The 115,343-nt window shown below is 40.1% G+C and carries 107 protein-coding genes, 2 tRNA genes and 1 pseudogene (2 of these 110 running past the window's edge); 34 read left to right on the top strand and 76 right to left on the bottom strand.

Annotation, left to right across the window (positions count from 1 at the left end; genetic code table 11):
* The 7 genes from glgB to abc-f form a co-directional block, all read right to left on the bottom strand.
* A protein-coding gene (glgB, locus tag RN80_RS06115) for a 1,4-alpha-glucan branching protein GlgB (RefSeq protein ID WP_060628242.1) crosses the window boundary here: on the bottom strand, positions 1-1,480 show its 5' portion. It extends 449 nt beyond the left edge of the window; 1,480 of the gene's 1,929 nt are visible here — the first part of the coding sequence; its start codon is at positions 1,478-1,480; the stop codon falls past the left edge of the window.
* A 272-nt stretch (positions 1,481-1,752) separates the two neighbouring features.
* Positions 1,753-3,177: an NADP-dependent glyceraldehyde-3-phosphate dehydrogenase gene (locus tag RN80_RS06110; protein WP_000199367.1), complete on the bottom strand. Its 1,425-nt coding sequence runs from the start codon at positions 3,175-3,177 to the stop codon at positions 1,753-1,755.
* Between the two features lie 195 nt (positions 3,178-3,372).
* Positions 3,373-5,658 carry a type I pullulanase gene (gene pulA / locus RN80_RS06105; RefSeq protein ID WP_060628240.1) on the bottom strand — a complete coding sequence of 762 codons (2,286 nt, stop codon included), beginning with the start codon at positions 5,656-5,658 and terminating at the stop codon, positions 3,373-3,375.
* Between the two features lie 153 nt (positions 5,659-5,811).
* Positions 5,812-7,770, bottom strand: a complete 1,959-nt coding sequence (gene ligA / locus RN80_RS06100; protein WP_060628239.1) for an NAD-dependent DNA ligase LigA — start codon at positions 7,768-7,770, stop codon at positions 5,812-5,814.
* 92 nt (positions 7,771-7,862) lie between these two features.
* Entirely contained in the window at positions 7,863-9,041 is a 1,179-nt protein-coding gene (locus RN80_RS06095; RefSeq protein WP_060628237.1) for an MFS transporter, read from the bottom strand.
* Between the two features lie 79 nt (positions 9,042-9,120).
* Positions 9,121-9,984 (bottom strand): Rgg family transcriptional regulator, encoded by an 864-nt coding sequence (locus tag RN80_RS06090; protein ID WP_060628235.1) that lies wholly within the window; start codon positions 9,982-9,984, stop codon positions 9,121-9,123.
* Positions 9,985-9,986: 2 nt separating this feature from the next.
* Positions 9,987-11,888, bottom strand: a complete 1,902-nt coding sequence (gene abc-f / locus RN80_RS06085; protein ID WP_060628233.1) for a ribosomal protection-like ABC-F family protein — start codon at positions 11,886-11,888, stop codon at positions 9,987-9,989.
* 153 nt (positions 11,889-12,041) lie between these two features.
* Between abc-f and RN80_RS06080 the strand changes: the two genes are divergently transcribed.
* Together RN80_RS06080 and RN80_RS06075 are read left to right on the top strand one after the other, a co-directional pair.
* A complete protein-coding gene (locus tag RN80_RS06080) occupies positions 12,042-13,760 on the top strand; it encodes a phospho-sugar mutase (RefSeq protein ID WP_060628231.1) in 1,719 nt (572 codons plus the stop codon).
* 110 nt (positions 13,761-13,870) lie between these two features.
* Positions 13,871-14,218 carry a DUF6568 family protein gene (locus RN80_RS06075; protein ID WP_060628229.1) on the top strand — a complete coding sequence of 116 codons (348 nt, stop codon included), beginning with the start codon at positions 13,871-13,873 and terminating at the stop codon, positions 14,216-14,218.
* Between the two features lie 33 nt (positions 14,219-14,251).
* On the opposite strand, the gene RN80_RS06070 is transcribed toward RN80_RS06075, so the two are convergent.
* The 8 genes from RN80_RS06070 to yjbM form a co-directional block, all read right to left on the bottom strand.
* Positions 14,252-15,061 (bottom strand): MBL fold metallo-hydrolase, encoded by an 810-nt coding sequence (locus RN80_RS06070; protein WP_060628228.1) that lies wholly within the window; start codon positions 15,059-15,061, stop codon positions 14,252-14,254.
* A 1-nt stretch (position 15,062) separates the two neighbouring features.
* Positions 15,063-16,412, bottom strand: coding sequence for a cell wall metabolism sensor histidine kinase VicK (vicK, locus tag RN80_RS06065; protein WP_060628226.1), 1,350 nt, complete (start codon positions 16,410-16,412; stop codon positions 15,063-15,065).
* Entirely contained in the window at positions 16,405-17,112 is a 708-nt protein-coding gene (gene yycF, locus RN80_RS06060; RefSeq protein WP_049539286.1) for a response regulator YycF, read from the bottom strand. Before yycF ends, vicK begins: the two co-directional genes overlap by 8 nt.
* A gap of 55 nt (positions 17,113-17,167) precedes the next feature.
* On the bottom strand, positions 17,168-18,343 hold the full coding sequence (gene mutY, locus RN80_RS06055; RefSeq protein WP_060628224.1) for an A/G-specific adenine glycosylase: 1,176 nt from the start codon (positions 18,341-18,343) through the stop codon (positions 17,168-17,170).
* Positions 18,344-18,531: 188 nt separating this feature from the next.
* The gene (gene pta / locus RN80_RS06050) at positions 18,532-19,506 is read right to left on the bottom strand and encodes a phosphate acetyltransferase (RefSeq protein WP_000451580.1); all 975 of its coding nucleotides are present in this window, start codon (positions 19,504-19,506) and stop codon (positions 18,532-18,534) included.
* A 43-nt stretch (positions 19,507-19,549) separates the two neighbouring features.
* The gene (locus RN80_RS06045; RefSeq protein WP_060628222.1) at positions 19,550-20,446 is read right to left on the bottom strand and encodes an RluA family pseudouridine synthase; all 897 of its coding nucleotides are present in this window, start codon (positions 20,444-20,446) and stop codon (positions 19,550-19,552) included.
* Positions 20,443-21,261: an NAD kinase gene (locus RN80_RS06040; protein ID WP_000799056.1), complete on the bottom strand. Its 819-nt coding sequence runs from the start codon at positions 21,259-21,261 to the stop codon at positions 20,443-20,445. Before RN80_RS06040 ends, RN80_RS06045 begins: the two co-directional genes overlap by 4 nt.
* Positions 21,245-21,916, bottom strand: a complete 672-nt coding sequence (gene yjbM / locus RN80_RS06035) for a GTP diphosphokinase (RefSeq protein WP_060628220.1) — start codon at positions 21,914-21,916, stop codon at positions 21,245-21,247. The genes RN80_RS06040 and yjbM overlap by 17 nt, the downstream gene beginning before the upstream one ends.
* Positions 21,917-22,044: 128 nt before the next feature.
* On the opposite strand from yjbM, the gene RN80_RS06030 reads away from it, so the two are divergent.
* The 7 genes from RN80_RS06030 to RN80_RS06000 all read left to right on the top strand — a co-directional run bounded on the left by RN80_RS06030 (position 22,045) and on the right by RN80_RS06000 (position 26,816).
* The gene (locus RN80_RS06030; protein WP_060628218.1) at positions 22,045-22,614 is read left to right on the top strand and encodes a CYTH domain-containing protein; all 570 of its coding nucleotides are present in this window, start codon (positions 22,045-22,047) and stop codon (positions 22,612-22,614) included.
* Positions 22,615-22,725: 111 nt separating this feature from the next.
* A complete protein-coding gene (locus RN80_RS06025) occupies positions 22,726-23,685 on the top strand; it encodes a ribose-phosphate diphosphokinase (protein ID WP_060628217.1) in 960 nt (319 codons plus the stop codon).
* 9 nt (positions 23,686-23,694) lie between these two features.
* Positions 23,695-24,810, top strand: a complete 1,116-nt coding sequence (locus RN80_RS06020) for a cysteine desulfurase family protein (protein WP_060628215.1) — start codon at positions 23,695-23,697, stop codon at positions 24,808-24,810.
* Positions 24,811-24,814: 4 nt separating this feature from the next.
* A complete protein-coding gene (locus tag RN80_RS06015; protein WP_000863540.1) occupies positions 24,815-25,162 on the top strand; it encodes a DUF1831 domain-containing protein in 348 nt (115 codons plus the stop codon).
* A gap of 7 nt (positions 25,163-25,169) precedes the next feature.
* On the top strand, positions 25,170-25,385 hold the full coding sequence (locus RN80_RS06010) for a DUF4649 family protein (RefSeq protein ID WP_060628213.1): 216 nt from the start codon (positions 25,170-25,172) through the stop codon (positions 25,383-25,385).
* A gap of 82 nt (positions 25,386-25,467) precedes the next feature.
* Positions 25,468-26,109, top strand: a complete 642-nt coding sequence (locus tag RN80_RS06005; protein ID WP_000653417.1) for a redox-sensing transcriptional repressor Rex — start codon at positions 25,468-25,470, stop codon at positions 26,107-26,109.
* Positions 26,110-26,126: 17 nt separating this feature from the next.
* Positions 26,127-26,816, top strand: coding sequence for a gamma-glutamyl-gamma-aminobutyrate hydrolase family protein (locus tag RN80_RS06000; protein ID WP_000743337.1), 690 nt, complete (start codon positions 26,127-26,129; stop codon positions 26,814-26,816).
* Here RN80_RS06000 and radC read toward each other — a convergent pair.
* The 3 genes from radC to RN80_RS05985 form a co-directional block, all read right to left on the bottom strand.
* Entirely contained in the window at positions 26,813-27,493 is a 681-nt protein-coding gene (gene radC / locus RN80_RS05995; RefSeq protein ID WP_060628212.1) for a RadC family protein, read from the bottom strand. The genes RN80_RS06000 and radC overlap by 4 nt on opposite strands.
* Before the next feature lie 42 nt (positions 27,494-27,535).
* A complete protein-coding gene (gene pcrA / locus RN80_RS05990; RefSeq protein WP_060628210.1) occupies positions 27,536-29,827 on the bottom strand; it encodes a DNA helicase PcrA in 2,292 nt (763 codons plus the stop codon).
* A gap of 184 nt (positions 29,828-30,011) precedes the next feature.
* Positions 30,012-31,682 carry a formate--tetrahydrofolate ligase gene (locus RN80_RS05985; protein ID WP_060628207.1) on the bottom strand — a complete coding sequence of 557 codons (1,671 nt, stop codon included), beginning with the start codon at positions 31,680-31,682 and terminating at the stop codon, positions 30,012-30,014.
* Positions 31,683-31,911: 229 nt separating this feature from the next.
* Between RN80_RS05985 and coaB the strand changes: the two genes are divergently transcribed.
* The 5 genes from coaB (at position 31,912) to RN80_RS05960 (ending at position 34,940) form a co-directional block, all read left to right on the top strand.
* Positions 31,912-32,601 carry a phosphopantothenate--cysteine ligase gene (gene coaB / locus RN80_RS05980; protein ID WP_000699520.1) on the top strand — a complete coding sequence of 230 codons (690 nt, stop codon included), beginning with the start codon at positions 31,912-31,914 and terminating at the stop codon, positions 32,599-32,601.
* A gap of 11 nt (positions 32,602-32,612) precedes the next feature.
* A complete protein-coding gene (gene coaC, locus RN80_RS05975; protein ID WP_001284133.1) occupies positions 32,613-33,164 on the top strand; it encodes a phosphopantothenoylcysteine decarboxylase in 552 nt (183 codons plus the stop codon).
* Positions 33,148-33,711, top strand: coding sequence for an ECF transporter S component (locus RN80_RS05970; RefSeq protein WP_049509370.1), 564 nt, complete (start codon positions 33,148-33,150; stop codon positions 33,709-33,711). The genes coaC and RN80_RS05970 overlap by 17 nt, the downstream gene beginning before the upstream one ends.
* 174 nt (positions 33,712-33,885) lie before the next feature.
* Positions 33,886-34,413 (top strand): ECF transporter S component, encoded by a 528-nt coding sequence (locus RN80_RS05965; RefSeq protein WP_060628206.1) that lies wholly within the window; start codon positions 33,886-33,888, stop codon positions 34,411-34,413.
* Between the two features lie 11 nt (positions 34,414-34,424).
* On the top strand, positions 34,425-34,940 hold the full coding sequence (locus tag RN80_RS05960) for a transcription repressor NadR (RefSeq protein ID WP_000159184.1): 516 nt from the start codon (positions 34,425-34,427) through the stop codon (positions 34,938-34,940).
* Here RN80_RS05960 and RN80_RS05955 read toward each other — a convergent pair.
* The 5 genes from RN80_RS05955 to RN80_RS05935 all read right to left on the bottom strand — a co-directional run bounded on the left by RN80_RS05955 (position 34,937) and on the right by RN80_RS05935 (position 39,634).
* Positions 34,937-35,404, bottom strand: coding sequence for an 8-oxo-dGTP diphosphatase (locus RN80_RS05955; protein ID WP_060628205.1), 468 nt, complete (start codon positions 35,402-35,404; stop codon positions 34,937-34,939). The two genes, RN80_RS05960 and RN80_RS05955, sit on opposite strands and share 4 nt — an antisense overlap.
* A 72-nt stretch (positions 35,405-35,476) precedes the next feature.
* Complete coding sequence (locus RN80_RS05950; protein WP_060628204.1) at positions 35,477-35,965, bottom strand: GNAT family N-acetyltransferase; 489 nt, start codon at positions 35,963-35,965, stop codon at positions 35,477-35,479.
* A gap of 14 nt (positions 35,966-35,979) precedes the next feature.
* Positions 35,980-36,606 carry an NAD(P)H-dependent oxidoreductase gene (locus tag RN80_RS05945; protein ID WP_060628203.1) on the bottom strand — a complete coding sequence of 209 codons (627 nt, stop codon included), beginning with the start codon at positions 36,604-36,606 and terminating at the stop codon, positions 35,980-35,982.
* Positions 36,607-36,615: 9 nt separating this feature from the next.
* A complete protein-coding gene (uvrB, locus tag RN80_RS05940) occupies positions 36,616-38,604 on the bottom strand; it encodes an excinuclease ABC subunit UvrB (RefSeq protein ID WP_060628201.1) in 1,989 nt (662 codons plus the stop codon).
* A 76-nt stretch (positions 38,605-38,680) separates the two neighbouring features.
* Positions 38,681-39,634, bottom strand: coding sequence for a CPBP family intramembrane glutamic endopeptidase (locus tag RN80_RS05935; RefSeq protein WP_060628199.1), 954 nt, complete (start codon positions 39,632-39,634; stop codon positions 38,681-38,683).
* Between the two features lie 171 nt (positions 39,635-39,805).
* On the opposite strand from RN80_RS05935, the gene RN80_RS05930 reads away from it, so the two are divergent.
* From RN80_RS05930 to zwf, 3 genes are all read left to right on the top strand, one after another.
* Entirely contained in the window at positions 39,806-41,971 is a 2,166-nt protein-coding gene (locus tag RN80_RS05930; protein WP_060628198.1) for an ABC transporter substrate-binding protein/permease, read from the top strand.
* Complete coding sequence (locus RN80_RS05925; RefSeq protein WP_060628196.1) at positions 41,971-42,711, top strand: amino acid ABC transporter ATP-binding protein; 741 nt, start codon at positions 41,971-41,973, stop codon at positions 42,709-42,711. Before RN80_RS05930 ends, RN80_RS05925 begins: the two co-directional genes overlap by 1 nt.
* A 150-nt stretch (positions 42,712-42,861) precedes the next feature.
* Positions 42,862-44,349 carry a glucose-6-phosphate dehydrogenase gene (gene zwf, locus RN80_RS05920; protein ID WP_060628194.1) on the top strand — a complete coding sequence of 496 codons (1,488 nt, stop codon included), beginning with the start codon at positions 42,862-42,864 and terminating at the stop codon, positions 44,347-44,349.
* Positions 44,350-44,394: 45 nt separating this feature from the next.
* Here the strand turns inward: zwf and ftsY are convergent, their stop codons facing one another.
* The 3 genes from ftsY to RN80_RS05905 are packed head-to-tail and all read right to left on the bottom strand — an operon-like array spanning position 44,395 to position 47,282.
* Positions 44,395-45,669, bottom strand: a complete 1,275-nt coding sequence (gene ftsY / locus RN80_RS05915) for a signal recognition particle-docking protein FtsY (protein WP_060628191.1) — start codon at positions 45,667-45,669, stop codon at positions 44,395-44,397.
* Between the two features lie 3 nt (positions 45,670-45,672).
* On the bottom strand, positions 45,673-46,491 hold the full coding sequence (locus tag RN80_RS05910; RefSeq protein WP_060628189.1) for a Cof-type HAD-IIB family hydrolase: 819 nt from the start codon (positions 46,489-46,491) through the stop codon (positions 45,673-45,675).
* Positions 46,491-47,282: a Cof-type HAD-IIB family hydrolase gene (locus RN80_RS05905; RefSeq protein WP_060628187.1), complete on the bottom strand. Its 792-nt coding sequence runs from the start codon at positions 47,280-47,282 to the stop codon at positions 46,491-46,493. The genes RN80_RS05910 and RN80_RS05905 overlap by 1 nt, the downstream gene beginning before the upstream one ends.
* A gap of 229 nt (positions 47,283-47,511) precedes the next feature.
* Here RN80_RS05905 and RN80_RS05900 point away from each other — a divergent pair, with 229 nt between their 5' ends.
* A complete protein-coding gene (locus tag RN80_RS05900) occupies positions 47,512-48,207 on the top strand; it encodes a VIT1/CCC1 transporter family protein (RefSeq protein ID WP_060628185.1) in 696 nt (231 codons plus the stop codon).
* Between the two features lie 41 nt (positions 48,208-48,248).
* Here the strand turns inward: RN80_RS05900 and RN80_RS05895 are convergent, their stop codons facing one another.
* From RN80_RS05895 to RN80_RS05875, 5 genes are all read right to left on the bottom strand, one after another.
* Positions 48,249-50,237: an ABC transporter permease gene (locus RN80_RS05895; RefSeq protein ID WP_060628183.1), complete on the bottom strand. Its 1,989-nt coding sequence runs from the start codon at positions 50,235-50,237 to the stop codon at positions 48,249-48,251.
* A 1-nt stretch (position 50,238) separates the two neighbouring features.
* Positions 50,239-50,997: an ABC transporter ATP-binding protein gene (locus RN80_RS05890; protein ID WP_000173372.1), complete on the bottom strand. Its 759-nt coding sequence runs from the start codon at positions 50,995-50,997 to the stop codon at positions 50,239-50,241.
* 373 nt (positions 50,998-51,370) lie between these two features.
* The gene (locus RN80_RS05885; RefSeq protein WP_060628181.1) at positions 51,371-51,643 is read right to left on the bottom strand and encodes a PspC domain-containing protein; all 273 of its coding nucleotides are present in this window, start codon (positions 51,641-51,643) and stop codon (positions 51,371-51,373) included.
* Positions 51,644-51,701: 58 nt separating this feature from the next.
* Entirely contained in the window at positions 51,702-52,151 is a 450-nt protein-coding gene (locus RN80_RS05880; protein WP_060628178.1) for a SprT family protein, read from the bottom strand.
* Positions 52,138-54,267, bottom strand: coding sequence for a Tex family protein (locus tag RN80_RS05875; protein ID WP_060628176.1), 2,130 nt, complete (start codon positions 54,265-54,267; stop codon positions 52,138-52,140). The genes RN80_RS05880 and RN80_RS05875 overlap by 14 nt, the downstream gene beginning before the upstream one ends.
* A 631-nt stretch (positions 54,268-54,898) precedes the next feature.
* Between RN80_RS05875 and RN80_RS10115 the strand changes: the two genes are divergently transcribed.
* From RN80_RS10115 to RN80_RS05860, 3 genes are read left to right on the top strand one after another with little or no spacing between them, the layout of a single operon-like run.
* Positions 54,899-55,030: an SPJ_0845 family protein gene (locus tag RN80_RS10115; RefSeq protein WP_060628174.1), complete on the top strand. Its 132-nt coding sequence runs from the start codon at positions 54,899-54,901 to the stop codon at positions 55,028-55,030.
* A complete protein-coding gene (locus tag RN80_RS05865; RefSeq protein WP_060628173.1) occupies positions 55,031-55,936 on the top strand; it encodes a permease in 906 nt (301 codons plus the stop codon). It abuts the gene before it with no gap.
* A complete protein-coding gene (locus RN80_RS05860; RefSeq protein WP_060628171.1) occupies positions 55,933-56,748 on the top strand; it encodes a TIGR03943 family putative permease subunit in 816 nt (271 codons plus the stop codon). Before RN80_RS05865 ends, RN80_RS05860 begins: the two co-directional genes overlap by 4 nt.
* An 83-nt stretch (positions 56,749-56,831) precedes the next feature.
* Here RN80_RS05860 and RN80_RS05855 read toward each other — a convergent pair whose 3' ends face one another.
* Positions 56,832-57,758 (bottom strand): bifunctional riboflavin kinase/FAD synthetase, encoded by a 927-nt coding sequence (locus tag RN80_RS05855; protein WP_060628170.1) that lies wholly within the window; start codon positions 57,756-57,758, stop codon positions 56,832-56,834.
* A 264-nt stretch (positions 57,759-58,022) separates the two neighbouring features.
* Between RN80_RS05855 and RN80_RS05850 the strand changes: the two genes are divergently transcribed.
* Positions 58,023-59,279, top strand: coding sequence for an ISL3 family transposase (locus RN80_RS05850; protein ID WP_060627934.1), 1,257 nt, complete (start codon positions 58,023-58,025; stop codon positions 59,277-59,279).
* Positions 59,280-59,324: 45 nt separating this feature from the next.
* Here the strand turns inward: RN80_RS05850 and smc are convergent, their stop codons facing one another.
* The 22 genes from smc to RN80_RS05735 all read right to left on the bottom strand — a co-directional run bounded on the left by smc (position 59,325) and on the right by RN80_RS05735 (position 83,528).
* Positions 59,325-62,864, bottom strand: a complete 3,540-nt coding sequence (gene smc, locus RN80_RS05845) for a chromosome segregation protein SMC (RefSeq protein ID WP_060628169.1) — start codon at positions 62,862-62,864, stop codon at positions 59,325-59,327.
* Positions 62,855-63,553, bottom strand: a complete 699-nt coding sequence (gene rnc, locus RN80_RS05840; protein WP_000661487.1) for a ribonuclease III — start codon at positions 63,551-63,553, stop codon at positions 62,855-62,857. The genes smc and rnc overlap by 10 nt, the downstream gene beginning before the upstream one ends.
* Before the next feature lie 183 nt (positions 63,554-63,736).
* A tRNA-Arg gene (locus RN80_RS05835) sits at positions 63,737-63,808 on the bottom strand.
* A 66-nt stretch (positions 63,809-63,874) separates the two neighbouring features.
* Positions 63,875-64,861 (bottom strand): GMP reductase, encoded by a 987-nt coding sequence (locus RN80_RS05830; protein WP_060628168.1) that lies wholly within the window; start codon positions 64,859-64,861, stop codon positions 63,875-63,877.
* A gap of 171 nt (positions 64,862-65,032) precedes the next feature.
* Entirely contained in the window at positions 65,033-66,352 is a 1,320-nt protein-coding gene (locus tag RN80_RS05825) for an McrC family protein (protein WP_172672640.1), read from the bottom strand.
* Positions 66,336-68,006, bottom strand: a complete 1,671-nt coding sequence (locus RN80_RS05820) for an AAA family ATPase (RefSeq protein WP_000391559.1) — start codon at positions 68,004-68,006, stop codon at positions 66,336-66,338. Before RN80_RS05820 ends, RN80_RS05825 begins: the two co-directional genes overlap by 17 nt.
* A 163-nt stretch (positions 68,007-68,169) precedes the next feature.
* Positions 68,170-68,949, bottom strand: coding sequence for an L-threonylcarbamoyladenylate synthase (locus tag RN80_RS05815; protein ID WP_060628167.1), 780 nt, complete (start codon positions 68,947-68,949; stop codon positions 68,170-68,172).
* A 27-nt stretch (positions 68,950-68,976) separates the two neighbouring features.
* Positions 68,977-69,570: a 3-isopropylmalate dehydratase small subunit gene (gene leuD, locus RN80_RS05810; protein WP_060628165.1), complete on the bottom strand. Its 594-nt coding sequence runs from the start codon at positions 69,568-69,570 to the stop codon at positions 68,977-68,979.
* A gap of 9 nt (positions 69,571-69,579) precedes the next feature.
* Complete coding sequence (leuC, locus tag RN80_RS05805; protein ID WP_000907559.1) at positions 69,580-70,962, bottom strand: 3-isopropylmalate dehydratase large subunit; 1,383 nt, start codon at positions 70,960-70,962, stop codon at positions 69,580-69,582.
* A 3-nt stretch (positions 70,963-70,965) separates the two neighbouring features.
* Positions 70,966-71,235, bottom strand: a complete 270-nt coding sequence (locus RN80_RS05800) for a DUF1294 domain-containing protein (protein ID WP_000762439.1) — start codon at positions 71,233-71,235, stop codon at positions 70,966-70,968.
* Positions 71,232-72,269: a 3-isopropylmalate dehydrogenase gene (gene leuB / locus RN80_RS05795; protein ID WP_000162521.1), complete on the bottom strand. Its 1,038-nt coding sequence runs from the start codon at positions 72,267-72,269 to the stop codon at positions 71,232-71,234. The genes RN80_RS05800 and leuB overlap by 4 nt, the downstream gene beginning before the upstream one ends.
* 11 nt (positions 72,270-72,280) lie before the next feature.
* A complete protein-coding gene (locus RN80_RS05790) occupies positions 72,281-73,843 on the bottom strand; it encodes a 2-isopropylmalate synthase (RefSeq protein WP_060628163.1) in 1,563 nt (520 codons plus the stop codon).
* Positions 73,844-74,157: 314 nt separating this feature from the next.
* Positions 74,158-74,814, bottom strand: coding sequence for an MmcQ/YjbR family DNA-binding protein (locus RN80_RS05785; RefSeq protein ID WP_060628162.1), 657 nt, complete (start codon positions 74,812-74,814; stop codon positions 74,158-74,160).
* Between the two features lie 42 nt (positions 74,815-74,856).
* On the bottom strand, positions 74,857-75,489 hold the full coding sequence (locus RN80_RS05780; RefSeq protein WP_060628161.1) for a copper homeostasis protein CutC: 633 nt from the start codon (positions 75,487-75,489) through the stop codon (positions 74,857-74,859).
* A gap of 92 nt (positions 75,490-75,581) precedes the next feature.
* Positions 75,582-75,941, bottom strand: a complete 360-nt coding sequence (locus tag RN80_RS05775) for a YbaN family protein (protein ID WP_045611815.1) — start codon at positions 75,939-75,941, stop codon at positions 75,582-75,584.
* A gap of 256 nt (positions 75,942-76,197) precedes the next feature.
* Entirely contained in the window at positions 76,198-78,285 is a 2,088-nt protein-coding gene (gene topA, locus RN80_RS05765; protein WP_060628155.1) for a type I DNA topoisomerase, read from the bottom strand.
* A 117-nt stretch (positions 78,286-78,402) separates the two neighbouring features.
* Entirely contained in the window at positions 78,403-79,251 is an 849-nt protein-coding gene (gene dprA, locus RN80_RS05760) for a DNA-processing protein DprA (protein WP_060628151.1), read from the bottom strand.
* Between the two features lie 87 nt (positions 79,252-79,338).
* Positions 79,339-80,028, bottom strand: coding sequence for a CTP--phosphocholine cytidylyltransferase (locus RN80_RS05755; protein WP_020902399.1), 690 nt, complete (start codon positions 80,026-80,028; stop codon positions 79,339-79,341).
* Positions 80,029-80,039: 11 nt separating this feature from the next.
* Positions 80,040-80,918 (bottom strand): DMT family transporter, encoded by an 879-nt coding sequence (locus RN80_RS05750; protein ID WP_000791828.1) that lies wholly within the window; start codon positions 80,916-80,918, stop codon positions 80,040-80,042.
* Positions 80,908-81,777 (bottom strand): choline kinase LicA, encoded by an 870-nt coding sequence (licA, locus tag RN80_RS05745; protein ID WP_060628148.1) that lies wholly within the window; start codon positions 81,775-81,777, stop codon positions 80,908-80,910. The genes RN80_RS05750 and licA overlap by 11 nt, the downstream gene beginning before the upstream one ends.
* 16 nt (positions 81,778-81,793) lie before the next feature.
* A complete protein-coding gene (locus tag RN80_RS05740) occupies positions 81,794-82,816 on the bottom strand; it encodes a ribitol-5-phosphate dehydrogenase (RefSeq protein ID WP_060628145.1) in 1,023 nt (340 codons plus the stop codon).
* A gap of 4 nt (positions 82,817-82,820) precedes the next feature.
* A complete protein-coding gene (locus RN80_RS05735; RefSeq protein ID WP_060628142.1) occupies positions 82,821-83,528 on the bottom strand; it encodes an IspD/TarI family cytidylyltransferase in 708 nt (235 codons plus the stop codon).
* Between the two features lie 334 nt (positions 83,529-83,862).
* Here RN80_RS05735 and tacF point away from each other — a divergent pair, with 334 nt between their 5' ends.
* From tacF to RN80_RS05720, 3 genes are read left to right on the top strand one after another with little or no spacing between them, the layout of a single operon-like run.
* Positions 83,863-85,350, top strand: a complete 1,488-nt coding sequence (gene tacF / locus RN80_RS05730) for a type IV teichoic acid flippase TacF (protein ID WP_060628138.1) — start codon at positions 83,863-83,865, stop codon at positions 85,348-85,350.
* 9 nt (positions 85,351-85,359) lie between these two features.
* Positions 85,360-86,163, top strand: coding sequence for a LicD family protein (locus RN80_RS05725; protein ID WP_060628135.1), 804 nt, complete (start codon positions 85,360-85,362; stop codon positions 86,161-86,163).
* Position 86,164: 1 nt separating this feature from the next.
* Positions 86,165-86,974, top strand: coding sequence for a LicD family protein (locus RN80_RS05720; RefSeq protein ID WP_045611831.1), 810 nt, complete (start codon positions 86,165-86,167; stop codon positions 86,972-86,974).
* A 69-nt stretch (positions 86,975-87,043) separates the two neighbouring features.
* Here RN80_RS05720 and carB read toward each other — a convergent pair whose 3' ends face one another.
* The 6 genes from carB to RN80_RS05690 all read right to left on the bottom strand — a co-directional run bounded on the left by carB (position 87,044) and on the right by RN80_RS05690 (position 94,531).
* Positions 87,044-90,220, bottom strand: a complete 3,177-nt coding sequence (carB, locus tag RN80_RS05715; RefSeq protein ID WP_060628132.1) for a carbamoyl-phosphate synthase large subunit — start codon at positions 90,218-90,220, stop codon at positions 87,044-87,046.
* Positions 90,221-90,556: 336 nt separating this feature from the next.
* Positions 90,557-91,636, bottom strand: coding sequence for a carbamoyl phosphate synthase small subunit (locus tag RN80_RS05710; RefSeq protein ID WP_000166853.1), 1,080 nt, complete (start codon positions 91,634-91,636; stop codon positions 90,557-90,559).
* 49 nt (positions 91,637-91,685) lie between these two features.
* The gene (locus tag RN80_RS05705; RefSeq protein ID WP_060628127.1) at positions 91,686-92,609 is read right to left on the bottom strand and encodes an aspartate carbamoyltransferase catalytic subunit; all 924 of its coding nucleotides are present in this window, start codon (positions 92,607-92,609) and stop codon (positions 91,686-91,688) included.
* An 18-nt stretch (positions 92,610-92,627) separates the two neighbouring features.
* Positions 92,628-93,149: a bifunctional pyr operon transcriptional regulator/uracil phosphoribosyltransferase PyrR gene (gene pyrR, locus RN80_RS05700; protein ID WP_000644747.1), complete on the bottom strand. Its 522-nt coding sequence runs from the start codon at positions 93,147-93,149 to the stop codon at positions 92,628-92,630.
* Positions 93,150-93,359: 210 nt separating this feature from the next.
* A complete protein-coding gene (gene nth, locus RN80_RS05695; protein ID WP_050261485.1) occupies positions 93,360-93,989 on the bottom strand; it encodes an endonuclease III in 630 nt (209 codons plus the stop codon).
* Positions 93,989-94,531, bottom strand: coding sequence for a YceD family protein (locus RN80_RS05690; RefSeq protein ID WP_060628125.1), 543 nt, complete (start codon positions 94,529-94,531; stop codon positions 93,989-93,991). The genes nth and RN80_RS05690 overlap by 1 nt, the downstream gene beginning before the upstream one ends.
* A 450-nt stretch (positions 94,532-94,981) precedes the next feature.
* On the opposite strand from RN80_RS05690, the gene RN80_RS05685 reads away from it, so the two are divergent.
* On the top strand, positions 94,982-96,541 hold the full coding sequence (locus tag RN80_RS05685; protein WP_060628122.1) for an ATP-binding cassette domain-containing protein: 1,560 nt from the start codon (positions 94,982-94,984) through the stop codon (positions 96,539-96,541).
* Positions 96,542-96,752: 211 nt separating this feature from the next.
* Here RN80_RS05685 and tnpA read toward each other — a convergent pair whose 3' ends face one another.
* The 3 genes from tnpA to RN80_RS05670 form a co-directional block, all read right to left on the bottom strand.
* Entirely contained in the window at positions 96,753-97,217 is a 465-nt protein-coding gene (gene tnpA, locus RN80_RS05680; protein WP_033686116.1) for an IS200/IS605 family transposase, read from the bottom strand.
* A 231-nt stretch (positions 97,218-97,448) separates the two neighbouring features.
* Positions 97,449-98,348: a zinc metalloprotease HtpX gene (gene htpX, locus RN80_RS05675; RefSeq protein WP_060628119.1), complete on the bottom strand. Its 900-nt coding sequence runs from the start codon at positions 98,346-98,348 to the stop codon at positions 97,449-97,451.
* Between the two features lies 1 nt (position 98,349).
* Positions 98,350-98,910: a LemA family protein gene (locus tag RN80_RS05670; RefSeq protein ID WP_060628116.1), complete on the bottom strand. Its 561-nt coding sequence runs from the start codon at positions 98,908-98,910 to the stop codon at positions 98,350-98,352.
* A 93-nt stretch (positions 98,911-99,003) separates the two neighbouring features.
* On the opposite strand from RN80_RS05670, the gene rsmG reads away from it, so the two are divergent.
* On the top strand, positions 99,004-99,717 hold the full coding sequence (rsmG, locus tag RN80_RS05665; protein WP_060628111.1) for a 16S rRNA (guanine(527)-N(7))-methyltransferase RsmG: 714 nt from the start codon (positions 99,004-99,006) through the stop codon (positions 99,715-99,717).
* A 204-nt stretch (positions 99,718-99,921) separates the two neighbouring features.
* Entirely contained in the window at positions 99,922-101,205 is a 1,284-nt protein-coding gene (locus RN80_RS05660) for a uracil-xanthine permease family protein (RefSeq protein WP_060628761.1), read from the top strand.
* A gap of 95 nt (positions 101,206-101,300) precedes the next feature.
* Here RN80_RS05660 and ffh read toward each other — a convergent pair whose 3' ends face one another.
* The 4 genes from ffh to RN80_RS05640 all read right to left on the bottom strand — a co-directional run bounded on the left by ffh (position 101,301) and on the right by RN80_RS05640 (position 103,908).
* A complete protein-coding gene (gene ffh, locus RN80_RS05655) occupies positions 101,301-102,872 on the bottom strand; it encodes a signal recognition particle protein (RefSeq protein WP_060628108.1) in 1,572 nt (523 codons plus the stop codon).
* Positions 102,873-102,889: 17 nt separating this feature from the next.
* Complete coding sequence (locus tag RN80_RS05650; protein ID WP_060628105.1) at positions 102,890-103,105, bottom strand: hypothetical protein; 216 nt, start codon at positions 103,103-103,105, stop codon at positions 102,890-102,892.
* A 2-nt stretch (positions 103,106-103,107) separates the two neighbouring features.
* Entirely contained in the window at positions 103,108-103,440 is a 333-nt protein-coding gene (locus RN80_RS05645) for a putative DNA-binding protein (RefSeq protein ID WP_000402062.1), read from the bottom strand.
* Positions 103,441-103,530: 90 nt separating this feature from the next.
* Positions 103,531-103,908, bottom strand: coding sequence for a YwiB family protein (locus RN80_RS05640; RefSeq protein ID WP_080983350.1), 378 nt, complete (start codon positions 103,906-103,908; stop codon positions 103,531-103,533).
* Between the two features lie 71 nt (positions 103,909-103,979).
* Between RN80_RS05640 and RN80_RS05635 the strand changes: the two genes are divergently transcribed.
* Both RN80_RS05635 and yidA read left to right on the top strand, forming a co-directional pair.
* Entirely contained in the window at positions 103,980-105,284 is a 1,305-nt protein-coding gene (locus RN80_RS05635) for an HD domain-containing protein (protein WP_060628102.1), read from the top strand.
* Positions 105,285-105,296: 12 nt separating this feature from the next.
* A complete protein-coding gene (yidA, locus tag RN80_RS05630; RefSeq protein WP_000023507.1) occupies positions 105,297-106,103 on the top strand; it encodes a sugar-phosphatase in 807 nt (268 codons plus the stop codon).
* Positions 106,104-106,820: 717 nt separating this feature from the next.
* On the opposite strand, the gene RN80_RS05620 is transcribed toward yidA, so the two are convergent.
* From RN80_RS05620 to RN80_RS05585, 8 genes are all read right to left on the bottom strand, one after another.
* Complete coding sequence (locus RN80_RS05620) at positions 106,821-107,378, bottom strand: CYTH domain-containing protein (protein WP_060628099.1); 558 nt, start codon at positions 107,376-107,378, stop codon at positions 106,821-106,823.
* A 233-nt stretch (positions 107,379-107,611) separates the two neighbouring features.
* A complete protein-coding gene (locus tag RN80_RS05615; RefSeq protein WP_060628097.1) occupies positions 107,612-108,478 on the bottom strand; it encodes a helix-turn-helix domain-containing protein in 867 nt (288 codons plus the stop codon).
* Positions 108,479-109,166: 688 nt separating this feature from the next.
* Positions 109,167-109,238 (bottom strand) — tRNA-Arg (locus RN80_RS05610).
* Between the two features lie 42 nt (positions 109,239-109,280).
* Positions 109,281-109,628, bottom strand: coding sequence for a 50S ribosomal protein L19 (rplS, locus tag RN80_RS05605; protein ID WP_001068669.1), 348 nt, complete (start codon positions 109,626-109,628; stop codon positions 109,281-109,283).
* A 118-nt stretch (positions 109,629-109,746) separates the two neighbouring features.
* Complete coding sequence (gene crcB, locus RN80_RS05600; RefSeq protein ID WP_060628094.1) at positions 109,747-110,076, bottom strand: fluoride efflux transporter CrcB; 330 nt, start codon at positions 110,074-110,076, stop codon at positions 109,747-109,749.
* Positions 110,070-110,444, bottom strand: a complete 375-nt coding sequence (crcB, locus tag RN80_RS05595) for a fluoride efflux transporter CrcB (protein ID WP_060628091.1) — start codon at positions 110,442-110,444, stop codon at positions 110,070-110,072. Before crcB (RN80_RS05595) ends, crcB (RN80_RS05600) begins: the two co-directional genes overlap by 7 nt.
* Complete coding sequence (locus tag RN80_RS05590; RefSeq protein WP_020902342.1) at positions 110,441-110,707, bottom strand: chorismate mutase; 267 nt, start codon at positions 110,705-110,707, stop codon at positions 110,441-110,443. The genes crcB (RN80_RS05595) and RN80_RS05590 overlap by 4 nt, the downstream gene beginning before the upstream one ends.
* Positions 110,708-110,821: 114 nt before the next feature.
* Positions 110,822-111,265 carry a flavodoxin gene (locus tag RN80_RS05585; protein ID WP_001162125.1) on the bottom strand — a complete coding sequence of 148 codons (444 nt, stop codon included), beginning with the start codon at positions 111,263-111,265 and terminating at the stop codon, positions 110,822-110,824.
* 103 nt (positions 111,266-111,368) lie between these two features.
* Here RN80_RS05585 and RN80_RS05580 point away from each other — a divergent pair, with 103 nt between their 5' ends.
* Positions 111,369-112,304: a DHH family phosphoesterase gene (locus RN80_RS05580; RefSeq protein ID WP_060628090.1), complete on the top strand. Its 936-nt coding sequence runs from the start codon at positions 111,369-111,371 to the stop codon at positions 112,302-112,304.
* Positions 112,305-112,399: 95 nt separating this feature from the next.
* A complete protein-coding gene (locus RN80_RS05575) occupies positions 112,400-112,642 on the top strand; it encodes a type B 50S ribosomal protein L31 (RefSeq protein ID WP_000710764.1) in 243 nt (80 codons plus the stop codon).
* A gap of 83 nt (positions 112,643-112,725) precedes the next feature.
* Here the strand turns inward: RN80_RS05575 and RN80_RS09720 are convergent.
* Positions 112,726-113,497, bottom strand: a pseudogene (locus RN80_RS09720) (IS5 family transposase); the annotation flags it as partial.
* A 391-nt stretch (positions 113,498-113,888) separates the two neighbouring features.
* Here RN80_RS09720 and RN80_RS05560 point away from each other — a divergent pair.
* Positions 113,889-114,476 carry a recombinase family protein gene (locus RN80_RS05560; protein WP_060628084.1) on the top strand — a complete coding sequence of 196 codons (588 nt, stop codon included), beginning with the start codon at positions 113,889-113,891 and terminating at the stop codon, positions 114,474-114,476.
* A gap of 237 nt (positions 114,477-114,713) precedes the next feature.
* Positions 114,714-115,343: the 5' portion of an N-acetylmuramoyl-L-alanine amidase family protein gene (locus RN80_RS05555; protein WP_253275443.1), read on the top strand. The gene runs 189 nt beyond the window's last position; 630 of the gene's 819 nt are visible here — the first part of the coding sequence; it begins with the start codon at positions 114,714-114,716; the stop codon falls past the right edge of the window.

Genomic DNA, 115,343 nt, shown 5'->3' with positions numbered 1-115,343 from the left:
TCTTAGCATTCATTGGATCTTCTAGGTTTGACCATTCCAACTGTTCTTCAGATTTCCATTCTAGGAATTGCCCATATTCACTACCCATGAAAAGCAATTTTTTGCCTGGGTGACAAATTTGGTAAGTGTAGAGATTGCGCAAGCCTGCAAATTGATTGTAGCGATCTCCCCACATCTTGTGCATCATACTCTTCTTGCCATGAACCACTTCATCGTGCGAGAATGGTAGGAGATAGTTTTCCTTGAAGACATACATAAAGCTGAAAGTCACCAGATTAAAGTCATATTTACGGTAAATCGGATCTTCTTCGTAGAATCGGAGGATATCATTCATCCAGCCCATATTCCACTTGTAGTCAAATCCTAGACCATCTGAATCCTTAGTGTCAGTAATCTGAGTAGCTGATGAACTTTCTTCTGCAATCATCATCACATCTGGATGAACTAGTTTAATCACATCATTCAAGCGTTGAAGGAAATAATATCCCTCATAGTTGAGATTCCCACCATCTTTATTAGGTGTCCATGGAGCATCATCGTAGTCTAAATAGAGTATATTGCTGACAGCATCCACACGAATACCATCTAGATGGTAAAAGTCAATCCAAAACTTAATACTAGAAATCAAGAAGGACTGGACTTCATTTTTTCCAAGGTCAAAATTGAGAGCGCCCCAACCATAGTTATGAGCCTTATTATGGTCTTGGTACTCAAAAGTCGGTGTCCCGTCATAATAAGCTAAGGCATCATCATTAATGGTGAAATGACCAGGTACCCAGTCCACAATAACCCCAATATTGTTTAAGTGACATTCCTCAACAAAATCTTGAAACTCTTCAGGACGACCATAGGCATGCTCTAGAGCAAAGTAACCCATAAGCTGATAGCCCCAACTCAAACCGAGAGGGTGAGACATCAGGGGCATAAACTCAATGTGAGTATAATTCATCTCAACCAAGTAAGGAATGAGTTCATCTTTCAATTGAGCAAAACTATAGGGGCTGCCATCAGGATTTCTCTTCCAAGAGCCAGCATGAGCCTCGTAAATATTAACAGGACGCTCTTCAAAGCTCAAGCGTTTTCTACGAGCTAGCCAGAGACCATCCTTCCATTTCTTTTCTGGAATATCTGTTAAAATAGCCCCAGTACCAGGTCGTGCCTCATATCGAACAGCCAAAGGGTCAATCTTCATCAGCTGATGACCATTTGCACGCGTGATATGGTACTTATAAATTTGGCCTTCTTGAGCAAGACTGGTAAAGACTTCCCAGACTCCAAATTCATTCCGTTCCATCAAAATTTGATTTTCAACCCAATTGGTGAAATCCCCTACCAAGTGAACAGCCTGAGCATTAGGCGCCCACACGCGAAAAGTATAGCCATACTCTCCATTTTTTTCTTCCCTATGAGCTCCCAGATAGTGCTGGAGGTGAAAATTTTCACCTGTCATAAAGGTTTTTAAAGCATTATTCTTATCCATACACCCTCCTATTTCTGTAAGCGTTTTCTATAGATTTATTATACTACCTTTTTAGGGAAGATTCAAGTAAATTACGGAATTTGCAAAAAAATCTTTTGAAAGTCTTCAACAAATTCACTGATGTGTTCACTTGTAAATCAAGAAATTTTCAGAAACGCTTTGAAAACGAATTGTTTTTTTATAATACTATCATAAAGTTCGTTATTTAGCTAACAAAAATATAATTTTAAGTAAAAAAATAAATCAGGAAACGAATCTCCTGATTTTACATTTCATTTCACATCAAAAACAATGGATTTGACATTTGTCATCGCTTCAATACTATATTTAATTCCTTGCACTCCAGCGCCAGAACCTTTGACACCAAGGAATGGGAAATTATCTGGACCACGCTGGGTTTTATTATTTATATGAACTGTACCCACTTCAAGTTTTTCAGCAATTTCAAATGCTTTTTTGAAATCATTTGTAAAGACTGAGGATTGAAGGCCGAATTCAGATTCGTTGGCAAAGGCAATGGCTTCCTCTACACTAGCCACACGGATAATTGGTAAAACAGGACCAAATGGCTCTTCCCATGCCACTTTCATATCTTTTGTAACTTGGTCAAAAAGCACTGGCCATAGAAGATTGCCTTCGCGTTTGATTGGTGTAAGAGCCTGAGCACCTTTTTCTTGTGCATCATCAATCAAGCCCCAAATAAAGTCTGCTGAAGCATTGTCGATAACTGGTGTGATATCAGCATTGTCGAATGGATCGCCAACTGTTAATTTAGTAACCTCTGCTTGAAGCAAAGCAGCTAGTGTATCTGCTACACTTTCGATAACAATAACACGTTTAATGGCTGTGCAACGTTGACCTGAATAGCTAAAGGCACCCGCAACAATTTGCTTGGCAGCATGTTCCAAATCTGCATCTTCTAGTACTAAGGCTGCATCTTTCCCACCAAGCTCCAACATGATTGGACGCATACCAGCTAAACGACCAATACGTTCTCCGATAGGAGTTGAACCTGTAAAGTTGATGAAGTTGACTTCTTTGTGTTCAATGATATAATCCCCAATTTCTGAACCACGACCCGTAATGGTATTGAAAACACCAGCCGGAATCCCTGCTTCTTCAAACGCTTTAGCCAACAAGAGCCCAGAAATAGAACCTTGTGTTGGTGGCTTAAACATGACTACATTCCCTGCAATCAAGGCAGGTGCAATTTTAGAAGCAGATAAATTAACTGGATAATTAAAGGGAGCGATAGCCAGCACGACACCAACTGGCTCGCGACGAACAACGGCCAATTTATTTTTACTTGCTGCTTCAAAACCGCCACCTTCCATTGCTTGTCCAGTGATACGGAGACCTTCCTCAGCAGCATAGCGAATCAAGTCTGCGGTACGCACCACTTCTCCAATAGCTGCTTTAATTCCCTTTGCCACTTCTTTGGCAAGTATAGTACCAATTTCTTCCTTATCACGTTCTAAAATAGCTGCTGTTTTGTGCAAATAAGCCGCACGTTCAACTGCTGATAAAGCTCGCCAAGCTGGCAGGGCTGCACGCGCAGCTTTCATAGCCTCATCTACTTCTGCCTGAGTCATAGCTGGAACAGTCCCTAATTCTTCTTGGTTTATTGGTGAATAAATCGTAATTTCTTTTTCAGCTGATTTCCATTTTCCATTTACTAAATTCTGATATCTTGTCAAATTCTCGTCCTCCTGAAAATGATTAAGATATATTTTACCAAATTTTCAGAAAATTACAACCCTTTTTGCAATTTTTTTGAGATTATTTTCACAAGCTTGGTTTTTCAAACTATTTGAAACTTGATTCTAATCTTCATTGAAAACTTATAAATGATAAAAAGGATTAGACAATCTAACCCTTTTTAGTTTATGCATTTAAGAGAGTACTTTTAGCACTGCGACACTAGTATCATCAATGACATTTTCTTGTTTCGAACGACTATTGGTCACAAGCATTTCTAGATTTCCTGCATTTTCAAAGTATAAGGAAGTTCCCTTGGCATTGAATACTACCAATAGATGTTCTGGCCCCCCGTGAATCTCGTAAACAATCCATCCGCTATTTTCTGCAGCTGTGTGAACAAAGACATGACGGTAAACTTCTTCGTATGTAGGATAAGAAAAGGCGCTAGTCTGTGTTTTCAGTCGAATAATTTGACGGACAAAGTCAATGCTTTCTTGTCTTTCATTGATTAAATCCCAGTTTATTTGGTTAACACTGTCAGGAGCGTTGTAACTATTCATAGCACGTTCTCGGTCTGCCGAAGTGAGTTGTCCATGTTCACCCGTCGGAATTAATTTGGTTCGACCAAATTCTTGGCCAATTTCCATAAAGGACATTCCTTGCATGAGAAGGTTCATTACTGTCGCCGTCTCAACCTTGCACATAATCTGGTCTGAACTTTGATCAGGATGAAGAGTCGCCAACAAATCATGAAGATTGTAATTGTCATGGGCTTCAACATAGTTGAGAACCTGGTTTGGACTGAGATAAGAACCCAATTCTCGGCTACCAAGAATGGCCTTGGCAATGATTGGTTCAGTGGCTGCACCACTTACAAATCCTGACTTGATTGCACCATAAACTTCTCCTCCTTTGACCGCATCACGCTGATTATCATTGAAGAATCCGATATTTGGCATTTGGTAGGCATTATCCTTCTTGGCCTTATCATAAGTTGCAAGACCTGTTCCCATATCCCAGCCTTCTCCATAAGTGATAATACGGGGATCAACCTCATCTAGCGCCCAACGAATCGCTTGCATGGTTTTGACATCATGAATACCCATCAAGTCAAAACGGAAGCCGTCAATATTGTATTCCTGTACCCAGTATAGAAGAGAATCAATCATGTACTTGCGGAACATTTCGTGTTCACTGGCTGTTTCATTTCCAACACCTGTTCCATTCTGGAAGGTACCGTCTGGATTCATACGATAGTAGTAATCAGGGACAGTTGTTTGGAAAGGTGCATCAACCGTTGAAAAGGTGTGATTATAAACCACGTCCATAATGACACCAATCCCCGCATCGTGATAGGCTTGAACCATGGTCTTCAAATCACGAATGACCTGCCCTGGATCATCTGGATTACTAGAAAAACTTGGTTCTGGTGCATTGTAGTTTTGAGGGTCATAACCCCAGTTATAGGTTACATTTCCATCCTCATCGTATTCCTTATGGCGATCAAAGATAGGCTGGAGTTGAACATAGTTGCAGCCAAGTTCTTTGATATAGTCAAAGGCGGTTGCTTGTCCGAATTGGTTTACAGTTCCAGTCTGGGCAGCACCAAGGAAGGTTCCACGGAGATGCTCTGCAACTCCAGAGGTCGGAGATTTGGTTAAATCTCGGATATGCATTTCACAGATAACTGCTTTACATGGATTTTCCAAACGCCAAGGCGCTTCTGTTCCATGTTTGACCACAAATCCTTCTACTTGTCTGTCTTGATGAGAAAGAATTACGGAACGTTTGCCGTCAGGACTTGTGGCAATCGTGTAAGGATCTCTCGTCACAGTCTGGTGGTGAGGAAAGTCAATCTGATACTGATAAGCCTTGCCAGCAAGATTTTCATCTAAGTCTAGACTCCAAACACCAATGGTATTGTACTTATGACTGTATGAATAGCTATTACCACGCTCTAGATTAAAGGTTTTCCAAATCGGAGCGTCGTTGCTGGTATTTTCGTAGACAACCACCTGTACAGCAGTAGCCGTAGGAGCCCAAAGTTTAAAGCTAGTCTGATAATCTGAAAGACTGTAACCTAGTTCTCCTTGGTAGCCCCAGTGGTGATCAAAACTAGCGCTATGTATTGCTCTATCAAAAGCAAATGGATTTTGATCTTTGTAGTAAGGACTAGCAATGGCTGGGTTTTCAGAATAATAAACAGTCTCGTCGCCCTCTAAAATCCAAACTTCTGTCAGAAGCGGATAGTAGTTATAACGCACGGAATATTCCTTAACTGTCCCATCAATCTCGACAGAAAACTTCAGGTTTTCTAACTTTTCTTGACTTGTAACTGTGAAGGAGAACTTTGCTCCAAAAAAGTTATTTTCATAATACAATTTTTCAACATTGTCCGCCTGTTTTCTACTAAATGAACAGGCTGCATAATCCCCGTTTTTTCGATGAAAATGGATGACTACAGGGTAATTTAACATTTCTTTTCCTAATTTCTAATTTTAATTTAATTTTTTATGTGGTGCTGATAGATTCAGCAATTTAATTTCTGACTCAAGATAGACTCAATTCATGTCAAAACACTTCAGGATAGACAGTTTCAGACTATCTAACATCTAGCCTTCTACTATTCTTTACAAACTTTCGAGCCAAGCTTCATCTCGAACTTCAATACCAAGTTCTTGTGCTTTTTGAAGTTTACTTCCAGCATCTGCACCTGCCACGACGAGGTCGGTCTTTTTAGAAACACTGCCAGTCACTTTAGCACCCAAACTTTCGAGTTTATTTTTAGCTTCTGAGCGCTTGAGCCGTTCCAATTTTCCAGTCAATACAACGGTCAAACCTGACAAGGCCGCATCTGCCACTACCGTCTGTCCTTTATAGTCCAGATTGACCCCAGCTTCTTTCAATTCTTTGAGGAGAATTTCAGAGCCTTCTGTCGCAAAATATGTCTGAAGACTCTTGGCAATCACACTACCCAGACTTTCAATACTAGCCACTTCATCTGAATCTGCCTGAGCCAGATTTTCAATCGAGTGGAAATGTTGAAGTAACAGCTGACTGGCCTTGCTTCCGACATGACGAATGCCCAAACCAAACAAGAGCTTTTCAGCAGAATTTTCCTTAGATGCTTGGATGGCCTGATACAGTTTAGCAGCAGACTTTTCCTTAACCCCCTCTAAAAGGAGGAAATCTTCTTCTTTCAAACGGTAAATATCCGCCACATCCTTGACTAAATTAGCAGCGAAAAGCTTCTCAACAATAGATGGACCAAGTCCTGTAATATTCATAGTATCTCGAGAAGCAAAGTGAATCAAACCTTCCATAATTTGGGCAGGGCAACGTGGATTGATACAACGGAGAGCCACCTCATCTTCAAAATGAAGCAAGTGACTGTCACAACTTGGGCAATGTGATGGAATATCTAGTTTTTCTTCAGAAAGACGTTTAGACTCTACCACACGCAAAACAGCAGGGATGATGTCACCAGCCTTATAAACGATAACCGTATCGTCTTTGCGGATATCTTTTTCAGCAATATAATCCACATTGTGCAGGGTCGCACGGCTAACAGTCGTACCAGCTAGTTGTACTGGTGTGAGATTTGCAGTTGGCGTGACAACTCCAGTACGACCTACTGTCCAATCAACTGATAAGAGTTTAGCTTCTTTTTCTTCAGCTGGGAACTTGTAGGCCACTGCCCACTTTGGAGCCTTAACGGTAAAACCAAGTTCTTCTTGACTTGCTAGGTCGTTTACCTTGATTACCACTCCATCGATATCATAAGGCAGGTTTTCCCGTTCCTGTCCTACTTTTTGAATAAAATCCCAGATTTCATCTATATTTTCAGCCAAGATTCGCTTTGGATTGACCACAAAACCTAGTTGTTCAAGGTGCTTCAAAACCTTTTCTTGACTATCACGAGTTGAAGGGCTGGCTTCTTGATAGAGGAAAGTCGCAAGATTGCGCTTGGCAACTACTGCTGTATCCAACTGTCGCAGGGTGCCTGCTGCCGCATTACGAGGATTGGCAAATTCAGGCTCTCCATTTTCTTGGCGAGCTTGGTTAACCTGGTCAAAAGAAGCGCGTGGCATGTAACATTCCCCACGAACTGTGATATCTAGTTCTTCTGGCAAGGTCAAAGGAATGTCCTTAACACGCTTAAGATTTTCTGTTATATTCTCCCCAACAGAACCGTCTCCACGTGTTGCACCAACAACTAAAATCCCCTTTTCATAAGTCAGCGAGATAGACAAACCATCGATTTTCAGCTCACAAATATAGGTCGGATGAGCCACTTCCTTACGAACACGCGCATCAAAAGCTTCAAGCTCCTCACGTGAAAAAGCATCCTGCAAACTATAAAGAGGATACTGATGACTGTATTTTTCAAAACCATCTAAAACCTTGCCACCAACACGATGGGTAGGACTGTCTGCTAGCACTTGATCTGGATAGGCAGTTTCTAACTCGACCAACTCTCGGTAAAGGCGATCATACTCACTGTCTGAAACCGAGGGATTATCGCTGGTATAGTACTCAGTCGCATAGCGATTGAGCAAGGCGACCAACTCATTCATTCTTTTATTCATAAAACTATTTTACCATAAATTAAGCCCTTCTCACAAACGAGAAGGGCGAAAAAAACACTTAGATTGGAATTATTTTTGAAGTCCAAGCAAACTTATGTCTCTTTTTCAAAATGAGTTCGAACATATCCGAGAGCTAAGAAAGATAAGGCTACAACTCCAAGTCCAATAATCAAGAAAGAATAAAGATGGACACTTGGAAGAAAGGTCATCAAACCTTTCGCAATCGGCATAAAGAGAATTGCCAGTGTAAAAATGGTACTCAATACCCTACCCAGATATTCTCCATCAATCTTGGTCTGTACCTGTGTAAAGAAGTGAATATTAAAAATCGTCATAAAGAGTTCACAAATCAGGTTTCCAGAAAAGGTTAAAATATTGGGCAGTGGCAAACCCATCATGAAAACTCCTACTCCTGTTAAAATCAATAAGAACAAAAGTGTATTCATACTTGATTTAAATTTATTTGCTATCAGTGCTCCTATAATTGAGCCAATCGCACCCATGGTTAAGATAGTCGCATAAGCTCCTTCTACTCCATATAGTTTATTTGAAAAAGGAAGCAAAAACTCAAAAGCCGCAAAAAAGAAATTAACGCTGGAAGCCACTAACAGGAGAAAGAAAATCTCTTTTTGATGCCAGATATAGTGCAAGCCATCTTTGATATCTGCAAAAATATCTTTACCAGTAAAAAGTTTCTTATCTTGAACCATTGGTTCTTCTTTTGGAAGTAAGGCCACTAGAACAAATGCTATAAAAAAAGTCAAAGCATCTAGTAAGAGCGTCAGATGGAGACTTGAGAATTGTAAAACAAGAAAAGAAAGTACAGGAGAACTCACGCTGACAACCTGCAAGACCAACTCCAAACGAGAATTGTAGAGGACCAGTTCATCCTTCTCTACCAATTCGGTGATAATGGCCTTATTTGCTGGTCTAGAAAAGGCAAAAGCAATAGCCTGAACAATATTGGCAAAAATCAAAGCTCCAATCATCCAGCTGTCATTCCTTATAAAAGAAATAGCCAGACAAAGAATCCCACAAACAAGGTCTGCCGCCATTAAAATCTTACGACGAGAAAAACGGTCTGAAATGACTCCGCCAAAGGGATTTACGAGAATAGATGTGACGAGTTCAGAAATCTGATACATTCCTAAAACAGTCTGGCCTATGGCCCCCATGGAAGCCAACCAGACACTATTTCCATAATCATAGAGCATATTCCCTATCTTGTTAACAGCTCCGCGACTAATCAACTGTACTGCATAGCGATTCATATAAAAACTCCTCTCAAATTTTGAAACTATTGTATCAAAACCGAAAGGAGCTTTTTCATTTTTCCCTTATTTGGGAAAATTAATCTTTGATAAATTTTTTGTAGTGTTCCTGATAGTAGGCTACTTGCTCTGGAAGATCTAGCACGTCAAAAATATGCATGGCCTCTTGCATTTGCTTACAACCTTCTTTACACTGTCCTTTTTGGTACAAGGCAAAGCCTTTTAGGTAATGTAAAATATTTCGTTCATACAGACTAATGTTTTTACCAATAATCTTCTCTGTATAAGTCTCAAAATAGCTTGCATTGTCAAAAGAAAGATGCTCTAAACAATGCTGGTAACAATTGAGGGCCAAAATCAAAACCAATCTCTTATGGCGACCAATCTCTTGATAAAATTCCTCCCTCTCCATGACTTCTCTACCAATCCGAGTGACATAGTCTACATCGTAGAAACTATAGAGGTTACCGAAAAGAATCAACTCATACATGGTCCATTCTTCTGTTTTGAAGAGATAATCTGCTACCTTATCTAAATCATCCTGCTCCATATGATAACTCGAATCTCTTTGACAAATCAGACCTTGCAACAAAATCCAGTTCAGCTCAAAATAGAGTGGATTTGTCGAACTCTTAGCCTTTTCAAGTTGTTCACTTTGAAGCTTTTGAAAACCTGCAATATCATTTGAGTAGTAAAGGGGTACAATTTGTCCCATCATGGCAACATGTTCATGATTATGGAAATCCCTAGCCTTATCCATGAAATTTTCGATTGTTACATGAATGTTATCCAAAATCTCAAAGAAACGTGAGACTGCTAGGTCAGACTCCCCAAGCTCAAAGCGAGATAACTGAGAAGTTGAACAGGACTCCCCTGCCGCCTCCTTTAAAGAATAATTTCCACTTGTCCGAAATTCACGAAATACCTTTCCAAGATGTTCCATCTTTACACCTGCTCTGATAATTCTTCCCACTCAAGCATAGCTTCTTCCTGACGATGACTGATTTTGTCCAGCTCAGCCTGTAATTCCATCAGTTTGTCGGCATCGTTTGTTTCCAACATTTGTTCAGAAATATCTTGGCTTTGACTTTCTAACTCTTCAATTTCAGCTTCTAGACTTTCGATTTGTCGCATGAGTTTGCGAACTTCTTTTTGACTTTCTTTCTGAGCTTGATAGTCATTAACTGAATTTGCTTCTTTTGCTTGATTGTTAGTTGAAGCTTCCTCAGTCTGGCTCATTTCTACTTCTGCTTTCTTCTCAACATAGTAGTCATAATCTCCAAGATAGAGAGTCGAACCATTCTCGGACAATTCCAATACATGAGTTGCTACACGATTGATAAAGTAACGGTCATGGCTGACGAATAGAAGGGTCCCATCAAAGTCAATCAAGGCATTTTCCAACACTTCCTTGCTATCAATATCCAAGTGGTTGGTCGGCTCATCCAGAATCAAGAAGTTGTTGTTTTCCATGGAAAGTTTAGCCAGAAGCAAACGCGCTTTCTCGCCACCTGACAGCATACCAACTGATTTTTTAACATCATCTCCTGAGAAAAGGAAGGCACCTAGACGGTTGCGGATTTCAACTTCTGGTGTCAGTTTAAAATCATTCCAGAGTTCATCCAATACAGTATTACTTGGTGTTAGCTTGCTTTGGGTTTGGTCATAGTAACCAACCTCAACATTAGCGCCAAAGCGCTTCTCACCCTTGATAAAAGGAATCTGATCCACTATAGACTTAATAAAGGTTGACTTGCCGATTCCATTTGGACCAACGATAGCGACAGCATTCATCTTACGAAGGTCTAGGTTGATTGGCTCTGACAGTACTTCCCCATCATAGCCAATAGCCACATTTTCAACAGTCAATACAACATTACCCGACGTTTTTTCAGACTGGAAGGTCATATTGGCTGATTTCTTGCCAGCTTCAGGCTTGTCTAAACGCTCCATTTTTTCCAGTTGTTTACGACGAGATTGGGCACGTTTGGTCGTTGAAGCTCGGACTAGATTGCGATTGACAAAGTCTTCCAGAGCAGCGATTTCCTTTTGTTGCTTTTCATAGTTTTTTGCTTCAGTAGCTAGCTTCTGCTCCTTTAATTCGACAAAACGAGAGTAATTACCCACATAGCGATCCAAGGAATGCTTGGTCAAATCTAGCGTAATTGTCGCAACCTTGTCCAAGAAATAACGGTCGTGGCTGACAATAATGAGGGCACCACTATAGTTTACCAAGTAATTCTCTAGCCAGGCAATGGTTTCAATATCCAAGTGGTTGGTTGGCTCGTCCAAGACCAAGAGATTGGGCTTTTCAAGTAGCATTTTGGCTAGAGCCAAGCGAGTATTTTGACCACCAGAAAGCTCGGCAATTTTCATCTGCCACATAGATTCATCAAACTTGAATCCATTCAAAATCGCTCGAATATCAGCTTCATAGGTAAAGCCACCTGCTTGGCGAAAATTCTCAGATAAGCGATCGTAATCTGACATCAGCTTATTCAAGTCCTCAACAGACTTTTCTCCCATCTCCAACTCCATCTGACGAAGTTGTTTCTCCGTCCGACGCAGGTCATCAAAGACATGAAGCATCTCATCGTAGATGGTATTTTCAGACTCAAAACGGCTATCTTGGGCTAAGTAAGACAGAGAAATATCTTTTTTCTTATTGATTTCTCCACTAGTTGGCTCCTCTTCTCCAACCAAAATCTTCAAAAGAGTAGACTTACCTGCTCCATTTTTCCCAACCAGGGCAATCCGATCTCGTTCATCAACCTGCAGGTTGATATTATCAAAAAGAACCTCTCCTGCAAAAGAACGTTCAATTTTATTAGCTTGTAAAATAATCATACAAGTAGTATAGCATGTTTCCCTAAGGCATTCAAGACTTGATAAACAGGCATATGTCACTACTTTTCTGAAAATTATGCTACCGTTTTACTAAAACGCTAAAAAGTGCTATAATGTGAACGGTTAAAACAATTTACAAAAAGGAGAATTTCAATGTCTTACCAAGAAAATTACCAGAAATGGGTTGATTTTGCGGAGCTTCCCGACTACCTTCGTCAAGATTTAGAAAATATGGACGAAAAAACTAAGGAAGATGCCTTCTATACAAATCTTGAATTTGGTACTGCAGGTATGCGTGGCTTGATTGGTGCTGGTACAAACCGCATCAACATCTACGTTGTTCGCCAAGCTACTGAAGGTTTGGCTCGTTTGATTGAGTCAAAAGGTGAAAATGAAAAAGAACGTGGTGTGGCAATTGCCTACGATAGCCGTCACTTCTCACCTGAGTTTGCCTTTGAGTCTGCGGCAGTTCTTGCTAAACACGGCATCAAATCTTACGTATTTGAAAGCCTCCGTCCAACTCCAGAACTATCATTTGCAGTTCGTCACCTCAACTGTTTCGCAGGTATCATGGTCACAGCTAGCCACAATCCTGCACCATTTAACGGTTACAAAGTTTACGGTGAAGACGGTGGACAAATGCCTCCACACGATGCAGACGCTTTGACTACATATATCCGTGCAATCGAAAACCCATTTGCAGTTGAAGTTGCTGATGTGGAAGCTGAAAAAGCTTCTGGTTTGATTGAAGTTATCGGCGAAGCTGTTGACGTAGAATACCTTAAAGAGGTTAAGGACGTAAACATCAACCCAGCCTTGATTGAAGAATTCGGTAAAGACATGAAGATTGTCTACACACCACTTCATGGTACTGGTGAAATGTTGGCTCGTCGTGCTCTTGCCCAAGCAGGATTTGACTCTGTTCAAGTCGTTGAAGCACAAGCAACTCCTGATCCAGACTTCTCAACTGTAAAATCTCCGAACCCAGAAAGCCAAGCAGCCTTTGCCCTTGCTGAAGAACTTGGTCGTCAAGTTGGTGCAGATGTTCTTGTGGCAACTGACCCAGACGCTGACCGTGTTGGTGTTGAAGTTCTTCAAAAAGATGGTAGCTACCTCAACCTTTCAGGTAACCAAATCGGTGCTATCATGGCTAAATACATCTTGGAAGCCCACAAAAACGCTGGAACTCTTCCTGAAAATGCGGCTCTCTGCAAATCGATTGTATCAACTGACTTGGTAACGAAGATTGCTGAAAGCTACGGCGCAACTATGTTCAACGTTTTGACAGGTTTCAAATTTATCGCTGAGAAAATCCAAGAATTCGAAGAAAAACACAATCACACTTACATGATGGGATTTGAAGAAAGCTTCGGTTACTTGATTAAACCATTCGTACGTGATAAAGACGCTATCCAAGCCGTTCTAGTCGTTGCTGAACTTGCTGCCTACTACCGTTCACGTGGTTTGACACTTGCAGACGGTATCGAAGAAATCTACAAAGAGTACGGCTACTATGCAGAAAAGACAATCTCTGTTACCCTTTCAGGTGTCGATGGTGCTGAACAAATCAAAGCAATTATGGCTAAATTCCGTAACAATGCTCCAAAAGAATGGAACGCAACAGCTATCACTGTCGTAGAAGACTTCAAGGCTCAAACTGCTACTGCCGCTGACGGAACTGTTACAAACTTGACAACACCTCCAAGTGATGTTTTGAAATACACACTTGCTGACGGTTCATGGATTGCCGTTCGCCCTTCAGGTACAGAACCAAAAATCAAGTTCTACATTGCAGTTGTAGGGGAAACCAACGAAGAATCACAAGCTAAGATTGCTAACATCGAAGCAGAAATCAATGCTTTTGTAAAATAACGACCTAAAAAGATGAGACTAACCAATCTCATCTTTTTTTCGTATCAAATCTAAGCAATTTTAGAAACTTTATGGCATACTAGACATATCAATGAAAGCGAGGTAATCTCATGGAACAATTTTTAGATAATATCAAAGACCTTGAAGTCACTACAGTTGCGCGTGCGCAAGAAGCTCTTGATAAAAAAGAAACTGCAACCTTCTTTATCGGTCGTAAAACTTGCCCTTACTGCCGTAAATTTGCAGGTACATTGGCAGGTGTAGTAGCTGAAACCAAAGCTCACATCTACTTCATCAACAGTGAAGAAGCAAGCCAACTCAATGAGTTGCAAGAATTCCGCTCACGCTACGGAATTCCAACTGTACCAGGCTTCGTTCACATTGCAGATGGACAAATCAATGTCCGTTGTGACTCTTCAATGTCAGCACAAGAAATCAAAGATTTCGCAGGATTGTAAAAGATATAAAAAGAAGGCATATTCGCCTTCTTTTTATATCTCTGTCAATGGTGTTGCGGTATCTGGTGAGGTATCATAAACCTTAAAGTCTACTCCGACTCCCAGATCAGCTTGAGCTAGCTGATTGACCATGGTCATGTGAGCCAGTTCCTTGATATTGTTTTCCTTAGATAAATGTCCAAGGTAGATTTTCTTAGTGCGATTTCCTAGGGTCCGAATCATAGCTTCAGCACTATCCTCGTTAGAAAGGTGACCCAGATCCGATAGGATTCGTTGTTTGAGTCGCCAAGCGTAAGAACCTGCTCGCAAAATTTCTACATCATGGTTGGACTCGATAAGATATCCATCCGCATTTTCGACAATTCCCGCCATACGGTCACTAACATAACCTGTATCTGTCAAAAGGACAAAACTCTTATCATCCTTCATAAAGCGATAGAACTGCGGTGCGACCGCATCATGGCTTACGCCAAAACTCTCGATGTCAATATCTCCAAAGGTTTTGGTTTTGCCCATCTCAAAGATATGCTTTTGCGAAGAATCCACCTTGCCAAGATACTTGCTATTTTCCATAGCCTGCCAGGTCTTTTCATTAGCATACAAATCCATACCATACTTGCGAGCCAAAACACCCACACCATGGATATGGTCTGAATGCTCATGCGTAATCAAGATGGCATCCAAGTCTTCTGGTTTACGATTTATTTCAGCAAGTAGGCTGGTGATTTTCTTACCAGATAAGCCTGCATCCACTAAAAGTTTCTTTTTTGGGGTTTCCAGATAAAAGGAATTTCCACTGGAACCCGACGCTAAAATACTGTATTTAAAGCCTGTTTCACTCATTCTAGTCTTCTACTTCGTCCTCCCATACTTCTTCCTTCACTGCATCCTTATCATAAGGGAGCACAATGGTAAAGGTTGATCCCTTACCATATATACTCTTGGCCCAAATAAAACCATTATGTTGTTTGATAATTTCTTTGGCAATAGACAGTCCCAAACCTGTTCCACCTTGGGCACGACTTCTAGCACGATCCACACGGTAGAAACGGTCAAAGATACGTGGCAAATCCTGCTTAGGAATACCCAATCCTTGGTCTGAGATAGATAAAATCATCTGATCGTCAGTTGTTTTCATGGTCACTGTGATTTTCCCACCATCTGGCGAATACTTGATGGCATTGTTAAGAATATTATCAATGACCTGTGTCATCTTATCTGTATCAATTTCAATCCAGACAGAGGTAATTGGGTAATCTCTCACCAGTTCGTATTTCTTCTCTTCATCCTGCACTCTTATCTGATCAAAACGGTTGAGGATAAAAGTAATAAAGGCTGTAAAGTTAATCAGTTCCACATCTAGGTGACTAGTTGCATTATCAATCCGTGAAAGATGGAGGAGATCTGTCACCATCCGCATCATACGGTTGGTTTCGTCTAGAGACACCTTGATAAAGTCTGGTGCGACAGGTTCTGACAAGGCACCCTCATCCAAGGCTTCCAGATAGGATTTTACACTAGTCAGAGGCGTCCGTAACTCATGACTAACGTTGGATACAAAGAGTCTCCGCTCGCGTTCCTCCTTCTCCTGCTCCGTCGTATCGTGTAAAACGGCAACCAGACCTGAGATAAAGCCAGATTCTCGACGGACCAAGGCAAAGCGTACACGAAGGCTCAGATATTCACCATTAGCATCCTGAGAATCAATCATAAGCTCAGGAATCTGGGTAATCAAATCACGAAGTTCGTATTCATCTTCAATCTTAAGCAACTCTAGAATGCTCTTATTAAGAACATCTTCTTTCTGAACACCTAGCTGTTTCTTGGCCATGTCATTAATCATAGTAATCTTGCCACGACGATTGGTCGCAAGGACTCCGTCCGTCATGTAAGACAGGATACTATGTAATCTTTTACTCTCTTGTTCCAGATTTTCTTGGGTCAACCGAATTACTTCTGATAAATCATTGAGATTATTGGTAATATTAGTGATTTCAGAGCTTCCCTGCATGTCCAACACCTGAGAATAATCTCCTGCAATCAGGTCTTTAACTTTTTGATTAATTTGCTTCAACCGAATATTATCCCGACGATTTTCTAGTAAGAGCAAGGTCACCACTAAAATAAAGCCAAGTAGAATGAGGATAAAGATAAAATCACTGGTTAAAACTGTGTCTTTAATTAGTTTAATCATTATTTCTCATATAATAACCAACACCACGACGTGTTAGGATATACTCAGGACGACTTGGTGTATCTTCAATCTTCTCACGCAAACGTCTGATAGTTACATCGACAGTCCGAACATCTCCGAAATAATCATAACCCCAGACAGTTTCAAGCAAGTGTTCACGCGTAATTACTTGACCGATATGAGACGCCAAGTGATACAAGAGTTCAAATTCACGGTGAGTTAAGTCTAGTTCTTCACCGTATTTTTTAGCCACATAAGCATCTGGCACAATCTCCAAGTCCCCAATTTGCAAAGGCTGAGTTTTCTTTTCATCAGACTCTTGATTATCTACAGAAGTCAAATCTGTACGACGAAGAAGAGCTTTGACACGTGCCTGCAACTCACGATTTGAGAAGGGTTTGGTCACATAGTCATCCGCCCCAAGCTCTAAACCGATAACCTTATCAAATTCGCTGTCTTTAGCTGAAAGCATGATAATAGGCACACTACTTGTCTTGCGAATAGTCTTAGCAACTTCTAAACCATCAATTTCTGGAAGCATCAAATCCAGAATAATAATATCTGGCTGCTCTGCTTCAAATTGTTCTAGCGCTTCACGGCCATTAAAAGCAGTTACAACCTCGTAACCTTCCTTGGTCATATTAAACTTGATAATATCCGAGATTGGTTTTTCATCATCTACAATTAATATTTTTTTCATTTGTTCACCTTTTTCTCTACTATTATACCAAAAAAATAACAATACGACACAATAGCTAGTCTTTGCTACTGTCTAAGTTGGCTTGTGCATAAGCCTGCCAGATTTTTTGTTGGGGTTTGGCAAGTGGGTAATCCTTAAACTCTTCTGGTGAAAGCCAGCGAACTTCCCTATCTGAAAAATCATGGGAATCACTCACCTGACCTGCTACAATTTGAACATGCCATTTACGATGGCTAAAGACATGCTTGACAGTATCAAAATAAACATCAAACCAATCAACATCTAAGTCATAGTCCTGCTGGAAACTCTCTTCTGGGCTGGGACCAAAATTCACACTTTCTTCTGCAACCTGATGAAAGAGGTCAAACTGCTCTTCTTGCGGAAACTCATCAACTTCTATCAAAGGAAAATGCCAAAAGCCTGCCAATAACTTTTCACTTTCATTTTTTTCAAGTAAAAATTGCCCCTGAGTATTTTTGACCACCAAGGCTTTAAGATAAATGGGAACTGGCTTTTTCTTGGGAGCCTTGATTGGATAACGGTCCATGGTTCCATTTTGGTATGCCCCACTAAAGTCCTTCACTGGACTCTCTTCTGGCCTAGGATTTACAGGAGCCTCAATATCTGAGCCCAAGTCCATCAAAGCTTGGTTAAAGTCGCCAGGATGTTCTGGGTCAATCAAGATTTCCATCATCGCCTGAAAAATTTTGCGATTACTTGGAATGCCAATATCGTGGTTGACTTCAAATAGACGCGCCAAAACTCGCATGACATTACCATCTACAGCCGGCTCAGGCAAGTTAAAAGCAATACTAGAAATGGCTCCTGCTGTGTAAGGACCAATTCCTTTCAAACTGGAAATTCCTTCATAGGTGTTTGGAAATTGACCACCAAAGTCAGTCATAATCTGCTGAGCAGCAGCCTGCATATTGCGTACTCGAGAATAATAGCCTAAACCTTCCCAAACCTTCAACAAACGCTCTTCAGGCGCGTTTGCCAAACTTTCCACAGTTGGAAACCAGTCCAAGAATCGTTCGTAGTAAGGGATAACTGTATCCACTCTGGTCTGCTGGAGCATGATTTCAGATACCCAGATATGATAAGGATTTTTACTTCTACGCCAAGGTAAATCTCGCTTATTTTCATCATACCAAGCGAGAAGTTTCTCACGGAAAGAAATGATCTTTTCCTCCGGCCACATGACAATACCGTATTCTTTCAAATCTAACATATCTCTAGTATAACACAGAAGATTCTAACTGTCCTTTTCCTAGTATTAATACTCTTCGAAAATCAAATTCAAACCACGTCAACGTCGCCTTGCCGTACTCAAGTACAGCCTGCGGCTAGTTTCCTAGTTTGCTCTTTGATTTTCATTGAGTATAAAAAGCCTCTTCCCAAAGGAAAGAGGACTAAATCTTATTGATGAACTGCTTGGGCTGCTGTGATAAGGGTCAACTTGTAAACATCATCAGCATTACATCCACGAGAAAGGTCGTTAACTGGCTTGTTCAAACCTTGCAAAACAGGTCCAACAGCCGCAAAACCACCAAGACGTTCTGCCATCTTGTAGCCGATATTTCCTGCCTCGATACCTGGGAAGATGAAGACATTTGCTTGACCAGCTACTGTACTTCCAGGAGCTTTCAGAGCTGCAGTTTCAGGAACGAAGGCCGCATCAAATTGCAATTCCCCATCGATTTCAAGGTCAGGACGCAAGTCGTGAGCAATTTTAGTTGCTTCTACAACTTTATCGACGCTCTCACCAAATCCTGAACCTTTAGTAGAATAGCTTAGCATAGCAATTTTAGGCTCGATACCAAACATCTTAGCTGTGATTGCTGAGTTGATGGCAATTTCAGCCAAAGCTTCTGCGTCTGGATTAATGTTGATGGCACAGTCTCCAAACAGGTAACGTTCCGTACCACGAACCATGAGGAAGGCACCTGAAGTGCGAGTAACATTTGGACGAGTTTTGATGATTTGTAGGGCTGGGCGAACTGTTGAAGCTGTTGAGTGAATCGCTCCTGACACCATTCCATCAACCAAGCCCAAGTAAACCAACATAACACCAAAATAGTTGACATCTTCAACCAAAACCTTGCGTGCATCTTCTTCAGACATTTTGCCCTTGCGACGCTCTACCAAGGCAGCAACCATTTCTTCAAATTGAGGATAATGTTGAGGGTCGATGACCTCATAACCATCCATGATCCCTTCAATTTCAAGATAAATTTTAATTTTTTCAGGATTTCCAAGCAAAACAGGAATCACTTCTGTTTCTTTTACCAGACGTTTAGTTGCTTGAAGAATACGAGGTTCTTCCCCTTCAGGGAGAACGATACGAGCATTTTTACCAACCAAGTTGGCTTTGAGACTTTCAAAAACTTCCATGAGTTTTCTCCTTTAAGATAATAATTATACTCTGAAACATTTTTTATAGAGTATTAGTTGATAACTGAGTAATAAGGTTGCTGAAATCATCCGGCAAGGAACTTTCTAACTGCAAGTCTTGCTCTAGAAAAGGATGATAAAAAGATAGGTAATGGCAATGCAGGGCCTGACGTTGGATGCCGTCGTCCAGACTACCACCATACAAGTCATCGCCCAACAAAGGGAAACCAATATGAGAAAAATGGACTCGGATTTGGTGGGTTCGTCCAGTATGAAGGCGAATGTCGACCAAGTGGATATTTCCATAAGAAGCTACAATCTTGTAGGAAGTATGGGCATACTTTCCACCTTTAGCCACTCTTCTGGTGATAATGGAGTCTTCATCACGCGCAATCGGGGCAATAATTTCCCCCTCTGACTCCAAGTGTCCATCACCTTTAACCAAAGCAAAGTAGCGTTTTTCAATGGACTTCTTCTGCAACTGCTTGTCTAATCGTGCGTGGGCATAGCCGTGCTTAGCAAAGAGCATCAAGCCAGAAGTATCTCTATCAAGTCTGGTCACAATGTGAACCTGCTGATTTTCATAGTTTTGCTTGACGTAGTAACCCTTGATAAAATTGGCAACGGTATTAGAGTGATTGACACTAGGAATAGAAGCCACTCCATAGGGTTTGTTTAAGACTAGAAAATGGTCATCCTCATAGAGAATATCCAGTGGGCGCTCGATAGCTTCTAGAGTTTCAAAGCCTTCCTCAGGGGGAATATCAATGACAACGCGGTCTCTAATATCCAATAGATAAGTTGCATTTTGAGGTTGGTCATTGACCAGAATAGCTCCGCCTCGAAACTTAATCTTGGCCAGAAGCCCCTTAGAAACCTCGTGCTTTTTTAAGAAGGTCTTAACCTTGACATGTTCGTCTGCGATAAATTCAAACCTCATTCGTCCACCTCGCCGATAAAAGCATCCTTAACGCGGTTCCAGAAACTGGTATGGCTCGGTGATGCGACAAAGTGAATCTTATGATGGTCGATTTGATACTCAATTCGTTCAATATTTCGGAAGGAATAAACGCTATTGTCAACCGAAATGGTATGGTAATCGTTTCTCGTTGGAATGAGTTCAATCTTATCCTTCTTAGGAACAATAATGGACGAACCAAGCGTTCGATAGACCCGATTATTGAGGCTGGCAATTTCCGTTAATTGCAAAGCTTCAATGGTTGGGTGTAAAACAGCTCCACCAAGAGACTTGTTATAGGCTGTACTACCAGTCGGTGTCGAAACTGTTAGCCCATCTCCACGAAAACGTTCAAAGTGGACACCGTTAATCACAACATCCGCCACCATGGTTCGATCAGACCTGCGGATACTGGCTTCGTTGAGTGCTCTAAAAATCTTAACTTCACCATTTTCAAGAAAGACCTTCACATTCAGAACAGGATAAGAGACTCTTGCTCCGGTATCTAGCTGCAAATTAGTCACTAGCTTGTCCAACTCAAAATCACGGTAGTCCGTATAGAAGCCCAAATGTCCAGTATGAACACCAATGAAGCGGACCTTGTCAAGCTGGTTTTCGTACTTATGAAAAGCCGACAAGAGCATACCATCCCCACCAATGGAGATGACAATGTCCGGATTGGTATCATTAAGTATAAACTGATTCCTCTTCAAACGATCTCGCAATTCATACAAAACCCTTTGACTCTGCGGTTTTCTATTGGCTATCAGGTCAATTCGTTTACCTGTATTCTTCATCTGTATCGTCACTGTTTCCTACACCGTCATTTAATTTTCTACTCAAAGGATCAAAAAGAGCCTGGGCTTCCTGGATATCATCACGAATTTTGCCCATTTCTTCATCCAACTGATGAGAAATCTTAGCCGTAATTTCCAGTCGCTTCTTTATCTCCTCTGGGAAATCCCCTTGGTACTTGTAGTTGAGAGAATGTTCTATTGTTGCCCAGAAATTCATGGCCAAGGTACGTATTTGAATTTCCGCCAAAATGGTCTTGGCACCATTAATAGTGTCAACCGTATATTCTACTACCACGTGATAGGAACGGTAGCCTGAAGCCTTTCGATGAGTAATGTAATCTCGCTCCTGTATGATCCGCATATCCTGACGCTTGCGCAAAATCTCCACTACTTCCTTAACGTCATCTACAAACTGGACCATAACACGCAAACCAGCAATATCCTGTAAATCGTGTTCCAAGGTTGCATAAGTAATGCCACGCCGGGCCATTTTTTCTTTTATACTCTCAATTGGCTTGACTCGACCAGTCACAAACTCAATAGGGGAATGCTTATTTTGTTTACGATATTGCTTACGAATACCACGAAGTTTAATCTTTAACTCACCAACAGCTTGAATGTAAGGATCTAGAAATTCTTCCCATTCTAAGGTCATATATTCTCCCTTGTTCTCATATTATCCTTCAAAAATATCTTTGATTTTTTCTCCAGATTCATATACAATAAATACAATGCTATTATATCATATAATCCGCTTTCATAGATAAAGAAAAGGTAAGAAAAATGAAACATTTAGAAATTGAATTGAAAACACTCTTGAAAAAAGATGAATACAATCGTCTAAAAGACCAATTCACAGACGTCACTCCTGTTCTCCAAAAAAATTACTACATCGACACGCCTGATTTTGAACTACGAGAAAAGAAAGTTGCTATGCGCATTCGCACTTTTGAAGACTGGGCAGAATTGACACTCAAAGTCCCTCAAAATATCGGAAACATGGAATACAATCAAAAATTGCAACTAAAAGATGCTGAAAACTATCTGAGCAATAAAGAACTTCCTCAAGGGCTTGTGCTCGATGAATTGGCGAAACATGGTATTAAAACAAGTGAATGGCAGATTCTTGGTTGTCTAACGACACTTCGCTATGAAATGCAAACAGCTATTGGTCTCATGGCGCTGGATGAAAGTCAGTACTTTGATATTACAGATTACGAATTAGAGCTTGAAGTTGAGAATCACGAGCAAGGGAAACAAGATTTCCAGCAATTTTTAGAGGAAAATCAGCTTACTTATCAAAAAGCTCCTTCAAAATTGGTTCGATTTGTCAAAAGCATGAAAAATAGCTGAAATAATCTCCATTTTTTGGTAAAATATAAGAGATAAAATACAAAAATCCCAGTTCATATAGGCTAGGTAGATATGGCTAGGATTTAAAAAGTTTACAGAGGACGGTCTATAATGTCAGATAGAAAAAACATGAAACTTTTCGCACTCAACTCTAACCAAGAGATTGCACAGAAAATTGCTCAAGCTGTTGGTGTCCCACTTGGAAAACTATCGTCACGTCAATTTTCAGACGGAGAAATCCAAGTGAATATCGAAGAAAGTGTCCGTGGTTATGATGTGTACATCATCCAATCAACAAGTTTCCCTGTTAACAACCACCTAATGGAATTGTTAATCATGGTTGATGCTTGTGTTCGTGCAAGTGCCCACAGTATCAACGTTGTCCTTCCATATTTTGGCTATGCACGTCAAGACCGCATTGCTTCACCTCGTGAGCCACTTACAGCTAAACTAGTTGCCAATATGCTTGTTAAGGCTGGAGTTGACCGTGTCCTTACGCTTGATTTGCATGCCGTTCAGGTTCAAGGCTTCTTTGATATTCCTGTTGACAACCTCTATACAGTTCCTCTATTTGCAAAACATTACTGCGATAAGGGCTTACTTGGTTCAGATGTTGTTGTTGTTAGCCCTAAGAATTCAGGTGTGAAACGCGCTCGTAGCTTGGCTGAATATCTTGATGCTCCTATCGCCATTATCGACTACCCACAAGACGATGCAACTCGCAACGAAGGTTATATCATCGGTGATGTTGAAGGTAAGAAAGCTATTTTAATTGACGATATCCTTAATACAGGACGTACCTTCTCTGAAGCTGCCAAAATCGTTGAACGTGAAGGAGCTACAGAAATTTATGCTGTTTCTAGCCACGGTCTCTTCGTCGAAGGAGCTGCTGAACTTCTTGACAAAACTAATATTAAAGAAATTCTTGTGACTGATTCAGTAGCAACAAAAGAAAAAACTCCTAAAAACGTATGCTACATCACTGCTAGTGAGTTAATTGGTGATGCCATCGTCCGTATTCACGAAAGAAAACCAGTCAGCCCACTCTTTGCCTACAATAAAAAGAAATAAGGTGATTCTTTGATTTATTTGGACAATGCTGCAACGACTCCTATGTCAGCAGTTGCTATTTCAGCTATGACCAAGGTTATGCAAGAAACCCATGGCAATCCATCTAGTATCCATGGTCATGGTCGTCAAGCTGGCAAACTTTTGCGTGAAGCCCGTCAGGAACTAGCTCAATTACTAGAGACAAAACCTCAACATATCTTTTTCACTTCTGGTGGGACTGAAGGCAACAATACTGCTATCATTGGCTACTGCCTTCGTCACCAAGAACAAGGAAAACATATCATCACAACTGCCATTGAGCACCATGCTGTCCTTGAAACAATTGATTACTTGGTTCAACACTTTGGTTTTGAAGTAACCATTATCCAGCCAAAAAATCAAGAAATCACGGCCCAGCAAATTCAAGAGGCCTTACGTAAAGATACAATCTTGGTTTCTACCATGTTTGCCAATAATGAGACAGGAAACCTACTTCCCATTGCTGAAATTGGACAAATACTCAAGCAACACCCTGCTGCTTATCATGTTGATGCAGTTCAAGCAATCGGCAAAATCCCTATTCACCCAGAAGAATTGGGCATTGATTTTCTCACTGCTTCAGCCCATAAATTCCATGGTCCTAAGGGAATCGGCTTCCTCTACGCATCTAGCATGGACTTTGATTCCTATCTCCATGGTGGAGACCAAGAACAGAAAAAACGTGCTGGAACTGAAAATCTAGCTGCCATCGTAGGCATGGTTGCAGCCCTAAAAGAAGACCTAGAAAAACAAGAAGAACATTTCCAACATGTACAAAATCTAGAATCCGCCTTTCTTTCTGAGCTTGAGGGAGTTCAGTATTATCTGAATAGAGGAGAGCATCATCTCCCTTATGTTCTCAATATTGGATTTCCTGAGCAGAAAAACGACCTCTTACTTCTTCGTCTAGATTTAGCTGGAATTTCTATCTCTACTGGCTCAGCCTGCACGGCAGGTATTGTCCAATCCAGCCATGTTCTCGAAGCCATGTACGGTACAAATTCAGAACGTTTGAAGGAATCCGTTCGCATCAGTTTGTCGCCAGAAAATACTGTTGAAGACCTACATACCCTCGCAAAAACCTTAAAAGAAATTATCGGAGGTTAACCATATGGCATTTGAAAAAACCATTCAGTTAAAAAATTGTCGTTACGACTACACTCTTAGCCCTTCTGTTAAAAAATTCACCCTTAAGGACAATACCTTTTTTGAGACTAAGGTTGGTAACTATGAATTGACTCGCCTTTTGGAAAAAGTTCCGAACAGCGGTGAGGGATTCCAACTCAAAATCATCATTAACAAGGAACTTACAGGTGCTAAAATCAATATCACTGACAAGTTTGGGCTACGTCTAGTTGATATTTTCAAATCAGAAGACCACCACATTCATCAGGAAAAATTCTACTTCCTCATGGATAGCTTGGTAGAACGTGGTGTCTTTACAAAATCGGAAAGATAGGTCCCATATGTTTGAACTGACCTATAAGGACAACTATCATGTAGAGCGGACTCTCAAGTATGAAGATTATGAAGCTCTCATGTTGGCTCTGTCAGGATGTGTGACCCTACCAGATACACTTTATGTGACTTCTCTGACTTTTAAGGGCCAGAAAGTTTATCAGGGTCTGGTCGGAGACCTCTACCGTTTTCTATCACATGCAGATTTTTTACATCAAAACTAAGATTTTTCTTAGTTTTTTCTTGTTTTTGTTGATTTTTTCACAATGTTTCTATAAAATAGAAGAATAGAAAGGTTGTGATTTTGTGAAAGATAAACAGTCTGCTATTCCAAAAGCAACAGCGAAAAGACTCTCTCTCTACTATCGAATTTTTAAGAGATTTCATGCAGAAAAGATTGAACGTGCCAACTCTAAGCAAATTGCAGAGGCTATCGGTATTGATTCCGCGACCGTACGTCGTGATTTTTCCTATTTTGGTGAACTAGGTCGGCGTGGATTTGGCTATGATGTCAAAAAACTGATGACATTTTTTGCCGATTTGCTCAATGATAACTCTATTACTAATGTCATGCTGGTAGGTATTGGAAATATGGGCCATGCCCTTCTCCACTACCGCTTCCATGAGCGTAACAAGATGAAAATTATCATGGCCTTTGACCTAGATGACCATCCTGAAGTTGGTACCCAAACTCCTGATGGGATTCCGATTTACGGAATTTCTCAAATCAAGGATAAAATCAAGGATGCTGATGTAAAGACTGCTATCCTGACAGTTCCCAGCGTCAAGTCACAAGAGGTTGCCAATCTCTTGGTGGATGCTGGCGTGAAAGGAATTCTCAGTTTCTCACCAGTCCATCTGCATTTACCAAAAGACGTGGTCGTTCAGTATGTCGATTTGACAAGTGAACTCCAAACCCTCCTCTACTTCATGCGAAAAGAGGATTAGAAAGCGAAAATCATTTTATGAAAAAACCAGTTATTGGGATTACAGGAAACGAAAAAACTCATCCAGATGATGATATCATGATGAGCTACGCAGCAAAAGGCTTTGTTGAAGGCGTTAAAGACGCTGGAGGGATTCCCATCATCCTACCGATTGGTGATCAAGAAATGGCATGCCACTATATCAGTATGATTGACAAGCTCATCTTGACAGGTGGGCAAAATGTTGATCCAAAATTCTATGGTGAACCAAAAACCATTGATAGCGACGACTACCACCTTCAAAGAGATATCTTCGAACTGGCTCTCATCAAGGAAGCTATTAAACAGAAAAAGCCAATTTTTTCTGTCTGCCGTGGAACACAACTCTTTAACGTTGCCATGGGTGGAACTTTGTACCAAGATATCGAAGACCATTGGCAGGATTGTTCTGCCGAATACACAACTCAACGCTTGGTAACAGAACCTGATACTGTTCTTCGAGAAATCTATGGAGAAATTTCCCATATCAACTCCTTCCACCATCAGAGCATCAAGGATTTAGCACCAAATTTAAAGATTGCGGCTCATGATCCTAAAGATGGTATCATTGAGGCTGTCATGAGTACGGATGATGTTGCCTTTCTCGGTGTCCAATGGCACCCAGAATTTCTATTTGAAAATCGTCCCAAAGATAAAAACCTCTTTGACTATGTCGTTAATGAACTTTAGATTAAATCTGTTTTTTCACGGTAACTAAAGTAACTAGAATGTGAGACAATCAAATGGTCCAAGAGGACAAGCCCCATCAGGTCACAGGCGTCTTTTACAAGTTTAGTCACATGATCATCATTTCGGCTAGGGGCTACCGCTCCCGAAGGATGATTGTGAACCAATATGAGAGAAGTCGCCATATGCTTGATAGCATAGTGAAGGATCTCTCGTGGCTCAGCAATACTGCGAGTTGCAGAACCGATAAAAATGGTCTGTTGATGGATGATTTGATTTTGAGTATTGAGATAGAGCGCCACCAGGTGCTCTTGTTTTTTGTCCCCCAATTCCTGCTGCATCTTCTTGGCAAGCTTTTGGCTACTGAGAATACTTTCCATTTCAAGGGTCTCGTGTTTATGAATACGATGCCCCAGTTCAATCATAGCTTGTAACTCTATGGCCTTAACACGGCCGATACCAGATAGACTCTGCAATTCCTGCAGGGTCATTTTTTTCAAATCTGTTAGGCTTGAAAGATTATTCAAGATTTTCTGGGCAATTTCAAAAACGCTAGCTTGACGTGTTCCTGTCCTCAGTAAAATAGCTAGCAACTCTTGATTACTGAGCGCTTCAACTCCTTCTTTTGCTAGCCTTTCTCTTGGTAATAGTGAATCTTCTTGGAATGAAATACTATACATAAAAATCCTCCTCACTTTATTATTCGTGAGAAGGATGGAAAATTAGATTTTTTTCTCAATTGGGGCTACACTGGCTAAAAGTTTTTTCAAACCTACTTCTGGGAAATTGATTTTTAATTCCTGCGTAGCACCGCTACCTGAAACTTCCAGAACAGTTCCCTCTCCCCACTTCTTGTGGAGGGCAATGTCACCAATAGACCAATTTGCTTCACTAGACGCTGATTTTACGCCAGCTGTAAATTGACCAAATGGGAGACCGCTTGACTGGATAGATTTTTGGGCAGCACTACGTTTACGGTCTTGAAGAGCTTGAGCCAGACTCATACCTTGGCCAAAGGCAAGGCCACCACCGCTATAAGATGCTTTAAAGCTTGTATTTGCTGGGCGCGCCAATCCTTGATACTCCAGCAAGTCTGAACTGATTTCGTTAATAAAACGAGTCGGACGATTGTAGTTGGTACGACCAAAAAGCAAGCGTGAGTTAGCATTGGTCAGATAGAGAATTTTCTCTGCACGCGTGATACCTACATAGGCCAGACGGCGTTCTTCTTCTAATTCATCTGGATCCTCAGCTGCACGACTAAGTGGAAAGACATTTTCTTCCATCCCAATCAAAAAGACAACTGGAAACTCAAGACCTTTGGCAGCATGCAGGGTCATCAGGGTCACTTCTGATGTCTCCTGACTACCTGAATCTGTGTCTGCAATCAAGGCTAAATCATTTAAGAAACGACTCAGTTTGTCCAAACCAGTTTCTTCTTCTATCACATCAGAGGTGTCATCAAAGTTTTTCGTCACAGAGAGGAACTCCTCGATATTTTCAACCCGAGCCTTACTTTCCAGAGTTGCTTGGGCATTAAGAATATCGACGTAACCTGTTTTTTCTAGGACAGCCTCAACCAACTCTGTAATAGTTAATTGATCTAGCTGCTCTCGTAAATCTAGAATCATATTGGCAAAATCCCAGATAGACTGGGCTGCTTTACCCTTGATACCAGATAACATGATATTTGCAGAAGCATCTAGCATAGACATGTCCTGCATATTGGCAAAATCCCGGATTTTCTCAACCGTTCCCAGCCCAATTCCTCGTTTAGGCTCATTGATAATACGCTCAAAACTGATATTGTCACTCAAATTAGCAATGAGGTTGAGATAAGCGATAATATCCCGGATTTCCTTACGGCTGTAGAACTTGGTTCCCCCAACCATGGTATAAGGAATATTTGACTTGAGCAAGGCTTCCTCGATAGTACGAGACTGCGCATTAGTACGATAGAGAACTGCAAAATCCTTGTGAAGGAAGTTTTGACTCCGACCAAGTTCATCGATAGTTCTGGCTACAAATACAGCCTCATCTAGCTCATCATTGGCACGATAGTAAACGATTTGTTCCCCATCAGCGTTTTGAGTCCAGAGATTCTTAGGACGGCGATTTTTATTATTTTTAATAACCTCGTTGGCCGCTTGGAGAATGGTTTTAGTTGAACGGTAATTCTCCTCCAACAAAACAACCTTGGCTTGGGGATAATCTTTCTCAAAATCCAAAATATTCTGCATATCAGCACCACGCCAACCGTAGATAGACTGGTCCGCATCCCCAACCACACAAATATTTTTAAAACGGGAAGCCAAGAGTTTGACCAGTTGGTACTGGGCATGGTTGGTATCTTGGTACTCATCAACATGGATGTACTGAAATTTCTGCTGGTAGTAAGTCAAAACATCAGGATTTTGATCAAAGAGACGCAGGGTCAGCATAATCAAATCATCAAAGTCAACCGACTCAGACTGACGAAGCTCCTTCTGATAGGCTGTATAACACTGAGCCACGATTTGCGTATACATATCGCCAGCTTGGGAAGCATAAGCCACATCATCAATCAGGTCATTCTTAGCATTGGAAATGGTCCCCAAAATAGTTCGTTCATTCCATTTTTTAGGATCCAAGTTCAACTGCTTGAGAATGCGTTTCATGAGCGTTCGCTGTTCACCTGGATCCACAATAGTGAAATTTCGGTTGTAGCCAATATGGTCCGCATCGCGACGCAAAATACGAACACACATGGAGTGGAAGGTAGCAATCAGACAGTCCTGAGTGGCTGGATTGAGGCTATAAGCACGCTCTTTCATCTCACGCGCAGCCTTGTTGGTAAAGGTAATAGCCAAGATATTCCACGGATTGACCAGCTTTTCATCAATCAGATAAGCAATGCGGTGGGTCAAAACTCGGGTCTTTCCAGAACCAGCCCCTGCCATGATCAACAAGGGACCTTCTGTCGTTTGCACCGCCTCAGCCTGACGGTCATTCATTCCATTTAATAATGCGTTCATCTTCTCTTCCTTACTCTTGAAGTCAATATTTCCATTATATCAGAATTCGAGGAAAATATCTTTAACTAGAATGGTTACGTATAGTAAACAACTCTCTCATCAACTGAAGACAACTACTTCTATCTAGATAAAAAATGAGCTTGGATTAAAATCTCCAAACTCATTTAAAGTCAATTACAATCTACTAGAACAAGCCTAGAACAGTTCCGTCGCTTTCAACATCCATGTTGAGAGCTGCTGGTCGTTTTGGAAGGCCTGGCATGGTCATGACATCACCAGTTAAAGCAACGATGAAGCCTGCACCTAATTTTGGTACCAATTCACGAATGGTAATTTCAAAGTTTTCAGGTGCTCCAAGTGCATTTGGATTGTCTGAGAAACTGTATTGAGTTTTAGCCATACAGATTGGCAATTTGTCCCAACCATTCTGAACGATTTGAGCAATTTGCGTTTGGGCTTTCTTCTCAAAGTTGACTTTGCTACCACGGTAGATTTCAGTAACAATTTTTTCAATCTTTTCTTGAACAGAAAGGTCATTGTCATATAAACGTTTGTAATTAGCTGGGGTTTCAGCAATTGTCTTAACAACTGTCTCAGCAAGTGCTACCCCACCTTCTGCGCCATCAGCCCAGACACTAGCCAACTCAACTGGTACGTAGATTGAAGCACAGAGTTCTTTCAAGGCTGCAATTTCAGCTTCAGTATCAGATACAAATTCGTTAATAGCTACGACTGCAGGTACTCCAAATTTACGGATATTTTCAACGTGGCGTTGCAAGTTAGCAAAACCTGCACGAACTGCTTCTACATTTTCTTCAGTAAGAGCGTCTTTAGCCACACCACCATTCATCTTAAGGGCACGAAGGGTTGCAACAATAACTACTGCATCTGGAGATGTTGGCAAGTTTGGTGTCTTAATATCAAGGAATTTCTCAGCACCAAGGTCGGCACCAAAACCAGCTTCAGTAACCGTGTAATCAGCTAAGTGAAGAGCTGTTGTCGTTGCCAAAACAGAGTTACATCCGTGAGCGATATTGGCAAATGGACCACCGTGTACAAAGGCAGGTGTTCCGTAAATTGTCTGAACCAGATTCGGCTTAATAGCATCCTTCAAAATCAATGCCAAAGCACCTTCAACCTGTAAATCGCCAACAGAAACAGGTGTTCGGTCATAGCGATAACCGATAACAATATTAGCCAAACGGCGTTTCAAGTCCTCGATATCCGTTGCCAAACAAAGAATTGCCATGATCTCTGAAGCAACTGTAATGTCAAAGCCATCCTCACGTGGAATACCATTTAGAGGACCACCAAGTCCAACGGTCACATGACGAAGAGCTCGGTCGTTTAAGTCCACAACACGTTTCCAGAGGATACGACGTTGGTCAATTCCAAGCTCATTCCCTTGGTGCAAGTGATTGTCAATCAAGGCAGAAAGCGCATTGTTGGCAGTTGTAATAGCATGCATGTCCCCAGTAAAGTGGAGGTTGATGTCTTCCATTGGCAGAACTTGAGCGTAACCACCGCCTGCAGCACCACCCTTAATCCCCATTACTGGACCAAGGGATGGTTCGCGGATGGCAATCATAGTTTTCTTGCCAATCTTGTTCAAAGCATCAGCAAGACCAATGGTAATAGTTGATTTTCCTTCACCTGCTGGTGTTGGGTTGATGGCAGTAACCAAGATCAATTTCCCAACTGGATTGCTCTCAACTGCACGGATTTTATCAAAGCTGAGCTTAGCCTTATACTTTCCGTACAACTCCAAATCGTCGTAAGAAATACCAAGTTTCTCTACAACATCAACGATTGGCTTCAACTCAATACTTTGTGCGATTTCAATATCTGTTTTCATTCAAAACTCCTCTAACCTCTTATATGATAATTCATTATAACACAAAACAAGATTTTTAACATCCTTAAACTCTCTAAACGTTCGTAAATATCTCTATTTTTAAGAATTTTAGAGCCCTTTCTTAAATTTTATATGGCTTTATAGTTTGAAACTATAGTAAATCTTCGTTTTTACCAAAAATTTATCACTTTTATTTTACTTACCGTTTATTTTTGTGTACAATAGTGCTATGAAAATTTTAGTTACATCGGGCGGTACCAGTGAGGCTATCGATAGCGTCCGCTCTATCACTAACCATTCTACAGGTCGCTTGGGGAAAATCATCACTGAAACCCTGCTTGCTGCAGGACATGAAGTTTGTTTGATAACGACAAAACGAGCTGTGAAGCCAGTAGCCCATCCTAATCTAAGTATTCGAGAAATTAACAATACCAAGGATCTTCTTCTTGAAATGAAAGAACGTATTCAGGATTATCAGGTCTTGATTCACTCAATGGCCGTATCTGATTACACTCCTGTTTATATGGCAGGACTTGAGGAAGTTCAGGCTAGCTCCAATCTAGAAGAATTTTTAAGCAGGCAGAATCATCAAGCTAAGATTTCTTCAACTGATGAGGTTCAGGTTTTATTCCTGAAAAAAACACCCAAAATCATCTCTCTAGTCAAGAAATGGAATCCTGCTATTCATCTGATTGGTTTCAAACTGCTGGTTGATGTCTCTGAGGATTATCTCATCGAGATTGCCAGAAAAAGTCTTATCAAGAACCAAGCTGACTTAATCATTGCGAATGACCTGACTCAAATCTCACCAAACCAGCATCGTGCAATCTTTGTTGAAAAAGATCAGCTTCAAACAGTCCAGACTAAAGAAGAAATTGCAGAACTCCTCCTTGAAAAAATTCAAGCCTATCATTCATAGAAAGGAAAGCTATGGCAAACATTCTCTTGGCTGTAACGGGCTCAATCGCCTCTTACAAGTCGGCAGATTTAGTCAGTTCTCTAAAAAAACAAGGTCATCAAGTCACTGTCTTAATGACCCAGGCTGCTACAGAGTTTATCCAACCTTTGACACTACAGGTACTCTCACGGAATTCCGTCCACTTGGATGCCATGAAGGAACCCTATCCTGATCAAGTCAATCATATCGAACTTGGAAAAAAAGCAGATTTATTCATCGTAGCCCCTGCAACTGCTAACACTATTGCAAAACTAGCCCTTGGCTTTGCGGACAATATGGTGACCTGTACAGCTCTAGCCCTGCCAAGTCATATTCCCAAACTAATAGCTCCTGCTATGAATACAAAAATGTATGACCATCCAGCAACTCAGGCTAATCTAAAAACATTAGAAGCCTACGGGTATCAGCTGATTGCTCCTAAGGAATCCCTACTAGCTTGTGGAGACCACGGACGAGGAGCCTTAGCTGACCTCACAATTATTTTAGAAAGAATAAAGGAAACTCTCGATGAAAAAACGCTCTAATATTGCACCTATTGCTATCTTTTTTGCAACCATGCTCGTGATACACTTTCTGAGCTCGCTTGTCTTTAACCTTTTTCCATTTCCAATCAAACCGACCATTGTTCATATTCCTGTCATTATTGCCAGCATTATTTACGGTCCACGCGTTGGGGTTACACTTGGATTTTTGATGGGGCTACTTAGTTTGACGGTTAATACAATTACGATTCTGCCGACAAGCTACCTCTTCTCACCTTTTGTACCAAACGGAAACATCTACTCAGCTATCATAGCTATCGTCCCACGTATTTTGATTGGTTTAACTCCGTATCTAGTCTATAAACTGATGAAAAATAAAACTGGTTTGATTCTAGCTGGTGCCCTTGGTTCACTTACCAACACAGTCTTTGTCCTTGGTGGAATCTTCTTCCTATTTGGAAATGTTTTTGATGGAAATATCAAACTACTTCTGGCAACTGTTATCTCAACAAATTCTATTGCCGAATTAGTCATTTCCGCAGTTCTAACCCTAGCCATTGTTCCAAGACTACAGACTTTGAAAAAATAAAAACATCTCCACTTTCAAGCTTGAAGGTGGAGATTTTGCTCTATACAGTTTCTTTTTAGTGAAATCTTTACTAACTTTTAACTAAAAAACGACCTATAAACTCAAGTAAATCCTTGCTTTATTGTCTTGTTTATTGTACTATACTAGTGTATATACAGAAAAAAGGAGATTCTTATGAACACACGGAAAAAGACACAATTTATGACAATGACTGCTCTTTTAACGGCTATTGCGATTTTGATTCCAATTGTTATGCCTTTTAAGATTGTCATTCCGCCTGCTTCTTACACTTTGGGAAGCCACATCGCTATTTTTATCGCTATGTTCTTGTCGCCCTTGATGGCAATTTTTGTCATCATAGCCTCTAGTTTTGGATTTTTGATGGCTGGCTATCCCATGGTTATCGTATTTCGAGCTTTTTCCCATATCTTTTTTGGGACTCTAGGAGCTCTTTACCTACAAAAATTCCCCGAAACCCTTGATAAACCAAAATCTTCCTGGATTTTTAACTTTGTTTTAGCGCTTATCCATGCCCTTGCTGAAGTATTGGCCTGTGTCGTTTTTTACGCAACTTCTGGTACCAATGTAGAAAATATGTTTTATGTTCTATTTGTACTAGTTGGATTTGGCACAATTATCCATAGTATGGTAGACTATACATTAGCACTAGCTGTCTATAAAGTGCTTCGAAAACGTCGTTAAAAGGAAAAGCTATGACAAAAGATCGCAAACAAGCTCTGCTCCAACTCTTGAAAGAAGCTCCCAAAGCCCTTAATGGCCAAAGTTTGGCAGAACATTTTCATGTCACACGCCAGGTCATTGTACAAGACATTGCAATTTTGAGAGCCGATGGCGCTCCTATCCTATCCACTAATCGTGGCTACATCTATAAGCAAATTGAAACCAATCCTTATGTTCACAAACTTTTCAAAGTGAAACATGAAGTTGAAGAAATCGGTCAAGAACTCCTTGCTATCGTTGATAATGGTGGACGTGTTCAAAATACCTTGATTGACCATCCCGTTTATGGAGAAATCGAAACCTTGCTGAAACTGTCTTGTCGCAGAGATGTGCAACATTTTCTAGAACAAGTCGAGCATTCAGATTTTAGACCTCTGTCTGAATTGACAGATGGCATCCATTACCACCTAGTCGAAGCTGAAACACAGCAAGACCTCCGCTATATCGAGGAGGCCTTGGATCAGCTAGGTTATTTAGTAAAAGACTAGAAGATTTTCTTCTCCCAGCCATCTTCTATACGATGACGGTAGAAAAATTCAGATTTGTCCGGAGCTTCCATCATCTCCATCAAGGGTAACATATCATAGGCCAGATCCAAGTTTGGAATCTGGTCTTTTTGCACCCAAGAAACTTCTCCTTCATCTGAAGAGCGAAGGCTACCAGAGAACTCAGTCGCCTTATAACAAACGACAATATAGCGCCCACCTGTATCTAGTGGCCAATTTTTAATGCCGACAAGTTGAGGATTTTGAACGGTTAATCCTGTCTCTTCATAAATTTCACGAATGACAGACTCTGCGAAAGACTCGCCATTTTCTACATGTCCTCCTGGAAAGGCATAACCAGACCAGCGATTGGTCTCGGGAGAGCGATACTGCATCACCACGCGCTGAGTTTCGAGGTCTTCAATCAGACAGATATTGGTTAAAATCGTTAATTGAGAACGGGACATAAATTTACTCGCTTTCTAATTTATTAAATTTTCAGACTTGGTACCAGAGATTCTAGATTCTACTTTTTAAAATTATTTAGAATAAAATACCATTCGTTTTTCCTTTATAGGCTTTCCAAGTTCAAGTATTTTTTCTTGTCCATCAAAAGTAAAACCCATTTTTTGATAGAAAGCAATTGCGCGCTTATTATCTTTCAATACCCATAAGAAAATTTCAGAAAAATGATTAAGAGCAATCAAAGCTGCTTTTATTAACTTTTGTGCAATACCTTTTCCATAATAATCTTTTAAAACATATAAGGCAATAATTTCGCCAGCTTGAATAGTCTCATCACGAAAGTTTCCATAACTGATAAAACCAACTACCTTCATGCCATCCATCGCGATCAATGTATTTTCTGGATATTTTTGACTAAAGAATCGACATCTTTCTAATGTCATTGTCTCCTGAAATTCTGCAGGCAAAAGGTCGTCATAAGCTTCTCTCCACGTTTGCCAGTGAACATGGGATTTACCTTCTATCTCTTCAGGAGTTTCCATTGATTTGACAATAATCGTCATTTATTTTCTTTTCCTTAATCTAACATCCTGACTTCCTTTGCTACTTTTTGTAGAAATTTTTGTCTTGTTGAACTTGTATTTACTTCACGGCCTAACTCTCCCAAGATTGAAACCCTCTTTGTTTTTATGCCACAGTGATTCAATACAGCATTCTTTAATACTGATATTCCATAACTGTCTGGAATGTTAATCGGACCTGAAAATACTTTATACCACCAAGTTGGTGCCATGGAGGTTGCATAGATACTAGCTGTTTTTCCTTTTAGTAACTTTTTGAACTGTTTACCTCTCAAGTAGTTCAAAATAAAGCTTCCTCGATTATTTGCGGAGTATGCAATGCCTGGCGTAAAAACACGATCAATCCAACCTTTCAATAGACTAGGCATACTACTCCACCAAATAGGATAAACAAAAATTAAATGATCTGCCCACTGGATTAATTCTTGAGAGCGTAGAATGAACAGATCGTCCTCCATCCTTTGTCGATAACCATAACGTAAAACAGGATCAAACTCTTCCTCATTAAGATTAATCACTTCAAGTTCATGTCTCTTTGAGTCTATACTTTCTACAATCGTTTGAAAAATTGCTTGGCAGTAACTTTCTTTATCAGGATGTCCATTGATAACTAAAATATTCATAAAATTCCCCTAATCCAAGGCCTTGACTTCCAGCATCATATCACGAATCTGAGCTGCTAGTTCAAAGTCAAGCACTTCGACGGCTTCTTGCATTTGTTTTTCCAGTTTCTTGACGAGTTCTTTGCGCTCTTGTTTGTTGAGGCTATTGATATCGACTTCTTTGTCCTCTTCCTTAGCAACTGCCTTGGTCACAGCAATCAGGTCACGGATTTCTTTCTTGATTGTCTGAGGCACAATACCGTGTTCTTCATTATAGGCCATCTGGATTTTCCGACGGCGGGCCGTTTCATCGATAGCACGTTGCATAGACTGGGTAACCGTGTCCGCATACATGATGACATGGCCTTCGCTGTTACGGGCAGCACGTCCAATGGTCTGGATAAGTCCACGCTCGTTACGAAGGAAACCTTCTTTGTCAGCATCGAGAATAGCTACGAGGCTTACTTCAGGAACGTCAATTCCTTCACGGAGCAGGTTGATTCCGACCAAGACATCAAAGACACCCAAGCGCAGGTCACGGATAATCTCTGTCCGCTCCAAGGTCTTGATATCCGAGTGCATGTACTTGACCTTGATGCCCATTTCCTTGAAGTAGTCGGTCAAATCTTCTGCCATTTTCTTGGTTAAAGTGGTAATAAAGGTACGCTCGTTCTTTTCAACACGGGCATTGATTTCACCTAAGAGGTCATCAATCTGTCCCATAGTCGGACGGACTTCTACCTCAGGATCCAAAAGACCTGTTGGTCGAATGATTTGCTCAATCACTGTCTCGGTCTGTTCATTTTCATAGTCACCAGGTGTCGCTGAAACGTAAACAATCTGATGAACGTGACTCTCAAACTCCTCCCGACGGAGAGGTCGATTGTCCAAAGCTGATGGCAAACGGAAACCATAATTAACAAGCATTTCCTTACGAGAGCGGTCTCCATTGTACATGCCCTTAATCTGCCCCATAGTCATGTGGCTCTCATCAATCATAATCAAGAAATCATCTGGGAAAAAGTCGAGAAGCGTATAAGGAGGCTCTCCTTCGCTCCGTCCATCCATGTGGCGAGAATAATTTTCAACCCCATTGGTATAGCCCATCTCACGCAACATCTCAATATCATACTCTGTCCGCTGTTTCAATCGTTGGGCTTCAAGCAGTTTGCCTTCCTTCTCAAAGACAGCTAGTTGCTCTTCTAATTCTGCTTGAATCTTTGCAATAGCAACTTCCATGTGGTCGTCATTGGTCACAAAGTGAGTCGCAGGGAAAATCGCCAAATGATCCACTTCTCCCAATACCTGTCCAGTTAGGGCCTCAACCTCACGAATACGGTCAATCTCATCCCCAAAAAATTCTACTCGAAAAGCGTGTTCATCACGGGAAGCTGGGAAAATCTCCACCACATCCCCACGCACACGAAATCTTCCCCGTTGGAAATCAATATCATTACGTTCAAACTGAATATCGACCAAGTCATTCAAGAGTTTATCACGAGAAATCTCTAGACCAGGACGGAGACTAACGACACTATCAGCGTATTCCTTGGGCGAACCCAAACCATAGATACAAGAGACTGAGGCCACGACAATAACATCATTACGCTCCAAAAGAGCCGAAGTCGCTGAGTGACGGAGCTTGTCAATCTCGTCGTTGACAGAACTATCCTTTTCAATATAGGTATCGCTAGAAGGGACATAGGCCTCAGGTTGGTAATAATCATAGTAAGACACAAAGTACTCAACTGCATTTTCAGGGAAAAATTCCTTAAACTCCCCATAGAGCTGACCAGCAAGCGTCTTATTGTGAGCAATGACCAGAGTAGGTTTATTGACTTTGGAAATGACCTGACTCATGGTATAGGTCTTCCCTGTTCCGGTCGCCCCCATCAGAATCTGAGCTTTTTCTCCACCCTCGATATTATCTACCAACTGCTCGATAGCTTGGGGTTGATCTCCTGATGGTTGATATTTTGATACTAGTTTAAATTGATTATCTTTAATGCGATTGATCATAAGAATCCTCTTTCCATGTGCTATTCCTATTTTAGCATACTTATAGAATTTTCACGAAGAAAAGGACAGACCGAAGTCACATCCTTTCATTTTCTTTCTTTAATTGATGGGCGAGATAGACAATCAGCATTAGCAATACCAGACTTGTCATAATGGAACCTTCTATGCCAAAAGAACCACCTGATAGCCAATCTTGATTACCTTGTGGTAAAAAGGTCATCAGCGATGTCCCAGACGGCTGACCACTAACTAAAATCCCAAAGAGATTTCCCTGAGCAAAATTCCAGGCCCCATGAATACCTGCAACACCCCAAACTGTATCAGTTTTGAAAAGGTAAAGAGCCATGGCAACTCCGAATAAGAAGAGATTCATTAGAGATAGAGGTGTTAGACCAGAATTGCCCATATGAAGCAGGGTAAAGAATAGGCTAGATATAAGAACAGCAAGTTTTAGATTGGTTCTTGAGGCCAATTGAGGAAGGAGCCAGGCACGGGCTACCACTTCTTCTGTTGTCCCCTGTAAAATCCAAAAAGGGATAGTAAAGACAACAAAGGTAAGCGAATAAGGATTCAAGTGAATAGACTCAAAACGATATTGCCCTAATGCTACTAAACCTAACAAGGTCAGAAGAAAAAGTGCCAGACCTAAACCAAATCCCTTAAGAAGATTACTGAGGAAATTTTCTTTATAAAATCCTAAAGTTCGAATAGGTCTTTTCTCAACTTTTCTAGTCCATCTGAACACAGTGTTGAGAACGAAACCAAAGGCCAGCAATTCTAAAATTAAATGAAAGTCACTTGATTTATCCGTCAAGCTCGCATGCAAAGTCTGCAAGTAGATTGCAAGATTTTGACCAGCCTCTCCAAAATTTCTAGCAAGTCCGATGAGAGCTAACAAACTAATACCATACAGAGTATAAGCCACAAACTCTCCTATGAAGACAAAAGCAAAGGCTAACAAGGGGCTTGTGTAAAGGTTTAACCGCATTTTGGAAGCTTGGAAGTCTTTAAATATTCTTTTGTTCTTCATATTCCTGTCCTCTTTTCTTCTAGTATATACTATTATTATAGCACTTTGTGGTAGCAGTTCAAGAAAGAAAAGAAAAAACAATGTTATATTTTCTAACACGAAAAAATAAAAATTTGCCTTTTTTTACTTTTTCTGATATAATGGGAAAATATTCGGAAAAGGAGACTAAAAATGAAGAAAAAATTTCTAGCATTTTTGCTAATTTTATTCCCAATTTTCTCATTAGGTATTGCAAAAGCAGAGACGATTAAGATTGTTTCTGATACCGCCTATGCACCTTTTGAGTTTAAAGATTCAGATCAAACTTATAAAGGAATTGATGTTGACATTATCAACAAAGTGGCTGAGATTAAAGGATGGAACATTCAGATGTCCTATCCTGGATTTGACGCAGCGGTCAATGCGGTTCAAGCTGGTCAAGCTGACGCTATCATGGCAGGGATGACAAAGACTAAAGAACGTGAAAAAGTTTTCACCATGTCTGATACTTACTATGATACAAAAGTTGTCATTGCAACTACTAAGTCACACAAGATTAGTAAATATGACCAATTAAAAGGAAAAACTGTTGGTGTTAAAAACGGAACAGCCGCTCAACGTTTCCTTGAAAGTATCAAGGATAAATACGGTTTTACTATTAAAACATTTGACACTGGTGATTTGATGAACAACAGCTTGAGTGCTGGTGCCATTGATGCTATGATGGATGATAAACCTGTTATCGAATATGCCATCAACCAAGGCCAAGACCTCCATATTGAAATGGATGGTGAAGCTGTAGGAAGTTTTGCTTTCGGTGTTAAAAAAGGAAGCAAATACGAGCACCTAGTCACTGAATTTAACCAAGCCTTGGCTGAAATGAAAAAAGATGGTAGTCTTGATAAAATCATCAAGAAATGGACTGCTTCATCATCTTCAGCAGTTCCAACTACAACTACTCTAGCGGGCTTAAAAGCTATTCCTGTTAAAGCTAAATACATCATTGCCAGCGATTCTTCTTTTGCACCTTTTGTTTTCCAAAATTCAAGCAACCAATACACTGGTATTGATATGGACTTGATTAAGGCAATCGCTAAAGACCAAGGTTTTGAAATTGAAATCATCAACCCTGGTTTCGATGCCGCTATTAACGCTGTCCAAGCTGGTCAAGCAGATGGTATCATTGCTGGTATGTCTGTCACAGATGCTCGTAAAGCAACTTTTGACTTTTCAGAATCATACTACACTGCCAATACTATCCTTGGTGTCAAAGAATCAAGTGCCATTGCTTCTTATGAAGATTTGAAAGGGAAGACAGTCGGTGTTAAAAACGGAACTGCTTCTCAAACCTTCCTAACAGAAAATCAAAGCAAATACGGTTACAAAATCAAAACCTTCGCTGATGGTTCTTCAATGTATGACAGTTTAAACACTGGTGCCATTGATGCCGTTATGGATGATGAGCCTGTCCTCAAATATTCTATCAGCCAAGGGCAAAAATTGAAAACTCCAATCGCTGGAACTCCAATCGGTGAAACAGCCTTTGCCGTTAAAAAAGGAACAAATCCAGAATTGATTGAAATGTTCAACAACGGACTTGCAAACCTTAAAGCAAACGGAGAATTCCAAAAGATTCTTGATAAATACCTAGCTAATGAGTCTTCAACCGCTTCAACAAGCACTGTTGATGAGACAACTATCTGGGGCTTGCTTCAAAATAACTACAAACAACTCCTTAGCGGGCTTGGTATCACTCTTGCTTTAGCTCTTATCTCATTTGCTATTGCCATTGTTATCGGGATTATCTTCGGTATGTTTAGCGTTAGCCCATACAAATCTCTTCGTGTGATCTCTGAGATTTTCGTGGACGTTATCCGTGGTATTCCATTGATGATTCTTGCAGCCTTCATCTTCTGGGGAATTCCAAACTTCATCGAGTCTATCACAGGCCAACAAAGTCCAATTAACGACTTTGTGGCTGGTACCATTGCCCTCTCACTCAATGCGGCTGCTTATATCGCTGAAATCGTTCGTGGTGGTATTCAAGCCGTTCCAGTTGGCCAAATGGAAGCCAGCCGAAGCTTGGGTATCTCTTATGGAAAAACCATGCGTAAGATTATCTTGCCACAAGCAACTAAATTGATGTTGCCAAACTTTGTTAACCAATTCGTTATCGCACTTAAAGATACAACCATCGTATCTGCTATCGGTTTGGTTGAACTCTTCCAAACTGGTAAGATAATCATCGCTCGTAACTACCAAAGTTTCAAGATGTATGCAATCCTTGCTATCTTCTATCTTGTAATTATCACACTTTTGACTAGACTAGCGAAACGCTTAGAAAAGAGGATTCGTTAATGGCAAAATTAAAAATTGATGTAAATGATTTACATAAGTATTATGGAAAAAATGAGGTTTTAAAAGGAATTACGACTAAATTCTATGAAGGAGATGTTGTCTGTATCATCGGGCCTTCAGGTTCTGGTAAGTCAACTTTCCTCCGTAGCCTCAATCTTCTAGAAGAAGTTACTAGCGGTCACATCACTGTGAACGGTTATGACTTAACTGAAAAAACAACCAATGTTGACCACGTCCGTGAAAATATCGGAATGGTGTTCCAACACTTCAACCTCTTCCCACACATGTCTGTATTGGACAACATTACCTTTGCTCCTATTGAGCACAAGTTGATGACTAAGGAAGAAGCTGAGAAATTGGGAATGGAGCTGCTTGAAAAGGTTGGACTAGCAGATAAAGCTAATGCCAACCCAGATAGCCTATCAGGTGGTCAAAAACAACGTGTGGCCATCGCTCGTGGACTAGCAATGAATCCAGACATCATGCTCTTTGATGAACCAACTTCTGCCCTTGACCCTGAAATGGTCGGAGACGTACTAAACGTTATGAAAGACTTGGCTAAACAAGGCATGACCATGATTATCGTAACCCATGAGATGGGATTTGCTCGTCAGGTTGCCAACCGCGTTATCTTTACTGCAGATGGCGAGTTCCTTGAAGACGGAACACCTGACCAAATCTTTGATAACCCTCAACACCCACGTCTGAAAGATTTCTTGGACAAGGTCTTAAACGTCTAAACTCAAACTGTAAGGATTTCCTTGCAGTTTTTTTCTATCTCGTATTGGATTTTTTGATTTTTCGCAAAATTATGTTAGAATTAAGTTTATGAAATGAGATTTCCTCATACCTAGCAAGACTAGGAATAAAAATAGAAATTAGGTAGCTAGATGTCATCTAAGGTTATTGTTACAATTTTCGGTGCGAGTGGAGACCTGGCTAAACGCAAGCTCTACCCTTCCCTTTTTAGACTATATAAATCCGGCAATCTTTCCGAGCACTTTGCAGTCATTGGAACTGCTCGTCGTCCTTGGAGCAAGGAATATTTTGAATCTGTTGTAGTCGAATCGATCCTTGATTTGGCAGATAGTACCGAACAGGCTCAAGAGTTCGCTAGCCACTTCTACTATCAAAGTCATGATGTCAATGATACGGAACACTACATTGCTTTGCGTCAATTGCAGGCTGAACTAAATGACAAGTACCAAGCTGAACACAACAAGCTCTTCTTCTTGTCTATGGCACCTCAGTTCTTTGGAACTATCGCAAAACACCTCAAGTCTGAAAACATTGTGGATGGTAAAGGTTTTGAACGTTTAATCGTTGAAAAACCATTTGGTACAGATTACGCAACTGCAAGCAAGTTGAATGACGAGCTCCTAGCAACATTTGACGAAGAACAAATTTTCCGTATCGACCATTATCTTGGTAAGGAAATGATCCAAAGTATCTTTGCAGTTCGCTTTGCAAACTTGATTTTTGAAAACGTTTGGAACAAGGACTTTATCGACAATGTTCAAATTACCTTTGCGGAGCGCTTGGGTGTAGAAGAACGTGGTGGCTACTATGATGAGTCTGGTGCCCTCCGTGACATGGTACAGAACCACACTCTACAACTGCTTTCCCTCCTTGCCATGGATAAGCCAGCAAGCTTCACAAAAGATGAGATTCGTGCCGAAAAGATTAAGGTCTTTAAAAACCTCTATCATCCAACTGATGAAGAACTTAAAGAACACTTTATCCGTGGTCAATACCGCTCTGGTAAGATTGATGGCATGAAATACATCTCTTATCGTAGCGAGCCAAATGTAAATCCAGAATCAACAACTGAAACCTTTGCATCAGGTGCCTTCTTTGTAGACAGCGATCGATTCCGTGGTGTTCCTTTCTTCTTCCGTACAGGTAAACGACTGACTGAAAAAGGAACTCATGTCAACATCGTCTTTAAACAAATGGATTCTATCTTTGGAGAACCACTTGCTCCAAACATTTTGACCATCTATATCCAACCAACAGAAGGCTTCTCTCTTAGCCTAAATGGGAAGCAAGTAGGAGAAGAATTCAACTTAGCTCCGAACTCACTTGATTACCGTACAGATGCGACCGCAACTGGTGCCTCTCCAGAACCATACGAAAAATTGATTTATGATGTCCTAAATAACAACTCAACTAACTTTAGCCACTGGGATGAAGTTGGTGCGTCGTGGAAATTGATTGACCGTATCGAAGAACTCTGGGCTGAAAATGGTGCCCCACTTCATGACTATAAAGCTGGAAGCATGGGACCTCAAGCTAGCTTTGACTTACTTGAAAAATTCGGTGCCAAATGGACTTGGCAACCAGATATCGCCTATCGTCAAGATGGTCGTTTAGAATAAAAAAATTTCCTGCAAGTTTATGCCTTGCAGGATTTTTACTTCTAATTAGATTAAGCCTTCCAAGAGACCCTTCATAAAGTTTTCTGAGTTAAACTCTCCAATATCATCGATTTTTTCACCAAAACCAATCAATTTTACAGGAATATTGAGCTCTTCTCGAATAGCTAGAACAACACCACCTCGAGCAGTTCCATCAATCTTAGTCAAGACAATTCCTGTCAAAGGGGTAATTTTTGAAAATTCTTTGGCCTGCACCAGGGCATTTTGACCTGTTGATGCATCAAGAGCTAAGAAGGTTTCATGGGGTGCTTCTGGCACAACACGTTTGATAATACGACCAATCTTTTCCAACTCAGCCATAAGATTATCCTTATTTTGCAGACGACCAGCAGTATCAATCATGAGAATATCGATACCTTCAGACACGGCACGTTCCATTCCATCAAAGACCACGCTGGCTGGGTCAGCTTTTTCAGGTCCAGTCACAACTGGAACATCCACACGGCGTCCCCATTCTGCTAATTGGGCAACGGCACCAGCACGGAAGGTATCTGCCGCAACCAACATGACTTTCTTGCCAGCTTGTTTGTAGCGGTGTGCGAGTTTTCCGATAGAAGTTGTTTTCCCAACACCATTAACCCCAACAAAGAGCATGACTGTCAAGCCATCTTGGAAGTGGATTCTTTCATCGTAGTTACCATCCTTTTCATAAAGCTCAACCAATTTCTCAATGATGACACGGCGTAGTGCGTCAGGTTTCTTGGCGTTTTCAAGCTTGGCTTCGTAGCGTAGTTCCTCAGTTAAATTAGAAGCCACCTGGACACCAACGTCACTCATGATCAGTAATTCTTCCAGTTCCTCGAAGAATTCTTCATCGACAGAGCGGAAATTGGCAAAGAAGGCATTCAAACGAGCACCGAAGCCTGTACGAGTTTTCTTAAGACTACGATCATATTTTTCCTGAACAGTTTCTTCTACTTGAGACGTTTCTGGTTCAAGCACTTCAGAACTATTTTCTTCTACAGTCTCTAGGAACTCATAATTCTCTTTCTCTGAGACTTCTTCTGAGTTTACAAATTCTTCTATTTCTTCTTGAGGAATCTCTACAACTGGCTCTGAATCCAGACTTTCTTCAACTGTGTCTTGGATTTTATCTTCTTGGAGCTCAGCTTGTTCAACAATTTCAACTTCTGCATCTTCTTGAGAAACTTCCTCAGCTTCTGTATCTTCAGACAAATCAAGATTTTCCAGAGCTTCTTTTACAACTTCTTCGATTTTAGGTTCTTCTTTTTTTCCGAATAGACGGTCAAATAATCCCATATCTTAGTTCTCCTTTAGCACATATTCTTCGATAGCCCAGGCGACAGCTTCTTCATCATTGGTCATTGGCGTCACTACATTTGCGACTGCCTTAACTTCAGGAACAGCGTTTTGCATGGCAACTCCAAGCCCTGCCCATTCAATCATAGAAAGATCATTGGCCTCGTCACCACAGGCCATCACTTGGCTTTGGTCGATTCCTAGATGGCTGATTAGTTTTGCCAAACCTGTTGCTTTATGAACATTCTTTGGTGACCACTCTAGCAACATTTCACGTGATTTAAAGATTTCATATTGGTCAAACAATTCTGGAGAAATCTTCTGAATGGCTGCATCCAAGGGTTCTTGAGCAAAGGCAGTCACACATTTGTTGTAGGTCATTTGACTAGACAGGTCTTCAAAGGCCACTGGAACAAAGGTCAAAGCTGGATTGAATTTGGCATAAAGACTTTCTTGGTCGGATTGAATTTGATAAACAGTTCCTTCTGAGATAGCATCAAGAGGCAGTGACAATTTCTCTGTTTCTTCATACAAACGTGCCACATCATCATATGAAAAGACTGTCTTATCAAGGATTTCACCTGTATTTTTCTGAACCAAACCACCATTAAAAGTAATCGTATACTCATCTTCATGGCCGTCAGTTCCTAACTCATGGAGAAAGAAATCCATGGCTTTTAGAGGACGACCAGTTGTCAATACAACCTTGATACCACGATCACGCGCAGCTTTCAGGGTTGCCTTGGTACGATCCGTCAGCCTTTTATCAGTAGTCAGCAAGGTCCCGTCCAAGTCCAATGCAATCAATTTTATATCTGCCATTATAAGCCCTCCATATAAGCTATAACCGACTGGTCCTTATGGTGACCAATCACAGTCTTTGCTAATTCTAAAATTTCTGGTCGTGCATTTTCAGGAGCTACAGGATGTCCCACAACCTGCATCATATGCAAGTCATTTAGATTGTCTCCAAAAGCCATAACCTGATCCATTGTGATACCAAGTTTTTTAGCTAATTCAACAATGGCCACACCCTTATCGACATAGTCCAGAACGATGTCAATGGATTCAAAACCAGTTGTCATGGCCTTAACACCAGGAACATGTTCATTAACCCAAGCCTCCCCAGCTTCAAGCGTTTCTTCTGTGAAGTTGGTCGTAAATTTGAAAATGTCATCTTTAATATCTTCCAGAATCGCTACTTTTTGGATATTTTCATTATAGTGCTGACTCACTTTCAAATAGGTCTCATCAACCGTATCTAGAACATAAGCTCCCTTTTTTCCCGTCAAGAGCAGTTTATTGATGTCTACATAAGGTGACGTTTTCAGCTTTTCAAAAGTCGTCAAATAAAACTCACGAGACATGGTCGCTTCATACAAGTCCTGACCTCGATACTCTACCAAACTGCCATTTTCCGCGATAAAAATAATGTCATCACGAACATCAGCAAATAATTTTTCTAAGGATAGAAATCCGCGCCCCGAAGCCACCGCAAAGTAAATCCCTTTTTCCTTGTAGGAAACCAAGAGAGACTTGAGACGGTCCATATCAAAGCGTCCATTCTCATCTAGGAAGGTTCCGTCCATATCCGTTGCTACTAGTTTAATCATAAAATCTTTCTTACTCCGATTAGTAAATCTACCTCCTATTATACCATAGATAAGTAGAAAAAGGACTAGTCTATCAGCTTTGCTTCTCTTTTATCCTTCTCTACTAGTTAGTGCTGTTTCTAACTTTTAAAAAGCTCGTAAAATTAAAATCGTGCAACTTTTTTCAGATACTTTTAAAAGATTGATTTCATTACCTGTTTCCTTTATACTGGATAAAAAGGAGATTAGTATGTCAGAAACAAATCACGAAATCGATTCAAATTTTGCAGGTCGTTTAAATATCCTACGAGCAGGTGTTCTTGGTGCCAATGATGGAATTATTTCCATTGCTGGTGTAGTTATTGGGGTTGCTAGTGCTACGAGCAATATCTGGATTATCTTTTTATCAGGATTTGCGGCGATTTTAGCAGGTGCCTTTTCAATGGCTGGTGGAGAATATGTGTCCGTTTCAACTCAAAAAGATACTGAGGAAGCAGCCGTTGCGCGTGAGAAACTCTTGCTAGACCAAGATATAGAGTTAGCTAAAAAATCTCTCTATGCGGCCTATATTCAAAATGGTGAGTGTGAAACATCAGCCCAACTTCTCACCAACAAGGCCTTTATTAAAAATCCACTCAAGACTTTGGTAGAGGAAAAATATGGGATTGAGTATGAAGAGTTTACCAATCCTTGGCATGCTGCTATCTCTAGCTTTATTTCTTTTTTCCTTGGTAGCTTACCACCCATGCTTTCAATTACCATTTTCCCAAGTGAATACCGCATCCCTGCTACCGTCCTTATCGTCGGTGTGGCCCTTCTTCTCACTGGTTACACTAGTGCCAAACTTGGAAAGGCTCCGACTAGAACAGCGATGATTCGGAACCTTGCTATTGGTCTTTTAACCATGGGAGTTACCTTCCTGCTCGGACAACTTTTCAGCATTTAGAAGACAAGAAATACCTCGATTTTGAAGTCGAGGTATCTTTTTTACATTTGTACAATCTTGCGATAGCTTCTTGAAGTAATCATGAAAATCAGCACATAGGCGATGAGGAAGATAGCGCAGATAGACAAGGTCACAATCAACATCATAGTCGTATCTATTACACCAATTACTTTTAAAATCAGACTAAGCATATGGTAGGCAAATGCTAGATGTATGAAGGCAAAAAGCAAAGGAAGGAAGAAAACAGTTAAAACCTGTTTGTTGATGGTTTGCTTGATTTGCTTTTGATCCAAACCGACTTTCTGCAAGATAATAAAGCGTTCACGGTCTTCATAGCCTTCAGAAATTTGTTTGTAGTAGATGACCAGAACGGTTCCGATCATAAAGATAATGGATAGGAAAATACCGATAAAGAAGACACCACCAAAGAGGGCACTCATCTGAGAACGAGCATCTGCTAGATTGCTACCATAAACATAGCTATCTTCTGTGTTTAATTGAGCATTAAACTGATTGAGGTATTTTTCATACTCTTCAGCGACCTTGAGTTGTTCTTCTTCACTGATATTTACATTCATGCCACCGTAAAACTGATTATAGATAGCCGAATCTGGGAATTGATCCAAAAATGCTTGCAAATTAGGAACAACAAGGTAATTGTAATCAGCAGTCAAAATATTAAACTGATTTGGGACATGGTTGACAATGAAATCTTTAGTAAATTCTTCTTTGACAGAAAATTGATGATCATTTAGAGTTAGTACTTTCTGTCCTTTCAGTCCGTCATTTTTGGCAAAGAGACCGACCTCATTTCCTGATAGAGACAGTTTTTGACCAGTCATATTTTCATAATCTTTTTGGTCAAATACCATGAAAACTGTTTTTGGTTGGACACGGTTTTGTCCTTTTTCAAAAATAGTTAACTTGGTTCCTTCTTGATTTGCAATACCAAAGTTACTGTAACGAAGAACTTCTTTCTCTTTGACACTATAACCTTTGTCACTTGCAAACTGGCTCAAGAGTTTGTCCAAATCTTCTTTTTCAACATTTTTTCCAGTAATTCCAAAGTCATGCGGATTTAGAACTTTTTTTAAGCTTTCTGCGGAATTGAAAATGCTTGTCGCTGCTGACATGGTTACCAAAACCATTGTTGACAAGATAGCGATAGTTGCTAGTCCAACCGCATTTTTCTTCATACGGAAAATCAAGTTAGACACTGAGATCAGGTTATTAGGTTGGTAATAGTATTTCTTGTTTTTCTTTAAGATTTGGAGGAAGACTGTAATTCCTGCATTGAACAAGAGATAGGTCCCAAAGATAACCAGTAAAACAGCTAGGAAGAAAGTTGTTAGGGCTGTAAGAGGATCGGTTACCGTAAGGGCAAGATAATAGCCAATCCCTAAACTTATGGAACCAAGAATAGTTTGGAGAGGTAGGAAACGACCTCTTTTCTCTCCGCTTGCTTTCTCACGCGAGAGCTGGAGGGCATTCATACGGGCGATTCGAAGGGCATTCAGGAACATGAGGCCTAGGAAAATCAATCCAAAGACAACAAGTACTGTAATGACAACTTTCATCTGGAAGGTGGCGACCAGTTCAACCTTCAATTTCATCAGTTTGAGCAAGAATGCAAAAATCAACTTGTCAAATAAGGCTCCAATACCGATACCTGCTCCAACAGTTAGAATTCCAAATAGCACTAACTCTTTAAAGGTCATACTGATTAGATGGCGCTTCTCCAAGCCCAACATGCCATAAATCCCTAGTTCCTTGGAACGGTTTTTCATAACAAAACTATTTGCATAAAGGACGATAATAGCTGACGCAAGGGTGACGACAAACATACCAAATCCAAGAGTAGCTTGAATGGTTGTCCCTCCACGGATTTCCGAAATCTTGGGATTGAAGGTTAGAGAGTAAAAGAGATAGGTGACGGTGACTGCCAAGAGAACAGCCAGCGCAAAAGGATAGTAGAGTTTGCGGTTTTTAATCAAGTTCGATACCGCTAACTTATTGGTTAATCGAAACATACTAATTCACCTCGCTTGCCATGACAGTCAAGGTATCAGAAATTTCTTGGAACATCTGACGTTCTGTCTTCTCTCCACGGTAGATTTGGTTGTAAAGAATGCCGTCTTTGATAAAGAGTACACGTTTAGCTCTGCTAGCTGCTGCTGTTGAGTGGGTTACCATGAGAATAGTTTGGCCACGCTCATTGATTTCATCAAAGACATCAAGTAAGGCTGCAGATGACTTGGAATCAAGGGCTCCTGTTGGCTCATCCGCAAGGAGAATTTCAGGTTCTGTGATGATGGCGCGGGCTACTGCTACACGCTGTTTCTGCCCACCTGAAATCTCGTAAGGATACTTCTCTTGCAATTGGTTGATACCAAGATTCTCAGCTGTCACCACCAATTTCTTCATCATCTCCGTAATGGGTCTTCTTGACAAGACAAGCGGAAGCAAGATATTATCCTTTACAGAGAGAGTATCTAGCAAGTTAAAGTCTTGGAAGACAAAGCCCAGCTTTTCACGACGGAAGCTAGAAGCCTGTGAATTTTTAATGGTTGCTGTATCAGTTCCATTCAGATAAACCTGACCACGAGTTGGTTTATCCAGCATAGCTAGGATATTGAGAAGAGTTGATTTACCAGAACCAGACTCACCCATGATGGCAACGTAGTCACCCTTTTCTACGGTAAAGTGAATATCCTTAAGGGCCTCTACTTGGTTGCCCTGAAAACGAGTTTTATAAATTTTTTGAACGTGTTTTACATCTAAAAGTGTCATGAGAATCTCCTTTCTTAATATCCCATCAAATGAAATGTCTCTTGCATCATAGCGCATCCCAGCTGAACGCGCTCGATATCTTTGTGACTTGGTTTTCTAGTTTTCTTATGTAAGATTTGTTTCATGATGTTACTCCTTTGTTCTTTATGAGTCTAGTTTACATCAAAAAAAGACTGCTTGCCATAACCTAACCTTACAAAAGAGACTTTAATCTTACATTTTTGTAAGATTGGGGGAAATGTAGGCATTTCATTAAAAATATTTTACCATAAAAAGAAAGTAAGAAGAAAACCCTTGCGGATACAAGGGTTCAAGAAATGTTAAAATAGATTAGTCGAATTCATAGACTAACAGTAAAATAACTGTTTCTACCTCACCAAAACCATCCATCATTTTCTTCAATGGCTTGGGCTTCCTTGCGTTTGCGTGGTCCTGTTCCGTACATTTCGGCTTCTATGTCTTCCTTGGTTGGTAAGATAGAGGCTAGGATGATATAGATAATCACGCCAAGTCCAAAGTTTGCAACTGTAAAAATGGCAAACAGAAAACGTACAAGGGTAACATCAAAGTTCCACTTGTCTGACAGACCTGCCAAAACTCCTGAAATCATGCGATTTCGTCTCATTTTATAAAATTTACTATTCATGATATTTCCTCTTTCTGCTAGGTTAGATATAGTATATCACGGGTAGGCTCGGCTTTCATCAGTCCTCAGGCTGATTTATTAGTAGCAATTTACCTCTACAAACTCCACAGAGATAGCGTTTGGTATCAATCCTTCGCTTGCGCTGATACCTTTGCTGGCAGGATTGACAACGATAGACCTTGAGTGGTTTGGAGTTGCTATTTGGCAAGGTTGGTACAAAGCGTAATCCATCCACTGCTTTCAACAGTTCCTTAAAATCCCGATCCTTGTGTTGATAGCCCTTCCCTTGAAAATAGAGGTGATAATGACAGAGTTCATGTCGGACAATTTTCCTAAAAACATCCAGACCCAGTTCCTGATAAACCTTGGGATTAAAATCCAAATGCCCATCTTTTGGGAAAAATCGCCCACCTGTCGAACGTAGACGCCTATTCCACTGGGCATGATGGATAAAAGGTCTGCCGAAGTCTTCTATTGAAACCTGCTTGACGTAATCAGTCAGTCTCATTTGGAGCTAGAAGCGACAGATTGACTTTTTCACGTTCAGTATCGATTTTCTTAACCCAAACCGTTACCAAATCTCCAACTGACACCACTTGACTAGGGTGTTTGATAAACTTGCGACTCATGTGGGAAATATGAATCAAGCCGTCCTCGTGAATTCCGATATCAACGAAGGCACCGAAGTCAACGACATTACGCACCACACCTTCCAGCTTCTGACCAACCACTAAGTCTTTGATATCTAGGACATCTTGCCGAAGTACAGGTGCGTCAAAGGAATCACGGAAATCTCGACCTGGTTTGAGAAGATCGGCAATGATATCTTTAAGAGTTTCTGGACCAAGGTCTAGTTCTTGCGCCATTTCCTTGATTGATAGCGACTTGAGTTTGCCTTGGGCTTCTTCGTTTAGGTCTTTAATATCTAAACGTTTGAAGAGGTCCTTAACCGCAGCATAGTTTTCTGGGTGAACTCCTGTATTATCAAGGATATTGCTACTTTCAGGGATACGAAGGAAACCAGCTGCCTGTTCAAAAGCCTTGGCACCCAGACGCGGAACCTTCTTAATTTGAGCTCGTGAAGTGATTTTTCCTTCTTCTTCACGATACTTGACGATATTTTCAGAAATGGTTTTATTGAGTCCAGCGACATGGGAAAGAAGAGCTGGGCTGGCTGTATTGACATTGACACCGACTTGGTTTACCACTGTATCGACAACAAAGTCCAGACTCTCAGATAATTTCTTCTGACTGACATCATGTTGGTATTGACCGACACCAATTGACTTAGGATCGATTTTGACCAATTCCGCAAGAGGATCTTGCAAACGACGGGCGATAGAAATGGCAGAGCGTTTTTCAACGGTCAAGTCTGGGAACTCCTGACGAGCAAGTTCACTGGCAGAATAGACCGAAGCACCACTTTCATTGACGATGACATAACTAACCTCAGGAAAATTTTTAAGAACTTCCGCCACAAAAGCTTCACTTTCACGACTGGCCGTTCCATTACCGATGGCAATAATCTCTACACCGTATTGACCAATCAAATCTGCCAAATCTTTCTTTGCTTCTTCGATTTGACGAGCTGATGCTGGTTTGACAGGATAAATGACCTGAGTTGTCAGCATTTTTCCTGTTGCATCCACGACAGCTAGCTTGGCACCTGTACGAAAGGCAGGGTCAAATCCAAGAACCACGCGCCCTTTCAGCGGAGCAACCAAGAGCAGATTGCGCAGATTGTCCGAAAAGAGTTGGATAGCCCCTTCTTCTGCTTTCTCAGTTAATTCCGTCCGAATGCGTCGCTCGATAGCAGGCAAAACTTTTTTCTTAACTGACTGTTGGACAACTTCATCTATATAGGCGTTTTTCACCTTGAAACGAGAAGCAAAGAAAGTTAGAATACGGTCCGTCGTATGTTCAAAACCGACCTTCAAGACACCTAGCTTCTCCCCACGATTGAGGGCTAAGGTACGATAACCCTGCATATTTCCAACTGTCTCTGAAAAGTCATAATAAATCTGAAAGACCTGCTTTTCATCAAGACTCTCATCTTTGACCTGCGAGGTGATTTTAGAGTGTCTCAGCACTTCCTGATAAGTTAGAGCGCGTAAATTGACATCTTCAGATAAGGCTTCGACCAAGATATCAACTGCACCAGCCAAGGCTTCCTTCCCAGTCGCAAATCCTTCACAGACGAATTTTTCAGCTTCCTTCTCTAAGTCAGTTACATTCTGCAAAATCAAGCGAGCAAGCGGAAAGAGTCCGGCTTCACGGGCAATGGTTGCCTTAGTCCGACGTTTTTCTTTAAAAGGTAGATAGAGTTCTTCTACGTCTGCTAATTTTTCGGCAGCTAAGATTGCCTCTTCCAACTCCTTGGTCAACTTGCCTTGTTCTTGAATCTTAGCTAAAACAGCTTCCTTACGGTCGTTGAGATTTGTCAGACTTTTATCCAAGTCGATAATAGCCTTAATCGCCACCTCATCCAGACTACCAGTCATGTCCTTGCGATAACGCGCGATAAAGGGAATAGTTGCCCCTTCAGCTGTTAAAGACAAGACAGTATCAATTTGTTTTAAGGTCACACCCAAATCTTGGGAAATTTTTAAATATTTTTTATCCATAAACCTATTATACCATAAGCTAAACGTTTCAAATTACCTCTTACAATTTTAAAACATAAGTTGGGAAATAAATTTACTTCATTTCAATATTCTATTCATTGAGAAGGTTTCAATTTAGAATTCTACTAGATTACAAAAGGATTAGTGATTAAATTTTCACTGTTTTTATTTTTGACAATAATGCGCCACTATTCTCCCTCTCTATTCTTCAAGAAAACCCTTTTTTGAACAATAGGATTGTAATTTCTGTTTCTAATCGTCCAAAATGCGTGTTTTTGAGAAATAAAAAAATCGCAAGCCTGAGCCTGCGGAGGGGATAATCTTTTTTGAAATTTTTAAACAAAAAGGAGCATTTAAGCTCCCTCCTTTGAAATAACGGACACTTGGCTGGTCGGTGTACCCAGCATCTCAGATACCTTTTTCAAGGTGCGGCAGGAACCTTTCTGCCCTCAAATGTCTTTCGTTAATGTTATTCTAGCACTATCTACTTTTTTTGTCAAGTTTTCTCAATCTACCAGACTTAATCAGGATTTATAAAGCTCTATTATTCGTTAGATACTCAATTTTAACTTTTCCCTTTTCCTCAAAATAATAGTATAATAGAGGTAGAATTTAGAATCGAGGTACACCTATGGCTGTAAAATTTACAAAACGAGACGACTTGGACAAAATGTTTGAAGAGTTTGCTAAACTCCCAGATTTGAAGCAGGTCACTTTCACTGATGACAAAGAGAAAAAGGCCAAAGCAGAAAAGAAAAACTAGATGACTGCTTTCCAACAACTCCCATCTAGTGTGCTTCAGACTGGAGCCATTTTTCTCTCCATTATCATTGAAGCCCTCCCTTTCGTGCTGATAGGAAGTATTGTCTCAGGGCTGATTGAAGTCTATATCACACCTGACAAGGTTTATCATCTTCTCCCTCGAAATCGTTGGGGGAGAATCTTTTTTGGGACCTTCGTTGGGATGCTTTTTCCTTCTTGTGAATGTGGAATCGTCCCCATTATCAATCGTTTTCTGGAAAAGAAAGTTCCCAGTTACACGGCTGTTCCCTTTCTTGTGACTGCACCAGTTATCAATCCCATTGTTCTATTTGCGACCTATTCTGCCTTTGGCAACTCCTTTCACGTTGCCTTGTTACGAGCTCTGGGGTCCATTCTTGTAGCTGTGATACTAGGAATTTTTCTGGGATTTTTCTGGCAAGAACCCATTCAAAAAGAAAATCGTTTTGCCTGTCATGAGCATGATTTTTCTCACTTGAGCCCTGCAAAGAAAGTTTTTCAAGTCTTTGTGCAGGCCATTGATGAATTTTTTGATACGGGGCGTTATTTGGTATTTGGCTGTCTCTTTGCCTCTATAATACAGGTCTACGTTCCGACACGCATTTTGACTTCTATCAGTGCGACCCCTCTTTTTGCCATCTTGCTGTTGATGCTTTTGGCCTTTCTTCTTTCACTTTGTAGTGAGGCAGATGCCTTTATCGGTGCTTCTCTTCTCTCGAGTTTCGGTTTGGCACCAGTTCTGGCCTTTCTCGTTATTGGCCCAATGCTAGATATCAAAAATATTCTCATGATGAAAAATTACTTGAAAGCACGATTTATCAGTCACTTCATAACGATTGTAACTCTGGTCGTTTTAGTCTATTCTCTCTTGATTGGAGTCATCCTATGATTCGATTTTTAGTTTTAGCTGGCTATTTTGAACTGACCATTTATCTCCATCTGTCGGGCAAATTAAACCAGTACATCAACATGCACTATTCCTATCTGGCCTATATTTCCATGGTGCTTTCTTTTATATTGGCTATTGTTCAATTGTATATCTGGATGAAGCAAGTCAAAACCCACAGTCATCTGAATAGCCGATTAGCGAAGGTAATAAGTATTGCTCTTCTGGCAATTCCAATTGTTGTTGGTTTAACTTTCCCAACTGTTAGCTTGGATTCTCAGACCGTATCTGCCAAAGGCTATCATTTCCCCTTATCAGAAGGAACGGATCAAGCCATTCAGACCAGCGAAGGGACGACAAGCCAATATTTGAAACCAGATACCAGTTCTTATTTCTCAAAAACAGCCTATGAAAAGGAAATGAGAATGGCGGCGGATAAATACTTGTCCAAAGATAGCATTCAGGTCACCAACGAAAACTATATGGAAGTCATGGAAGCTATCTACGACTATCCAGATGAGTTTGAGGGTAAGACAGTCCAGTTCACAGGCTTTGTCTATAACGACCCCAGTCATGCCAATAGCCAATTTTTGTTCCGCTTCGGCATTATTCACTGTATCGCAGATTCGGGTGTGTATGGATTGCTGACCAAGGGAAATACCCGTCAGTATGAAAATAATACCTGGATTACAGCCAAAGGAAAACTAGTCAATCACTATCATAAAGAACTCAAACAAAACCTCCCAACCTTGGAAATCGATAGCTTTACCAAAGTCGATAAACCAGAAAATCCCTACGTGTATCGCGTGTTTTAAAAAAGTAGCCTGGAAAGGGCTACTTTTTCTATTTAGAAATAAGAATCTAAAGTATGGATAATTTTATATAAAACTCCGATTTCCTACTCAGCATCCTTCCAATTCCGAGCAATTCCTTCATCTTTCTGGAGTTGATCTACCAGTTCTTCAACAGAGTCAAATTTGACCATTTCACGGACACGGTCTAGCCAGTAGACAATGACTGTCTCACCGTAAATGTCATCTGAAAAATCAAAAATATTGACTTCAAAACGTGGTTCTTCTCCATCGAAAGTAACATTTTTCCCGACACTCGCCATTCCACGATATCTTTTACGCTGCACTTCGACATCGACTACGTAAACACCATCAGCTGGCATATAGGTTCGATCTCTTAAAACTAAGTTTGCTGTTGGGTAACCGATAGTCCGTCCACGAGCATTGCCATGAACAACCATTCCACGTGACGGTAGAGGAGTGCCAAGTAAATGACCAGCTTCTCTGACATCTCCATCAAGAATAGCTTGACGAATACGAGTAGAACTAATTTTCCCCTTTTCATCTTCAACAGGAGGAACAATGATGATTTCTCCATCAAAATAATCCTTCAAATCATCCGCAGTTTTCTTATCAGAACCAAAGGTGTAATCAAATCCTGCTACGATAATCGCTGGTTTTAATGCTCTAACATAGGTATCAAAGAACTCTTGACCCGTTAAACTAGCAAATTTACTACTAAAGTCAAGTAAGAAAAGAGCCTCTACTCCATGCCATTTCATCTTATGTTCTCGTTCTTCATGGCTGACAATATGAAGCATTAATTCTGGGTTGTAAGGTTGCAAAGCAAGCTTAGGGGACTCTGTAAAGGTCATCACGACAACTGGTATATAATCTTTCATAGAAGCCTTACTAGCTACTTCAAAAAGCTTCTGATGTCCCTTATGAATACCGTCAAAATAGCCTAATACAAGAACTGTCTTATCAGGTACTGCGATGTCTTTTGCGTTTTTTATAGGTACTGTTGTAATCATGAAACTATTATATCATAGAGAAAGCCTTTTCGCTAAAAGGAAAGCCCAAATGTCGTTTTTTGCCCCTGAACTGACCTTAAAAAATTATTCAAGATGTTAGTTTTAAAAAATAGCATCCCCTAAGAGATGCTATCGTTTGGGGCTCTATAATATTTGTAGTGGGTAAATCCCCTATAGATCTTATGGAGCCTATTTTGTTGTAGAAAAAAAGTCCCATAAGATCTATAATGAAAAGTGACCAAACAACTCATTAGAAAGATTCATATGGAACAATTACATTTTATCACAAAACTACTCGATATCAAAGACCCTAATGTCCAAATTATGGATGTTGTTAATAGAGATACCCACAAGGAAATCATCGCCAAACTGGATTATGAGGCCCCATCTTGTCCTGAATGTGGAAGTCAAATGAAGAAATATGATTTTCAAAAACCATCTAAGATTCCTTACCTTGAAACAACTGGTATGGCTACTAGAATTCTCCTTAGAAAGCGTCGTTTTAAGTGCTATCAGTGTTCAAAAATGATAGTCGCTGAGACTTCTCTCGTCAAGAAAAATCACCAAATTCCTCGTATCATCAACCAAAAAATTGCGCAAAAGTTGATTGAGAAGATTTCTATGACCGATATTGCTCATCAGCTGGCCATTTCAACTTCAACTGTCATTCGCAAGCTCAATGACTTCCGTTTTAAGCATGATTTTTCTAGCCTTCCTGAGATTATGTCTTGGGACGAGTATGCCTTCACTAAGGGAAAAATGAGTTTCATTGCTCAGGACTTTGAAAAACTCAATATCATAACTGTTCTTGAGGGTAGAACACAGGCTGTCATCCGAAATCACTTTCTTAAATATGATAGAGTCGTTCGTTGTCAGGTGAAAATCATTACTATGGATATGTTTAGCCCTTACTATGACTTGGCTAAACAGCTTTTTCCGTGTGCTAAAATCGTTCTAGATCGTTTCCATATTGTACAACATTTAAGCCGTGCTATGAGTCGTGTGCGTGTCCAAATCATGAATCAGTTTGAACGAAAATCTCATGAATACAAGGCTATCAAGCGATACTGGAAACTCATCCAACAAGATAGTCGGAAACTCAGCGATAAACGTTTTTATCGCCCTACTTTCCGTATGCACTTGACGAATAAAGAGATTCTAGACAAGCTTTTGAGCTATTCAGAAGACTTGAAACACCACTATAATCTCTATCAGCTCTTACTCTTTCACTTTCAGAACAAGGAGCCAGACAAATTTTTCGGACTCATTGAGGACAATCTAAAGCAGGTTCATCCTCTTTTTCAGACTGTCTTTAAAACCTTCCTCAAGTATAAAGAAAAGATTGTCAATGCTCTTCAACTACCCTACTCCAACGCCAAATTGGAGGCCACCAATAATCTCATTAAACTCATCAAACGCAATGCCTTTGGTTTTCGGAACTTTGAAAACTTCAAAAAACGAATTTTCATCGCTCTCAATATCAAAAAAGAAAGGACGAATTTCGTCCTTTCTCGATCTTAGCTTTTCTTCAACCCACTACAGTTGACAAAGAGCCTCGTTTGGTAACTAGTCTACTGTTTCTTCCAAATCTTTTAACTTCACCGAAACAATTTTTGAGACACCTGATTCTTGCATAGTCACTCCATAGATAGAATCAGCCGCTGCCATGGTTCCCTTACGGTGTGTCACAACGATAAACTGGCTGTCCTTGTCAAATCGATTGAGGTAATCCCCAAAACGCTTAACATTAGCTTCATCCAGCGCAGCCTCTACCTCATCCAAGATAACAAATGGAATAGTCTTGACACGGATAATGGAGAAGAGCAAAGCAAGAGCCGACAGGGCTTTTTCACCACCACTCATAAGGTTGAGAGACTGGATTTTCTTGCCTGGTGGTTGAACAGAAATCTCAACCCCAGCTGTCAGTAGGTCTCCCTCAGTTAAAATGAGATCCGCCTGACCTCCACCAAACATCTGCTTGAATGTCACTTTAAAGGACTCACGAATGGCTTCAAAGGTTGATTTAAATCGTTCCTTGACCTCATCATTCATCTCTGTGATAGTCTCAAGGAGCAGATTTTTCGCTGACAAAATATCATCTCGCTGACTATTTAGAAAGTCCAGACGGTTGTGAACTTCTTCATACTGGTCAATAGCTTCCAAGTTGACAGGACCCAGTGTGCGAATAGCCTTCTCTAAATCCTTAACTTCTTGCTCTGCCAGATTGAGATTTTCCAACTCATGAGACTTTTCTAAAGCTTCAGTATAGCTAATCTGGTACTGGTCTGTTAATTGACTTTGTAAATGGCGTAAGCGCTCGCTAACCTTTTCTTTCTTAGCTTCAGCACGTGTTTGCTTGCGAATCCACTCTTCATTCTGCTGGCGGGCCTGGTCCAAATGACTGGAAATGTCATCCAGCTGACCCTCAATATCATCCAACTCAAACTGCTTGCGAATCAAACCTTGTTGGAGGTTCATTTTCTGAGTTTTGGCCTCTTCCGCCTGTTGACTGAGCAATTCTGTATCAACCTTCTCCAGATTATCAACCTTTTCTTGAAGAAGGCGCTGGATTTCCTCTTGCTCGATATTCAGATTATCCAATTCCTTGCCTAAACGTTCAATATCCGCAACTTCATAACGTTTTTGTCCTTGCAGTTCTGTCTTAAGCAGGCGAGCTTGCGCTACCTCTTCCTGCAAGTTTTGATAGCGTTCTTGGATGGCATTTTTATTAGACTTAATCTCTTCAATCTCAGCTTCCAGATTTTGCTTTTCACTGGCAATGGTAGCAAGGCGCTCTTGGCATTTTTCCTTATCTGCTTGCCAATCTCCCTCAGTAAGACGATTTAATTCCTCTTCTTGGAGTTTCCAAAGAGTTTCTAACTCTTCAACTTGCTGACTGGTTTGCTGATAAGCGAGGGATAAGCCCTGCTCCTGAATACGAGCCTGCTCACCTTGAGATTTGATGGCTTCTAATCTTTCTGTCAGTCTAGCCACCTCCTCTTGCAAGGTCTTCAAACTCTCTTCATCTTTACGCAAGCTCGCTTCTTCTTCAGCAATTTCTTTTTGTAATTGCTCCAGTTCTGGCTTGATGAAAATACTGTTATTCTGGCGATTGGCTCCACCTGCATAGGAACCACCTGTACGCAACTCTGTTCCATCAAGGGTTACCATACGAACTTGATAACGAACCTGGCGCGCTGCTGCACGCGCATGTTCTACGGTATCAAAAATAGCTGTTGTAGCTAGCAAGTTCTTGAAAATAGCTTCCAGTCTAGTATCGAATGTCACCAACTCATCTGCCATCCCAAGGAAGCCTGGACTTGCTGCGATAGCATCTTGATTCTGGCTAGAAATCGTACGAGTATTGATTGTTGTCAAAGGAAGGAAGGTTGCACGACCGGCTCTGTTTCGTTTGAGGAAATCAATGGCCTTAGTCGCCGCGTTCTCATCTTCTACAATGATGTGCTGACTGCTTGCTCCAAGCGCAATCTCTAGAGCAGTTTGATAATGCACATCAAAGGTCAGGTGCTCACTAACAGCCCCAATTATTCCACCAAGACGGGCCTTTTCTTGGAGAACACTCTTAACACCTGCATAAAAGTTACTATGATTCCTCAGGATATTTTCCAAACTTTTAGCTCTGGCCTGCTTGTTTTTAAGACTGTCCAGACGGTCAAATAGTTGACTTTGTTGAGTTTGATAGGAAGCTTTCTGCTCCTCTTGCTCCTTGTCAATAGCTTGATAGTCGGCCAATAATTTCTGAACCTGCTCCTTAGCAGTTTCAAGCTCGTCTTTTTGCTGACTAGCCTTCTCTTTAGCTGTAGCCAGTTGTTCTTTGAGTTTTTGTAGTTGATCTGCTTGTTTTTGAGAAAGCTGACGACTATTTTCCAACTCGTTTTCGATACGGGTCAGCTGGTTTGAGACATCTGCTTCTTCTTGTAAAAGAGCTACAAAGCGTTCGCGTAAGAGCTCAATCATTTGATCAGGATCATCTGAAAAAGCCAGCAATTCAGCCTCTAAACGATTGAGTTTTTGATTATTTTGGACTAGATTTTCTTCTAAGAGAGCTAAAGAGCTTTCTTTTTCAGCCTTTTCCTGACTTAGAGTCTTTCTCTTATCCTCCAAAGTAGCCAAACGGACTTGTGCTTCCTGTTGATTCAGGGCTACTTGCTCAGATTCTAATTTCGATAAGGCTAATTTTCTCTCTAAATCACTAATCAGACTGGTCAAATCCATCAAACTGCCTTGGTCTTTGGCCATTTCAGCCTGTAAATCTTGGCGTTGCTTTTTAAGAGTATGATTTTCTTCCTCTAATTTTTCACGCTTTTGGTAATAACTAGTCAATAGTTCCTGAACCTGTGCCAACTCTTCTTCTGTCAAATCTAGTTCAGCCTTATTTTCCTTGATTTGAGCAGCTAAAACATCCAAGTAAATAGCTTTACGTTGGCCTTCCAAATCTAGAAACTTACGAGCATTTTCAGCTTGCTTCTCAAGAGGCTTGATTTGATTGTCCAACTCATAGATAATGTCTTCTAGACGATCCAGATTATCCTGGGTTTGCTGCAGTTTACTCTCAGTTTCTTTTCTGCGAGTCTTGTATTTTAAAACTCCAGCAGCTTCTTCAAAAATAGCTCGGCGTTCCTCAGGCTTAGAGTTGAAAATCTCCTCAACCTTCCCTTGGGAAATGATAGAGAAGGAATCTCGTCCCAATCCAGTATCCAAGAAAAGGTCATGAATATCACGCAGACGGACTTTCTTGCCGTCAATCTTGTATTCGCTATCTCCACTGCGATAGATATGACGTTCTACCCTGATTTCTTGACCTGCATCCTTGATAAATCCGTCATTATTATCCAAAGTCACAACTACAGAAGCATAATTGAGCGGTTTGCGACTTTCTGTTCCAGCAAAGATAACATCTGGCATCTTGCCACCACGGAGACTCTTGACACTAGACTCCCCCAAAGCCCAACGCAGACTTTCTGTAATATTCGACTTTCCAGATCCATTGGGCCCAACAACTGCCGTCACACCTTGGTCAAAGACTACCTTAGTCTTATCAGCAAAAGACTTGAATCCCTGAATTTCGATTTCCTTTAAATACATGAATCCAGCCCTTTCTCAACGGCATTTTTGGCAGCTTCCTGCTCTGCTAGTTTCTTAGAACGACCTTGACCTTGACCAATGCTCTTACCTTCAACAAGAACTTCTACATCAAAAACCTTATCATGGGCAGGACCCGTTTCAGAAATTACCTGATAACGGATAGCCACATCCCCATTGACCTGAAGCAACTCTTGGAGATGGGTTTTGTAGTCTGTAATCATCTCAAATTCGCCTGCTTCAACCTTAGGAATCATGACTTGATAGATAAATTCCTTGACTTTGGCCACATCCTTGTCCAAAAGGAGGGCACCAAGAAAGGCCTCAAAGGCATCACCAAGAATGGTATCACGATTGCGACCACCAGATTTTTCTTCCCCCTTACCCAGCTTGATAAACTGATCAAACTGGCAATCACGCGCAAAACCAGCCAAACTTTCCTCGCGGACAATCATGGCACGGAGTTTAGACAAGTCACCCTCAGGCTTTTTAGGATATTTTTTATACAGATATTCTGAAATCAATAACTGTAGAACAGCGTCTCCTAAAAATTCCAAGCGTTCATTGTGTGAAATTTTTAAGAGGCGGTGCTCATTGGCATAACTCGTATGAGTAAAGGCAGTCTCCAGTAAATTTTTGTCTGCAAATTCGATTGCAAAATGGTTCTTTAGTACAGTTTGTAATTCTTTCATACCAACCTCTTTCTAACTGATAACAGTCCTTTTTATTATATCAAAAAAAGCCCCCTGAGTCACTCTAAAACGGGACTGGAAGAGATTTGGGTATTCTTTAGAATAATGTTTTCAGTTTTAGAGGCAAATTTGGGGAAAGATAAAGAAAAAAGCCCTATTAAAGGCTTTTTTAGGATGTTTACATCCACCCTGAGGGAATCGAACCCCCATCTCAAGAACCGGAATCTTACGTGATATCCATTACACTAAGGGTGGAAACTTGTTTTATTATAACAAAAATTTGCTCTAATAACAAGTTTTTTTCTAGACGGATAGCCCGTCTTAGCGGGAAGCATCCCCATTCCAAATAGAGTTTTTCACGATAACATAATCAACGTGTTTAAGGTCAGCAACTTGACGTCCACCTGCGTATGAAATAGCACTTTGAAGGTCTTGTTCCATCTCAGTTAAAGTGTCTTGTAGATGGCCTTTTGCAGGAAGCAAGATACGTTTGCCTTCCACATTTTTGTAAGCACCTTTTTGATATTGTGAGGCTGAACCGTAATATTCTTTGAACTGTTCACCATCGACTTCAATCGTTTTCCCTGGACTTTCGATATGTCCTGCAAAGAGGGAACCAATCATGACCATGCTAGCACCGAAACGGATAGACTTGGCAATATCACCGTGAGTACGAATTCCTCCATCAGCGATAATCGGTTTACGCGCAGCCTTAGCACACCAGCGTAGAGCAGCCAACTGCCAACCACCTGTACCAAAACCAGTCTTGACCTTGGTGATACAAACCTTACCAGGACCGATACCAACCTTAGTAGCATCCGCACCAGCATTTTCCAATTCACGCACAGCTTCTGGTGTTCCCACATTTCCAGCAATAACAAAAGTATCTGGCAATACTTTCTTGATGTGTTTTATCATAGAAATCACGCTATCCGCATGACCATGGGCAATATCAATAGTGATGTACTCAGGAGCATCAGCCTTGAGCTGGCTAACGAAATCATACTCGTAGTCCTTAACACCAACAGATATAGAAGCAATGAGCCCTTGCTCGTGCATGCGTTTAATAAAAGGAATGCGTCCTGCCTCATCAAAACGATGCATAATGTAGAAGTAACCACCTTTAGCCAGTTGCTCTGCTACATTTTCATCCAAAATCGTCTGCATATTAGCTGGCACAACAGGTAGTTTAAAGGTGTGATTTCCTAGAGTGACACTTGTATCTGCTTCTGCACGGCTTTTAATCACACATTTATTTGGAATCAATTGAATATCTTCGTAATCAAAAATTGGAAATTCATTTAACATATCGATGTCTCGTTTCTTTTGTAATGACCTACCTATGCTCTCGCATCACTACGCCTTTTCCGACGTTTCCTTAATCAATTATAAAACAAAGTAAGGTTTTTGTCAAATTATTTTATGAATTAAAATATATCGTTCGGCTTTTATTGTGTAAATAACAAAAGAAAGGAGAGATTATTTTCTCCCCACTTCTTTAGTAATATTACTTTTAAATATTTCTTCGGAGTTTTCCATCATTTCACAAAATTCACTATAGGATGAAGACTCCTGAGGAATTTGGATAGACCATTTCTTCAACAAAGCTCCATAACCTGCTAGCTTTCCTATCTCATTATCAACAACCTTGTCCCTACTCGGAAAAACAAGACCAGCCTTCTCAGCTTTCAAAATATAAGAATAGGAAATCAGCTGGAATAAGTCCTCACGGTTGATTCCTTTTTCAGTCAATTCCAGTTTTTTATACTTAGCATCTAATACTATTTTAAGCTCTTCTTGATAAAAATCTGGATATACTTTTCTTTCACGATTAGAAAATACTGAAATACCGTCCGTCTTATCCTTATTTCTAGGATGTATGAAATCTTTTGGCAACAAGGTATGAACATATTCTTCCCAAAGCCAAGCAACATCAAAGAGAATGCCATGAATTTTTTGCTCTTGATATCCAAAACCGTGCTTTTCTCTGTTTAATATCATCAGACAAAGTTCTTGTAACTTTCTGTACTCGTGAAAGTATGCATGACGTATAGGTTTAGATTGATTTCCCCGAATAATCTTAACACGATCAGCTAGTTTATAAGAAGGAGTTACCCGCACGATTTCTGCTACATTTTCACGACTAGCCAAGAGATTATCAAGAACCCCTTGACCAATGCTTTTCTGGTTCTTAATGTATTCAATAGTGTGACGGACCAACTGCATGAGGGGATTATCATAGGTGAACTCTCTCGTTGTGTAGGCAATATTTCCCGTGAAAGGAAGGTTTTTCTTGAGATGGTTTCTTACATCAATCACTCCCTTAACATGAGTGTCATTATGAGAAAATCTCTGGTATTCCTTATAAAGACCTTTTCGAATTGCAGCTTGTAGATACTTAGGGAAGAGATACATCAAAAGTTGATAAAGCCTCTCTTCAAGAGACAAAGCAACATCTAAACTAGTGAGATTGATATGAAGAACCTTGTGTAAGAGATAATGCAAAAAATGGTCATTACTCTCATCAGAAAAGCGAGAGGCAATTGTTAATCTTTCCTGACCACACCCCAGAAAACCAACCACATTTCCAGTCTTGATTTTCTGATTAACTGTTTCAAAGATTTTTTGGTCCTTCTCTAAGTCAGGAGAATTTTTCAAATCATTTGGAAAAATAAAGATATTGTCCTCTTTAGAAAGGTTATCTAGTGTTCTATCAAGAAGTGCTTGACTTAGTTTGGGATATTCTGCGACAAAGCCTTCCTTAGCAATTCTATGCTGATTATCAGTTATCCGCATCATCGTCTTCATCGCCTTCATGGTCATCAGCTACTGCCTGATCTTTTTGCTCATTCTTTGTCAGATCAAATGCTTTTTTCAATGTACCCAGAGTTTCAGCCTCTTCATAAGAACCTCGTAAGTAATCTTCCAAAAGCGGTTTGAGGTAATCAGACCAAAGTAATTCATAATCATAATCCAACTCTTTTAAATTACGGAAATAACTTGGTCCGATATGATAATGACTGTTTAACTCCTGAACGTTTTCAATAGCAGCGTTCAAGTTTCTTAAACGTTTTTTCGCTTCTTCCTCATGTCCATCTAGTTCGTTATCTAGAATGTATAACTGGCTTTCAGCAGTAACTTCAACAAAACGGAAACGACGGCGCATAGCAAAATCAAAGGTGTCCACTGAACGGTCAATATCATTCATAGTTCCGATAATATAGACATTTTCAGGGATATAAAATTTCTCATTAGTCTCATGTAAATTAGCATACTGAGTAGAAACACATCCCTTTTCACCACGATAGCCAGGGTCAATAGAGAAAAAGAGTTCACCAAAAATCTTAGAAATCTCACCACGATTAATCTCATCGATAATGAAAACGAATTTCTTGTCTGTTTCAACCTCTTCTGGAGAAATATAGTCTTTCAAAGCAAATCTTTTCTTTAAAGTTTCAAGGACTTTTTTTCCTTGGTTATGATAATAGGGCTGTTTCAGATAGTTTTCATCTTTATATAGTTCATAAACATAAGATTTTGTTAAGACAGTTCCTTGGGATTTAGTTTCATAATTGATATTAAAATTATTTCGACTATTTACTGTTAGATAGGAAAATTCTGTCAAATATTCTTTTTCATCTCTGTTATTTACATACTCAAGATAAAGATCCCAAGCTTCATCAAAATTATCTTGACCTCCAATCTTCTTAGAATCTATAGCATTCTGACAAAACTTCTTAAAAATACCATCTTGTAATTTAAACTCGATAGCTCCATCCCCATTGGATACTGGGCGCAAACCCTCGACAAAATCCGTGTAGTCATACGAAGGATGAAACTGAACAAAGCCGATTTGATCTTCGTTGCCATCCGTTAATTCTTTAGCAATTTCTTTAGCAAGATAAGTTTTTCCCGTGCCAGGAGCACCGCGGAGGATGAGGTTTTTGGATTTTCTTAATTTATCTAAATAATCGTTAATATTTTTATTCATAACAACCTTCTCTATATTTTTTCTGTATGTACCATTTAGAATAGATTTATACAAATTGATACGTTCTGAATTTCTATCCCAGTTGATGGTTTGTCTTGCACCTTTTTTACCTTGGTATTCCCATCCACCATCTACTTTCAACCAATTAACACCAATACAATGTTTAAACTCTGTTTTTGTTTCATCAAAGTAATATGTTTTCACACATTGTCCAATACCCAAAATTTTGTTAAATCCTGAGGTAGCTATTATATAATCATTTATTTTTATGTCATGTGCAAACTTCCAAATAAATAAATTTCTCTGCTTTCCTTGCTTCAATTCTTCAGGATTATTGTAATCTAAAATATTAGATAAATTAGAATCAAAATCTATACAAGCTATATTTTCTTCTTTAAATAAAGACCAAACTTTTCCACCTCCTCCTGCAACTATCATCCAATAATTTAATTTTTCTTCCATTTTGTAGCTCCATTTTCATATTATAGGCTAGTTAGTATTTAATATTTCAAAGCTCTATTTCACATATAGAATATCACATCTATATAAAAAAGAAAAGAAATTCTAAAGAAAAGTCCAGTGTTAGGAGCTTTAATGTCTCTTAACGCTAGACTTCTTCTACATTCTAATAATACTCGCCCTGACGGTAGTCCCATGAGTTAAAGCTGTCTGACAGATGCATCATAATCTTATCAATGTCAAGCCCTTTGCGGATTACAACTGGAGCTGGTGAAGTTGAACGTGCTCCTCCTTGTTCTGGGATGAGTTTGCCGTCCTTATCGACCATAGACACCATCACGCCTTGCTCGTAGCGTGTTTCAATCGTTTTGTCAGGCTGGATAGATGCCACGTAGTCGTCTGCCTCGATAACAAGGTCCACTGCTCCTTCGATGCGTTCTCCAATTCCTTCTACCTTGCCGCGATTTCCTTTTCCAGATGGGTTAGCTGATGAGGCATAAACCATCTTGCCTTCTTCCCAAAGTTTGGCAGCCAATTGTTCACCAGCTTTCCCAAATTTGATAACGAAACAGCTCGTACCACGCACATCAGTCATAAGTTCTTCACGGCCATCACCGTATGCTTTGAGTTTTTCAAAGGATTCTGGTTTCCAAGGAAGGATACAACCAAGAAGAATATCTTCATCCCAATGTTTTTGGTAAAAGGCTTCAATTTCTGGGTTGAGTTGTGCTAAAGCGCGAAGCTCATCCATGCTACCACAGAGAACCACACCTGGTTTGTTACGGTTACGTTCTTTAGCTGCGAACTTGCGCTCAAGTCCTGCCTTGTCGCTAGTCATAATAATGTAGCCAACTTTTGTAGGACAAACGATACAACCGCCCTCACCTTTTAAAATGTCATATCCTTCTTGTGAAAGTGTTCCGTTCCATTGAATGTGTTTTGTCATAGTTCTATTTCCTTTTCTATTTTTCTTCTAATCCTGCCAGTAGGCTGGTCGTTGTTTTTCATAAGCAGCAATCAAATCTTCATACTGCAAAGTAATACCGATATTATCCAAACCATTTAAGAGTTTGTGTTTCCATTCGCTATCGATTTCAAAAGTGAATTCTCCAATTGGTGAGATGATTTTTTGTTGTTCCAAGTCCACAGTTACCTGGTCACTTGGTTGTAGCTGAGCTAGTTTCTCTCGAACCTCTCTAGGCTGTACAATAGGCAACATGCCATTATTGAGTTCATTATTGTAATGAATATCACCGAAAGATCCTGCAATCACAACCTTAAAACCATAGTCCGCTAGAGCCCAAGCTGCGTGTTCCCTCGAAGACCCTGCCCCAAAGTTATCCCCTGAGATGAGGATAGTTGCTTTACGGTATTCAGGTCTGTTAAAGACAAAGTCTGGATCCTCAGTGTACTTGTCATCCAAATAACGCCAAGCATACATGAGGTACTTACCAAAGCCTTTTTTATCAATTAACTTGAGAAACTGCTTGGGTAGGATTTGGTCGGTGTCGATGTTATCATTCATGAGAGGAACGGTCGTTCCCGTATAAACTGTAAATTTCTCCATATCCTCTCCTTACTGGGCTTCTGGCATTTGTCGAACATCTACAAAGCGTCCTGCAATAGCTGCTGCTGCTGCCATGGCTGGACTGCAGAGGTGGGTCTTAGCACCAAATCCCTGTCTGTCTTCAAAGTTGCGGTTGCTTGTTGAGGCGCAGTGGACACCATCAGGAACCTTGTCCGGATTCATTCCTAGGCACATAGAGCAACCTGGGTCTCTCCATTCAAAGCCAGCATCTAAGAAAACTTTATCCAAGCCTAATTTCTCCGCAGCTCGTTTGACAGGACGAGAGCCTGGAACCACGATTGCTGTTAGATTAGGGGCTATTTTCTTTCCTTTGACAAATCGCGCAGCCAGTTGCAAGTCGCTGAGACGAGCATTTGTACAAGAGCCGATAAAGATATATCCTAGTTCAATATCCGCTGGCTTTTGACCTGGTTCCAAATCCATATAATTGTAGGCTCGTTCATCATTCATATCCTTAATTTCTGGGAATCTACTGTCAAAGTCAACCCCCATAGCAGGGTTGGTTCCCCAGGTCACCATGGGAGCCAATCCTGAGACATCCATCTGGATAACCTTATCATAAACGGCATCCTCATCACTGACAATTGTTTTCCAATCAGCCACAGCCTCTTCAAAGTCCTCTGGAACACATTCTCGTCCCTTGAGATAGTCATAAGTCGTCTGATCTGGGTTCATGATTCCCATCTTGGATCCAAACTCGATGGACATATTGCAAATGGTCATGCGCTCTTCCATGCTCAGTGCATCAATTGCCTGTCCACGATATTCCACCACATAGCCAACACCACAGGCAACACCGTACTTAGCAATCAAGGATAAAATGAAATCCTTGGAATAAACTCCTTTTTGAGGAACTCCAGTGAATTCAACCAACATTTTCTTAGGTTTAACCTGCCAGAGGGTCTGGGTAGCGAAGACATGCTCGACCTCACTAGTCCCAATCCCAAAGGCGATGGCTCCAAAAGCTCCATGGGTTGCCGTATGGCTGTCTCCACAGACAATGAATTTTCCTGGTTGGGTTCGTCCTGTCTCTGGACCCACCATGTGCACAATTCCCTGTTTTTCAGAACCGTGGGCCGCATGTTCAATCCCAAATTCCGCAACATTTTCAGCTAGCTTATCAATTTGCGCCTTGGAAATGACATCTCGAATATCGTAGATATTAACCGTCGGGACATTGTGGTCAAAGGTTCCAAATGTCAAGTCTGGTCGTCTCAATCTACGACCTGCGTCTCGTAATCCTTGAAAAGCCTGAGGACTGGTCACCTCGTGGATATAGTGCTGGTCCACATACATGAGTTGGGGCTGCCCCTCTTCTCCTGTGATGACATGGCGGTCCCATAATTTATCAAAAATCGATTTTCCTGCCATCCATTACCTCCAAATAAAATATAAGGCTACTAGTGTGGACACCATCCCGAGAAACCAAACTGTTTTAAAATACCATTTTCGAGTCTTGTGGTGAAAAATGATTCCTGCTAGCCAGGCACCAAAACCACCACAAGCAAAGGCTAAAATGAGTAAGATTTTCTCAGGGATGCGCCAAGCTCTTCTCCTTGCCTTGGATTTGTCAATACCATAAATCAAGAAAATCATGACATTCCAAATCAAAAGGACTAGAGTAATTTTTTCGTCTAACTTCATAACCTTGCAATAATAGCTTCCGTCATTTCCTTGGTCGAAGCCTGTCCTCCTAGATCTCTCGTTAATATACCAGCTGCCAAACTTGCCTCAACAGCACGTTCAATGCGCTCCGCATCCTCATGACGTCCAAAACTATCTCTCAACATCATGGCAACTGATAAAATCATGGAAATTGGATTGGCAATTCCTTGACCAGCAATATCAGGTGCTGAACCGTGAATAGGTTCATAGAGACTTGGTCCATTTTCAGAATGACTGGCTGATGGCATAACTCCAAGTGTGCCAGATAGAACGCTTGATTCATCCGAGATAATATCTCCGAAAAGATTTTCTGTCACGATGACATCAAACTTAGCAGGATTGGTAATCATGAGCATGGCAGCTGAGTCCACTAACTGGTGTTCCAAGGTCACATTTGGAAAATCCTGTGCGACCTCCTCAGCTACTTTCCGCCAGAGTTTTGATGTTGCCAACACATTTTGCTTATCGATGCTGGTAAGGATTTTTCTCCGATTTCTTGCGATTTCAAAGGCCTTACGAATAATCCGCTCCACTTCCTCATAGCTATAATCGTTGATATCACGCGCTTTTCTTTCTTCAAGAATATGATCCCCAAAGTAAATCCCGCCTGTCAACTCACGCACCACGACAAAGTCTACACCAGCAATTCGTTCCGGTTTGAGTGGTGACAAATGCTTGAGACTGTCAAAGATTTTTACAGGGCGAATATTAGAGTAAAGATTGAGTTCCTTACGGAGAGCCAGCAAGCCTTGTTCAGGCCGAACCGCTGCTCCATCATACTGAGGACTACCGATAGCCGCTAGGAGAATAGCATCTGCTTCACGACATACCTTGAGAGTTTCATCAGGTAAGGGATGCCCTGCAGCATCGATACCTGCACCTCCAAAAGGTCGTCTATCAATCTCATAGTCAAAACCTGTTTTTTCAGCTAGAGCCTCCAGAACTTCTAAACCGGCCTCCATGATTTCTGGACCGATTCCGTCCCCTGCTAGGGCCACTATTTTCTTTGTCATAGCATTCTCCTTTACACACTAGGCATGTCACGATAGGAAACACTGCGTCCCATCTCACCAGCATTCTCTTTTTGAACAAAGGTATTAGCATTAATGTAGGCAATAGCAGAAGCTTTCAACACATCAAAGTCCAGACCTGCTGCGTTAAAGATGGTTTCTGTATCTCTATTTTCAACAGTTACCAAGACCCGAGCTTGGGCATCAATTCCATCTGTCACCGCGTCAATAGTGTAAGACACCAAGCGAACAGATTGATTGAAGAATTTGTCAATAGCGTTGAAGATTGCTTCAACGGAACCTTGCCCTGTCGCATTAAATTCGATTTTTTCACCATCCATATTGGCTAGGCTAACGAGTGCTTCAATGTCATTATCTGCATGAGTTTGAAGTTGTAAATCATCAAAGTGGAAGCCTTCTGGGTTTTCAACCATGGTTCCAGCTACCAGAGCACGAATATCTGCATCTGTGATTTCTTGTTTCTTGTCGGCCAGTGCCTTGAACTTAGCGAAGAGTGGTTTGATATCCTCTTCTGTAAAATCTAGGGCTAATTCTCTTAGTTTCTCGACAAAGGCATGGCGACCAGACAATTTTCCAAGTGGGAGGCTATTACTCTTGACACCGACCAATTCAGGAGTGATGATCTCATAAGTAAGAGGATTTTTAAGGACTCCGTCTTGGTGAATACCAGATTCGTGAGAGAAGGCATTGCCACCAACCACAGCCTTGTTTTTAGGAACTGGAATACCTGAGAAGCGAGAAACCATTTCTGACGTATTGATGGTTTCATTTAAAACAATACTAGTTTCTGCTTGATAGTAATCTTGGCGAATATTGAGAGCCACTGCTATTTCTTCCAAAGCAGCATTTCCAGCTCGCTCACCAATACCGTTGATAGTTCCTTCGACACGTCCTGCCCCGTTCTTGACAGCAGCAAGGCTATTAGCTACTGCCATTCCGAGGTCATCATGACAGTGTGGTGAATAGATAATCTGACGATCTGTCTTAACATTCTCAATCAGATGTTTGAAGATAGCACCGTATTCCTCTGGTGTGGTAAATCCTACCGTATCAGGGATATTGATATAAGTCGCACCTGCATCAACCGCTGTTTGAACGACTTGTAAGAGGAAATCCAACTCTGTTCTAGTCGCATCCTCTGGAGAGAATTCGACAATCTCAAACTTAGAACGGGCATAGGAAACATGCTCTTTAATAGCTTCTAAAATCTCTTCCTTACTCTTATTGAGCTTATACTTTCGGTGTATCGGACTGGTAGCGATAAAGACGTGAACCTGTGGATATTTGGCATCCTTGAGGGCTTCGTAACAAGCATCAATATCAGACTTGACAGAACGTGCTAATCCAGTCACAGCTGTTTTCTTCAAGACCTTGGCAATCTCCTGAACTGCTGTGAATGAATCAGGACTCGCCGCCGGAAAACCAGCTTCAATGGCTGAAATACCCCATTTCTCCAGCTGCCTTGCGATAGCAATTTTTTCCTTTATTGAAAAATTAACACCAGGTGTCTGTTCTCCATCCCGAAGGCTGGTATCTAGAAATTCAACTGTTCTCATAAAGATTTCCCCTTTTCCAAATGTGGTTTTAAAAAAACATCTCGCTCAGAAGTCCAAGCGAGATGTTGATTCACTCCCGCTTGGTAAGCCAAACAGGACTAATGCTTTTTGCACTAGCCCGAGTACCTCAACAACAAAGCAAATTGATTAAACTTAGCTGTTTTCATGTTTGACTTTCTCCTTCGTTTGATATCTTGTTTAGTATTTTAGCATAGGCAAAAGTACTTGTCAAGAAAAAATCCAATATTTTCTGAAAATTTCTTCAGTAGAGAATATTTTGCTAATTGAAAGTTCTTGAAAAATATTGAAATGTTTCATTTTTTAGAGGTTAAGTTCCAACTTTTTTCTATCAATTCTAGTACTTCTTCATCTGATAAAGTATCATCAAGCGCCACACTAATCCAGTAGCGTTTGTTCATATGAAAGGCTGGATAAATACCTTTATTTAAAAGTAAATCAGCTACTTGGTCATGTTTGAGGTTGACTGCTTCCACCTGTCCTTCTCTGCCCTTTTCCAGCTTCTCCCAAGAGATTTTCATCAAAACGGCATACCACTTTTGATTGCCTTCATGACGTAATACTGCTGTATCAGGCGATTTCTCCCACAAATACTCCAACTGATTTCCATACTTTTCCTGAACCTGAACCATGATACGCTTAGTCTGAGGACAGATAAAATCTTGTACCTCAAAACAAGCCTTCCGAATCTGGTAAAGAATCTCCAAACAAGCCTCACGGACACTTGCAACAAAACTTCCTTTAAAACTTTCCATATGGACTTGAGGATAGAGGTCACCAGTCTCCTGGTCAAAGACTTGAAAACTCACATTATCAGCAGTGATGGACACAGTCATGACAAAGTCACCTTGCAAAATCTGGCAACTATAGATCCAGACTCCACTATTTTCTACTAAACCATAAGCACGAGCCTTTTCTTGATTCAACTGATAGGATTTAAAAATTTCAAACATAAGTTAAAACTGCTACCCTAAGCAGCAGTTCCTTTCTATTTTTTAAAAGACAACCTTAGTACCATGTAGTTGTGTCACGCCCAGTTGGTCAATAAAGATTTGACGGTTGTCAAGGTCAATCCCCCCACCTGGTAGAATTTCAATCTTACCTTTAGCATGCTCCAAAATTCTGTGATAGTGAGCAAAACGTTTTTCTAAGGAGTCACCAGACACACCAGCGCGAGTTAGGATACGAGTGACACCGGCTTGGCTGAGCCAGTCAATAGCTTCTAACTGGTCTTCTTCGCTCAATTCATCAAAGGCCATGTGGAAGACAATTTCCATTCCTTTTGATGCCGCAATTAACTTCTCCAGATTAGGCTTATCCAACTTTTTATCAGCAGTTAAAACCCCAAATACAACTCCTTGACTTCCAGCCTGAGCAGCCAACCGAATGTCTTCTAGCATAATAGCAATTTCTAGTTCATTATAGACAAAGTCACCACCACGTGGACGAATCATGGTCATAATGGTTGTATCGTAGTTAACTGCCAGTTCAACCGCTGCCTTAGTCACTCCATAGCTGGGTGTTGTCCCACCAACTGCAAGATTATCACAGAGTTCGATTCGACGAGCTCCAGCCTGCATCGCTTTTTCAAGCAAGGTCACATTTTCAGCACAAAATTCGTAAATCATTTGATTCTCCTTGAAGATTACTTTAAATTTATTATATCATATTGTTGTGAATATGCTTTCAATTTTATCAAGGCAAATAACTACTATTTTAACTATTCTTTGTCTGGAATGACCTTGAAGAGATAATAAGTGATAAAGATGGTCAAGGCTCCCAGACCGATTTTGACTGGTAAGAGAGGGGCAAAATAAATGGAAATTCCCATCAAGATGTAGATAGATACGATGATTTTTTTCTTTCGTTCACGCGCAATAGACTTAGTCTCGCGAAAATCAGCTACATAACTCTGATAGAGCTTTGTATGATAAAGCCAATCTTCGAAGCGCTTGGAACTTCTTGAAAAACAAGCAATAGACAACAAAAGAAAAGGCGTTGTGGGCAACAAGGGTAAAACAACCCCAATAATAGCCAAGGCCAGTGATAAAAAACCAATAATTAGATAGATAAGACGCATAACTTCTCCTAGTTAATACTCTTCGAAAATCTCTTCAAACCACGTCAGCGTCGCCTTGACGTAGGTATGGTTCCTGACTTCGTCAGTCTCATCTGCAACCTCAAAGCAGTGCTTTGAGCAACCTGCGGTTAGTTTCCTAGTTTGCTCTTTGATTTTCATTGAGTATAAAATAATCTTCTTCTAGTTTCGCATAAAATGATGAATTTTGTCAAGTTCTAACCAAAAGAGCCTGAAATTCACTTTCAGGACTCTCCTCTTATTTAATCTTTTCTTCCTCGTAGTCGCCTTTGCTACAAACAACCTGCTTACCACCACCACGGACTTTTTTCTCCATGAGGAAATTGCCACATTTTGGACAGTCACGACCAACAGGCTTATCCCAAGAGGTAAATTCACATTCTGGATAGCGATTGCAACCATAGAAGAGGCGATTGCGTTTGGTTTTTCGCTCAATGATTTGTCCCTGATGACAACTTGGACACTCAACGCCGATTTCTTTCACGATTGCTTGGGTATGACGGCAATCTGGGAAATTGCTACAAGCGTAGAACTTACCAAAACGACCAAGTTTAATGACCATTGGACTGCCACACACTTCACAATCAAATCCAGCAGGTTCATCCTTAATCTGGATTTTCTCCATTTCTTCTTCAGCCTTGGCCACTTCTTTAGAAAATGGTTTGTAAAAGGTATCAATGACACGTTGCCACTGCTCTTTTCCGACTTCGACATCATCTAGCTTGCCTTCCATTTCAGCTGTGAAGGTCGCGTTTACGATATCTGGGAAATATTCAACGATGAGCTTGTTAACAATTTCTCCCAACTCTGTCGGTTCAAAACGTTTGGCTGCAAGGCGAACATAATAACGTTTCTGAATGGTTTCAATGGTTGGTGCGTAGGTTGACGGACGGCCAACCCCATTTTCCTCCAAGGTCTTGATCAGTGTCGCTTCAGAATAACGAGCAGGCGGTTGAGTGAAATGTTGCTCTGGTTTGCTATTAACCTGCTTAACCACATCTCCAACAGCCATGTCCGGTAACATCTTATTTTTGTCAGAATCATTATAAATGGCAAGATAACCATCAAACTTAACCTGACTACCATTGGCAGCAAATTGAACCCCATTTTGAGACAATTTAACAGCCATTGTATCAAAGACAGCAGCTGTCATCTGGCTAGCCACAAAACGATTCCAGATAAGAGTATAAAGCTTGAGCTGATCCTTATCCAGATACTTAGCGATGCTTTCAGGTGTATTAAAGACACTAGACGGACGAATAGCCTCGTGGGCATCCTGAGCTCCAGAAGCATTTTTGACCTTGCTACCATGCTTAGAATACTTGCTACCAAAACGGTCCGTAATGAAACTTGCTGCTTCATTTTGCGCTACAGGACTGATACGAGTCGAATCGGTACGCATATAGGTAATCAAACCTTGAACACCAGAACCGATATTAATTCCTTCATAGAGCTGTTGGGCAACCATCATGGTCTTTCGAGTACGGAAATTAATTTTATTGGCAGCATCCATCTGCATAGATGAAGTGGTATAGGGTAATGGAGCATTGCGTTTGCGCTCTTTCTTATCTACCTGATCCACTGAAAAATCTTTGCTAGTCAGACGAGACAAGACTTCCTTGACCTCATCATTGCTAGTCAGTTTCATCTTTTTACCATCCACTCCATAGAAGGAAGCTTGAAATTGCTTGGTTCCCTTTTTAAAGACAGCATCAATTGTCCAGTATTCTTCTGGTTGGAAGGCATTAATTTCATTCTCACGATCAATGATTAACTTGAGCGCAATAGACTGAACGCGACCTGCTGACAAGCCCTTCTTGACCTTCTTCCACAAAATAGGCGAAATCGAGTACCCCACCAAGCGGTCTAGGACACGACGAGCCTGTTGAGCATCGACCAAGTCCATATCAATCTTACGAGGTTCTTTAAAAGCATTTTTGACCGCATCCTTGGTGATTTCATTGAAGACCACACGGTTGGCATCATTTTCATCTAAGTTGAGAATGTGAGCCAAATGCCAAGAAATCGCTTCTCCTTCACGGTCCGGGTCACTCGCCAGAAAGACTTTATTAGCTTTTTTGGCTTCTTTTTTCAAGTCATTGATAAGAGGACCTTTTCCTCGGATATTGATATATTGCGGTTCATAATTATTTTCAATATCGACTGACATACTGGATTTCTTCAAATCACGGATATGGCCGACACTGGCTAAAACCTTGTAGTTTCTGCCAAGATATTTTTCAATCGTCTTAGCCTTAGCAGGCGACTCCACGATGACTAAATTTTTTTTAACTGTTGATTTTTTCTTTTTTGTTGCCGTAGCCACAGTATCACACCTTTTCAAAGTAATAAACTTTATAAAGTGTAAACCATTTTGCCATAACTGTCAAGACTTAGCTCCTATATATAGAAGAAAAGTTTGTCTAGTAAGCGAACTTTCGTCTTAAAATTCAAATTCCGCAAGAACATCCTGCCCACTGGTGACCAATTTTGCCCCTTCTTGAATCAAATGATGGCAACCGTCTGATAGTCCATCTAAAATGCTACCAGGAATAGCAAAGACATCGCGTCCTTCTTCCATTGCTCGCTCACAGGTAATGAGACTACCTGAGCGCATCTTAGCCTCTGCTACAATCACACCACGGCAAAGTCCAGCAATGATGCGATTACGGGCAGGAAAATGAAATTTTAGAGGTTGTTCGCCTGGTCCATACTCACTGAGAACCAGATGGTCATTGCCGATGTAGTCTTGCAAGCGTTTATTGGCTTTAGGATAAAACACATCCAGACCTGTTCCAATCACTGCAATGCTTTTTCCGCCATTCTGAAGAGCTGCCATATGAGCTGCTGTGTCAATGCCCTTGGCTAATCCACTGACGATAACCAGTTCATTTTCCAATCCTTGAATGACTTTTTCAACTGACTTAGCTCCCTGTTTGCTACAAGCACGACTTCCCACGACCGCTACCTTAGGAAATTTCAAGAGGTCAAGATTTCCCTTGTAAAATAAAAGTACAGGCGCATCGTATATTTCACTCAAATCCCAAGGGTAACAGTCATCTAAAATAGAGAAAGATGGAAATTTTTTAAACTCCTTCTCCAAATGCGCATCGTCTATCTGAAAATAACGTTCCATAAAAACAGCTGGATTTCGGCAACCTGATATATCTGCAATATCACCTAACAACAGTTCTTGATCAACATTTTCACCGTATTCTAGGACATTCAAAATCTGTTGATTGGTCAAACCTGATTTTTTTAACTTATAGATTTCATAGTTTGTGATTTTCATAAATATCTCCATTTCTTTTTCTACTCATCTATTTATTCGTAAAAAATCAAAAAAACATCCGACTATTTCAGCCAGATGTTGGAATCTTTAATTTTCGTTTTTAAGAATTTCTTCTAATTTATGATAGTCTTGGACACTATCAATTTCATAGATGCTATTGCCTTCTAATTCTTCAACATAGACATCTAGCTCTTTGATGTTATCCTTAACCATATTGTCCCAGTAGAGATCAACAAATTCACCACTTGCATAAGCCTTATCGATAAAGCTAACAATCTTTTCTGCAGTTGGAGCATCCCAGAAGGATACACCACTAAGAATGCGACCTGCCTTGCTATCAACAATAATGTCTTGAACCTTGTAGTCATCTCCATAGACCAAGAACCATTCGTTGGTACAATCTTCACGATAAACACTAAAATAAGTCGAACGTGTCAAATCATTGCGGAACATATTTTTAAAGAGATAATTATCGGCATCGATAACATAACTGTTAGCTAATTCTTCTTTTACAAGATAGAGAGAGTAAAAGTTATTGTAGTCAGCGTATTTATCATTGAAAACGAGGCGAACCCCATATTTTTCTTTCAAGTAATCGAATTGTTCTTTAAGGTAACCAACAATGATGATGATGTCATGGATACCTTTTTCTTTGAGAAACTCAATTTGGTATTCAATCAAGGGTTTTTGATTAACCTGAACCAAGGCTTTAGGGGTATTTTCAGTCATAGGACGCAAGCGAGTTCCCAATCCCGCTGCTAAGATGATGGCTTTCACACGAATCTCCTTTATTCTTTAATAATAATATAAACTCCAGCAATAACGACAAGTGACGTAATAATTGTCAGCATATCTAGCGGTGCACCCAAGAAAACAACTGCAAACAAGACAGTCCAAACTACATAACTCACGTTCAAGCCTGTAGCCTTGGCTGGTTGCAAGCGATTGATAGCGATATAATAAGCCAAGTAGGAAATCATATCAAAGGCAGCAAAGACAATCATGAGACCTAGCAATTGTCCATTGGCCACTTCTGCAAATGACTGATGAGAGAAGAGCACAATCACAAGATAGGACAAGAATGAAGTCACTTGACGAATTAAGAGGGCTTCGATTTCACTCAGTTCACTTTCCATGGCAAAGGAGCTAAGGACACTTTCACTCCCCCATGCAATTGCACAAACCAAAGCACAGAGAATCCCAATGTAGAAGGAATTGACCTGTTCAACCTTATAGGTCTGAGCAATAATCCCTGCAATAATCAAGACAATACCAAATACAGTATTTTTTGAAATCTTGTGCTTCAAAAAGAAGAAAGCCAATAAAACCGAAATCGCAGGGTAAATAGCCGATACAGATGAAGCTAAGGAACTTCCGATATACTTAACCGCATAAAGATTGGCCTGCATACCAATAGGGCCTGCTAGCAAGGCTCCGATGATAACACTAACATTGCGAATATTTAAGAAAATTGAGAGACGAACTTTTCCTTCTTTTACCAAGAGAAAAGCTAGTAAGATAAAGATACTCAAGAAATCGTGAGCAGCAGCTACCACAAAGGGCGACAAATCTGTAAAAATCGAAAAGATATAAGCACTAATTGTTAGACCTAAACCCCAGAAAATACCTGAGAGTAGACCGAAGGAAACTCCATTTTTATTTTTCATCTGAACCTCCATAATATGACAAACCTTTAACAGCTCTTTGGTAACGATTCACACCATAGTCACCAAAATCTGTGCCTTGCTCTTCCTTATAGACAGTCCATAGACTCCAAATAGCATCTTGTAAAATTTTATAAATGGCAATCTTTTCACGAGAGACAGGTGTTTGCTCACTCTCATAGTGAGATAAGAAATCTTCTTCCTCTTGAGGAGTGAATTCAGACTCTAAAAAGAGAGCAGCCAAATCCCACATTGGATCATTCATTGATGAATATTCCCAGTCAATCAGATATAGACGTCCTTGAGGTGATTCGATAAAGTTTTCAGGCACCAAATCGATATGACAAGATTTTCTGTCAACACCTAAGTCAGTCAGTCTTTTCTCTAAGGAGAAGACTTCTTCTCTAACTGCTTCATAGTTAGCATACGGGATTTTTTCTTCAATTAAGGATTCGTATTTTTTGATTTCTTCAAAAGGAGCAAATTCTCCTCTTAATTCCTTGCCAGAAGCATGAATAGTTTGTAATATTGGAGCAATTTTGTCAAATTTGGTCTTGATTGACGTTGAATCAAGCGTAATCGCAGATTCGATATACTCATTAACTTTGATACCAGCTTCAATATCAAAAAGGTAATTTTTTACATCTAGGTCTAAATCTTTAAGTAGTTCAAGATTGTACTTTTCATCTTGACGATTGATCAGTTTTTCTGTCCCTTTACCAAAGAATTTAACAATGTATTGCTTATTTGTTGTTTTGGCCAAATAGTTTTGATTGGTCATTCCCCCCAGTTGTTCAACACTGAGGACTTCCTCTTCTTGACTAAGTAAGGAAGAAATTTTTTCTTTAATGATTTTCTCCACAATTAACCTCCAGCACCTATACTTCCCACTTAAACACAGTTTTAAATGCTGTATTTAAATCGGTCGCAAAGACACGGTGAATATCTTTAATTTCTCTTACAGGTTCTTCTAGATAAAGGATATTTTTAAGACGATTGGCAAATTTCTTGACTTCCATCATTTGGATGGCATTTTCAAAATCAATGCGACCAGAACGAGAGGACCCAACCAAGAGCAAGCCTTTTTCTAAGGCATCACGTGTATTGAGATTGACTTTATACTCACTAACTCCCATCATAAGAATCGTTCCCTGAGGACGAATGTAACGAATCAAGTCATTAATAGCTGGTCCAGTACCATCACCACCACAACACTCAAAAGCATGGTCAAAGGCCAAATCTTCAGGAATATTATCAGTAATATAGCATTCTTTGGCAAATGAGAAAAGTTCCAACTTTTCCCAATGACGACCAATAACCACAATCTCTGCTTCTGGCAAAGTATAGTTGATAATATTGGCAACCACAAAAGCTAAACTTCCATCTCCGATAACAGCAATTCGGTCTCGCTTGCTATGAGCAAGAGTCAATAAGCGATTCATAGCGTGCATGCCGACACTGACAAACTCTGTAATCGCTGCAACCGTGTCTTCAATAGCATCATAAGCTACCACACGATCTTTAGGGAGAGAAACAAACTCTCTCATAAAGCCATCAAATCCACTAGACAAGAAATGGGTCCCTGTCATGTAGTTTTCATAGAATTCTTCATCACTCTGCATAGGAGGCTGATTAGGAATCATGACAACTTTTTGCCCAACCTCGTAGGTTCCTGTAGGGTCAGAAATAACGGTTCCACATGACTCGTGAATCATTGCCATTGGAAACTTTTTATTCAAAATCTTCGGATCACGTTTTCCTTGGTAGTAACGCTGATCCGCATGACAGACCGCCATATAATTAGGACGGATGAGGATATGATTCTCTTGGTCAATAGCCTCTTCCTGATATTTGACATTGATAAACTTAGGCTTAGTTAGTTGATAAATTTGATTAATCATTTTACTAGTCTTTCTCAATCATACTTTTTGCAATCTTCAAATCTGTTACGGTTGTAATCTTCAGATTTGAGTATTCACCTTTGGCTAAGGCCACATCTTTTCCTTTGATCACAAAGATTTTACATGCATCTGTCAAAATTTCCTTCTCTTCAGCAGAAAGAGAGCCATAAAGGTCCATGAAGTCCTTGCAACGGAATGTTTGAGGTGTTTGTCCTTGATAGAGGTGAGCACGATTTGGAATATCTGTAATGAATTGACCATTGGTACTTTCAACGATAGTATCTACCGCTTCAACTACTGTGTCCACTGCGTCATGATTTTGCGCAAGTTTGATATTGTCCTGAATCATGCGAAGTGTAATAAATGGACGAACAGAATCGTGGGTAACAACGATATCCTCTGGAGTAAGCGGACGATAAGCATCAATGGCTTCAATGATTTTCTCAATACTTGTATTGCGGTCAGCACCACCCTTTGTAATGATGATACGATCCTTATGAAGAGGTAGATATTTATCTACAAGATCCTCTGCATGTGAAACCCAGTCTCCATGAACCCCAACCATAATTTTTTCAATACTTGGTTCCAAGACAAATTTTTCAATTGTATGAATCAAAATAGGTCGATCGCCTAGCTCTAAAAATTGTTTTGGCAAATTACTAATTCCCATGCGAGTACCAGTTCCACCGGCAAGAATTCCTGCATAAATCATCTATTTTCTCCTTTGTCTTACTAAAAAAACTTATTCTCTCTATTATACCACAATCTAGTCCTATCATGAAAGAAATACCGGACCTCCCTTTCTAGAATAGAAGGATTAAGGAGTTCTATTATTCAAAGAAACTAGTCCATTTCTAGTAGTGGCTAGGAATTCTGTAGTCATTACTAATAAATAGCTGTGAAATTTTAGAGTTCTTCAGAATAATATACTTTCCTTAAAAAAATCTTAAAATTAAGATTTGAAACTTCAAAGTGATTGCTTGACTTACTGCCCTTCATTTCTTATTAGCTAACTTTATGATATAATGAAAAACGAGGTAAATTGAATGAAAAGTATAAAATTAAATGCTCTATCTTATATGGGAATTCGTGTCTTGAATATTATTTTTCCCATCCTAACTGGAACCTACGTCGCGCGTGTCTTGGACCGAACTGACTATGGTTACTTCAACTCAGTTGACACTATTTTGTCATTTTTCTTGCCCTTTGCGACTTATGGGGTCTATAACTACGGTTTACGGGCCATCAGTAATGTCAAGGATAACAAAAAAGATCTGAATAGAACCTTCTCTAGTCTTTTTTATTTGTGCATAGCTTGTACGATTTTGACCACTGCTGTCTATATCCTTGCCTATCCTCTCTTCTTTACAGATAATCCAATCATCAAAAAGGTCTACCTTGTTATGGGGATTCAACTCATTGCCCAGATTTTTTCAATCGAGTGGGTCAATGAAGCTCTGGAAAATTACAGTTTTCTCTTTTACAAGACTGCCTTCATCCGTATCCTGATGCTGATCTCTATATTCCTGTTTGTCAAAAATGAACACGATATTGTTGTCTATACACTTGTGATGAGTTTATCGACACTGATTAACTATCTGATTAGTTATTTTTGGATTAAAAGAGACATTAAGCTTGTTAAGATTCACATAAGTGATTTTAAACCGCTCTTTCTCCCTTTAACAGCCATGTTGGTCTTTGCCAATGCCAATATGCTCTTCACTTTTTTGGATCGTCTCTTCCTCGTTAAAACAGGGATTGATGTCAACGTTAGTTACTACACCATGGCTCAACGAATTGTGACCGTTATAGCTGGTGTTGTAACAGGAGCTATCGGAGTGAGTGTGCCTCGTCTCAGTTACTATCTAGGAAAAGGCGACAAAGAAGCCTATGTTTCTCTGGTTAACAGAGGAAGTCGAATCTTTAACTTCTTTATCATTCCACTCAGTTTCGGACTCATGGTTTTAGGACCAAATGCTATCCTACTTTATGGTAGTGAAAAATATATCGGAGGTGGTATCTTAACCTCTCTCTTCGCTTTTCGTACGATTATCCTGGCACTAGATACCATTCTTGGTTCCCAAATTCTCTTTACAAATGGCTATGAAAAACGTATCACAGTTTACACAGTCTTTGCTGGGCTACTCAATTTAGGCTTAAATAGTCTCCTCTTTTTCAACCATATCGTGGCTCCTGAATACTACCTACTCACAACTATGCTATCAGAGGCCTCTCTACTTGTTTTCTATATCGTTTTCATCCATAGAAAACAACTCATCCACTTAGGACATATCTTCAGCTATACTATTCGATACTCGCTCTTTTCACTTTCCTTTGTAGGAATCTATTTCCTGATTAATTTCTTGTATCCCGTGGATATGGTCATTAATTTGCCATTTTTGATTAATACTGGTTTGATTGTCTTGCTATCAGCCATCTCTTATATTGGTCTACTTGCCTTCACCAAAGATAGCATTTTCTATGAATTTTTAAACCATGTCCTAGCCTTAAAAAATAAATTCAAAAGATCATAGGAGTTTAAAATGAAACAACTATCCATTGAAGATGCCAAACAAATTGAATTAGAAATTTTGGATTATATTGATACTCTCTGTAAAAAGCACAATATCAACTATATTATTAACTACGGTACTCTGATTGGGGCGGTTCGACATCAGGGCTTTATCCCTTGGGACGATGATATTGATCTGTCCATGCCTCGAGAAGACTACCAACGATTTATAAACATTTTTCAAAAGGAAAAAAGCAAATATAAGCTCCTATCCTTAGAAACTGATAAGAACTACTTTAACAACTTTATCAAAATAACAGACAGTACAACTAAAATTATTGATACTCGAAATACAAAAACCTATGAGTCTGGTGTTTTTATCGATATTTTCCCTATGGATCGCTTTGATGATCCTAAGGTCATTGATATTTGTTATAAGCTGGAAAGCTTCAAACTTCTGTCTTTCAGTAAACACAAAAATATTGTCTATAAGGATAGCCTTTTAAAAGATTGGATACGAACAGCCTTTTGGTTGCTCCTGCGACCTGTTTCTCCTCGTTATTTCGCAAATAGAATCGAGAAAGAAATTCAAAAATATAATCGTGAGAATGGTCAGTATATGGCCTTTATCCCTTCTAAATTTAAGGAAAAGGAAGTCTTCCCAAGTGGTACCTTTGATAACACAATTGATTTACCCTTTGAGAATTTGAACCTTCCTGCACCTGAAAAATTTGATACTATTTTGACTCAATTTTACGGGGATTATATGACCTTGCCACCTGAAGAAAAACGCTTCTACAGTCATGAATTTCATGCCTACAAATTGGAGGATTAGGATGCAATATTTAGAAAAAGAAGAAATTAAAGAAATCCAACTAGCTCTGCTAGATTATATTGATGAGACTTGTAAGAAACATAATATTCCTTATTTTCTCAGTTATGGAACCATGCTTGGAGCTATCCGCCACAAAGGTATGATTCCTTGGGATGATGATATTGATATTTCTCTCTATCGTGAAGATTATGAACGTTTATTGAAGATTATTGAGGAGGAAAATCACCCTCGCTACAAGGTTCTTTCCTACGATACCTCTTCTTGGTACTTCCATAATTTCGCATCGATTTTGGACACTTCTACTGTCATCGAAGACCATGTCAAGTACAAGCGTCATGACACCAGTCTCTTTATCGACGTATTTCCAATTGATCGCTTTACAGATTTGAGCATTGTCGACAAGAGCTATAAGTATGTGGCCCTTCGTCAACTGGCTTATATCAAAAAATCACGCGCAGTTCACGGTGATAGCAAGTTAAAAGATTTTCTAAGATTATGTAGCTGGTACGCCCTCCGATTTGTCAATCCTCGTTACTTTTACAAGAAAATTGATCAGCTAGTCAAAAATGCTGTAACCAACACTCCTCAATATGAGGGAGGAATTGGTATTGGTAAAGAAGGAATGAAAGAAGTCTTCCCAGTTGATACCTTTAAAGAACTCATCTTAACTGAGTTTGAAGGCCGTATGTTGCCCGTCCCTAAAAAATATGATCAATTTTTAACCCAGATGTATGGGGATTATATGACACCACCATCAAAGGAAATGCAAGAATGGTATAGTCATAGTATTAAAGCTTATCGCAAAAGCTGATTAAGCAGTAGTTTACAAGAAAAAATATAACAAAAAAGAGAAGATCGTTATACCTTCTCTTTTTTCTATTTAAATTGCTTCTGTGACAAAACTACGGCTTTCAAGTACTTTAAGCATGGCATTAGCTGTATCTAGGGCTGTAAAGAGGGGCACTCCGTGTTCAATAGCTGAACGGCGAATCTGCTCACCATCTTCGTCTGCAGTTCGTTTTGTTCCAACTGTGTTAATGATAGCTTGAATTCTTCCTTTACGAACAAAACTTGGAATATCCTTATCGTCATCACCAATCTTACCAACAGGTTGGGCTTGCAATCCATGACTGGCAAAGAAGGCTGCTGTCCCTTCTGTCGCGAGGATTCCATAGCCAATATTTTGGAAACGACGAGCCAAGTCCAAGGCTTCTTCTTTGGCATCATCAGCGATGGTAAATACAACGTTACCAAAAGTTGGCAAATGCAGGTAAGAAGCTTCAAAGGCTTTATAGAGAGCTTTTTCCAAAGTCGTATCAGAACCCATAACTTCACCTGTTGATTTCATTTCAGGACCAAGTAAGCTGTCTACCTTAGCTAGTTTGGTAAAGGAGAAGACAGGTGCCTTGATATGAACGCGGGTGCTTTCAGGGTAAAGTCCATCTTGGTAGCCAAGTTCTTCAAGTTTTTGACCAAGAATGAGCTTGGTTGCTACTTGAGCCATAGGGATATTGGTCACTTTAGAAAGAAATGGAACCGTACGGCTAGCACGTGGATTGACCTCAATAACGTAGACTTTTTCATCCTTGATAACAAACTGGATATTCATCATTCCAAGACAGTTAAGACCAATTGCTAGACGTTTTGTGTAGTCTGCGATTGTTTCTTGCACCTTTTGCGACAAGGTTTGTGGTGGGTAAACGGCCATTGAGTCACCCGAGTGGACACCAGCACGTTCGATATGTTCCATGATACCAGGGATAAGGACATTTTCTCCATCTGAAATGGCATCAACTTCGCACTCTTGCCCAACGATATAAGAGTCGACAAGAACTGGGTGGTCTGGACTAGCCTTAACAGCAGTTCGCATGTAAGAACGAAGGTCTTCTTCGTTTTCAACGATTTCCATGGCACGTCCACCAAGTACATAAGATGGGCGGACAAGAACTGGGAAACCAATCTTGCGAGCTGCAAGTACTGCTTCTTCTTCATTGGTAGCAGTTTGTCCTGGTGGCTGTGGAATATCCAAATCTTTAAGAGCTTGCTCGAAGAGGTCACGGTCTTCAGCTCGGTCTAGGTCAGCAACCTGTGTACCAAGGATGATCACACCTGCTTTTGCCAATGGCTCCGCAAGGTTGATGGCTGTTTGACCACCGAACTGAACGATAACCCCTTTTGGTTGCTCCAAGTCGATGACATTCATAACATCTTCGAATGTCAATGGCTCAAAGTAAAGCTTATCTGATACAGAGAAGTCTGTAGACACGGTCTCTGGGTTTGAGTTCATGATGATGGCTTCATAGCCAGCCGCCTGAATAGCCTTAACTGAATGAACAGTTGCGTAGTCAAACTCAACCCCTTGACCAATACGGATTGGACCAGAACCTAGAACTAGAACGGATTCCTTATCAGACTTGATAGACTCATTTTCCCATCCATAGGTTGAATAGAAATATGGCGTTTCAGAGTCGAACTCTGCCGCACAAGTATCGACCATCTTATAAACAGGAACAATCTTGTTTTCCAAACGAAGTTGGCGAACTTGGTCAGCAGTCGTTTTCCAGAGTTCAGCAATCTTACGGTCTGAAAATCCATTCAATTTTGCAGTTTTCAAAACTTCAAGATCTTGTGGATGGGCACCCAACTCCTGCTCAATTTCAAAGATATGTAGGAGTTTATCGAGATAAAAGATATCAATTTTTGTAAGCTCTGCAATTTCTTCTGGTGTGTAGCCACGACGAATGGCTTCTGATACATAGAAGAGACGATCATCTTGGGCTTTCACAACCTTTTCAATCAAAGAATCATCAGAAACTGATGCAAGTTCAGGCATTTCATTGTGGTGTACCCCAATTTCAAGGGAGCGGCAAGCCTTAAGGAGAGATTCTTCGATGTTACGACCAATCGCCATTACTTCCCCAGTCGCCTTCATCTGGGTACCAAGACGGCGCTCACCCTTTTCAAACTTGTCAAATGGGAAACGAGGAATCTTGGCAACCACGTAGTCAAGGGCTGGTTCAAACATGGCATAGGTTGAACCCGTGACTGGGTTGATGACCTCATCCAAGGTCAAACCGACGGCAATCTTAGCAGCCAATTTGGCAATTGGGTAACCTGTCGCCTTAGATGCCAGGGCTGAAGAACGCGACACACGAGGGTTTACTTCGATGACATAATACTTGAAACTGTGTGGGTCAAGAGCTAGCTGAACATTACATCCACCTTCAATCTTAAGGGCACGAATAATGCTCAAGCTCGCGTCACGTAGCATTTGGTTTTCATAGTCTGACATGGTTTGGGCAGGGGCAAATACGATGGAATCCCCTGTGTGAATCCCAACTGGGTCAAAGTTTTCCATGTTACAAACAACCAAAGCATTATCAGCTGAGTCACGCATAACTTCGTATTCGATTTCCTTGAAACCTGCGATTGAACGCTCAATCAAACATTGGGTCACGGGTGACAATTTCAATCCATTTTCAGCGATTTCACGCAATTCTTCCTCATTAGCACACATACCACCACCAGTACCACCAAGTGTAAAGGCTGGACGAACGATGACTGGGTATCCAATTGTTGCTGCAAAGGCAACAGCTTCTTCAACAGTGTTTACAATTTCAGATTCTGGAATGGGTTGTTCCAATTCTTCCATCAATTGTTTAAAGAGGTCACGATCTTCAGCTTGGTCAATGGCAGATAATTTAGTTCCCAGAAGCTCAACACCAAGCTCATCAAGGATACCATTTTTAGACAATTCCATGGCCATATTAAGACCAGTTTGCCCACCGAGTGTTGGTAGCAAGGCATCTGGACGCTCCTTACGAAGAATACGTGTCACAAACTCAAGTGTAATTGGTTCAATATAAACCTTATCCGCAATTTCCTTGTCCGTCATGATGGTTGCAGGGTTTGAGTTAACCAAGACAACCTCATAACCTTCCTCTTTCAACGACAAGCAAGCCTGGGTCCCAGCGTAGTCAAACTCAGCAGCCTGACCAATAATAATCGGACCAGAACCAATCACCATAATTTTTTGAATATCAGTACGTTTAGGCATAGTTTATGATACAAAGCCCGTAAAGAACACAGCGAAAATAGGAAACTCGGTGCAGACGCCTTCAGCATCAAGACGATGTTTATCTTTTTCACACAGTTCTTAGGGCGTGTTCACTTAAGCGAACAATGTATCTTCTCCTTTCTATTCGGCAACTCTCGGGTTGCCATTAAATAAATTCTCCGACGATTTTTTAGCGAAACGATACTTTTCGGTAAAAAATCTAGTGCAGGGAGTTTTTAGTTCGCCTAATAGCGACTAAAAGAAACGACCTGCCTTTCTATTCGTCGCCTCTCAGGGCGACATTAAATAAATTCTCCGACGAGCTTTTACTCGTTCTTAGTTTGATTGTTTAAAAGCTTCCATCATCTCGATAAACTCGTCAAATAGGTAGCTAGCGTCGTGTGGACCAGGGGCTGCATCTGGATGGTATTGAACAGAGAAAGCAGGTTGGTATCTGTGACGCACACCTTCAACTGACTTGTCATTGATTTCTTCGTGGGTAATGATCAAGTGCTCTGGCAAATCCTCACGACTGACTGCATAACCATGGTTCTGACTTGTAAAATCCACACGTCCTGTAGCAATTTCACGTACTGCATGGTTGAATCCACGGTGTCCAAATTTCATCTTGTAGGTCTTAGCACCATTTGCCATTGCAAAGAGTTGATGCCCCATACAGATACCAAAGATTGGAATTTTTCCTTGCACACCACGAATCATGTCCAGTGCTTGGGGAACATCTTCTGGATTTCCCGGTCCATTTGACAACATCACTCCGTCAGGATTGAGATGGAGAATTTCTTCCGCTGTTGTTGAATAAGGAACAACCGTAACGTTACAGTTACGCTTAGAAAGTTCACGTAAGATTGAGTGCTTGAGACCAAAGTCCACTAGCACCACACTCAAACCAACTCCTGGAGCTGGATATGAAGTTTTAGTAGAAACCTGCTTGATATTATCTGTCGGCAAGACTGTTGCTTGGAGCTGGTCAGTTACATGATCCATACTGTCCCCAACATGGGTCAAGGTTGCACGCATGGTACCATGCTTACGGATAATTTTTGTCAGAGCACGGGTATCAATTCCTGAAATACCAGGAATTTTTTTAGCTTTCAAAAATTCATCCAAGGTCATTTGATTGCGCCAGTTACTAGCTCTACGTGCTTCTTCGAAAACGACAACTCCCTTACAAGTTGGAATAATGGATTCGTAATCATCACGGTTAATTCCATAATTTCCTACCAAAGGATAAGTAAAGGTCAAGATTTGTCCATTATAAGACTGGTCTGTAATGGATTCTTGGTAGCCGGTCATGCCTGTATTAAAGACAATTTCACCAGTTACATCAATATCTGCTCCGAAGGCTTTGCCTTCAAAAACTGTGCCATCTTCTAATACTAGAAGTCTTTTTGTCATATTTTCACCTCTCGTGGACGCTCACTGGCGTCTTTTAACGTCTTGTGTTTTAGTTGGCGTTTCTACTCGCCAGTACGGATTCTAAGATTGCCATTCGAACAAAGACACCATTGGTCATTTGTTGGACAATCCGTGATTTTGGTGCTTCAACCAAGTGGTCTGCGATTTCTACATCACGGTTGACTGGAGCTGGATGCATAAGGATTGCTGTTTCTTTCAAACGATCATAACGTTCTTGAGTCAAGCCATGTTGGGCATGGTAGTCCTCTTTTGAAAAGATAGCTCCACTATCATGACGTTCATGTTGCACACGGAGAAACATCATGACATCCACCTGATCAATGATTTCATCAATAGTTACAAACTGCCCATAGTCTGCAAACTCTTGACTTCTCCATTCCTCAGGTCCAGCAAAGTAAAGTTCAGCTCCCAAGCGTTTCAAAATCTGCATATTAGATTTGGCAACGCGTGAGTGGTCCAAATCACCTGCAATCGCAACCTTGAGACCCTCAAAGTGACCAAATTCCTCATAAATAGTCATTAAATCAAGCAAGCTCTGGCTAGGATGTTGTCCCGAACCATCTCCACCATTGATGATGGAAGTCGTAATCGTGGGACTAGCAACTAACTCTCTGTAATAATCAACCTCTGGGTGACGAATCACACAGACATCCACTCCTAAAGCAGACAGAGTCAGGATGGTATCATAAAGTGTCTCCCCTTTATTAACTGAACTAGTCTTCACATCAAAGTCAAGTCGCTCCAATCCTAGTTTAATCTCTGCCACTTCAAAGGACTTATGCGTCCGTGTAGAATCCTCAAAGAAAAGATTGGAAACAATCGGATGATCCTCATAGGGAAGCTGAGCTCCGTTTTTAAACTCAATTCCTCGCTTAATCAATTTCATGACTTGATCGACAGTGAGGTCTTCCATGGACACCACATGGTTCAATGCTTGTTGATTTTCTGACATGGCTACTCCTTTAGCTTTCTATGCTTCTTCAGTAATCAGAACTCTGTCTTGGCCATCAAGTTCTGCCATCTCTACGATGATTTCTTCAGAACGACTAGTTGGGATATTTTTTCCAACGTAATCTGGACGGATTGGCAATTCTCTATGTCCACGATCGACCAGAACAGCTAAACTTACGCGCGCAGGACGACCATGACCGACAATATTATCAATAGCAGCACGGATAGTACGGCCTGTATAAAGCACATCGTCCACCAAGATAACTTCACGGTCTGTCACATCAACAGAAACCAAAGAAGTATCTTCTCCACTTTTAACATCATCACGGAAAGGTTTCGTATCCAATTCCACAACCGGAACTGAAAGATTTTCTAGCTGCTCCAAACGTTCTTGGATTCGGTGGGCGATAAAGACACCACGAGTTTTAATACCAGCCAAGACGATTTTATTCAAATCTTTGTTACGTTCGATAATCTCATAAGTAATACGCGTAATCGCTCGTTTGACGGTCAATTCGTCTACAACTTCTTTTGCCTTCATGACAAACCTCCAAAAAGAAAAGTCTCCTTAAACAAGGAGACTTGAAATGTATAGCTAAGCAAGCCCTACTGCAAACAGTATAGACTTCACCCTTCTACTTTATCGCTCTCCTTGCCTGCCTCACAGGACAGGTTTAAAGGAATATTTAGTTATCAATTACTATAGCACAAAGCATGCTTAAAATCAAGCAAAAACTTTTGAGTCCCCATCTTATAAATTGCTAAAGTCATATAACTGTGGGTACTGGTCACACTCTGGATTTTTAGGATGACAAATAGCTCTTCCAAAATAAATCATGGCCTGATGGGCAGCTAACCACTGCTCCGGTGGCAAGATATCCATGACCCGCTTTTCCACCTCAAGCGGTGTCGCTGATTTTTTGACGATATTGTGGTGTTTGCAAATACGCTCCACATGAGTATCCACTGCAAAGGCTGGAATCCCAAAGCCCACACTCATGACAACATTGGCTGTCTTGCGACCAACACCTGCAAGACTTTCCAATTTCTCACGTGTTTGAGGGACTTGACCATCAAAATCATCTAGTAACTGTTGGGCACATTTTTTAAGGAATTTAGCCTTATTCCGATACAGTCCCAGGCGAGAAATATGTGAAGCAATCTCACTCTCAGTCGCCACAGACATGGCTTGTGGCGTTGGAAAGGCAGCAAAGAGACCTGGTGTGGCCTTATTTACCGCTGCATCCGTTGTCTGGGCTGACAACATGACCGCAACCAAGAGTTCAAAATGATTGGTAAAATCAAGACTTGGCTTGGCATCTGGAAACAGAGCAATGATTTCTTCTAGCACTTTTCGTGCTCTTTTTTTTGACAAGACCATTATTCGTCTCCATCAAATAGTCCTTTTAAGCCAGCAAAAGGACTGTTTTCTTCTTTCTTAACTGCTTGTTGAGCTTGGTATTCTTCCTCAGTCATGATTTGCCAGTCATTTCCTGAAACAAATCCTTGACCAGCCTCTTCTTCAGCCGTCAAGACCTTGATAGGAATGTTGAGAAGGATATTATCTGACACGCTCTCAGCAAGATCAAGTTCTCCATTTTCGATAGGCAAGACCAAATCATCATCTAGAACTTCTTGGTCCAGCTGGTTGGTTGCGCCTTCCATAAAAACTTCCGTTACTGGATAAGATTCAACTAACTCAACTGGCTCCATACTGCGACTTGAAGCAAGAACAATGGTATAAGATAGTTGATAATCTAAGAAATACATACGGTCTTCGTACTGTACTTTCCCAACTGCAAGGATATCTTTTACATCTAAAATTTCTTGATTGCGTGCACGCAGGTCTGCGGCTAGGTCTAACGTTTGTTCAAAATGCAAGCCTTCAGACTGCTTACGAATTTCTTGAATATTTAATTTCATACTTCCTCCATAAAGATTTACTCTCTTGATTATACCATGAAAAGGCTACAAATCAGCACAGCAAACTTTATAATTAAAATTCGATTTTCAACATATTTACTATGACATTTTGTTTTTTAGTGCTATACTATAGGCAATAATACATCAGAGCAAGGAGGATGCTCACATGGAAGACAAAGAACTCATTACTAATGCTTACCACACGGATTTTAGAGCTTGGAATTGCCAGTTTTCTGTTGACAAAATTTCCTAAAAGGTATAGGATAAAGGTACCAATACTCGGAGGTAAGGGAGACATGAACAACTAAGTCTATCAAATAAAGAACCTTTATTTAGTAGATCTTGTTTTTGTCTCTTTTTGTGTGCTCTTTTATGCTCTTTTTCTGGCATGTTAATAGGGGTTTTTGACATAGACTTTGGGCTCTACTAGGTAAAGTAGAGCTTTTTGTTATGCACTATCGACATTCTAGAAAGGGCAATAATATGATAAACATCAATCATCTAACCATCACACAAAACAAAGATTTACGAGACCTTGTATCTGACTTAAGCATGACTATCCAAGACGGGGAAAAGGTAGCTATTATTGGTGAAGAAGGAAATGGCAAATCAACTTTACTTAAAATTTTAATGGGGGAAGCTTTGTCTGATTTCACTATCAAGGGAGACATCCAGTCTGACTATCAGTCACTGGCCTATATTCCTCAAAAACTTCCCGAGGAGCTGAAAAAGAAAAGTCTACACGACTACTTCTTTTTAGATTCTCTTGATTTAGACTACAGTATCCTCTATCGTTTGGCTGAGGAATTGCATTTTGATGGCGATCGCTTCGCTAGCAACCAAGAGATTGGCAGTCTATCAGGAGGCGAAGCTTTGAAAATTCAGCTCATCCATGAGTTAGCCAAACCCTTTGAGATTCTATTTCTAGATGAACCTTCAAATGACCTAGACCTTGAGACGGTTGATTGGCTAAAAAGACAGATACAGAAGATGAGGCAAACCGTTATTTTCATTTCCCATGATGAAGACTTTCTTTCTGAAACGGCAGACACTATTGTTCACTTGCGACTGGTCAAGCACCGTAAAGAAGCGGAAACACTAGTAGAGCATTTAGACTATGATCGCTATAGTGAGCAGAGAAAGGCTAATTTTGCCAAACAAAGCAAGCAAGCTGCTAACGATCAAAGAGCCTACGATAAAACCATGGAAAAACATCGACGAGTCAAGCAAAATGTAGAAACTGCGCTTAGAGCTACTAAAGACAGTACTGCCGGTCGCCTATTGGCTAAAAAGATGAAAACTGTCCTCTCTCAAGAAAAACGCTACGAAAGGGTAGCTCAGGCCATGACCCAAAAGCCACTTGAAGAGGAAGAAATCAAACTTTTCTTTTCAGATGTCCAACCATTACCGGCTTCTAAAGTCTTAATCCAATTGGAAAAAGAAAATTTGTCCATTGGCGACCGAGTTTTGGTTCAGGGACTGCAACTAACTGTCCATGGCCAAGAAAAAATCGGTATCATCGGCCCAAATGGTGTTGGAAAATCGACTCTGCTAGCCAAGTTGCAACAACTGCTTAGCGCAAAAAGAGAAATTTCGCTTGGTTTTATGCCACAAGATTACCACAAAAAACTGCAATTGGATTTATCACCAATAGCCTACCTCAGCAAAACTGGAGAAAAAGAGGAACTACAGAAAATCCAATCTCATCTAGCTAGTCTCAATTTCAGTTATCCAGAAATGCAGCATCAAATTCGCTCCTTATCTGGCGGGCAACAGGGTAAACTCCTGCTTTTGGATTTAGTCTTGCGCAAACCAAACTTTCTCCTTCTGGATGAACCCACACGAAACTTTTCACCCACTTCTCAACCCCAAATCAGAAAACTCTTTGCCACCTATCCAGGCGGTCTCATCACTGTTTCGCATGACCGTCGTTTCTTAAAAGAGGTCTGTTCAATCATCTATCGCTTAACAGAACACGGTTTGGATGTAGTTAATTTAGACAATTTATAAATTTGCAACATAGCAGATAGGTGGGGCAAAAACACAATTTTAGGAGAAGAGAAAGTAAATCTTCCCACAATCATGACCACCCGTCAAACGGGTGGTTTGTCCCAGGGCTATAAGCCCAAATTACCAGCCAGCGCCTAAAGACGCTGGCTTTCACTTTGTTCAAGCCTTATTGCTCTTGACTCGTCACTTGCCTCTCAAAGAGGCTTTAGTATTACTTACCACTATCCCTAAAGGGATCCTCATATTCTTTTACACTTAATTTATCTAGTGCTATATCATGCTTTTCCTGTTCTTGAATATATTTCTTAATTGTAGCTTCATTAAGCCCTACTGTACTCACATAATAACCTTCCGCCCAGAAATGCCGATTTCCAAACTTGTACTTGAGATTGGCGTGTTTGTCAAACATCATGAGTGCACTTTTTCCTTTTAAATAACCCATGAAACTCGAAACACTTGTCCTTGGTGGAATACTGACTAACATGTGTACATGGTCTGGCATTAAGTGACCCTCGATAATTTCAACTCCTTTATAACTACACAAGCGATGAAATATTTCGCCTAAACTACTTCGATATTGATTATAGATGACTTTTCGTCTATACTTAGGGGTGAACACAATGTGATACTTACAGTGCCACTTTGTGTGCGATAAACTATGAGCCTTTTGTGCCATATTTTTCTCCTTTCGCTTTACAATTGGCTTGAACACCTTTATTGTATCGCGTTCGGAGTTTTTTTGGTATAACCTTCGACGCGCACCCGCATAGCGGGTGGTTGTTTTGTCTCGCACCTAACGGAGCGAGACGGACTAATAGTCACATAATAAAACGCATAATATCAAGTTTTTTGCACACCTGATATTATGCGTTTTTCAGATTTTAAAGGCTTTTTCCCAGCCTTCATTTTACATATGTTTTAAACGTTCAATCCGTTCTGAGATAGGTGGGTGGGTATAAAAGAGTTTTTGGAACCCTCCACCTTTTTTGGGATCATTAATATAAAGCGCACTACTGGCATCATCAACAGGACGACTCATCGGTTTACTATTATCCAACTTACCTAGAGCATTAATCATCCCTTGAGGATTGCGAGTCAACTCAACACTAGAAGCATCAGCTAGGAATTCCCTCTGACGAGAAATAGCTAGTTGCACCAAGGTTGCAGCGAGAGGTGCCAGCACAATAGCTAGTAGAGAAACCACTAGCATAATGATTTCTAAGCTATTTCCTTCTCGGTCATCATCACTTCGTCTGCGACCTGCTCCACCCCACCACATCATACGACCTGCCATACTAGAAAGCATGGTGATGGCACTAGCAAGGGCGACAGCAATAGTCGAAATACGAATATCGTAGTTACGGATATGACTGACTTCATGTCCCATAACAGCTTCTAGCTCCTCGCGATTCATGATAGCAAGGAGACTTGAAGTCGCAGCAACCGCCGCATTTTGAGGGTTAGAACCTGTCGCAAAGGCATTTAAGGCTGGATCATCAATGATGAAAACACGGGGCATAGGAATCTGAGCGACCATAGCCATATCTTCTACTACATGGTAGAGGTCTGGTGCCGTTTGCTCATCCACCTCACGAGCGCCATTCATGGACATGATAATCTCTGTCGATTGAAAAATCATGGACAAGGCATAGATAAAGCCGATAATCAGCGCTATAACCAAACCACCAAACCCAGACCGCATAAAGAGGTAACCAACCGCATAGCCAACAAGAGCTAAGAGTAGGAAAAATACCAGCAACAAAATCCACGTTTTTCGTTTATTGCTTGCAATTTGATCAAACAACATCTTAGTCACCTAAACCGCTAAAATCAACCTTAGGAACTGCCTTTTCCTCTTCTGGTGTTTGAAGGAAATCTGCTGCTTTAAATCCAAATATTCCAGCGATAATATTGCTTGGGAAAGTTTCTAATTTTACATTGTAGTTGCTGACAACACTGTTATAGAGTTGACGAGAGTAAGAAATTTTATTTTCTGTGTTTGTTAACTCCTCTTGCAATTTAACAAAGTTGGCACTAGCTTTCAAATCTGGATAGCTTTCTGCAACTGCAAAAATACCTGAAACCTGACGAGTAAGGGCATCACTAGCTTTCATAGCTTCTGCTGGTGAAGTCGCTGCCGCCACTTGGTTACGCAGTTCTGCCACCTTTTCAAGGGTAGAACCTTCATATTTGGCATAACCTTTTACAGTCTCAATCAAGTTTGGCAAGAGATCATTTCGACGTTTCAACTGAACATCAATCTGACTCCAAGCCTCCTTTGTTTGCATACGATTTTTAACCAAACCGTTATAGCTAACAATCACAAAAATAACAATAAGAGCTAAAACTCCAAGAATAATCCAAGTCATTATATAAGTCCTTTCTGCTTTTAGATTAGTACCAGTATATCAAATTTTTAATGATTGTGGTAAAATAAGATGATACTAAAGAAGGAAAAAGCTATGAAACCAGAAACATTTTACAACTTGCTTGCCGAGCAAAATCTTTCACTTTCGGACCAGCAAAAAAAACAATTTGAACGTTATTTTGAACTCTTGGTCGAGTGGAATGAGAAAATTAATTTGACGGCTATTACAGATAAGGAAGAAGTTTATCTCAAACATTTTTATGATTCAATTGCACCCATTCTGCAAGACTTGATTCCCAATGAAACTGTCAAACTGCTTGATATCGGGGCCGGGGCAGGATTTCCTAGTCTACCAATGAAAATCCTCTATCCTCAGTTAGATGTGACCATCATTGATTCTCTCAACAAGCGCATCAACTTCCTCCAACTTTTGGCTCAAGAACTGGATTTAGACGATGTTCATTTCTACCATGGACGTGCCGAAGATTTTGCCCAAGACAAAAACTTCCGTGCTCAATATGATTTTGTAACAGCTCGTGCGGTTGCCCGTATGCAAGTCCTATCTGAATTAACTATTCCTTACCTTAAAGTTGGCGGAAAACTATTGGCACTCAAGGCCAGCAATGCGCCTGAGGAATTGTTAGAAGCCAAGAATGCCCTCAATCTCCTCTTTAGTAAGGTCGAAGATAATCTCAGTTACGACCTCCCAAATGGAGATCCACGTTACATCACAGTGGTAGAAAAGAAAAAAGAAACGCCAAATAAATATCCACGTAAGGCTGGCATACCCAACAAACGCCCACTTTAAATTTTTTACTAAAAAATGATTTACAAAGTTTACAATTTTTGCTATACTATCACAAGCAAAGGTTTTTAATGTCATCCCGTGAGGTGACGAAGACGCAGAAATACTTGAAACTCTTTAAAGTCTAGATTTTAGAGAAGTCTTACTCTGAGGGCCTATTGCTGTAAAATAATGGGCTCTTTTTTGATGCCCAAAAGTGAGGTTTATATGAAACAAGAATCAACTGTTGATTTATTACTAGACGTTGACCAACGTCCTTCTGCTGGAAAAGGAATTCTCCTTAGTTTCCAACACGTTTTCGCCATGTTTGGTGCGACCATCTTGGTACCACTGATTTTGGGAATGCCTGTATCTGTTGCCCTTTTTGCTTCAGGTGTTGGTACACTGATTTACATGATTTCAACTGGCTTTAAAGTTCCAGTTTATCTAGGTTCTTCATTTGCCTTTATCACAGCAATGTCACTTGCTATGAAAGAAATGGGTGGTGATGTATCTGCTGCACAAACAGGGGTTATCTTGACCGGTTTGGTCTATGTCCTTGTGGCTGCTGGTGTTCGTTTTGCAGGTACAAAATGGATTGATAAACTCTTGCCACCAATCATCATCGGACCTATGATCATCGTTATCGGTCTTGGACTTGCAGGCTCAGCAGTTACTAACGCTGGTCTTGTAGCTGACGGGAATTGGAAAAATGCTCTTGTAGCAGTTGTTACTTTCTTGATTGCTGCCTTTATCAATACAAAAGGAAAAGGCTTCCTACGAATCATTCCATTCCTCTTTGCCATTATCGGTGGTTACCTCTTCGCACTAACTCTTGGTTTGGTTGACTTTACACCAGTTCTTAAAGCTAACTGGTTTGAAATTCCTGGTTTCTACTTGCCATTTAGCACAGGTGGTGCCTTTAAAGAATACAATCTTTACTTTGGGCCAGAAACCATCGCTATCTTGCCAATCGCTATCGTAACAATTTCTGAACATATCGGTGACCATACTGTTTTGGGTCAAATCTGTGGCCGTCAATTCTTGAAAGAACCAGGTCTTCACCGTACTCTTCTTGGTGACGGTATCGCAACTTCTGTTTCTGCCTTCCTTGGTGGACCAGCCAATACAACTTATGGAGAAAATACAGGGGTTATCGGTATGACTCGTATCGCTTCTGTCTCAGTTATCCGTAACGCTGCCTTTATCGCGATTGCCCTTAGCTTCCTTGGTAAATTCACTGCCTTAATTTCAACTATCCCAAATGCTGTACTTGGTGGTATGTCAATCCTTCTCTATGGGGTTATCGCCAGCAACGGTTTGAAAGTTTTGATTAAAGAACGTGTTGATTTCGCTCAAATGCGTAACCTAATCATCGCAAGTGCTATGTTGGTCCTTGGACTTGGAGGAGCTATCCTTAAACTTGGTCCAGTTACACTTTCAGGTACTGCCCTATCAGCCATGACAGGAATCATCTTGAACTTAATCTTGCCATATGAAAATAAAGACTAAGAATCTAAATACATCAAAAAACGAGCATTTCCAATTATGGAAGTGCTCATTTTTCTTCTTTCTAAAAAAGGAAAGCCCTGCGGCCTTCCCTTGTCTTACTTGCGTTTCTTCTTAGCTTTCTTCATTTTATTCGCCATGCGTTTCATGGACTGTTTCATAGCAAATTCACCAATTTTACCTTTTAGTCCGCCACCAAACATCTGGCTCATATCTGGCATTCCTGCCCCTCCGAGAGCTGACAGGTCAGGCATACCGCCTTGTCCCATCATTCCTTCAAGGGTAGACATATCCATTCCTCCCATATTTGGCATATTTTTAGGAAGGTTGTTTGGATTGATTCCCATTTGCTTCATCATTTTGTTCATATCTCCAGACATAACACCTTGCATGAGTTGTTTAGCCTGGTTAAAGTCCTTGATGAATTTATTGACTTCGACAAATGTATTTCCAGAACCTGCAGCGATACGACGACGACGGCTTGGATTTAACAAATCTGGATTTTCACGTTCTTCAGGTGTCATGGAAGACACGATGGCACGTTTACGAGCAATCTGGCGCTCATCTACCTTCATGTTTTGAAGGGCTGGATTGTTGGCCATACCTGGAATCATCTTGAGCAAGTCTTCCATTGGCCCCATGTTTTGCACCTGATCCAACTGATCGATGAAATCATTGAAATCAAAGGTGTTTTCACGCATCTTCTCAGCCATTTCAAGGGCTTTTTGCTCATCGTATTCCTGAGAAGCTTTCTCAATCAGAGTGAGCATATCCCCCATGCCAAGGATACGACTAGACATACGATCTGGGTGGAAAGTCTCAATGTCCGTAATCTTTTCACCTGTACCAGTGAACTTGATTGGTTTTCCAGTAATATGACGAACAGATAGAGCCGCACCACCACGAGTATCGCCATCAATCTTGGTAAGGATGACACCAGTCACTTCCAACTGAGCATTAAACTCACGCGCAACATTGGCCGCTTCCTGACCAATCATGGCATCAACGACGAGCAGAATTTCGTTTGGTTGAGCCAATGCTTTCACGTCACGAAGCTCATTCATCAAAAGCTCATCAATCTGCAAACGACCTGCCGTATCAATCAAGACATAGTCGTTGTGGTTGGCTTGGGCTTGCTCCAAACCTTGACGTACAATCTCAACAGCTGGTACTTCTGTTCCAAGTGCAAAGACAGGCACATCAATCTGTTGCCCTAGAGTTTTGAGCTGGTCAATAGCCGCAGGACGATAAATATCCGCCGCAATCATCAAAGGACGAGCATTTTCTTCTTTCTTGAGTTTGTTGGCCAATTTACCAGCAAAAGTTGTTTTACCAGCCCCCTGCAAACCAACCATCATGATGATTGTAGGAATCTTAGGTGACTTGATAATCTCAGCCGTATCAGAACCTAAAACAGTTGTCAGTTCCTCATCAACGATTTTAATAATTTGTTGCGCAGGATTAAGGGTATCAATGACCTCATGCCCGACTGCACGCTCACGAACTTTCTTGATAAAGTCCTTTACAACAGGCAAGGCAACGTCGGCCTCAAGCAAGGCCAAGCGAATTTCTTTGGTTGCCTCTTGGACATCAGATTCAGAGATTTTTCCTTTTTTACGTAGGTTTTTAAAGACGTTCTGCAAACGTTCTGTTAAATTTTCAAATGCCATTATTTTCTCCTATTTTTTCAATTCAGTGGAAATCGTCCAAAATGTTGCAAACTCTCTAGTTCTTCGGTTGTGACTTCTTTAATGATTTCATTTGGATATCCCCAACAGCTAAATCCTTCTTTAAGGGCTTGAGGAATAGAATCAGGTGAGAGAATTTGTAGTCTTGTAGGAAATGGTTCCTCTGCAGCTAATAGTTTGCAAGGTATTCCTTTATAGACAACAAGATTTTCCATGATTACTCCCTATTATCAATACTGGTCAAAATCTCAATTTGCTCTTGCAGAAAAGCATCCTCTGGATAACGCTCCAAAATCTGATCAAAAATTTGACTGCGAACAATGTAGTCCGAGTACATGTGCAATTTCATCTCATAATCTTCCAGAATCTTTTCTGTCCGCTTGATATTATCATAGACAGCCTGACGACTGACACCAAACTCCTCGGCAATCTCAGCAAGGCTGTAATCATCAGCGTAGTATAGCTCGATATAATTCATTTGCTTATCTGTCAAAAGCGCCGCATAAAATTCAAAGAGCGCATTCATACGATTGGTTTTTTCGATTTCCATAACTTTTATTATACCAAAAAATAGCCTAATCTACCACACTAGGAAGCCAATCCAAGAAGATAGCTAGCTAAATTTGAAAAAGACATGAGACTAGCCCCAAGTAATTTCCAATTGATAGCTGGCAAAGGGATGTCCCTCTTGGTTTTGTAGTTGATAATCTAGCTCAATCTTTTGTCCATCCACTTGATAACGATTCGTTTGGATAACAAACTCCTGCATACCCATAGGTGTCGGAATATAGGCTAAACTATCGCTATCCTTTAGAAAGCGCATAATGGTCTTGGGATTGGAAAATCGGCTCATCACAAGTTCTTGACCATGAAATTTAATAACCACTTTTTCCTTTTCCTCATTATAGAAAAGCAGGTAGCTATAATCTCCTTTTTCATGCACTTCCACGTCATAAAGCTGGTCAATCACTTCCAACTGCTCATCAAACTGAATCGTATTTCGCATCCGAATCTTCACATCAAGTCCTCTTTCTTGTCTCTTGTCCTACTATTTTACCAAAAAGAGCAGGATTTTGCTATAATGGTCATATGAACGAAAAAGTATTCCGTGACCCAGTTCACAACTACATCCATGTCAATAATCAAATCATCTATGACTTGATTAATACAAAAGAATTTCAGCGTTTGCGTCGTATCAAACAACTGGGAACTTCCAGTTATACCTTCCACGGTGGAGAACATAGTCGCTTCTCTCACTGTCTAGGAGTCTATGAAATTGCACGACGCATCACGGAGATTTTTGAAGAAAAATATCCTGAGGAATGGAATCCTGCCGAGTCTCTCTTGACCATGACTGCTGCTCTCCTACATGACCTTGGTCATGGTGCCTACTCCCATACTTTTGAACATCTCTTTGATACAGATCACGAAGCCATTACTCAGGAAATCATCCAAAGCCCTGAGACAGAGATTCACCAAGTCCTGCTACAAGTGGCGCCAGATTTTCCAGAAAAGGTTGCCAGCGTCATCGACCATACCTATCCTAACAAGCAGGTCGTGCAACTCATTTCTAGTCAGATTGATGCAGACCGTATGGACTATCTCTTGCGCGACTCCTATTTTACAGGAGCTTCTTATGGGGAATTTGACCTGACACGTATTCTCCGAGTCATTCGCCCTGTCGAAAATGGTATCGCCTTTCAGCGCAATGGCATGCACGCCATCGAAGACTATGTCCTCAGTCGCTACCAGATGTATATGCAGGTCTATTTCCACCCTGCAACACGTGCCATGGAAGTTCTCCTACAGAATCTTCTAAAGCGCGCTAAGGAACTCTATCCTGAAGACAAGGACTTCTTTGCACGAACATCTCCACACCTCCTGCCTTTCTTTGAAAAAAATGTGACCTTGTCTGACTATCTGGCTCTGGATGATGGTGTGATGAATACCTACTTCCAGCTCTGGATAACCAGTCCTGACAAGATTCTTGCAGACCTGTCGCAACGCTTTGTCAACCGCAAGGTCTTTAAATCCATTACCTTTTCACAAGAAGACCAAGACCAACTCGCTAGCCTGAGAAAATTGGTTGAAGATATCGGCTTTGATCCAGACTACTACACTGCTATTCATAAGAACTTTGACCTCCCTTATGATATCTATCGTCCCGAATCTGAAAATCCGCGAACACAGATTGAGATTTTACAAAAAAATGGAGAACTGGCCGAACTCTCTAGCCTGTCTCCTATCGTCCAATCCCTTGCTGGCAGTCGCCATGGAGATAATCGTTTTTATTTCCCGAAAGAAATGTTGGACCAAAACAGCATCTTTGCAAGCATTACCCAGCAATTTTTACACTTGATTGAGAACGATCATTTTACCCCAAATAAAAACTAGAAGAGGAAATTTATGAGTATTAAACTAATTGCCGTTGATATAGACGGAACCCTAGTCAACAGCCAAAAGGAAATCACTCCTGAAGTCTTTTCTGCCATCCAAGATGCCAAAGAAGCTGGTGTCAAAGTCGTCATTGCAACTGGCCGCCCTATCGCAGGTGTTGCCAAACTTCTGGACGACTTGCAGTTGAGAGACGAGGGTGACTATGTTGTGACCTTCAATGGTGCCCTGGTCCAAGAAACTGCTACAGGACATGAGATTATCAGCGAATCCTTGACCTATGAGGATTATCTGGATATGGAATTCCTCAGTCGCAAGCTCGGTGTCCACATGCACGCTATTACAAAGGACGGTATCTACACTGCAAATCGCAATATCGGAAAATACACAGTGCACGAATCAACCCTTGTCAGCATGCCCATCTTCTACCGCACTCCTGAAGAAATGGCTGGTAAGGAAATTGTCAAATGTATGTTCATCGATGAACCAGAGATTCTGGATGCTGCAATTGAAAAAATACCAGCAGAATTTTACGAGCGTTACTCTATCAACAAATCTGCTCCTTTCTACCTTGAACTCCTTAAAAAGAATGTAGACAAGGGTTCAGCTATTACTCACTTAGCTGAAAAACTAGGATTGACCAAAGATGAAACCATGGCTATCGGTGACGAAGAAAATGACCGTGCCATGCTGGAAGTCGTTGGCAACCCTGTAGTCATGGAAAACGGAAATCCAGAAATCAAAAAAATCGCCAAATACATCACCAAAACAAATGACGAATCTGGCGTTGCCCATGCTATTCGTACGTGGGTACTGTAAAATAATTTGAATATAGAAAAAGCACCCCAGAAGTTAGAGATAATGTACTGCCCCCAAAAGTTAGACAGAAAAAATCTTACTTTTGGGGTGCAGTTTAAAATTCAGTATTTTTGGTCTCTAGTTCTATCCCCTTAATAATTATTAAATCTGAAAAAGGTAGTACATTATGTAAAACCTTTTTCAATTTTTTATTTTACTACGAATTAATATTATTTTTTCTAATGATAATTAATCCACTAATCTTCCTTTATAAATATTGCAGTTCTTTTCTTAGTTAGCTTTTTTTCATAACTCTTTATAAGAATAACCAATAAACTACTTAGTAATCCCAAAATAACTAGACTTAATCTCGGGTTTAAAAGCCAATTAAAATAAGCGGCCAATATCCCTCCAAGAGGAGTAAAAATGGTAACTATTACAAAAGAACTCTAAAGTATCTTTCCGATATTATACACAGTACTTTCTTGTTGCTGTATTGTTATAATCGAGACAGAAGCTATTGTAATTAATCCACTCAAAATTGAATAACAAATTCCAAAAAATATCCAATTTTCTACTATTCCACTCGCCATAATGACAAGTGGGATGGTTGCCATTGATATATTCATTAAAATTAAGGCATCCTTCTTATTCAAAAAGTAGAAAGAAAGGTTACTGTTATCAAACTTCCAAATCCAGCAATTGAGTAAACAATCCCAACAAGACTATTTGATAATTTCAATTACGTCCATTTTTTTCTCTCATTAATTGGACATAACCCTTTGTTTCTATTTTTGAATTTAAAAACGAGAACTCTCCGCACATTTTATCATAAAAATTATGATAATCTTCTTTTGAAAAATCTCCTAAAATCTCTATCTCAAGATAAAATCCAAGACTATCAATCTTATCTAGATTAATCGTTTTATTTTCTAATGCATCATGATAAGTCTTTCTATGTTTACTTATTGTGAAAATATTTGAAAATCCATCTTGCAAGATATTTCTTACAAATTCTAATTTTTCAGATTCCAACTCTATTTCACTTTCACTCCACATTCCTTGTTTTATCGTATCTTTTCTTGTGAAAACACATGCTTTATTATCATCTTCTTGGCGAATTCTGTAGATAAAGCTACCTACCTCATCATTTTCAAATTCTCTTCCTTTTATTTTAAAATATTCATCAACTTGCTTATTTTCACTCTTAAATTTATAAGATTTTTCTAAATATGAAATAGCATTATTATAATCTCTCTCATCGTTGAGTTCAAATCTAACTTCCAATTCATTCATTAATTTTACCTCTCAATTCTTCAAAGGCTGAAGTCTCTTTACATTCACTCAGTCTATAGTAAGTTTCTGGTGATGTTTTATGGACAAAAAGCCTAATATTTTCTTGCACTCATTTTAGCACTTCAATATAATACTGTCAAGAATTTTGATAATATTTTTTATTTATTTTTATTAAATACATATTTGTATCTTTTTGGATTAAAAAAGCGATGCTTAATTGAACATCGTCTTTACTATTCTGTTATATCTGCAATATAATGCTCGATTTTAAGAGCCATTGACATATTTCCCTCAAGCTTATAAAGGAAATAAGCCGTTTCAAAGTACTCTTTTACTGCAACTTTAGAAGAAAAATTCTTACTGACATTTCCCATCAATAAATACAAATCAGCCAAAAGATACGTTGTTCTATACGTCTTACATTGCTTTATCGTATCTGTGATTTTAGTAATAGCCTCTTCAGTATTATTCTGCAACCATAGATAGCGACAAATATTATAATTAAATTTAATAGAAAGGTTTAATTCTTCGATTGTGTTTAACTGGAGTTGATTTACTTGATACTCTAACTTTTCTCTAATTTCATTAAAACTCTCTAAATCTTCAATGTCATAATAAAAATTGAATAGAGTATTTGCAACTTGAAGGTAGGTCAAGTCAGTTACACTTAACTGAGACAGTACCTTCTCCAATCTTGCCACAGCCTCCTCTTTTTGCCCATAGAAATAAAAATCTATAAGAGATTTTATCCACTCCATATAAAACTTATCTACTAGAGACAAGCGATGTACTTTTACACTCTCTAGTTCATATATATATTTCAAAGACTCATAATTTCGATTTGTGATAAATGTCTGAGCTAACTTCTTAAACTCTGATAGCTCGTCAATCTCCTCTTCAATTTGCTCATTAAAAAAATAATCCATACTAACTTTTAACTTCTTAGACAGAGCATATAAAAAGTCTGCTCCTGGAGTAAATTCTCCATTCTCTAATCGACTAATCTGTCCCTGTTTACATATCCCCTCAGCCAATTCTCGCTGAGACATTTTTAATTCTTTTCGTCTATTTTTTAATCTTGTTGCTAATAGTGTGCCCACGTTTGCATTTTCCTTTTCTATTCGATTTCAATTTCAATTGTAACATGATTAAATTCTAAATACAAATTAATAAACCAAAAGATACAAATTATATATAAACAATAACTAGATAGGTTATTTTTGAAAATCTATCCCTTCTTCTTTTGAAATTTTCTTACTTAAACGATTAATAAACGTATTCACTTTAAATGGATTAGATATTAGACTATCATGTTTAAATTTTGTTATTAATATATTTAACAGACCACAAATAGTCTTTTACAACATATCACATTCAGGGGAATAATAACGATTTTCCCCATTTTTTAGGCTCTCTATTTCATAACAATCAATTCATTTTATCACATACCTTAGCCCGAAAAATCCACACCCAATCTTTTTGAAAGTTGTTTAAAGCTTTGTACTTGCTTTCTAAGTTCATAGAGCTGAACCTTAACCTCATTTGTCCAATTCCATAATAAAAATAAGGACATTCTAACAAAGGAAGTCCTTATTTTTTAACTAATAGATGTCAAAGTTACTTTGCTGATCCACTTTATCTGTACTCATTGATCAAAATATAACTTTTGCTCAAAATTTGGTCAAAAAAAAACAAAAAATACTAAATTATTTTTAAAAATGAACTTGTGATAATTGCCTTCAAATAAACATTTTGAATTTTCTTTGTCTTTCTTTACATTTCTAAAAATGCCCCCTGCTGGAATCGAACCAGCAACTACTCCTTAGGAGGGAGTTGTTATATCCATTGAACTAAGGGAGCTAGATAAAAACTCTGCTGAAAAAGCAGAGTTTTTTAGTCGAATTAACGACGGATTTCTTTGATACGAGCTGCTTTACCTTGAAGAGCACGCAAGTAGTACAATTTCGCACGACGTACTTTACCGTAACGAACAACTTCGATTTTTTCAACACGTGGAGTGTGGATTGGGAAGATACGCTCAACACCTACACCGTTAGAGATTTTACGAACTGTGTAGTTTTCTGAGATGCCAGCACCTTTACGTGCGATAACAACACCTTCAAAAATCTGGATACGTTCACGGTTACCTTCGACAACTTTCGCGTGTACACGAACAGTGTCACCAGGACGGAATGATGGGATATCTGTACGAAGTTGACCTTCAGTCAAGCTTTGGATTAATGGATTCATTTTATTCTCCTATCTTTGTCAATCTTGAGGAACCTTCCTCAGCGGATAAACTGTATTTTTGTGCGTCCATTACACACAAGATACAGTTTACCAAATTTCTACAAAAAAGTAAAGAAATTTATAGCAGAATTCCTAAAAAAATCGCAACCAAACCACCTAGGTAGGTCAAAGCCAGGTAAGAATAAAAGACCTTCTTATCACTTAACAGTCTTTGAAGTTCGTCATTCAAGGTCGAAAAAGTTGTCAAACCTCCGCAAAATCCTGTTGCTAGAATAGCATAGACTTCCTTGGACTCCACATGATTGTAAAATAATCCAATCAAAAAACAACCCAAAAGATTGGCTATGAGCGTTCCGAGGGGCAATTTAAATGCTTGATTATAGCGGGAAAAGAAATAGCGCACTAAAGCTCCGAAACCACAAGCAATTGCAAGATAGACGATTACCATTTTTTCCTCCCTAAATAGTAAGCTAAAAGCAGACCTCCACCAATGCTCAAAAGCAAATACATGATCAAACTAAGATAACGCCCTGTATCAAGCAGTTTCACAGCATCAAGCATGAGACTAGAAAAGGTTGTTAAACCGCCACAAAAGCCCGTCCCCAGTGCTAAAATAACGCCTTTACTGGTTCCCTTATAGACTAAATAGCCCTTAACAAGATACACCAAGCAGAAAATGCCTAGATAGTTAACAAGAAGGGTGCCCAAGGGGAAATCTTGGCTGGCTGGTAACCAAGTGGAAACTAGATAGCGGACAAGTCCACCCACCATGGCAGCTAGAAAAATCCCTAGCGGATAAAATTGTTCTTTTTTCATTTGATATTTTGATCCTGATAATCACGCGAACGTTTGAGTATGTCCGAAAAAGTCGCTACAATAGTCTCCTGATAGCGCTTGTCCTCTACACGACTCCTAACCTTTTCAAAGATAATTGCTTCTCTCTTGGTATCTAAAATCGGTTTCCCTGAAGCCTTCTTATAAGCGACAACCCCTTCAACTAAATGCATTCGTTCTTCTAAGAGCTTGACAATTTGATCGTCAATTTGATCAATTTCTTGACGAATAATATCTAAATCCATACAATCTCCTCCTTTATTTGAATTATTGTATCAAAAAGCCACCAAATAGGCTAGTAAAATCCCAACTCACGATAAAAAACTGCACTGATTGATTACATCAGCGCAGTTTTATTCTTATCCTACTTTAGCAGCCAATTCTTCTGCGAATTGTTCCAAGCGTTCAATGTCTTCTTCCTCAGCAGAAAGATCAACTTTAACACATTCTGAACCTTTTTCTGCTCCTGTCGCTACAAAAACGCGGTCAAAGTCATCGACAGCCTTACAGAATTCATCGTAGAAGGTATCTCCTGAGCCAACCACTCCGTAGATTTTGCCATTCAAGTTGAGATCTGCTAGGTCTTCGTAGAAGTCCATCATCTCATCTGGCAATTCCCCATCACCATAAGTATAGGTCGCAACGATAGCGATGTCTGCTTCCAAGAAGTCTGAAGCGTCAACAGTTGTACATTCATCAACATCGACATCCAAGCCCAAGTCACGTAATTTGTCTGCTACAATATCTGCAATTTCTTCGGTATTACCGGTCATACTGGCAAATACAATTTTTGCTAATGCCATATCGTCCTCCTCAATTTATCTTTCTCCATTATATCACATCTTTTTCATTTTAAAAATAAAAATTCTTGTGCTACAATGAAATGAGAAAGAATTGAGGTTATTTATGGAAATTTGCCATCAAATTTTAGAAAAAATCAAAGAATACGACACGATTATCATTCACCGTCATATGAAACCAGACCCTGATGCCTTGGGCAGTCAGGTAGGATTGAAAGCTCTTCTCAAACATCATTTCCCAGAAAAAACTATCAAAGCAGTTGGTTTTGATGAACCAACTCTTACTTGGATGGCTGAGATGGACTTTGTTGAAGATAGTGTCTACCAAGGTGCCCTTGTCATCGTATGTGATACGGCGAATACTGCTCGTATCGATGATAAGCGCTATAGTCAAGGTGATTTTCTCATTAAGATTGACCACCATCCAAATGATGATGTATATGGTGACCTATCTTGGGTGGATACTAGTTCAAGCAGCGCTAGTGAGATGATTACCCTATTTGCCCAAACAACCCAACTGGCCTTGTCAGATCGAGCTGCTGAATTGCTCTTTGCAGGAATTGTTGGTGATACAGGTCGCTTCCTCTACCCTTCTACCACTGCACGGACTCTTCGCCTGGCTGCTTATCTAAGAGAACATAACTTTGACTTTGCGGCTCTCACTCGCAAAATGGACACTATGAGTTACAAAATTGCTAAACTTCAGGGCTACATCTACGACCATCTGGAAGTGGATGAAAATGGCGCAGCTCGCGTGATTCTGAGTCAGGAAATCTTAAAACGATTCAATGTCACCGATGCGGAAACTGCAGCCATTGTAGGCGCACCTGGACGCATTGACAGTGTTAGTCTCTGGGGAATTTTTGTGGAGCAGGCTGATGGCCACTACCGAGTTCGCTTACGCAGTAAAATCCATCCTATCAATGAAATTGCCAAAGAACATGATGGTGGAGGCCACCCTCTAGCAAGCGGTGCTAATTCCTATAGTTTAGAAGAAAACGAAATCATCTACCAAAAGTTAAAAAACTTGCTTAAAAACTGATAAAATACTTGCCAAACTTTTCATAATCTGATAGACTAGTATGGTAACAATCTATGGCTCGCAAAGAGACCATGGCAGAAAGGAAATATTGCAAAATGAAAAAAGATATCCATCCAGAATATCGCCCAGTTGTCTTCATGGACACAACTACTGGTTACCAATTCCTTAGCGGTTCAACAAAACGCTCTAACGAAACAGTTGAGTTCGAAGGCGAAACTTACCCATTGATCCGTGTGGAAATTTCATCAGACTCACACCCATTCTACACTGGACGTCAAAAGTTCACTCAAGCAGATGGACGCGTGGATCGTTTCAACAAAAAATACGGTCTCAAATAATAATAAAAAGACAGCTTCGGCTGTTCTTTTTTGTTTCTTGAAATCAACTGCTGTTTCCATGTTCCAAACTCATACTCTTCGAAAATCAAATTCATTCGTAATCCAAATCGTTTACGTCGATTTCGATAAGTTGTTGAAAACATTTTAAACGTTTTTACTTAGGCCAAAATATTCTCAACCTTGATTCTCTCTTTAGATAGCACATGATTATAGGATTTATCTTCAAGAGTTAGTGGCTTAAGTTTTCTTGATTTCCTCGGAATTTGCGCTTGTGAATACATCTTCATGATCCCTTGATAACCACTGTCTGCCAAGATTTTACCAGCTTGTCCGATATTTCTGCGACTCATTTTGAACAACTTCATATCATGGCAATAGTTCACTGCAATATCCAAAGAAACAATTCTCCCTTGGCTTGTGACAATCGCCTGAGCCTTCATAGCATGACATTTCTTTTTACCAGAATAATTGGCTAGTTGATTTTTTAGGACGATTGATTTTTACCTCTGTTGCATCCACAATCACCGTATCCTCAGCACTAAGATGAGTTTTTGAAATCGTAAAGCCACTTTGAATAAGAGTTGCTTCACCCCATTGACTCCGACGGATTAAGTTGCTTTCGTGAATGCCAAAATCAGCCGTAATTTGTTCATAAGTGCGGTATTCTCGCATGTATTGAAGAGTAGCCATGAGGAGGTCTTCTAGGCTTAACTTAGGGGTTCGTCCACCTTTTGCGTATTTAAGTTGATAAGCTGTTTTTAACACAGCTAACATCTCTTCAAAAGTAGTGCGCTGAACACCAACAAGGCGCTTAAATAATGCATCAGTTAATTGTTTACTTACTTCATAATTAATAGTTTTATTGTATCATATTTTGTTTCGCAGGAAGTCTACTTTTATTTTCCACTGCTAAGTACAATTCTTAGATTCACTCAAAAAAAGATTAGATTCTTAACCCCAAAATTGATAAAATAGGAAAGAAAATAAGATAAAAGGAAACTGAAAATCACCATGATGAACATGCAAAAATTGAACATACTGTTTTTAATTTTTGTAAACATCAAAAAGGTTGGTTTAAAAGGATTTTAAGCCCTTAAGATTTTTTATCCAACACTACTATTCACGCATCCAAGGCAAAATCTTGGCAAAAAAATACAGTAGCAAAGAGTACACCAAACTACCACTCATTATGGGCGGTAGTTTTCTTTTTGTCTAAAATAGAGATAAAAAGATAGGTGGTAGCCTTATGCGTTACGGTTATGTTCGAGTATCTACAAGAGAACAAAATATTGATAGGCAATTTTCAGCCTTGGTAGAAAATAAATTAGCAAAAGAAAATATTTTTATTGATTATGTTTCAGGAAAGGATTTTGACAGAATAGAATATCAAAAATTATTAACTACCTTGAAGGAGAATGATGAATTAGTTATTAAATCAATTGATAGATTGGGAAGAAACTATGATGAAATTTTAGAACAATGGCAATCAATTACTAAGAAAAAGAAAGTAAATATAACTGTTTTAGATTTCCCCTTATTAAACACAAAGAACAGCGATGACAATATCACAGGAAAACTAATATCCGATATCGTTTTGCAAGTTCTATCTTATGTGGCACAGTTTGAAAGAGAACAAATCAAACAAAGACAAATGGAAGGAATACGAGAAGCAAAGAAAAAAGGGAAAAAATTCGGTAGACCAAAATTACTTGTTCCGAATAATCTCCCTGATGTGATAGCTCAATATACGAAAAAAGAAATAACCTTACGAGAAGGTGCAGACATCTTAGGAGTATCAAAAAGCACCTTTCATAATTGGATAAAAAATTCATAGTTCCTGTCAAAAAACCTAGGATTTTTTGGACAGGAAATACACTTTATTTTAGAACCATTTTCGTTAGAAAAAAGGTTCTAAAATCCAGCATTTTGACCGATTATTATTACACTACCATTCTATCAAGTTTGTCCAAAAAAGTCTAGATTTTAGGACAAACTGATTACTTTACAACAAATAAAAATAGGGGGTATTAAATGAATGCACAAACAAACTAAAAAATTTACACTTGCAACTATCTCAGCTCTATCACTTCTTGGCACTGGAGTCATCACAGCTAATCAAGTATCAGCTAGCGAGAATACGAGTACTGAAAAACAAATAGACGCAACAATTACAAAAGTTGAAATTGATTATTTTGGACTTAGCTTCGAAGGAAAACTTTCAGAGCCACTACAACACGGAGGTGATAAGGCTGCTAAGGGAAATGTTACTCTAATTGAGAAAGCGACCGGAAAAATTGTGTACCAAAGTCACGATGCTGTCATTTTTAGTGGCTTAACTAAAGATGTCAGTGATCAATTTTTACAACCTTTATTTTATAGCAATCAATTTAAAGGTGATATTTTTGTTTCAGAACAATTTCCAGATGGAACATATATTTTGGAGATGTCTGGAGAAGCTGGTTCGCCTTACGGTGACTTAACTGATACAAGAAAACGTGTCTTTAAAGTTAGAAAAGATGTGACTATCGGAAATCCTTCTACAAATTCAAATACTAACACAACAACTCAATCAGGTTCGAATTCTAATATCTCAGGTAGTTGGCTACAATCTGGTTCTCGTTGGTGGTACAAACACGCCGACGGTTCCTATACAACTAATGGCTGGGAAAAAATCAATGGTGTTTGGTATCGTTTTGACAAC

The organism is Streptococcus mitis, assembly GCF_001281025.1.
Classification (GTDB): Bacteria; Bacillota; Bacilli; order Lactobacillales; family Streptococcaceae; genus Streptococcus; species Streptococcus mitis_AK.
This window is presented reverse-complemented; position numbering and strand designations above follow the sequence as displayed.

Coding starts and splice junctions, on each gene's coding strand:
- RN80_RS05735 (WP_060628142.1), bottom strand. CDS start 83,528: ATGATTTATGCAGGAATTCTTGCCGGTGGAACTGGTACTCGCATGGGA.
- RN80_RS05935 (WP_060628199.1), bottom strand. CDS start 39,634: ATGAAGAACAAAAGAATATTTAAAGACTTCCAAGCTTCCAAAATGCGG.
- coaB (WP_000699520.1), top strand. CDS start 31,912: ATGAAAATTTTAGTTACATCGGGCGGTACCAGTGAGGCTATCGATAGC.
- RN80_RS05560 (WP_060628084.1), top strand. CDS start 113,889: ATGCGTTACGGTTATGTTCGAGTATCTACAAGAGAACAAAATATTGAT.
- RN80_RS05690 (WP_060628125.1), bottom strand. CDS start 94,531: ATGAAATTAAATATTCAAGAAATTCGTAAGCAGTCTGAAGGCTTGCAT.
- RN80_RS05865 (WP_060628173.1), top strand. CDS start 55,031: ATGACTGCTTTCCAACAACTCCCATCTAGTGTGCTTCAGACTGGAGCC.
- carB (WP_060628132.1), bottom strand. CDS start 90,220: ATGCCTAAACGTACTGATATTCAAAAAATTATGGTGATTGGTTCTGGT.
- RN80_RS06025 (WP_060628217.1), top strand. CDS start 22,726: ATGTCAGATAGAAAAAACATGAAACTTTTCGCACTCAACTCTAACCAA.
- RN80_RS06010 (WP_060628213.1), top strand. CDS start 25,170: ATGTTTGAACTGACCTATAAGGACAACTATCATGTAGAGCGGACTCTC.
- RN80_RS05580 (WP_060628090.1), top strand. CDS start 111,369: ATGGAAATTTGCCATCAAATTTTAGAAAAAATCAAAGAATACGACACG.
- leuC (WP_000907559.1), bottom strand. CDS start 70,962: ATGGCAGGAAAATCGATTTTTGATAAATTATGGGACCGCCATGTCATC.
- yidA (WP_000023507.1), top strand. CDS start 105,297: ATGAGTATTAAACTAATTGCCGTTGATATAGACGGAACCCTAGTCAAC.
- nth (WP_050261485.1), bottom strand. CDS start 93,989: ATGGTCTTGTCAAAAAAAAGAGCACGAAAAGTGCTAGAAGAAATCATT.
- tnpA (WP_033686116.1), bottom strand. CDS start 97,217: ATGGCACAAAAGGCTCATAGTTTATCGCACACAAAGTGGCACTGTAAG.
- leuB (WP_000162521.1), bottom strand. CDS start 72,269: ATGACAAAGAAAATAGTGGCCCTAGCAGGGGACGGAATCGGTCCAGAA.
- RN80_RS05900 (WP_060628185.1), top strand. CDS start 47,512: ATGTCAGAAACAAATCACGAAATCGATTCAAATTTTGCAGGTCGTTTA.
- mutY (WP_060628224.1), bottom strand. CDS start 18,343: ATGTTAGATTTGAAAGAATACGGTATTGTCATGTGGCCGGAGGAAAAG.
- RN80_RS06015 (WP_000863540.1), top strand. CDS start 24,815: ATGGCATTTGAAAAAACCATTCAGTTAAAAAATTGTCGTTACGACTAC.
- RN80_RS06000 (WP_000743337.1), top strand. CDS start 26,127: ATGAAAAAACCAGTTATTGGGATTACAGGAAACGAAAAAACTCATCCA.
- tacF (WP_060628138.1), top strand. CDS start 83,863: ATGAAAAGTATAAAATTAAATGCTCTATCTTATATGGGAATTCGTGTC.
- pulA (WP_060628240.1), bottom strand. CDS start 5,658: ATGTTAAATTACCCTGTAGTCATCCATTTTCATCGAAAAAACGGGGAT.
- RN80_RS05960 (WP_000159184.1), top strand. CDS start 34,425: ATGACAAAAGATCGCAAACAAGCTCTGCTCCAACTCTTGAAAGAAGCT.
- RN80_RS05800 (WP_000762439.1), bottom strand. CDS start 71,235: ATGAAGTTAGACGAAAAAATTACTCTAGTCCTTTTGATTTGGAATGTC.
- RN80_RS05620 (WP_060628099.1), bottom strand. CDS start 107,378: ATGAATGAATTGGAAGTTAGATTTGAACTCAACGATGAGAGAGATTAT.
- crcB (WP_060628091.1), bottom strand. CDS start 110,444: ATGAAAAAAGAACAATTTTATCCGCTAGGGATTTTTCTAGCTGCCATG.
- RN80_RS05710 (WP_000166853.1), bottom strand. CDS start 91,636: ATGACAAAAAGACTTCTAGTATTAGAAGATGGCACAGTTTTTGAAGGC.
- abc-f (WP_060628233.1), bottom strand. CDS start 11,888: ATGATTATTTTACAAGCTAATAAAATTGAACGTTCTTTTGCAGGAGAG.
- pcrA (WP_060628210.1), bottom strand. CDS start 29,827: ATGAACGCATTATTAAATGGAATGAATGACCGTCAGGCTGAGGCGGTG.
- yjbM (WP_060628220.1), bottom strand. CDS start 21,916: ATGACCTTAGAATGGGAAGAATTTCTAGATCCTTACATTCAAGCTGTT.
- RN80_RS05720 (WP_045611831.1), top strand. CDS start 86,165: ATGCAATATTTAGAAAAAGAAGAAATTAAAGAAATCCAACTAGCTCTG.
- RN80_RS05890 (WP_000173372.1), bottom strand. CDS start 50,997: ATGACACTTTTAGATGTAAAACACGTTCAAAAAATTTATAAAACTCGT.
- RN80_RS06090 (WP_060628235.1), bottom strand. CDS start 9,984: ATGGAACATCTTGGAAAGGTATTTCGTGAATTTCGGACAAGTGGAAAT.
- rplS (WP_001068669.1), bottom strand. CDS start 109,628: ATGAATCCATTAATCCAAAGCTTGACTGAAGGTCAACTTCGTACAGAT.
- RN80_RS05855 (WP_060628170.1), bottom strand. CDS start 57,758: ATGATTACAACAGTACCTATAAAAAACGCAAAAGACATCGCAGTACCT.
- RN80_RS05905 (WP_060628187.1), bottom strand. CDS start 47,282: ATGATTAAACTAGTAGCAACGGATATGGACGGAACCTTCCTAGATGAG.
- RN80_RS05820 (WP_000391559.1), bottom strand. CDS start 68,006: ATGGAAGAAAAATTAAATTATTGGATGATAGTTGCAGGAGGAGGTGGA.
- RN80_RS05575 (WP_000710764.1), top strand. CDS start 112,400: ATGAAAAAAGATATCCATCCAGAATATCGCCCAGTTGTCTTCATGGAC.
- RN80_RS05585 (WP_001162125.1), bottom strand. CDS start 111,265: ATGGCATTAGCAAAAATTGTATTTGCCAGTATGACCGGTAATACCGAA.
- RN80_RS05850 (WP_060627934.1), top strand. CDS start 58,023: ATGGAACAATTACATTTTATCACAAAACTACTCGATATCAAAGACCCT.
- RN80_RS05910 (WP_060628189.1), bottom strand. CDS start 46,491: ATGGCAGATATAAAATTGATTGCATTGGACTTGGACGGGACCTTGCTG.
- leuD (WP_060628165.1), bottom strand. CDS start 69,570: ATGGAGAAATTTACAGTTTATACGGGAACGACCGTTCCTCTCATGAAT.
- htpX (WP_060628119.1), bottom strand. CDS start 98,348: ATGTTGTTTGATCAAATTGCAAGCAATAAACGAAAAACGTGGATTTTG.
- pyrR (WP_000644747.1), bottom strand. CDS start 93,149: ATGAAGGCAAAAGAAGTTGTAGACGAATTGACCGTCAAACGAGCGATT.
- RN80_RS05860 (WP_060628171.1), top strand. CDS start 55,933: ATGATTCGATTTTTAGTTTTAGCTGGCTATTTTGAACTGACCATTTAT.
- RN80_RS05590 (WP_020902342.1), bottom strand. CDS start 110,707: ATGGATTTAGATATTATTCGTCAAGAAATTGATCAAATTGACGATCAA.
- RN80_RS05670 (WP_060628116.1), bottom strand. CDS start 98,910: ATGACTTGGATTATTCTTGGAGTTTTAGCTCTTATTGTTATTTTTGTG.
- RN80_RS05950 (WP_060628204.1), bottom strand. CDS start 35,965: ATGACGATTATTGTCAAATCAATGGAAACTCCTGAAGAGATAGAAGGT.
- RN80_RS05635 (WP_060628102.1), top strand. CDS start 103,980: ATGAACGAAAAAGTATTCCGTGACCCAGTTCACAACTACATCCATGTC.
- ftsY (WP_060628191.1), bottom strand. CDS start 45,669: ATGGGATTATTTGACCGTCTATTCGGAAAAAAAGAAGAACCTAAAATC.
- vicK (WP_060628226.1), bottom strand. CDS start 16,412: ATGATTAAACTAATTAAAGACACAGTTTTAACCAGTGATTTTATCTTT.
- RN80_RS06070 (WP_060628228.1), bottom strand. CDS start 15,061: ATGAGTGAAACAGGCTTTAAATACAGTATTTTAGCGTCGGGTTCCAGT.
- radC (WP_060628212.1), bottom strand. CDS start 27,493: ATGTATAGTATTTCATTCCAAGAAGATTCACTATTACCAAGAGAAAGG.
- RN80_RS05815 (WP_060628167.1), bottom strand. CDS start 68,949: ATGACAAAACACATTCAATGGAACGGAACACTTTCACAAGAAGGATAT.
- RN80_RS05895 (WP_060628183.1), bottom strand. CDS start 50,237: ATGTTTCGATTAACCAATAAGTTAGCGGTATCGAACTTGATTAAAAAC.
- RN80_RS06080 (WP_060628231.1), top strand. CDS start 12,042: ATGTCTTACCAAGAAAATTACCAGAAATGGGTTGATTTTGCGGAGCTT.
- RN80_RS05790 (WP_060628163.1), bottom strand. CDS start 73,843: ATGAGAACAGTTGAATTTCTAGATACCAGCCTTCGGGATGGAGAACAG.
- RN80_RS05740 (WP_060628145.1), bottom strand. CDS start 82,816: ATGATTAATCAAATTTATCAACTAACTAAGCCTAAGTTTATCAATGTC.
- RN80_RS05930 (WP_060628198.1), top strand. CDS start 39,806: ATGAAGAAAAAATTTCTAGCATTTTTGCTAATTTTATTCCCAATTTTC.
- RN80_RS05985 (WP_060628207.1), bottom strand. CDS start 31,682: ATGAAAACAGATATTGAAATCGCACAAAGTATTGAGTTGAAGCCAATC.
- RN80_RS05750 (WP_000791828.1), bottom strand. CDS start 80,918: ATGAAAAATAAAAATGGAGTTTCCTTCGGTCTACTCTCAGGTATTTTC.
- zwf (WP_060628194.1), top strand. CDS start 42,862: ATGTCATCTAAGGTTATTGTTACAATTTTCGGTGCGAGTGGAGACCTG.
- dprA (WP_060628151.1), bottom strand. CDS start 79,251: ATGAAAATCACAAACTATGAAATCTATAAGTTAAAAAAATCAGGTTTG.
- RN80_RS05660 (WP_060628761.1), top strand. CDS start 99,922: ATGAAACAAGAATCAACTGTTGATTTATTACTAGACGTTGACCAACGT.
- crcB (WP_060628094.1), bottom strand. CDS start 110,076: ATGGTAATCGTCTATCTTGCAATTGCTTGTGGTTTCGGAGCTTTAGTG.
- RN80_RS10115 (WP_060628174.1), top strand. CDS start 54,899: ATGGCTGTAAAATTTACAAAACGAGACGACTTGGACAAAATGTTTGAA.
- RN80_RS05880 (WP_060628178.1), bottom strand. CDS start 52,151: ATGAGACTGACTGATTACGTCAAGCAGGTTTCAATAGAAGACTTCGGC.
- RN80_RS05885 (WP_060628181.1), bottom strand. CDS start 51,643: ATGAATAGTAAATTTTATAAAATGAGACGAAATCGCATGATTTCAGGA.
- yycF (WP_049539286.1), bottom strand. CDS start 17,112: ATGAAAAAAATATTAATTGTAGATGATGAAAAACCAATCTCGGATATT.
- RN80_RS05925 (WP_060628196.1), top strand. CDS start 41,971: ATGGCAAAATTAAAAATTGATGTAAATGATTTACATAAGTATTATGGA.
- rnc (WP_000661487.1), bottom strand. CDS start 63,553: ATGAAAGAATTACAAACTGTACTAAAGAACCATTTTGCAATCGAATTT.
- RN80_RS05965 (WP_060628206.1), top strand. CDS start 33,886: ATGAACACACGGAAAAAGACACAATTTATGACAATGACTGCTCTTTTA.
- RN80_RS05645 (WP_000402062.1), bottom strand. CDS start 103,440: ATGGAAATCGAAAAAACCAATCGTATGAATGCGCTCTTTGAATTTTAT.
- RN80_RS06095 (WP_060628237.1), bottom strand. CDS start 9,041: ATGAATCGCTATGCAGTACAGTTGATTAGTCGCGGAGCTGTTAACAAG.
- RN80_RS05970 (WP_049509370.1), top strand. CDS start 33,148: ATGAAAAAACGCTCTAATATTGCACCTATTGCTATCTTTTTTGCAACC.
- RN80_RS05650 (WP_060628105.1), bottom strand. CDS start 103,105: ATGGAAAATCTTGTTGTCTATAAAGGAATACCTTGCAAACTATTAGCT.
- RN80_RS06040 (WP_000799056.1), bottom strand. CDS start 21,261: ATGAAGAATACAGGTAAACGAATTGACCTGATAGCCAATAGAAAACCG.
- RN80_RS06075 (WP_060628229.1), top strand. CDS start 13,871: ATGGAACAATTTTTAGATAATATCAAAGACCTTGAAGTCACTACAGTT.
- RN80_RS05785 (WP_060628162.1), bottom strand. CDS start 74,814: ATGTTTGAAATTTTTAAATCCTATCAGTTGAATCAAGAAAAGGCTCGT.
- RN80_RS05775 (WP_045611815.1), bottom strand. CDS start 75,941: ATGCGTCTTATCTATCTAATTATTGGTTTTTTATCACTGGCCTTGGCT.
- ffh (WP_060628108.1), bottom strand. CDS start 102,872: ATGGCATTTGAAAATTTAACAGAACGTTTGCAGAACGTCTTTAAAAAC.
- RN80_RS06045 (WP_060628222.1), bottom strand. CDS start 20,446: ATGAGGTTTGAATTTATCGCAGACGAACATGTCAAGGTTAAGACCTTC.
- RN80_RS06030 (WP_060628218.1), top strand. CDS start 22,045: ATGAAACATTTAGAAATTGAATTGAAAACACTCTTGAAAAAAGATGAA.
- smc (WP_060628169.1), bottom strand. CDS start 62,864: ATGTATTTAAAGGAAATCGAAATTCAGGGATTCAAGTCTTTTGCTGAT.
- RN80_RS05830 (WP_060628168.1), bottom strand. CDS start 64,861: ATGTTAAATGAATTTCCAATTTTTGATTACGAAGATATTCAATTGATT.
- RN80_RS05955 (WP_060628205.1), bottom strand. CDS start 35,404: ATGTCCCGTTCTCAATTAACGATTTTAACCAATATCTGTCTGATTGAA.
- RN80_RS05825 (WP_172672640.1), bottom strand. CDS start 66,352: ATGATGCGGATAACTGATAATCAGCATAGAATTGCTAAGGAAGGCTTT.
- ligA (WP_060628239.1), bottom strand. CDS start 7,770: ATGAATAAAAGAATGAATGAGTTGGTCGCCTTGCTCAATCGCTATGCG.
- RN80_RS05875 (WP_060628176.1), bottom strand. CDS start 54,267: ATGGATAAAAAATATTTAAAAATTTCCCAAGATTTGGGTGTGACCTTA.
- uvrB (WP_060628201.1), bottom strand. CDS start 38,604: ATGATCAATCGCATTAAAGATAATCAATTTAAACTAGTATCAAAATAT.
- RN80_RS05780 (WP_060628161.1), bottom strand. CDS start 75,489: ATGATTTACGAATTTTGTGCTGAAAATGTGACCTTGCTTGAAAAAGCG.
- rsmG (WP_060628111.1), top strand. CDS start 99,004: ATGAAACCAGAAACATTTTACAACTTGCTTGCCGAGCAAAATCTTTCA.
- pta (WP_000451580.1), bottom strand. CDS start 19,506: ATGGAAGTTTTTGAAAGTCTCAAAGCCAACTTGGTTGGTAAAAATGCT.
- RN80_RS05945 (WP_060628203.1), bottom strand. CDS start 36,606: ATGAATATTTTAGTTATCAATGGACATCCTGATAAAGAAAGTTACTGC.
- RN80_RS05685 (WP_060628122.1), top strand. CDS start 94,982: ATGCACTATCGACATTCTAGAAAGGGCAATAATATGATAAACATCAAT.
- coaC (WP_001284133.1), top strand. CDS start 32,613: ATGGCAAACATTCTCTTGGCTGTAACGGGCTCAATCGCCTCTTACAAG.
- RN80_RS05705 (WP_060628127.1), bottom strand. CDS start 92,609: ATGTCAGAAAATCAACAAGCATTGAACCATGTGGTGTCCATGGAAGAC.
- RN80_RS05725 (WP_060628135.1), top strand. CDS start 85,360: ATGAAACAACTATCCATTGAAGATGCCAAACAAATTGAATTAGAAATT.